This window comes from Azospirillum brasilense (genome assembly GCF_005222205.1).
Classification (GTDB): Bacteria; Pseudomonadota; Alphaproteobacteria; order Azospirillales; family Azospirillaceae; genus Azospirillum; species Azospirillum brasilense_G.
The window spans coordinates 2,491,078-2,601,593 of record NZ_CP032345.1; the positions used below are offsets into that span (position 1 = coordinate 2,491,078).

General features: G+C 69.6%; 106 protein-coding genes, 1 tRNA gene, 1 other RNA gene and 1 pseudogene (1 of these 109 running past the window's edge). 62 read left to right on the forward strand and 47 right to left on the reverse strand.

The window, feature by feature from the left end; translation table 11 throughout:
* Nucleotides 1-222: 222 nt before the first annotated feature.
* From D3869_RS11865 to D3869_RS11875, 3 genes are all read left to right on the forward strand, one after another.
* Complete coding sequence (locus D3869_RS11865) at nt 223-603, forward strand: hypothetical protein (protein ID WP_137140207.1); 381 nt, start codon at nt 223-225, stop codon at nt 601-603.
* Between the two features lie 212 nt (nt 604-815).
* Complete coding sequence (locus tag D3869_RS11870; RefSeq protein ID WP_137140208.1) at nt 816-1,220, forward strand: response regulator; 405 nt, start codon at nt 816-818, stop codon at nt 1,218-1,220.
* Nucleotides 1,221-1,228: 8 nt separating this feature from the next.
* A complete protein-coding gene (locus tag D3869_RS11875) occupies nt 1,229-1,591 on the forward strand; it encodes a hypothetical protein (protein WP_137140209.1) in 363 nt (120 codons plus the stop codon).
* 87 nt (nt 1,592-1,678) lie between these two features.
* Here the strand turns inward: D3869_RS11875 and D3869_RS11880 are convergent.
* The 3 genes from D3869_RS11880 to D3869_RS11890 form a co-directional block, all read right to left on the reverse strand.
* A tRNA-Tyr gene (locus D3869_RS11880) sits at nt 1,679-1,764 on the reverse strand.
* A 163-nt stretch (nt 1,765-1,927) separates the two neighbouring features.
* The gene (locus tag D3869_RS11885) at nt 1,928-2,554 is read right to left on the reverse strand and encodes a nitrogen fixation protein NifQ (protein WP_137140210.1); all 627 of its coding nucleotides are present in this window, start codon (nt 2,552-2,554) and stop codon (nt 1,928-1,930) included.
* A 119-nt stretch (nt 2,555-2,673) separates the two neighbouring features.
* Nucleotides 2,674-3,117, reverse strand: coding sequence for a CoxG family protein (locus D3869_RS11890; RefSeq protein ID WP_014239881.1), 444 nt, complete (start codon nt 3,115-3,117; stop codon nt 2,674-2,676).
* A gap of 92 nt (nt 3,118-3,209) precedes the next feature.
* Between D3869_RS11890 and D3869_RS11895 the strand changes: the two genes are divergently transcribed.
* Nucleotides 3,210-3,629, forward strand: coding sequence for a secondary thiamine-phosphate synthase enzyme YjbQ (locus tag D3869_RS11895; RefSeq protein WP_137140211.1), 420 nt, complete (start codon nt 3,210-3,212; stop codon nt 3,627-3,629).
* A gap of 19 nt (nt 3,630-3,648) precedes the next feature.
* Here D3869_RS11895 and D3869_RS11900 read toward each other — a convergent pair whose 3' ends face one another.
* Together D3869_RS11900 and D3869_RS11905 are read right to left on the reverse strand one after the other, a co-directional pair.
* Nucleotides 3,649-4,038, reverse strand: a complete 390-nt coding sequence (locus tag D3869_RS11900; RefSeq protein ID WP_137140212.1) for a YkvA family protein — start codon at nt 4,036-4,038, stop codon at nt 3,649-3,651.
* Nucleotides 4,039-4,047: 9 nt separating this feature from the next.
* Complete coding sequence (locus D3869_RS11905; RefSeq protein WP_137140213.1) at nt 4,048-5,358, reverse strand: lytic murein transglycosylase; 1,311 nt, start codon at nt 5,356-5,358, stop codon at nt 4,048-4,050.
* 408 nt (nt 5,359-5,766) lie between these two features.
* Here D3869_RS11905 and D3869_RS11910 point away from each other — a divergent pair, with 408 nt between their 5' ends.
* The 4 genes from D3869_RS11910 (at nt 5,767) to D3869_RS11925 (ending at nt 11,015) form a co-directional block, all read left to right on the forward strand.
* Entirely contained in the window at nt 5,767-6,117 is a 351-nt protein-coding gene (locus D3869_RS11910; RefSeq protein WP_137140214.1) for a hypothetical protein, read from the forward strand.
* A 34-nt stretch (nt 6,118-6,151) separates the two neighbouring features.
* Nucleotides 6,152-6,922, forward strand: coding sequence for a DUF72 domain-containing protein (locus tag D3869_RS11915; RefSeq protein WP_137140215.1), 771 nt, complete (start codon nt 6,152-6,154; stop codon nt 6,920-6,922).
* A gap of 44 nt (nt 6,923-6,966) precedes the next feature.
* Nucleotides 6,967-9,624 carry a DUF2339 domain-containing protein gene (locus tag D3869_RS11920; protein ID WP_137140216.1) on the forward strand — a complete coding sequence of 886 codons (2,658 nt, stop codon included), beginning with the start codon at nt 6,967-6,969 and terminating at the stop codon, nt 9,622-9,624.
* An 83-nt stretch (nt 9,625-9,707) separates the two neighbouring features.
* Nucleotides 9,708-11,015 (forward strand): hydroxyacid-oxoacid transhydrogenase, encoded by a 1,308-nt coding sequence (locus tag D3869_RS11925; RefSeq protein ID WP_137140217.1) that lies wholly within the window; start codon nt 9,708-9,710, stop codon nt 11,013-11,015.
* A gap of 28 nt (nt 11,016-11,043) precedes the next feature.
* On the opposite strand, the gene D3869_RS11930 is transcribed toward D3869_RS11925, so the two are convergent.
* From D3869_RS11930 to D3869_RS11940, 3 genes are all read right to left on the reverse strand, one after another.
* Entirely contained in the window at nt 11,044-11,817 is a 774-nt protein-coding gene (locus tag D3869_RS11930; RefSeq protein WP_137140218.1) for a phage tail protein, read from the reverse strand.
* 233 nt (nt 11,818-12,050) lie between these two features.
* Nucleotides 12,051-12,818 (reverse strand): phage tail protein, encoded by a 768-nt coding sequence (locus tag D3869_RS11935; protein WP_137140219.1) that lies wholly within the window; start codon nt 12,816-12,818, stop codon nt 12,051-12,053.
* Nucleotides 12,819-12,865: 47 nt separating this feature from the next.
* On the reverse strand, nt 12,866-13,633 hold the full coding sequence (locus D3869_RS11940) for a phage tail protein (protein ID WP_137140220.1): 768 nt from the start codon (nt 13,631-13,633) through the stop codon (nt 12,866-12,868).
* Nucleotides 13,634-13,977: 344 nt separating this feature from the next.
* Here D3869_RS11940 and D3869_RS11945 point away from each other — a divergent pair, with 344 nt between their 5' ends.
* Together D3869_RS11945 and D3869_RS11950 are read left to right on the forward strand one after the other, a co-directional pair.
* Nucleotides 13,978-15,054, forward strand: coding sequence for a CgeB family protein (locus D3869_RS11945; protein ID WP_137140221.1), 1,077 nt, complete (start codon nt 13,978-13,980; stop codon nt 15,052-15,054).
* A 401-nt stretch (nt 15,055-15,455) separates the two neighbouring features.
* Entirely contained in the window at nt 15,456-16,538 is a 1,083-nt protein-coding gene (locus D3869_RS11950; protein ID WP_211114941.1) for a glycosyltransferase, read from the forward strand.
* A 10-nt stretch (nt 16,539-16,548) separates the two neighbouring features.
* On the opposite strand, the gene D3869_RS11955 is transcribed toward D3869_RS11950, so the two are convergent.
* Nucleotides 16,549-17,673, reverse strand: coding sequence for a GNAT family N-acetyltransferase (locus tag D3869_RS11955; RefSeq protein WP_137140222.1), 1,125 nt, complete (start codon nt 17,671-17,673; stop codon nt 16,549-16,551).
* A 114-nt stretch (nt 17,674-17,787) separates the two neighbouring features.
* Here D3869_RS11955 and D3869_RS11960 point away from each other — a divergent pair, with 114 nt between their 5' ends.
* On the forward strand, nt 17,788-18,279 hold the full coding sequence (locus D3869_RS11960; RefSeq protein WP_114861139.1) for a GNAT family N-acetyltransferase: 492 nt from the start codon (nt 17,788-17,790) through the stop codon (nt 18,277-18,279).
* Between the two features lie 108 nt (nt 18,280-18,387).
* Here the strand turns inward: D3869_RS11960 and D3869_RS11965 are convergent, their stop codons facing one another.
* Complete coding sequence (locus tag D3869_RS11965; protein WP_114861140.1) at nt 18,388-18,603, reverse strand: hypothetical protein; 216 nt, start codon at nt 18,601-18,603, stop codon at nt 18,388-18,390.
* Between the two features lie 368 nt (nt 18,604-18,971).
* Nucleotides 18,972-19,226, reverse strand: a complete 255-nt coding sequence (locus tag D3869_RS11970) for a hypothetical protein (RefSeq protein ID WP_137140223.1) — start codon at nt 19,224-19,226, stop codon at nt 18,972-18,974.
* A gap of 210 nt (nt 19,227-19,436) precedes the next feature.
* On the opposite strand from D3869_RS11970, the gene fumC reads away from it, so the two are divergent.
* The 4 genes from fumC (at nt 19,437) to D3869_RS33075 (ending at nt 22,199) form a co-directional block, all read left to right on the forward strand.
* On the forward strand, nt 19,437-20,837 hold the full coding sequence (gene fumC, locus D3869_RS11975) for a class II fumarate hydratase (RefSeq protein ID WP_137140224.1): 1,401 nt from the start codon (nt 19,437-19,439) through the stop codon (nt 20,835-20,837).
* A 19-nt stretch (nt 20,838-20,856) separates the two neighbouring features.
* A complete protein-coding gene (locus D3869_RS11980) occupies nt 20,857-21,060 on the forward strand; it encodes a ribbon-helix-helix domain-containing protein (RefSeq protein ID WP_014239903.1) in 204 nt (67 codons plus the stop codon).
* A gap of 106 nt (nt 21,061-21,166) precedes the next feature.
* Nucleotides 21,167-21,880 carry a DUF599 domain-containing protein gene (locus D3869_RS11985; protein ID WP_137140225.1) on the forward strand — a complete coding sequence of 238 codons (714 nt, stop codon included), beginning with the start codon at nt 21,167-21,169 and terminating at the stop codon, nt 21,878-21,880.
* 142 nt (nt 21,881-22,022) lie between these two features.
* Nucleotides 22,023-22,199: a hypothetical protein gene (locus D3869_RS33075; protein WP_155903422.1), complete on the forward strand. Its 177-nt coding sequence runs from the start codon at nt 22,023-22,025 to the stop codon at nt 22,197-22,199.
* 33 nt (nt 22,200-22,232) lie between these two features.
* On the opposite strand, the gene D3869_RS11990 is transcribed toward D3869_RS33075, so the two are convergent.
* The 4 genes from D3869_RS11990 to D3869_RS12005 all read right to left on the reverse strand — a co-directional run bounded on the left by D3869_RS11990 (nt 22,233) and on the right by D3869_RS12005 (nt 26,124).
* Nucleotides 22,233-23,948 (reverse strand): EAL domain-containing protein, encoded by a 1,716-nt coding sequence (locus tag D3869_RS11990; protein WP_247895633.1) that lies wholly within the window; start codon nt 23,946-23,948, stop codon nt 22,233-22,235.
* A 275-nt stretch (nt 23,949-24,223) separates the two neighbouring features.
* Nucleotides 24,224-25,306, reverse strand: coding sequence for a 5-(carboxyamino)imidazole ribonucleotide synthase (locus tag D3869_RS11995; RefSeq protein ID WP_137140226.1), 1,083 nt, complete (start codon nt 25,304-25,306; stop codon nt 24,224-24,226).
* Between the two features lie 3 nt (nt 25,307-25,309).
* Nucleotides 25,310-25,777: a 5-(carboxyamino)imidazole ribonucleotide mutase gene (purE, locus tag D3869_RS12000; protein WP_137140636.1), complete on the reverse strand. Its 468-nt coding sequence runs from the start codon at nt 25,775-25,777 to the stop codon at nt 25,310-25,312.
* A 161-nt stretch (nt 25,778-25,938) separates the two neighbouring features.
* Entirely contained in the window at nt 25,939-26,124 is a 186-nt protein-coding gene (locus tag D3869_RS12005; protein WP_432613402.1) for a YdcH family protein, read from the reverse strand.
* Between the two features lie 217 nt (nt 26,125-26,341).
* Here D3869_RS12005 and D3869_RS12010 point away from each other — a divergent pair, with 217 nt between their 5' ends.
* Genes D3869_RS12010 through D3869_RS12020 form a run of 3 tightly spaced genes read left to right on the forward strand, consistent with a single transcriptional unit; the run spans nt 26,342 to nt 28,519 of the window.
* Nucleotides 26,342-27,427 carry an ATP-dependent 6-phosphofructokinase gene (locus tag D3869_RS12010; RefSeq protein WP_014239910.1) on the forward strand — a complete coding sequence of 362 codons (1,086 nt, stop codon included), beginning with the start codon at nt 26,342-26,344 and terminating at the stop codon, nt 27,425-27,427.
* A gap of 32 nt (nt 27,428-27,459) precedes the next feature.
* Complete coding sequence (locus tag D3869_RS12015; protein WP_137140227.1) at nt 27,460-27,918, forward strand: TIGR02444 family protein; 459 nt, start codon at nt 27,460-27,462, stop codon at nt 27,916-27,918.
* A gap of 13 nt (nt 27,919-27,931) precedes the next feature.
* The gene (locus D3869_RS12020) at nt 27,932-28,519 is read left to right on the forward strand and encodes a GNAT family N-acetyltransferase (protein ID WP_137140228.1); all 588 of its coding nucleotides are present in this window, start codon (nt 27,932-27,934) and stop codon (nt 28,517-28,519) included.
* On the opposite strand, the gene D3869_RS12025 is transcribed toward D3869_RS12020, so the two are convergent.
* A complete protein-coding gene (locus D3869_RS12025) occupies nt 28,503-28,895 on the reverse strand; it encodes a hypothetical protein (RefSeq protein WP_137140229.1) in 393 nt (130 codons plus the stop codon). The genes D3869_RS12020 and D3869_RS12025 overlap by 17 nt on opposite strands.
* Nucleotides 28,896-29,110: 215 nt before the next feature.
* Between D3869_RS12025 and D3869_RS12030 the strand changes: the two genes are divergently transcribed.
* Nucleotides 29,111-30,877, forward strand: coding sequence for a tetratricopeptide repeat protein (locus tag D3869_RS12030; protein ID WP_137140230.1), 1,767 nt, complete (start codon nt 29,111-29,113; stop codon nt 30,875-30,877).
* Here D3869_RS12030 and D3869_RS12035 read toward each other — a convergent pair.
* The 5 genes from D3869_RS12035 to D3869_RS12055 all read right to left on the reverse strand — a co-directional run bounded on the left by D3869_RS12035 (nt 30,867) and on the right by D3869_RS12055 (nt 35,898).
* Entirely contained in the window at nt 30,867-32,237 is a 1,371-nt protein-coding gene (locus D3869_RS12035) for a flagellar hook protein FlgE (protein WP_137140231.1), read from the reverse strand. The genes D3869_RS12030 and D3869_RS12035 overlap by 11 nt on opposite strands.
* Nucleotides 32,238-32,435: 198 nt before the next feature.
* Nucleotides 32,436-33,128 carry a carbonic anhydrase gene (locus tag D3869_RS12040; RefSeq protein ID WP_137140232.1) on the reverse strand — a complete coding sequence of 231 codons (693 nt, stop codon included), beginning with the start codon at nt 33,126-33,128 and terminating at the stop codon, nt 32,436-32,438.
* 57 nt (nt 33,129-33,185) lie between these two features.
* The gene (locus D3869_RS12045; RefSeq protein ID WP_041810970.1) at nt 33,186-33,779 is read right to left on the reverse strand and encodes a UbiX family flavin prenyltransferase; all 594 of its coding nucleotides are present in this window, start codon (nt 33,777-33,779) and stop codon (nt 33,186-33,188) included.
* A 174-nt stretch (nt 33,780-33,953) separates the two neighbouring features.
* Nucleotides 33,954-34,571: a DUF1013 domain-containing protein gene (locus D3869_RS12050; protein WP_109068042.1), complete on the reverse strand. Its 618-nt coding sequence runs from the start codon at nt 34,569-34,571 to the stop codon at nt 33,954-33,956.
* 322 nt (nt 34,572-34,893) lie between these two features.
* Nucleotides 34,894-35,898, reverse strand: coding sequence for an NAD(P)H-quinone oxidoreductase (locus D3869_RS12055; protein ID WP_137140233.1), 1,005 nt, complete (start codon nt 35,896-35,898; stop codon nt 34,894-34,896).
* A gap of 200 nt (nt 35,899-36,098) precedes the next feature.
* Between D3869_RS12055 and D3869_RS12060 the strand changes: the two genes are divergently transcribed.
* The gene (locus D3869_RS12060) at nt 36,099-36,287 is read left to right on the forward strand and encodes a DUF1192 domain-containing protein (RefSeq protein WP_137140234.1); all 189 of its coding nucleotides are present in this window, start codon (nt 36,099-36,101) and stop codon (nt 36,285-36,287) included.
* A gap of 176 nt (nt 36,288-36,463) precedes the next feature.
* Here D3869_RS12060 and D3869_RS12065 read toward each other — a convergent pair whose 3' ends face one another.
* Both D3869_RS12065 and D3869_RS12070 read right to left on the reverse strand, forming a co-directional pair.
* Nucleotides 36,464-37,303 carry a DUF2189 domain-containing protein gene (locus D3869_RS12065; protein ID WP_137140235.1) on the reverse strand — a complete coding sequence of 280 codons (840 nt, stop codon included), beginning with the start codon at nt 37,301-37,303 and terminating at the stop codon, nt 36,464-36,466.
* Between the two features lie 144 nt (nt 37,304-37,447).
* Complete coding sequence (locus D3869_RS12070) at nt 37,448-37,636, reverse strand: DUF4169 family protein (protein ID WP_137140236.1); 189 nt, start codon at nt 37,634-37,636, stop codon at nt 37,448-37,450.
* Nucleotides 37,637-37,841: 205 nt separating this feature from the next.
* Between D3869_RS12070 and D3869_RS12075 the strand changes: the two genes are divergently transcribed.
* The 11 genes from D3869_RS12075 (at nt 37,842) to D3869_RS12125 (ending at nt 52,671) form a co-directional block, all read left to right on the forward strand.
* A complete protein-coding gene (locus D3869_RS12075; RefSeq protein WP_137140237.1) occupies nt 37,842-41,312 on the forward strand; it encodes an AsmA family protein in 3,471 nt (1,156 codons plus the stop codon).
* A gap of 118 nt (nt 41,313-41,430) precedes the next feature.
* The gene (locus tag D3869_RS12080) at nt 41,431-41,775 is read left to right on the forward strand and encodes an accessory factor UbiK family protein (protein ID WP_137140238.1); all 345 of its coding nucleotides are present in this window, start codon (nt 41,431-41,433) and stop codon (nt 41,773-41,775) included.
* Nucleotides 41,776-41,977: 202 nt separating this feature from the next.
* A complete protein-coding gene (locus D3869_RS12085; RefSeq protein WP_109068036.1) occupies nt 41,978-42,481 on the forward strand; it encodes a YbjN domain-containing protein in 504 nt (167 codons plus the stop codon).
* A 5-nt stretch (nt 42,482-42,486) separates the two neighbouring features.
* Nucleotides 42,487-43,314 carry a pyrroline-5-carboxylate reductase gene (gene proC, locus D3869_RS12090; protein WP_137140239.1) on the forward strand — a complete coding sequence of 276 codons (828 nt, stop codon included), beginning with the start codon at nt 42,487-42,489 and terminating at the stop codon, nt 43,312-43,314.
* Nucleotides 43,315-43,320: 6 nt separating this feature from the next.
* On the forward strand, nt 43,321-43,803 hold the full coding sequence (locus D3869_RS12095; protein WP_137140240.1) for a YbaK/EbsC family protein: 483 nt from the start codon (nt 43,321-43,323) through the stop codon (nt 43,801-43,803).
* 151 nt (nt 43,804-43,954) lie between these two features.
* Nucleotides 43,955-45,610 carry an acyl-CoA synthetase gene (locus D3869_RS12100; RefSeq protein ID WP_137140241.1) on the forward strand — a complete coding sequence of 552 codons (1,656 nt, stop codon included), beginning with the start codon at nt 43,955-43,957 and terminating at the stop codon, nt 45,608-45,610.
* Nucleotides 45,607-46,827 carry a GNAT family N-acetyltransferase gene (locus D3869_RS12105; protein WP_247895634.1) on the forward strand — a complete coding sequence of 407 codons (1,221 nt, stop codon included), beginning with the start codon at nt 45,607-45,609 and terminating at the stop codon, nt 46,825-46,827. Before D3869_RS12100 ends, D3869_RS12105 begins: the two co-directional genes overlap by 4 nt.
* Nucleotides 46,828-46,948: 121 nt before the next feature.
* Nucleotides 46,949-49,351 (forward strand): methyl-accepting chemotaxis protein, encoded by a 2,403-nt coding sequence (locus D3869_RS12110; protein WP_137140242.1) that lies wholly within the window; start codon nt 46,949-46,951, stop codon nt 49,349-49,351.
* Between the two features lie 123 nt (nt 49,352-49,474).
* A complete protein-coding gene (locus tag D3869_RS12115; protein WP_247895635.1) occupies nt 49,475-50,698 on the forward strand; it encodes an O-antigen ligase family protein in 1,224 nt (407 codons plus the stop codon).
* A complete protein-coding gene (locus D3869_RS12120; RefSeq protein WP_137140244.1) occupies nt 50,695-51,639 on the forward strand; it encodes a glycosyltransferase family 9 protein in 945 nt (314 codons plus the stop codon). Before D3869_RS12115 ends, D3869_RS12120 begins: the two co-directional genes overlap by 4 nt.
* Before the next feature lie 36 nt (nt 51,640-51,675).
* Nucleotides 51,676-52,671 (forward strand): lysylphosphatidylglycerol synthase transmembrane domain-containing protein, encoded by a 996-nt coding sequence (locus D3869_RS12125; RefSeq protein WP_175426449.1) that lies wholly within the window; start codon nt 51,676-51,678, stop codon nt 52,669-52,671.
* Here the strand turns inward: D3869_RS12125 and queG are convergent.
* The 9 genes from queG to D3869_RS12170 form a co-directional block, all read right to left on the reverse strand.
* Nucleotides 52,649-53,704, reverse strand: a complete 1,056-nt coding sequence (queG, locus tag D3869_RS12130; RefSeq protein ID WP_137140246.1) for a tRNA epoxyqueuosine(34) reductase QueG — start codon at nt 53,702-53,704, stop codon at nt 52,649-52,651. The genes D3869_RS12125 and queG overlap by 23 nt on opposite strands.
* Before the next feature lie 162 nt (nt 53,705-53,866).
* Nucleotides 53,867-54,331, reverse strand: a complete 465-nt coding sequence (gene queF, locus D3869_RS12135; protein ID WP_035672604.1) for a preQ(1) synthase — start codon at nt 54,329-54,331, stop codon at nt 53,867-53,869.
* Nucleotides 54,324-55,526, reverse strand: coding sequence for a tRNA guanosine(34) transglycosylase Tgt (tgt, locus tag D3869_RS12140; protein ID WP_137140247.1), 1,203 nt, complete (start codon nt 55,524-55,526; stop codon nt 54,324-54,326). Before tgt ends, queF begins: the two co-directional genes overlap by 8 nt.
* A complete protein-coding gene (gene queA / locus D3869_RS12145) occupies nt 55,526-56,545 on the reverse strand; it encodes a tRNA preQ1(34) S-adenosylmethionine ribosyltransferase-isomerase QueA (protein WP_137140248.1) in 1,020 nt (339 codons plus the stop codon). The genes tgt and queA overlap by 1 nt, the downstream gene beginning before the upstream one ends.
* A 57-nt stretch (nt 56,546-56,602) precedes the next feature.
* Entirely contained in the window at nt 56,603-57,949 is a 1,347-nt protein-coding gene (locus tag D3869_RS12150; protein WP_137140249.1) for an ABC1 kinase family protein, read from the reverse strand.
* Nucleotides 57,950-58,021: 72 nt separating this feature from the next.
* Nucleotides 58,022-59,446 carry an FAD-binding oxidoreductase gene (locus D3869_RS12155; protein WP_137140250.1) on the reverse strand — a complete coding sequence of 475 codons (1,425 nt, stop codon included), beginning with the start codon at nt 59,444-59,446 and terminating at the stop codon, nt 58,022-58,024.
* Nucleotides 59,447-59,625: 179 nt separating this feature from the next.
* Nucleotides 59,626-60,027 carry a bacteriohemerythrin gene (locus D3869_RS12160; protein ID WP_175426450.1) on the reverse strand — a complete coding sequence of 134 codons (402 nt, stop codon included), beginning with the start codon at nt 60,025-60,027 and terminating at the stop codon, nt 59,626-59,628.
* A gap of 93 nt (nt 60,028-60,120) precedes the next feature.
* The gene (locus D3869_RS12165) at nt 60,121-61,926 is read right to left on the reverse strand and encodes a M3 family oligoendopeptidase (protein ID WP_137140637.1); all 1,806 of its coding nucleotides are present in this window, start codon (nt 61,924-61,926) and stop codon (nt 60,121-60,123) included.
* A 137-nt stretch (nt 61,927-62,063) separates the two neighbouring features.
* Entirely contained in the window at nt 62,064-62,420 is a 357-nt protein-coding gene (locus tag D3869_RS12170) for a hypothetical protein (RefSeq protein WP_137140252.1), read from the reverse strand.
* A 257-nt stretch (nt 62,421-62,677) separates the two neighbouring features.
* Here D3869_RS12170 and D3869_RS12175 point away from each other — a divergent pair, with 257 nt between their 5' ends.
* A complete protein-coding gene (locus tag D3869_RS12175; RefSeq protein WP_175426451.1) occupies nt 62,678-63,787 on the forward strand; it encodes an extracellular catalytic domain type 1 short-chain-length polyhydroxyalkanoate depolymerase in 1,110 nt (369 codons plus the stop codon).
* 182 nt (nt 63,788-63,969) lie between these two features.
* Complete coding sequence (locus tag D3869_RS12180) at nt 63,970-65,892, forward strand: propionyl-CoA synthetase (RefSeq protein WP_137140254.1); 1,923 nt, start codon at nt 63,970-63,972, stop codon at nt 65,890-65,892.
* Between the two features lie 70 nt (nt 65,893-65,962).
* Here the strand turns inward: D3869_RS12180 and D3869_RS12185 are convergent, their stop codons facing one another.
* Nucleotides 65,963-66,259 (reverse strand): DNA-binding protein, encoded by a 297-nt coding sequence (locus D3869_RS12185; protein WP_137140255.1) that lies wholly within the window; start codon nt 66,257-66,259, stop codon nt 65,963-65,965.
* A 261-nt stretch (nt 66,260-66,520) separates the two neighbouring features.
* Here D3869_RS12185 and D3869_RS12190 point away from each other — a divergent pair, with 261 nt between their 5' ends.
* The 7 genes from D3869_RS12190 to D3869_RS33080 all read left to right on the forward strand — a co-directional run bounded on the left by D3869_RS12190 (nt 66,521) and on the right by D3869_RS33080 (nt 73,921).
* A complete protein-coding gene (locus tag D3869_RS12190) occupies nt 66,521-67,483 on the forward strand; it encodes a sulfurtransferase (protein WP_137140256.1) in 963 nt (320 codons plus the stop codon).
* Between the two features lie 39 nt (nt 67,484-67,522).
* Complete coding sequence (locus tag D3869_RS12195) at nt 67,523-68,794, forward strand: YeeE/YedE family protein (protein ID WP_137140257.1); 1,272 nt, start codon at nt 67,523-67,525, stop codon at nt 68,792-68,794.
* Between the two features lie 213 nt (nt 68,795-69,007).
* Complete coding sequence (locus D3869_RS12200) at nt 69,008-69,517, forward strand: sigma-70 family RNA polymerase sigma factor (protein WP_014239953.1); 510 nt, start codon at nt 69,008-69,010, stop codon at nt 69,515-69,517.
* Nucleotides 69,517-70,464, forward strand: coding sequence for an anti-sigma factor family protein (locus D3869_RS12205; protein ID WP_137140258.1), 948 nt, complete (start codon nt 69,517-69,519; stop codon nt 70,462-70,464). Before D3869_RS12200 ends, D3869_RS12205 begins: the two co-directional genes overlap by 1 nt.
* Nucleotides 70,465-70,636: 172 nt before the next feature.
* Nucleotides 70,637-71,302, forward strand: coding sequence for an SGNH/GDSL hydrolase family protein (locus D3869_RS12210; RefSeq protein ID WP_137102668.1), 666 nt, complete (start codon nt 70,637-70,639; stop codon nt 71,300-71,302).
* A gap of 25 nt (nt 71,303-71,327) precedes the next feature.
* The gene (locus tag D3869_RS12215; protein WP_137140259.1) at nt 71,328-72,998 is read left to right on the forward strand and encodes a tetratricopeptide repeat protein; all 1,671 of its coding nucleotides are present in this window, start codon (nt 71,328-71,330) and stop codon (nt 72,996-72,998) included.
* Nucleotides 72,995-73,921: a hypothetical protein gene (locus D3869_RS33080; RefSeq protein ID WP_175426452.1), complete on the forward strand. Its 927-nt coding sequence runs from the start codon at nt 72,995-72,997 to the stop codon at nt 73,919-73,921. Before D3869_RS12215 ends, D3869_RS33080 begins: the two co-directional genes overlap by 4 nt.
* A gap of 57 nt (nt 73,922-73,978) precedes the next feature.
* Here D3869_RS33080 and D3869_RS12220 read toward each other — a convergent pair.
* The 3 genes and pseudogenes from D3869_RS12220 to D3869_RS12230 form a co-directional block, all read right to left on the reverse strand.
* Nucleotides 73,979-77,497 (reverse strand): annotated as a pseudogene (locus tag D3869_RS12220) (indolepyruvate ferredoxin oxidoreductase family protein); the annotation flags it as partial.
* Between the two features lie 363 nt (nt 77,498-77,860).
* Entirely contained in the window at nt 77,861-78,898 is a 1,038-nt protein-coding gene (locus tag D3869_RS12225; RefSeq protein WP_137140261.1) for a response regulator, read from the reverse strand.
* 181 nt (nt 78,899-79,079) lie between these two features.
* Nucleotides 79,080-79,517, reverse strand: a complete 438-nt coding sequence (locus D3869_RS12230) for a CBS domain-containing protein (RefSeq protein ID WP_137140262.1) — start codon at nt 79,515-79,517, stop codon at nt 79,080-79,082.
* A 173-nt stretch (nt 79,518-79,690) separates the two neighbouring features.
* Between D3869_RS12230 and D3869_RS12235 the strand changes: the two genes are divergently transcribed.
* The 3 genes from D3869_RS12235 to D3869_RS12245 all read left to right on the forward strand — a co-directional run bounded on the left by D3869_RS12235 (nt 79,691) and on the right by D3869_RS12245 (nt 83,824).
* Nucleotides 79,691-80,617: a cation diffusion facilitator family transporter gene (locus tag D3869_RS12235; RefSeq protein WP_137140263.1), complete on the forward strand. Its 927-nt coding sequence runs from the start codon at nt 79,691-79,693 to the stop codon at nt 80,615-80,617.
* Nucleotides 80,618-80,803: 186 nt separating this feature from the next.
* A complete protein-coding gene (locus tag D3869_RS12240) occupies nt 80,804-81,385 on the forward strand; it encodes a cation transporter (RefSeq protein ID WP_175426453.1) in 582 nt (193 codons plus the stop codon).
* Nucleotides 81,386-81,622: 237 nt separating this feature from the next.
* Entirely contained in the window at nt 81,623-83,824 is a 2,202-nt protein-coding gene (locus D3869_RS12245) for an anthranilate synthase (RefSeq protein ID WP_137140265.1), read from the forward strand.
* Nucleotides 83,825-83,860: 36 nt separating this feature from the next.
* Here D3869_RS12245 and D3869_RS12250 read toward each other — a convergent pair whose 3' ends face one another.
* Nucleotides 83,861-84,109, reverse strand: a complete 249-nt coding sequence (locus tag D3869_RS12250) for a DUF2312 domain-containing protein (protein ID WP_014239966.1) — start codon at nt 84,107-84,109, stop codon at nt 83,861-83,863.
* A 403-nt stretch (nt 84,110-84,512) separates the two neighbouring features.
* Here D3869_RS12250 and D3869_RS12255 point away from each other — a divergent pair, with 403 nt between their 5' ends.
* The 4 genes from D3869_RS12255 (at nt 84,513) to D3869_RS12270 (ending at nt 87,901) form a co-directional block, all read left to right on the forward strand.
* Complete coding sequence (locus tag D3869_RS12255) at nt 84,513-85,670, forward strand: Re/Si-specific NAD(P)(+) transhydrogenase subunit alpha (RefSeq protein WP_137140266.1); 1,158 nt, start codon at nt 84,513-84,515, stop codon at nt 85,668-85,670.
* A gap of 27 nt (nt 85,671-85,697) precedes the next feature.
* The gene (locus tag D3869_RS12260) at nt 85,698-86,120 is read left to right on the forward strand and encodes an NAD(P) transhydrogenase subunit alpha (RefSeq protein ID WP_014239968.1); all 423 of its coding nucleotides are present in this window, start codon (nt 85,698-85,700) and stop codon (nt 86,118-86,120) included.
* A 2-nt stretch (nt 86,121-86,122) separates the two neighbouring features.
* Nucleotides 86,123-87,517 (forward strand): NAD(P)(+) transhydrogenase (Re/Si-specific) subunit beta, encoded by a 1,395-nt coding sequence (locus D3869_RS12265; protein WP_137140267.1) that lies wholly within the window; start codon nt 86,123-86,125, stop codon nt 87,515-87,517.
* A 96-nt stretch (nt 87,518-87,613) separates the two neighbouring features.
* The gene (locus D3869_RS12270) at nt 87,614-87,901 is read left to right on the forward strand and encodes a DUF1330 domain-containing protein (protein WP_137140268.1); all 288 of its coding nucleotides are present in this window, start codon (nt 87,614-87,616) and stop codon (nt 87,899-87,901) included.
* A gap of 69 nt (nt 87,902-87,970) precedes the next feature.
* On the opposite strand, the gene panB is transcribed toward D3869_RS12270, so the two are convergent.
* Both panB and rpsU read right to left on the reverse strand, forming a co-directional pair.
* A complete protein-coding gene (gene panB, locus D3869_RS12275) occupies nt 87,971-88,795 on the reverse strand; it encodes a 3-methyl-2-oxobutanoate hydroxymethyltransferase (protein ID WP_137140269.1) in 825 nt (274 codons plus the stop codon).
* A 194-nt stretch (nt 88,796-88,989) separates the two neighbouring features.
* Nucleotides 88,990-89,193: a 30S ribosomal protein S21 gene (gene rpsU, locus D3869_RS12280; protein ID WP_012974546.1), complete on the reverse strand. Its 204-nt coding sequence runs from the start codon at nt 89,191-89,193 to the stop codon at nt 88,990-88,992.
* Nucleotides 89,194-89,409: 216 nt separating this feature from the next.
* Here rpsU and def point away from each other — a divergent pair, with 216 nt between their 5' ends.
* Nucleotides 89,410-89,952: a peptide deformylase gene (gene def, locus D3869_RS12285; protein ID WP_137140270.1), complete on the forward strand. Its 543-nt coding sequence runs from the start codon at nt 89,410-89,412 to the stop codon at nt 89,950-89,952.
* Between the two features lies 1 nt (nt 89,953).
* A complete protein-coding gene (locus D3869_RS12290; RefSeq protein WP_137140271.1) occupies nt 89,954-90,661 on the forward strand; it encodes a COQ9 family protein in 708 nt (235 codons plus the stop codon).
* A 4-nt stretch (nt 90,662-90,665) separates the two neighbouring features.
* Here D3869_RS12290 and D3869_RS12295 read toward each other — a convergent pair whose 3' ends face one another.
* The 3 genes from D3869_RS12295 to ssrA form a co-directional block, all read right to left on the reverse strand.
* Nucleotides 90,666-91,043 (reverse strand): TfoX/Sxy family protein, encoded by a 378-nt coding sequence (locus tag D3869_RS12295; protein ID WP_137140272.1) that lies wholly within the window; start codon nt 91,041-91,043, stop codon nt 90,666-90,668.
* A 10-nt stretch (nt 91,044-91,053) separates the two neighbouring features.
* Nucleotides 91,054-91,614 (reverse strand): SspB family protein, encoded by a 561-nt coding sequence (locus tag D3869_RS12300; RefSeq protein WP_137140273.1) that lies wholly within the window; start codon nt 91,612-91,614, stop codon nt 91,054-91,056.
* Between the two features lie 31 nt (nt 91,615-91,645).
* Nucleotides 91,646-92,022: a transfer-messenger RNA gene (ssrA, locus tag D3869_RS12305) on the reverse strand.
* 96 nt (nt 92,023-92,118) lie between these two features.
* Here ssrA and thyX point away from each other — a divergent pair.
* Complete coding sequence (thyX, locus tag D3869_RS12310) at nt 92,119-93,057, forward strand: FAD-dependent thymidylate synthase (RefSeq protein ID WP_137140274.1); 939 nt, start codon at nt 92,119-92,121, stop codon at nt 93,055-93,057.
* A gap of 32 nt (nt 93,058-93,089) precedes the next feature.
* Nucleotides 93,090-95,000, forward strand: coding sequence for a tetratricopeptide repeat protein (locus D3869_RS12315; protein WP_137140275.1), 1,911 nt, complete (start codon nt 93,090-93,092; stop codon nt 94,998-95,000).
* A gap of 18 nt (nt 95,001-95,018) precedes the next feature.
* Here the strand turns inward: D3869_RS12315 and D3869_RS12320 are convergent, their stop codons facing one another.
* Nucleotides 95,019-95,420 carry a DUF983 domain-containing protein gene (locus D3869_RS12320; RefSeq protein ID WP_137140276.1) on the reverse strand — a complete coding sequence of 134 codons (402 nt, stop codon included), beginning with the start codon at nt 95,418-95,420 and terminating at the stop codon, nt 95,019-95,021.
* A 60-nt stretch (nt 95,421-95,480) separates the two neighbouring features.
* Complete coding sequence (locus D3869_RS12325; RefSeq protein ID WP_137140277.1) at nt 95,481-95,672, reverse strand: hypothetical protein; 192 nt, start codon at nt 95,670-95,672, stop codon at nt 95,481-95,483.
* 80 nt (nt 95,673-95,752) lie between these two features.
* Here D3869_RS12325 and D3869_RS12330 point away from each other — a divergent pair, with 80 nt between their 5' ends.
* The 3 genes from D3869_RS12330 to D3869_RS12340 all read left to right on the forward strand — a co-directional run bounded on the left by D3869_RS12330 (nt 95,753) and on the right by D3869_RS12340 (nt 98,554).
* On the forward strand, nt 95,753-96,721 hold the full coding sequence (locus D3869_RS12330; protein WP_137140278.1) for an ABC transporter substrate-binding protein: 969 nt from the start codon (nt 95,753-95,755) through the stop codon (nt 96,719-96,721).
* 142 nt (nt 96,722-96,863) lie between these two features.
* Nucleotides 96,864-97,763, forward strand: a complete 900-nt coding sequence (locus D3869_RS12335) for an ABC transporter permease (protein ID WP_114861373.1) — start codon at nt 96,864-96,866, stop codon at nt 97,761-97,763.
* Complete coding sequence (locus D3869_RS12340) at nt 97,760-98,554, forward strand: ABC transporter ATP-binding protein (RefSeq protein ID WP_137140279.1); 795 nt, start codon at nt 97,760-97,762, stop codon at nt 98,552-98,554. Before D3869_RS12335 ends, D3869_RS12340 begins: the two co-directional genes overlap by 4 nt.
* Nucleotides 98,555-98,584: 30 nt before the next feature.
* On the opposite strand, the gene D3869_RS12345 is transcribed toward D3869_RS12340, so the two are convergent.
* Together D3869_RS12345 and apbC are read right to left on the reverse strand one after the other, a co-directional pair.
* Entirely contained in the window at nt 98,585-100,393 is a 1,809-nt protein-coding gene (locus D3869_RS12345; protein ID WP_137140280.1) for a monovalent cation:proton antiporter-2 (CPA2) family protein, read from the reverse strand.
* Nucleotides 100,394-100,578: 185 nt separating this feature from the next.
* Nucleotides 100,579-101,751 (reverse strand): iron-sulfur cluster carrier protein ApbC, encoded by a 1,173-nt coding sequence (gene apbC, locus D3869_RS12350; RefSeq protein WP_137140281.1) that lies wholly within the window; start codon nt 101,749-101,751, stop codon nt 100,579-100,581.
* Nucleotides 101,752-101,935: 184 nt separating this feature from the next.
* Here apbC and hflK point away from each other — a divergent pair, with 184 nt between their 5' ends.
* From hflK to D3869_RS12370, 4 genes are all read left to right on the forward strand, one after another.
* On the forward strand, nt 101,936-103,126 hold the full coding sequence (gene hflK, locus D3869_RS12355) for an FtsH protease activity modulator HflK (RefSeq protein ID WP_137140282.1): 1,191 nt from the start codon (nt 101,936-101,938) through the stop codon (nt 103,124-103,126).
* 11 nt (nt 103,127-103,137) lie between these two features.
* Nucleotides 103,138-104,085: a protease modulator HflC gene (hflC, locus tag D3869_RS12360; RefSeq protein ID WP_137140283.1), complete on the forward strand. Its 948-nt coding sequence runs from the start codon at nt 103,138-103,140 to the stop codon at nt 104,083-104,085.
* Between the two features lie 120 nt (nt 104,086-104,205).
* Nucleotides 104,206-104,394, forward strand: a complete 189-nt coding sequence (locus D3869_RS12365) for a DUF2065 domain-containing protein (RefSeq protein ID WP_137140284.1) — start codon at nt 104,206-104,208, stop codon at nt 104,392-104,394.
* A gap of 257 nt (nt 104,395-104,651) precedes the next feature.
* Complete coding sequence (locus tag D3869_RS12370) at nt 104,652-106,181, forward strand: DegQ family serine endoprotease (RefSeq protein ID WP_137140285.1); 1,530 nt, start codon at nt 104,652-104,654, stop codon at nt 106,179-106,181.
* Nucleotides 106,182-106,263: 82 nt separating this feature from the next.
* On the opposite strand, the gene serB is transcribed toward D3869_RS12370, so the two are convergent.
* Nucleotides 106,264-107,160: a phosphoserine phosphatase SerB gene (gene serB, locus D3869_RS12375; RefSeq protein ID WP_137140286.1), complete on the reverse strand. Its 897-nt coding sequence runs from the start codon at nt 107,158-107,160 to the stop codon at nt 106,264-106,266.
* 161 nt (nt 107,161-107,321) lie between these two features.
* Between serB and D3869_RS12380 the strand changes: the two genes are divergently transcribed.
* The 4 genes from D3869_RS12380 to D3869_RS12395 form a co-directional block, all read left to right on the forward strand.
* Complete coding sequence (locus D3869_RS12380) at nt 107,322-107,810, forward strand: cupredoxin domain-containing protein (RefSeq protein WP_137140287.1); 489 nt, start codon at nt 107,322-107,324, stop codon at nt 107,808-107,810.
* An 80-nt stretch (nt 107,811-107,890) separates the two neighbouring features.
* Nucleotides 107,891-108,883, forward strand: a complete 993-nt coding sequence (gene miaA, locus D3869_RS12385) for a tRNA (adenosine(37)-N6)-dimethylallyltransferase MiaA (protein WP_137140288.1) — start codon at nt 107,891-107,893, stop codon at nt 108,881-108,883.
* 63 nt (nt 108,884-108,946) lie between these two features.
* Nucleotides 108,947-110,116: a PLP-dependent aminotransferase family protein gene (locus tag D3869_RS12390; protein WP_175426454.1), complete on the forward strand. Its 1,170-nt coding sequence runs from the start codon at nt 108,947-108,949 to the stop codon at nt 110,114-110,116.
* Nucleotides 110,117-110,421: 305 nt separating this feature from the next.
* Nucleotides 110,422-110,516: the start of an acetolactate synthase 3 large subunit gene (locus tag D3869_RS12395; RefSeq protein ID WP_014239994.1), read on the forward strand. It continues 1,669 nt past the right edge of the window; the window shows 95 of its 1,764 coding nt (coding positions 1-95); the start codon lies at nt 110,422-110,424; the stop codon falls past the right edge of the window.

Here is a 110,516-nt window from a genome sequence, read left to right on the forward strand (position 1 = left end):
AGGTGGAGTTTCAAGGTGATGCCGGAGGTCGACGGTGAGGCCGGGCGGTCCTGCGCGGGTGTTCCTGTCCGCTGGCACGACGGTTGCTTCGTGCGCAAACGGATGCAGGTTTCCACCATACGGGATGTTTCTTGACCTTGTTCGTTCGACGAACAATCTAACGTCCCTGGCGCCTGCGCGGCCCGTGGCTGGTGCATTTGGAGGCAGGTTTTGATCAACCCCATGATTACAGCCACCGCCGGCTGGTCCGAGGCGGTGGAGGAGCGGGCGCAGCGGCTGCTTCGCTATCAGGTCGGGACCGAAGGGCCGGAGGGCGATCCGGTGACGGTTCAGACCATGTTCGAGCGCTGCGGCTTCACGCCGATCGCCAGCGCCCGTTTCCTGATGTGCATCCCGCCCTTGACGGCGATGCACGAATTGACCAAGACCGTCACCCGCTTCCGCATCGACGGCGAGCCCTGCCCGGACCCGGCGGGCATGGCGAAGGCGGCGCTGTCCTTTGCCGGGCGGGCGGTGGCGGTGCATGAACTGCACCCGGAACGCCGGTTCGTCGCCGGTGTGATCTCCACCCTCCTGGGGTTGCAGGGAACCAGCCGGCGCTAGGACGCGGCGGGGACGTGCGTGCCTCGATCCATGCGGGGAGCCAAGGGCCGTGCGGTTTCGCGCGGCCCGTCGCCGTGCCCCGTTCGAACAAATCCAACATTCTTTAAAAGTTGTAACCGTCCTTTGGTTGCCCGTTGGGCGGACTCCCTTTATCAGTGTTCGACTGTATGACCATGGGCTGGTCCCACCAGTTCTGGCAAAGGGGGGCGGCGATGGACCGGAAGCCGGTCGATTACGGGCAGTACAGCATCCTGGTCATCGAAGATCAGCCCTTCGTGCGCCGGACCATCATGCAGATCCTCTCGCAGATCGGCTTCCGCTCGATCGCCGAGGCCGACAACGGGGAGACCGGCATGCGGGAATGCATCCGCACCACCCCCGACGTGATCGTCTGCGACATCGACATGAAGCCGGTGTCCGGCCTTCAGTTCCTGGCCGAACTGCGGGCCAGCGCGGAGGTGCGGAACCGCCGCACGCCGGTGGTCTTCCTGACCAATCACACGGAATCCGAAATCGTGAAGAAGGCCATGTCCCTGGGCGTCAACGGCTTCGTCGTGAAGCCGCCGTCCTTCGGCGCCCTGAAGGAGCGGGTGGACCGCCTGCTGGCCGGCAAATGAGGACGAGGATGGGGCGCGCGGTGCGGCGGGTGGTGCTGTGCGGCCTGGCGGTGTTGCCGCTGGCCGCCTGTTCGGGGGAGCCGGGCGAGTCCGACATGCGCAGGCTGGTGGAAACGCACACCAAGCGGGCGCTGGACGGCCAGGGGCAGGGCGGTTTCCGCGGCTTCGAGGGCTTCCGCAAGCAGGGCTGCGTCGACACCAAATACCGCAACGGAGCCCCGAAGCCGGACGACAAGCAGTATGATTGCTATTACGCGGCGACCTTCGCGCCGCAGCCGGGCGCGACGGCGATGACCGTCAACGGCAAGGGCCGCTTCACCCGCACCGACAAGGGCCTGACCTTCGAGGATCTGGGAGCGCAGCCGCGTTGATATGGCGCGCTGACGCGCCGACAATTCGACACTGGCTGGAAAAGGAAACGGCCGGTCATGACCCTGTCATGAACCGGCCGCGTCAGATGGTGGAAGGGGCTGGATTTGAACCAGCGTACGCTTACGCGGGCAGATTTACAGTCTGCTGCCTTTAACCACTCGGCCACCCTTCCGCTGATGCTTGACGCGACCATCGGAGACCTGCCGTTCATCGGGCCTTGCTTGGCCTTCCGTCCGGCGGGTGGCGTTATCTAACGGGTGACGGCGCTCCGGTCAAGCGGCTTTCTTCACCGGCAGCGCATCTTTGTTCAGGCACCTCCGTTCAGGCTCCTCCGTTCAGGCCCCCTCGCCACGGGCCACCCGGGCCAGGGTGCTCAGCGGGTCGCCGTCCTCCGCGCTGAAGCAGGCGCTGAAATCATCGCACACCTCGCAGTTCGGGGACTTGCAGAGCATCAGCCCCTCGCGCTCGCAGAGCTGGCGATAGAAAAACTTCTTCCACTTCATGTCGCCGCTGTTCAGCGCGACCAGCGACGGGAAATGGCGCCGGAACATGGCGTTCAGCTCCCGCCGGTTGGCGAAGCCCATGTCCTGCCAGAGATGGTTCGGCCCCAGCGCGCGGCGGGCGACGATGGCGGCCAGCCATTCCTCCTCAACCGTTCCGGCGGCGCGGTGGTCGAGCAGGAAGGCCCGCAGGTCCTCCTCCTCGATGGCGTCCTCGCCGCTGTGGTCCGGCAGGGTGGGAAGGAGATGGGCGAAGCCCGCCGCGTGCCGCCGGATCAGCTCGGCCAGCGCCTCGCGCGCCAGCCCCAGGGAGGCGGTGACGCCGCCGGGATGCTGCGCGGCCAGCCCGACGATGCGGCTGAACAGCAGCCGGTCGAGGGCCGGGCCATCCGGGACGCCGTCCAGGGCGTCGGCGGGCGGGTGGAGCGGGAAGGCCGCAGGAACGGCGATGTCGGCAATCATGGTCGGCGAACTCCCGCATCGGGGGGTTGTTCGGTCATGACCATGATGGTGGATCAAATTCCCGCAACTGCGAAGTGGTTTTTTGCGGGTGCGTTGTCGGAGCCTGCCCGGCGCCCGCCTCAGCCGTTCAGGACCTCCGCCGTGAAGCGCTCGAAGAAGCCGTCGATGACGCGGTCGGCCTTGGCCTTGACCAGCTTGACGGCCAGCCGCCCGACGGCCCCGCCCAGCGCCGCGGCGAGGGTGAAGGACAGATGGGTGTGGCCGTCCACCTCCTCCAGCGTGATGCGGGCCTCGCCCTTGACCGCTCCGGCGAGGCCGCCCTTGCCCTCGGCGTAGAGGATGTAGAAGCGCGGCGCGTCCTCCGGCGCCACCCGGACGTTGCCGGCGAAGCGCGCGTTCAGCGGCCCGACCGTGGCGCGCACGCGCGCGGTGTATTCGGTGGGCGACAGCCGGTCCATCTCCTCCAGCACCGGGATGCAGCGTTGCAGCACGGCAGGATCGCAGAGCGCGGTGAAGACCCGCTCGCGCGCCGCCGGAATCCGGTACTGGCCGTTCAGTTCCATGGATCACCTGTTGTTGGTCGGGAACGCCAAGCGATTTGGTGTATGGATGACCCGCTTCCAAGGCGCGCAATCGAGCACGGAGGGCGACAAACATGCGGCAGGCCGTCACGACGCTGACCACCCACACCCACGGCCAGGGCCTGGTCGAGGTGACCGAGCCGGTGGCCCGCTGGGTCGCCGCCCAGGGCATGGAGACCGGTCTGCTGACCGTCTTCTGCCGGCACACCTCGGCCTCACTGGTCATCCAGGAGAACGCCGACCCGAGCGTGCGCGGCGATCTGGAGCGCTTCTTCAAGCGGCTGGTGCCGGAAGGCCCGGCGCTCTACGACCACATCCTGGAAGGGCCGGACGACATGCCCGCCCACATCCGCAGCGCGCTGACCACGGTGCAGCTCTCCGTTCCCGTGCTGGAAGGGCGGATGGCGCTGGGCACCTGGCAGGGCATCTACCTGTTCGAGCACCGTCGCCGGCCCCACGAGCGGACCCTGGCGCTGCATCTGCTGGGCGAATGAGGGAAAGGCGCCCGCGCGTCTAGCCCAACCAGCCCGCGAGATAAGGTTCGAGCCACCGGAACAGGACGACGGCGGCGACCAGCCAGATCCCGACCATCAGCGCGGCGGCGGCGTAGCTGACCGGCCGGTCGGCCAGTTTGGCGGCGGTGGCGCGGTGTTCCTCCAGCACCGCCGCCGGGATCAGGCGGATGACCAGCAGGATGCCGAGCGGCACGATCAGCAGGTCGTCAAGGTAGCCCAGGACCGGCACGAAGTCGGGGATCAGGTCGATGGGGCTGAGCGCGTAGGCCGCCACCGCGGCGGCGGCCACACGGGCGTACCACGGCGTCCGCGGGTCGCGCGCGGCCAGATAGAGCGCGATCACGTCGCGCTTGATCCGCCGCGCCCAGCCCTTCGCCGCCGCGAGCATCGCGGGCCGTCAGCCCGCCGCCGGGACGGGAGCCGCCGACTGGCGCAGCCGCTCCAGCAGGGACTTGGTGGCGAAACCGTCCGGCACGGCGCCGATCGATTGCTGGAAGCGGCGCACGGCGTTGCGGGTGTTGGCGCCGACGATGCCGTCCGCCGTCCCCGGCTCCATGCCCAGCGAGGCCAGCCGCTCCTGAAGCTCGATCCGCTCGTCGCGGCTCAGCGCCGGCTCATGGCGCGGCCAGCTTCCCTGCACGCCGGACCGGCCGGCGAGACGGTCGGACAGCAGCGCCACCGCCAGCGCGTAGCTGGTCGAGGGGTTGTACTTCATGATCGCCCGGAAATTCTCCCGGACCAGGAAGGCCGGCCCCTGCGCCCCGGCGAGCATCAGGATGGCGGCCCGCTCCTCCTCGCCGCCGTTCAGATCGCCGCCGTCGACCGGTCGCACGCCGAGGCGGCGCCATTCGGACACCGGCTTGGAGATGTTGTATTCGGCCTGCTCGTAGGGGAAGCCGGCGGGCAGCGTGACCTCCTCGCCCCAGCGCTCGCCGGGGCGCCAGCCGTTGGCCTGAACGAACTTGGCGGTGGAGGCGAAGACGTCGGGCAGGCTGCCCCAGATGTCGCGCCGCCCGTCGCCGTCCTCGTCGGTGGCGTGCTTCAGGAAGATGGTCGGCATGAACTGGGTCTGGCCCATGGCGCCGGCCCAGGAGCCGCTCATCTTCTCCGGCGGGATGTCGCCGCTGTCGAGGATGCGCAGGGCGGCCAGCAGCTCCGTCCGGAAATAGCTGGCGCGGCGGCCCTCATAGGCCAGCGTGGTCAGCGCGTCGACGACGGAGAAGCCGCCGGTGAAGTTGCCGAAGTCGGTCTCCACGCCCCAGAAGGCCACCAGGATCTCCGCCGGCACGCCGGAGCGTTGGCTGATGCGGCGCAGCAGCGCGCCGTTGTCCTGGATGCGCTGGCGTCCGGCCTGGACGCGGCGGTCGTTGACCGCGCTGTCCAGATACTGCCAGGGCTGGCGGTTGAACTCCGGCTGGGAGGAATCCAGCTCGACCACCCGGTCCGACAGCTTCACGTTGGCGAAGGCGCGGTCGAAGGTCTGGGCGCGGATGCCCTGGCCGAGCGCCTCGGCGCGCAGCGCCTTCAGCCAGTCGGGGAAGCTGACGGCGGGTTGGACCGGGGCCACGCTGGCCGGGGCGGCGGCCGTCGCCTTCGCGGTTCCGGAGGTGGTTGTCGCCGAGACCGGCGGGGCGCCCGTCGTCTGGCAGCCGGCCAGGATCGTGGTGGCGAGCAGGAGGCGGACGGGAAGGGACAGCAGGGGGCGCATGCGCTCTCGTGACCATCAGGGAAAAGCTGAGCCGGAGCCTAGGACGGACGGCCCGTTCACTCAACGGACAAGTTCCGGTTCCGGAAGCAACGCTCGCCCGCCACGCGCGGGAGACGCGGACAAGAATCGACACGGATTGCACGGATCAAACCGGATTTCACGGAGCTATCCGGCTCGACCAGCCGTGCGCTTGAGAGTTTTCGGAAATCCGTGAAATCCGTGTCTGAATCCGTGAAATCCGTGGCGGATTTTGTCATCCGACGGAGCGACGCGGCGCCCAATCAGCGCGGGCTTAACCGTGAACAAAACTTGAACAAACGGGCGGAAATCCCCATATCCAGAGCATTCCGAAACCAGAGACGAGACGTTCGCGGCCCGCCCCCCGGCGCGCCGCCGAGAGGGTTCGCCATGCCGTATTTTCCGACCATCGAACTCACCCCGCAGGTGTCCCTGCTGCTGGCGCGGGGGGCTCTGCGCCTGAATCCCGGCCAGTGGGTGCGGGGTCCGAAGGGGCATGGCCGCTACCTGCGCACCGACCCGCGGACCGGCACCACCTATGTGAGCTGGCTGCGCCCCGGCGACGATTGGGAAACCGCGTCGCAGCGCTTCAGCCGGGCCTGCCAGAAGGGCTTCATCGGGCGCTACCGTGGCGGCTACGAGGCGGAGAAGGCGCGCCGGGAGATGGCCCGCCTGATCGCCGACGCCGACAATGGCCGGAGCGTTCCAATGCGGGACGAGCGGCAGCCGACGCTGTTCTAAAGCGGGAACGCACGCGCCCAGGGAGAGCAGAGGCTTGGCCGAAGGGACCATGAACGCCATCCGCATCGGCTGCGCCGGCTGGAGCATCCCGAAGCTCTCCGCCCCGGCCTTCCCGGCGGAGGGCACGCATCTCGAGCGCTACGCCCGCGTCTTCCCGATGGTGGAGGTCAACAGCCGCTTCTACCGCCCGCACAAGCCGGAGACCTGGGAGCGCTGGGCGGCCTCGGCGCCGCCGGACTTCCGCTTCGCGGTCAAGCTGCCGCGCGTCATCACGCACGAGCAGCGGCTGAAGGACTGCGCCGCCCCGCTGGATCATTATCTGCACGAGGTCGGGCATCTCGGCGACCGGCTGGGGCCGCTGCTCGTGCAGTTGCCGCCGACGCTGCGCTTCGAGCCGGCGGTGGCCGGACCCTTCTTCGCGGCCCTGCGCGAGCGGTTCGCCGGCCTCGTCGTCTGCGAGCCGCGCCACCCGAGCTGGTTCGCGGTGGAGCCGGACCGCCTGCTCGTCGACCACGCCGTGGCCCGCGCCGCCGCCGACCCGGCCCCGGTGCCCGCGGCGGCGGAGCCGGCGGGCTGGGACGGTTTCCGTTACTGGCGCCTGCACGGATCGCCGGTGATGTATCGCAGCGCCTACCCGCTGGACGTGCTGGACCGGCTGGCCCGGCGCTTCCGGGAGGAGGCGCGGGAGCGGCCGGTCTGGTGCGTCTTCGACAACACGGCGGACTTCCACGCGGTCGACGACGCGCTGACGCTGATGAGCCGTTTGGGTGCCTCCACAGGTCAGAGAGACAAGCCCGGCGCCTGACCGCTATCGTTGCGCGAACGCAAGCGCAGCCGGGGCGGTCGGGCATGGACGTCATTCTTCTGGTGCTGATCGGGGCCATCGTCGCTCACCGGTTCAACCGCCGGCTGACGGCGCAGGAGCGCGAGATCGCCCGGCTGCGGCAGGCGCTGGAGCGGGTGCAGGGGCCGGCGGCGGTCGACGCCGCGCCGGTCGAGGCTCCCGCCGCGGACACCGCCGTCATGGTGGAGGCTCCGCCGGAGCCGCCGCCGATCCAACCGCCACCATTCCAACAGCCGCCGGAGCCCGCTCCACCCCCGCTGTCCGTGTGGAGCCGGCTGGAGGACGCGCTGGCCGGGCGCTGGCTGATCTGGCTGGGCGGGGCCACGGTCGCCCTGGCGGCGGCCTTCTTCATCAAGATGTCGATCGAGCAGGGCTGGCTCGGCCCCGGCGTGCGCGTCACGCTCGGCCTGCTGTCCGCCGCCGCGCTGATGGTCGGCGGCGAATGGCTGCGGCAGTGCGGCGCAGGGGCGGAGCCGGGTGGACGCGATCCGGTGCCGCCGGCCCTGACCGCGGCGGGGCTGTTCACCGGCTTCGCCAGCGTCTATGGCGGCTATGTGCTCTACGACCTGTTCGCCCCGCCGGTGGCCTTCGCGCTGCTCGGCGGGCTGGCGGCGCTGGGGATGGCGCTGTCTCTGCTCCAGGGACCCTACATCGCGGCGCTGGGGCTGCTCGGCGGCTTCGCGACGCCGCTGCTGGTCTCGTCCATCGGGGGATCGGCCTGGGGGCTGTTCGCCTATCTGCTGGCCCTGTCGGGAGCCGGCATGACGGTGGTGCTGTGGCGCGGCTGGCGTTGGCTGGGGCTGGGCACGCTGGTCGGGGCGGCGGGCTGGGTGCCGGTCTGGTACGTCGGCGGCTGGAGCCCCGGCGACGCCCTGCCGGTCGGGATCTACCTGCTGCTGACCGCCGGGCTGTTCCTGATGCCGTCCCTGCTGGCCGGGCCGGTCGAGGCGATGCCGCGCACCACCCTGTTCGACATGCTGCGCTGGACGGGGCGTCCGCGCGCCGACCGTCTGGCTGTCGCGGCGGTGGCGGTTCTGGGGCTCCTTATGGCGATGCTCGTCACCGTGGACGGCCACCGCAGCGGCTCGCTGGTGATGCTCGCCCTGTTCGGGCTGCTCTGCGTCGCGGCAGGGCGGCGGATCGAGCGGATCGCCGGCGTCGCCTGGATTGGCGCGCTGGCGGTGCTGCTCGCCTTCGCCGGCTGGACGGTGCCGCGCTGGCCCCTGCCGCCGCCCGCCGTCACCGCGGATGGGCATCCCATCATTCCGCCGCCCGGTTCCGGGTTGCCGCTTCAGTCCGGACGGTTCCTGTGGGCGGTGGGCGGCTTCGCCCTGCTCTACGGGATGGGCGGCTTCATCGCCCTGTGGCGGTCGGCGCGGGCCGCGCTGTGGTCCTCGCTGGCGGCCTGGATGCCGGTGGTGCTTCTGGCGCTCGCCTACTGGCGGCTCGACCCGCCGCGGGCCGACACGCTGTGGCCGATGGCGAGCCTGGCGCTGGCGGCGCTGCTGGTCGCCGGCACCGGCCCGCTGGCCCGCCACCGTCACCAGCCGGGCGTCAGTCTGGGGCTGGCCGCCTTTGCCGCCGGGGCGGTCGGGGCGCTCAGCCTCGGCGCCGTCATGATGCTGCGCGAGGCGTGGCTGACCGTGGCGCTGGCCGCCCAGGTGCCGGTGCTGGCGTGGCTGGAGCGGGGGATGGGGCTGCGCTCGCTGCGCGCGGTGATCCTGCTGGTGGCGGGCGCCGTGCTGGTCCGGCTGGCGCTGAACCCGTCCGTGCTGGAGTATGGGGAGGACGGGCTTGGCTGGATCGTCTACGGCTACGGCCTGCCGGCGGCGGGTTTCTTCCTCGCCGCCCATTGGCTGCGCTCCGCGCCGGATGGCAAGGGCGATGACGGGGTGGTCGCGCTTTTGGAGGCCGGCGGGCTGGCCTTCGTCACGCTGCTGCTGTCGCTCGGCATCCAGGCGCTGACCCGCGGCACGCTGGACGAGCCCCCCGACACGCTGCGCGAGGTGTCGCTGCACACGCTGGTCTGGCTGGCGCTGGCCCTGCTGCTGGCGACGGGGCGGCGCTGGCGGACGCGGCCCGTGGCGGTGTGGGGGCGGCGCATTCTGGCCGGGCTGGCGGCGCTCCAGGCGGCGGCGCTGCATCTGGTCGTGCTGAACCCGCTGTGGAGCGACGAGGCGGTTGGCGCGTGGCCGATGGCGAACACGCTGCTGCTCGCCTATGGGCTTCCGGCCCTGCTCGGGCTGCTGTTCCTGTGGGTGGAGCCGTTGCCGGCCCGCCTGCGTCCGTGGGTCGCGCTGCTGCCTCTGGTGCTGCTCGGGACGAATCTGGCGCTGGAGATCCGCCACGCCTTCCAAGGACCGGTGCTCTCCGGCCCGGACCTGCCGGACGCCGAATGGTACGGCTACTCCGTCGGTTTCCTGGCGGCGGCGGTGCTGATGCTGGTGGCCGCCCTGCGGTACCGGCTGGGCTGGCTGCGCCACGCCGCGATGGCGTTGATCCTGGCGGTGGTCGCCAAGGTCTTCCTCAGCGACATGGCCGAGCTGGGCGGGCTCTACCGCGTCGCCTCCTTCCTTGGGCTGGGGCTGAGCCTGATCGGCGTCGGCTATCTCTACCGGCGGCTCCAGGGCGCCGCGCCGCGGGGAGGGCAAACAGTCGCCTGAGCGAACGGTCGGGTTGACAGCCGCCCCCCTCTCGCGCTCCGATGAAGGCAATGAACACAGAAAAGCCAGGGAGGCCCGCAGCCATGACCAGCCCCATCGCCCATCCCATCCTGCCGAACGGCGACAGCGGCTTCACGGTGGAGGCCGCGTCGATGAAGTTCGGCCGCGGCATGCTGGCGGAGGCGGGGAACGACGCCAAGGCCATGGGGATGCGCCGGGTGGCCCTGTTCACCGACCCCCATGTGGCCGGGATCGCGCCCTTCGCGGCGGCGCTGGACTCGCTGAAGGCGGCTGGGCTGGACGTCGCCGTCTACGACCGCTGCGCGGTGGAGCCGACCAGCGCCTCCTTCCTGGAGGCGGCGGCCTTCGCCCGCGACGGCAAGTTCGACGGCTATGTCTCGGTCGGCGGCGGGTCGGTGATCGACACGGCCAAGGCGGCCAACCTCTACGCCACCCACTCGGCGGACTTCCTCGCCTACGTCAACAAGCCGCTGGGCGAGGGGCGCCCGGTGCCCGGCCCGGTCAAGCCGCACATCGCCTGCCCGACGACCTGCGGCACCGGCAGCGAGACGACCGGTGTCGCCATCTTCGACCATGTGGAGATGCGGGTGAAGACGGGGATCTCCTCCCGCTACCTGCGGCCGAATCTGGCGCTGGTCGACCCGGCGACCATCGACAGCCTGCCGCCGGGCGTCATCGCCTCCACCGGCTTCGACGTGCTGACCCACGCCATCGAGAGCCACACCGCGCGGTCCTACCGCTCCCGTCCGAAGCCCGACGCGGCCAATCCGCGCCCGCCCTACCAGGGCGCCAACCCCTGGTCGGACATCGGCAGCCTGCAGGCGATCCGGCTCGGCGGGCAGTATCTGGAGCGCGCCGTCAACGATCCGGCGGACGAGGAGGCGCGCGACGCCCTGATGTTCGCGGCGACTCTGGCCGGCCTGGCCTTCGGCAACGCGGGGGTGCACATTCCGCACGCCATGTCCTATTCCGTCGCCGGGATGAACCACCGCTTCACGGCGCGCGGCTACGAGAAGGCGAACCCGATGGTGCCGCACGGCATCTCGGTGGTGCTGAACGCGCCGGCCGCCTTCCGCTTCACCGGCTCCGCCGAGCCCGAGCGCCATCTGCGCGCCGCCGAGGCGCTGGGGGCGGAGGTCCGCGACGTCTCCCCGGCGGACGGCGGCGCCGTTCTGGCCGCCCGGCTGATCGCCATGATGCGCGCCACCCATCTGCCCAACGGCCTGTCGGCGCTCGGCTACGGCACGGCGGACATCCCGGATCTGGTGCGCGGCGCGATGGCCCAGCAACGGCTGCTGACCATCGCGCCCCGCCCGGTGACGGAGGAGGACCTGCGCGGGCTCTACGCCGACGCCATGACCTACTGGTGACGCCGCCGTCCGTTGCGGGACGGACGCGCTATGGACGGACCGGCCATTCCCCCTTGAGCGCGATGCAGACATTCAGCGCGAGCGAGGGCGGCTGGATGGGAACGCTCTTCGACGCCCCCGCGCTCGCCGCGGCGACCGACACGTTGCCTCCGGTGAAGCCGGTGAACGGGACGTTGATGGTGCCGCTGGTCGTGCCGGTGACCTTGGCTCCCGTGCCCGACGACGGGGCGTTGGTGTTGTACGGCCCCTTCAGGGCGATGCCGGCGCCGCCGTCGTCGATCGCGGTGCCGCTGAGATAAACGGTGCCCGAGGTCGGCGCCGACACTGGGTTGCCGCCGTTGGTGATGGGAACGCTGACGGTGCCGGTGAAGGGAACGATGGTCCCGGTGCCGCCCTGGGCGCCCGTGCCGGCGAAGCTGGCGCTGTGGTTGTGCGACTTCAGCGGCACCTGATCCTGGCTCAGCGTGACGGTCTGTTGGCCGAGAGCCTGGCCCAGATAGGCTCCCACCAGTCCGGGGGCGGTCCCGGCGCCGATGACGGCGCGTCCGCGCAGGTCGGGTAGGTTGAAACTGGTCTTGCCGTCGCCGCCGAAGCGGGTGCCGAGCAGCGCGTACAGCGGCTGGTAATCTTGGATCGGCAAAGACCGGCCATCGGCCATGGCGAACCCCTCTGGGCACCAGTCGAACGGGACGGTGCACAACGTGCCGGTATATTGGTAGGACGTGCAGGCGACCGCCGGCACGCTGAAGAAAACCATGCCGCCGGCCAACGCGGCGGCGATCGGGAGGGACATCCTGAACATGGTGTGTCCTTCGTTTCTGTAAGGTTTTTGGGGGTATCGAAGGATTTTTAAAGTGATCGGCGTTGTTTTTATTGCTGATCGAATGTCTCATATGCGGCCATGCGCAGTGAGTATTATCTTTCATTAAATTTTTTCACGAATTGATGGTCGCCGCCAAAGCCCGTCGATGAGCGTAGGAACAAGGGATGGGCATGCCCCCTCCACGCATGGGGAGGGGGCATGCCCGCGATCCGTTACGGACGGTTCGGATAGAGGCCGACGGTGGCGATGCAGACGGTCTGCCCGATCGCCGGGGACTGGGTGGAAACCTTCTGGGTGGCGCCGGCCGACGCGGGCGCGACCGCCACGGTGCCGCCGGTGATGCCGGTGTTGGGAACGGTGATGGAGCCGCTGGCCGTGCCGGCGACCTTGGCGCCGGTGCCCGGGCCGCTGGTGTTGTACGGCCCCTTCAGGATGATGCCGGCGCCGCCGTCGTCGATCGAGGTGTCACCGAGATAGACGGTGCCCGAGGTCGGGGCGGACACGGGGGTGCCGCCGTTGGTGATGGGAACGCTGACGGTGCCGGTGAAGGGGACGGTGGTCGAGCCGCCGGAACCGCCGCCCGTGCCGGTGAAGGTGGCGGTGTGGGTGTGCGGCTGCAGCGGGACCTGGGCGGCGGACAGCAGAAGCTCCTGCTGGCCGACCTTGGCGCCGATGGTGATGTTCGTCAGGCCGGTGCCGGTCCCGGTGCCGATGGCGGCGCGGCCGCGCAGATCGGGGATGCCGAAGAGATCCGCGTTGTTGCCGCCGTAGCGGTAGCCGATCAGGGCGAACAGCGCCTGGTTTTCGCGGACGGCCAGCGTCCGGCCGTCGGCCACCACATAGCCCTGCGGGCACCAGTCGAACGAGTAGGTGCAGATGGTGCCGATGTAGGGCTCCACGTTGCAGGCGGCGGCGGGGGTGCTGAACAGGGCCATGCCGCTTGCCATGGCAAAGGCGGCGGAAAGGAGAGTCTTGCGCATGATGTGTCCTCGGCGTTGGGAGAAGCGGATTCTGTTGGTGCGACCCGTCACGGACGGTTCGGGTACAGGCCGTTGGCGACGATGCAGACGGTCTGCCCGATCGCCGGGGACTGGGTGGAGACCTTCTGGGTGGCGCCGGCCGACGCGGGCGCGACCGCCACGGTGCCGCCGGTGATGCCGGTGTTGGGAACGGTGATGGAGCCGCTGGCCGTGCCGGCGACCTTGGCGCCGGTGCCCGGGCCGCTGGTGTTGTACGGCCCCTTCAGGATGATGCCGGCGCCGCCGTCGTCGATCGAGGTGTCGCCGAGATAGACGGTGCCCGAGGTCGGGGCGGACACCGGGGTGCCGCCGTTGGTGATGGGAACGCTGACGGTGCCGGTGAAGGGGACGGTGGTCGAGCCGCCGGAACCGCCGCCCGTGCCGGTGAAGGTGGCGGTGTGGGTGTGCGGCTGCAGCGGGACCTGGGCGGCGGACAGCAGAAGCTCCTGCTGGCCGACCTTGGCGCCGATGGTGATGTTCGTCAGGCCGGGGCCGGTCCCGGTGCCGATGGGCGCGCGGCCGCGCAGGTCGGGGATGCCGAAGGTGCTTGTTTTATCGCCGCCGTAGGTGAAGCCGACCAGGGCGAACAGCGCCTGATACTGGTTGATCGCCAGCGTCCGGCCATCGGCCGGGAGGTAATTGCGGGGGCACCAGTCGAACGCGAAGGTGCAGATGGTGCCGATGTACGATTCGTCGTTGCAGGCGGCGGCGGGGGTGCTGAATAGAGCCATGCCGCTCGCCATCGCGAGCGCGGCGGGGAAAAGAGCCTTGCGCATGATGTGTCCTTCGCGTTGGGATTGTTTTTTAAGCTTTGACGGCCGGTTGTCACACAAGTGAATGAGTTTATTTTTTCACGATCTTATTATCTCATATCCCGCTATGGTGGTTGAACGACATTTTTATACAAATTCTTTCATTGTCGGGTTCGTTCCGTTCTCTGCACGCGAAGCGTGCGGCGTCGGCGCGGGAGGCGTTGCAACTGGCACGGCCGACCCTTCGGTCACCCCCTACGCGCCGCTCCGGCAACCGGAACCGGATCGGGTGGAACCCGTTGTTCGAGAGGGGGGCAAAGAGGGGCCGGCGGCACGGGGGCTCAGGGCGGAGGCATGGCGCCAACATCATGAAAATCATCATCTTCGGACAATCCATCAGCTCCTCCTGGAGCAACGGTCACGCAACCCTGTGGCGGGGGCTGGTCAAGGCCCTGGCGCGGCGGGGCAACCGCGTCGTCTTCCTGGAACGCGACACGCCCGAGCGGGCGGAGCACCGCGACCTCTGGGACATTCCCGGCGGGGAGCTTCTGCTTTACGACCGGTGGGAGGAGGTGGCGGCGGCGGCGCAGCGCCACGCCGATGAGGCGGACGTCGCGATGGTAACCTCCGGTTGTCCGGACGGGGCGGCGGCCTCCCGTCTTGTGCTGGGGTCGAAGGCGCAACGGACGGTCTATTACGACCTCGACACGCACATCACCCTGTCCCGCTCGGCAACGGGGGAGCGGCCGGCCTACCTGCCGCCGGAGGGGTTGGGCGGATTCGACACCGTGCTGAGCATCACCGGCGGCCGGGCGCTGGAGGCGCTGAAGACCGAGCTGGGAGCGCGGTTCGTGGCACCGCTTCACGCCTGGGTCGATCCGGATCTGCATCGGCCGACCGATCCGGTGCGGCGCTATCTCGGCGACCTCTGCCATCTCGGGGCCTGGGTCGAAGACCGGCGGCCGGCGCTGGAGGCGCTGTTCTTCGAGCCGGCCCGGCGGCTGGGGCGGCGGCGGTTCGTCCTCGGCGGCGACGGCTATCCGGAGGACGCTCCCTGGGGTGCCAACATCCATCGCGTCCGGCATCTGCCCCCGGCGGAACATGCGGCCTTCTTCTGCTCCTCCACCCTGACGCTGAACGTGACGCGCCAGCCGCTGAAGGCGATGGGCTGGTGTCCGTCCGTCCGGCTGTTCGAGGCGGCGGCCTGCGGCGTCCCGGTGATCTCCGACGAGTGGGAGGGGATCGGCGCCTTCTTCGAGCCGGGGCGCGACATCCTGGTGGCGCGGGAGACCGACGACGTGACCACGGCACTGATGCTGCCGCGCGGCCATCTCGCCACGCTGGCCCAGCGCGCCCGGGCGCGCACGCTGGAGGAGCACACGGCGGAACGGCGCGTGCGGGAGTTGCGCTCCATCCTCGACATCAAGGGGGGCGGCGATGATTGATCCGACGTTCCCCGGTTGCCCGGCTTGCCTCTGTTGGAAGTAAGCCGCCCTGGGCGTCCTGGCCGTCCGGTCGGGTTCCCGGTTCCGAGGTCGGCAGCCCGGTGCAGGACGGCTATCCCTTCCGCGAGTCGATCCACTTCCAATACCCCGGTTACCGGAAGCCCTTTTTCGTAGAAAACAAAGAGAGGGCAATGGCAACAGGACTGTCCCGATTCCGGCTTTTCTCCGGGCCGCCAAGATGTCGGAGAGAAAGAAGAGCGTGCGTCAGACAATAAGTTTCAATGAATAACACCACAGGGACATGGGATGAACGAAGCGGTGAAGCGCAGGAACAGGCCGGCAGAAGAACCTCACCCGGGCGTTGCCGCCCCTTCGGGTCTCCCTTTCCTGGAGGCGGCGCGATGGCATTGACCATTCTCACCGTGGCGTCGCCCTTCGCCCCGATCGGCGCCGACCCGGAGAACGAAGGCACGGCCGAGCAGGTGGCCGGCGCCATCGACGCCGCCCTGGTCCGCGCCGGGCACCGCTCGGTCGTCATCGCGCCGGAGGATTCGGCGGTGGCGGGGACGCTGATCCCGCTGGCGCGCGTCCATGGCGGGGCGCATGGTCAGGCGCCGGACGAGCGGGCGCAGGCCGCCGTTCTGAGGCGCGTCGCCACTGTGGTCGCCGGAGCGGTCGAGGACCACGCGCCCGATCTCGTGCACATCCATGTCCGGGACTTCGACGCGCTGCTGCCGCCGCAGGACGTGCCGGTCCTGGCGACGCTCTACCAGCCGCTGGACCGCTACCGGCCGGAGGCCCTGACCTCGCGGCGGGCGAAGCTGCACCTTCAGCCGGTGTCCGCCGTGCAGGTGCGTGGGGCGTCGCCGGGGCTGACCCTGTTGCCGCCGCTGGAGATCGGGGTGGCGGTTGACCGCCTGCACATCCGCGTGCCGAAGCGCCGCTTCGCCGTCTGCCTGGGCGACATCGAGCCGGAGATGGGCTTCCACATCGCGCTGGACGCGGCGCGGCAGATCGACATGCAGCTTCTCCTCTGCGGCGGCCTGTCCCGCGCTGCCGAGGCGCAGCGCTACCTCCAGGAGGAGATCCGGCCCCGGCTGGACCCCAAGCGGCGCTTCCTCGGGCGGATCGGCTTCGGGCGCAAGCGCTGGATGCTGGGGGCGGCGCGCTGCCTGCTGGCGCCCAGCCTGATGTCGGAGCCGACCCCCGTCGCGGCGCTGGAGGCGCTGGCCTGCGGCACTCCGGTGGTGGCCTTTCCGACCGGCGCGCTGGCCGACCTCGTGGAGCCGGGTGTCACCGGTTTCCTGGTCAAGGACGCCGACGAGATGGCCCGCGCCATCGAGGACTGCGAGACGCTGGACCCCGACGCCTGCCGGGCCGTCGCCCGCGCCCGCTATTCGCTGGATGGCATGACGGAGCGCTATCTGGCGCGGTTCGAGGAATTGGTCGCGGGGCGGGCGGCGGCGGCGGCCGGGGTGGCGTAGTTCGACGCCCTCACGGCTTGGCTCCATAGAGCTTGGCCATCGATATCTGATCGGCCAGCCGCCCGTCGATCAGGCTGTGGCGGCGGGCCACCGCCTCCTCCTGGAAGCCGTGCTTGGCGTAGAATCGCCGGGCGCGGCCGTTGTGGCCGAACACCCAGAGCGACAGCCGGTGCAGCCGCCGCGCCCGCACCCAGAGGTCCGCCGCTTCGATCAGGCGACCGCCGACCTCCAGCCCCCAGAAGTCCCGGCGCACCGCCAGCCCCAGGCCGGCCTCGTGCGCGGTGCGGGCGTAGGCGCCGGTCCACAGCGACAGCGATCCGGCGATGGCACCGTCCGCGACCGCCAGCAGGGTGGCCGTCCGGTCGCCGATCCTCTGCTCGGCGAGAAAGCGCCGGGCCGCCGCGACGTCCGGCAGGGATTCGGCGGCGCTGCGCATCAGGAAATGGGTTTCGCTGCGCACCGCGTGGTCGTAGGCAAGGTAGGCGGCGGCGTCCGCCGGCAGGGCGGGGCGGATCTCCAGCCGCCCGATCCGCGCCGGGGGCGGCGCGTCCAAGGTCGGCTCAGGCGTCCGGTCGGGCGTCGAGCCGGGCCATTCGGGAACGCCCTCCGCTCCGATGGCCTTGCCCATCAGCCGCTCGCTGCGCCACGCGCCGTTGACGCGCAGGACGTCGCGCATCAGCCCCTCGTCGAGAAAGCCGAGCCGTTCGTAAAGGGCCAGAGCGCGGCCGTTGCTCTCCGCCACGGTCAGTTCCAGCCGGTGCGCGCCGATCCGCCGGGCCCACCTCTCCGCGGCGGCGAACAGCGCGGTGGCGACGCCACGCCCGTTCCAGGCGCGCCGCACCCCGACCGCCAGGGTCACCGTGCCGCGGTTGCGGCGGAACCGCCCGCCATGGGCGCTGAGATAGCCGATGAGGTCCGGGGATTGGCTCCCGGCAGCCTCGGCGACGAAGATGGTCGAGGTGCCGGACGCCTGGAAGGCGGCGAGATCGCGCGCCCAGAAGGGCCGTTCGCCGGGCTCGCGCAGGAGGAAATCGCTTTCGGCGTCGATCCGCGCGACCAGGGCCAGCAGGGCGTGGCGCTCGCCGGGCCGGGCTTCGCGGACGGCAACGCCGCCGATGGTCTGGATGTCCCGCATGGCGGGCAGCCTAGGCCCGCCCGCGGGCGATGGCAAAGCGGTTGTTTGGCAAAGCGGTTGTTGGCGGGCGGTCGGCGCGGCTATCGTCGCGCCATCGTGAGATCTGGAGTTCCCATGCCCACCGTGACCGTCCGTCCGGCCGTCGAGGCCGATTGCCCGACCATCCTCCGCTTCGTCCGGGAACTGGCCGAGTTCGAAAACGAACCCCACGCCGTGAAGGCGAGCGAGGCGGACTTCCGGCGCGACGGCTGGGGCGAGCGTCCGGTGTTCGAGGCGCTGATCGCCGAACTGGACGGGGAGCCCGTCGGCTTCGCGCTGTGCTTCCGCAACTATTCCACCTGGGAAGGGCGGGCCGGCCTGTTCGTGGAGGATCTCTACGTCACCCCGGAAGCGCGGCGCTACGGCGTGGGCCGCAAGCTGCTGGCGACGGTGGCGAAACTGGCGGACGAGCGGGGCTGCCGCCGTGTCGACCTGAATGTGCTGCACTGGAACCCGGCGCGCGATTTCTATCTGCGCATCGGCTTCAAACAGATGGAGGAGTGGCTTCCCTACCGTCTCACCGGCGATGCGATCGCGGCACTGGCCGCGCAGGCGGATGAGGCTTGAGGGAGCGAAGGCGCTGTTCTGTTCCGGTGGGCTGACGGTCGGGGCTTGTCGATGGCCCCGACCTCATCGCCACCACTTCTGTACTTATGCCTGGGTCGTCCGGGACCCTCAGGCGGCCTTGGCCGGCATCGCGGCGTTCAGCAGATCCAGGTAGCCGGACCGCTCCTCGCGCAGGGTGGACAGCAGGTCGGCGAGGCTTTCGCGGACGAAGGGGTCGTTCTGGCCGTCGATCCGGTTCTGCGCCAGCTGGATGAACTCATCGACCAGGGCGATGTGAACGCGAGAGGACGAGGTAATCTGTTCGGTGGTGGTGGCGATCAGCATTTTAAAACTCCGTTTTGTCTTGTGTGTTCGTGATGTCTCTATTTGGCCATGTCCCGGTTAACGACTTACTAACGGGCCGTCTGCCGGGCTGGTGTCTTGAGGGGTAATCCCGCGACCGACAAATATAGGGGGAATTTATCCGTTTGGATTACCACTTGTCTTTAAACAAGTCGGTGCTTTTCTGAGGCTGTGAGACTTTTCAATGACTTCCGGCGAAGGTCGTAGCGACCGGACCGGCATAGGCGGGAGGGCAGCGGAGCCTTAACGGCGGCGTCCGCAAGCCTTAAGCCGCCGCGGCGGGGCGTTAACAGCCCGTTCCGCCGGGTGGCGTACATCCTTTGCGGGCGGCGTGCGCCGGGCGTAACCCCTCACGCGGCGCGCGGCAGACGGCCCGCGGCGCGGTCCATGCCATCGGCGCGCTCCAGCGCCTGGGCGACCAGATCGTCAAACAGGTCGTTGACCAAGGCCGACAGGCGCACCGGCGCGCCGCCAAGCTGCGGCCCTTCCATCAGCAGGGAGCCCTCTTCGCCGGGACCGAGCACACGCCAGCCCTTCGCCGTCATCTCGGCGACGCGGGTCTTGGCGATGAAGGCGCGGACATGATCCATGGCGATGTCGCTCATTCGATTCTCCCAGGGCTGGATGGGGTCAGCTGGAGGGGACGGCAGGGCCGGTCACGCAGAAACGGTAACGCAGGAAGCGGAACGCAACAAGAACAAATTCGGCCGGACCCTCGCCCAAAGGGGATTCCGCGTTGATTCCCCTTGCCCGGCGGGCGATTCGGGAAAAAATGCGCTGACCGGAACGATGTTCGAACCGACGAGGACCTGACCATGACCGGCAAGACCGGGATGCGCACCGAGACCGACAGCTTCGGACCGATCGAGGTTGCCGCCGACCGTTACTGGGGTGCCCAGACGCAGCGCTCGCTGCGCAACTTCCGCATTGGCGGGGAGCGCATGCCACCGGCGCTAGTGCGCGCGCTCGGCATCCAGAAGAAGGCGTCGGCGCTCGCCAACATGGCGCTGGAGGTGCTCGACCCCCGGCTGGGCCGCGCCATCGTCGAGGCGGCGGAGGAGGTGATCGACGGCACGCTGGCCGATCATTTCCCGCTGGTGGTCTGGCAGACCGGCTCCGGCACCCAGACCAACATGAACGCCAACGAGGTCATCTCCAACCGCGCCATCGAGGCGCTGGGCGGCGAGATGGGGTCGAAGAAGCCGGTCCACCCCAACGACCACGTCAACATGGGGCAGTCGTCCAACGACAGCTTCCCCACCGCCATGCACATCGCCGCGGCCGAACAGATCCACCACGAGCTTCTGCCGGCGCTGGAGCACCTGCACGCGGCGCTGGCGGCGAAGGCGGCGGAGTTCGCCGACATCGTGAAGATCGGGCGCACCCATCTCCAGGACGCCACGCCGCTGACCCTGGGGCAGGAGTTCTCCGGCTACGCGGCCCAGATCGCCTATGGGATCGAGCGGGTGAAGGCGTCGCTGCCGCAGCTCTACCGGCTGGCCCAGGGCGGCACGGCGGTGGGCACTGGCCTGAACGCCAAGGCCGGCTTCGCCGAAGCCTTCGCGGCGGAGGTGGCCTCCATCACCGGGCTGCCCTTCGTCACCGCCGAGAACAAGTTCGAGGCGCTGGCGACCCACGACGCGCTGGTCGACGCGCACGGCAGCCTGAACACGCTGGCGGTGTCGCTGATGAAGATCGCCAACGACATCCGCCTGCTCGGCTCCGGCCCGCGCTGCGGCATCGGGGAGATCGCTCTGCCGGAGAACGAGCCTGGCTCCTCCATCATGCCCGGCAAGGTGAACCCCACCCAGTCGGAGGCGATGACCATGGTCTGCGCCCAGGTGATGGGCAACCAGACCACCGTCAGCATCGCCGGCGCCACCGGCCATTTCGAGCTGAACGTCTTCAAGCCGGTGATCGCCTACAACGTGCTGCAGTCGATCCGGCTGCTGGCCGACGCCTGCAACAGCTTCACCGACAACGCCGTGGTCGGCATCGAGGCCAACCGCGAGCGCATCGGCCAGCTGCTGAACGAGAGCCTGATGCTGGTCACCGCGCTGAACCCGCACATCGGCTACGACAACGCGGCGAAGATCGCCAAGAAGGCCCACAAGGAGGGAACGACCCTGAAACAGGCCGGCGTGGCGCTGGGCCTGCTGACCGAGGAGCAGTTCGATCAGTGGGTCAAGCCGGAAACCATGGTGAAGCCCCGCTGACCGGGGCCGCGCGCCGTCCATGAAGAAGCGCTCCGTCCTCATCGCCGGGCACCCGACCAGCGTCTCCCTGGAAGAGGAATTCTGGGAGGCGCTGAAGGGTCTCGCCCAGGCGCGGGGGATGTCGGTCAACGCGCTGATCGAGGAGATCGATTCGACCCGCAGCGGCAACCTGTCGAGCGCGATCCGGGTCCATGTGCTGAACGCGGTGCAGGGGCGGGGGTAGGGGGCATCCCATAACCCCCGCCGGGGCGCCCCTGGACAGGCGGCGGGGGGACGGCTACACCCTTGCGCCGGACCGTCCCCTTCCCCCCGTGCCAGAGTGTCCGCCCGTGACGCCCGACATCACCGTCCTCGACACCGTCGCCTTCCTGTGGTTCCTCGCCTGCTGGGCGGGCTTTACGCTGATCCAGGACCACATGCTGGGCGGGCGCATGGTCGTCAACCAGCATCTGAAGAAGGTGCGCCGCCACTGGATGGAGCGGATGCTGGAGCGCGACAACCGCATCATGGATTCGCAGCTCGTCGGCCACACGATGCAGAGCTGCACCTTCTTCGCCAGCACGAACATGCTGGTGCTGGCCGGTCTGGTCGGCGCCTTCGGCGCGGTGGAGAACGCCCACAAGCTGGTCGGCACGCTGTCCTTCACGGTGCAGACCACGCGCGAGTTCTTCGAGTTGAAGATGCTGCTGCTCGTGGCGATCTTCACCTTCGGCTTCTTCAAATTCACCTGGGCGCTGCGCCAGTACAATTACTGCTGCGCCCTGATCGGCTCCGCCCCGCTGCCCCCGGTTCCGGCGGAAGAGAAGACGGCGATGGCGGACAGCATCGCCGCCGCCATGACGCTGGCCGTCAAGGCGCTCAACGGCGGCATGCGCGCCTATTACTTCGCCATGGCGGCGCTGGCCTGGATGCTCGGGCCCTGGTTCTTCATGGTGTCCACCGCGGCGGTCATCGTCGTCCTGACCCGCCGGCAGGGCTTCTCCGCGACGGAGAAGGTCATCCGCATACAGGCGGATGCGCTGGAGAAACGCAAACGGCCCTGATGCACGCTTTTGGCGAGAAAAATGTTAAAATGTTCTAAATCTGCGACGTTATGGCCAATACGCTGCAGTGCAAATTAGTGCTTTTGTCATAGCCGCCTGATGAACGCGTGCGGTGCAGCACGCCATGTTGAGGAGGTCGGCCATGGACATCGACACAGCGGTATCAGTCTTGAACTCGCTGGACGAGGCGGAACGGCTTCTGGCGGAGGTCCGGCTGCATCCGGGCGCCTGCGGCGCCGCCAAGGAGTTCATGGACCGCAACCGCGAGCTGCTCGATCAGGCCCGCCACTGCATCGATGCCGCGCACGAACTGGCCTGACTCTGGACAGGGCTGGCCGGTTCCCGCCGCACATCAGCCCTTCCTGAGGACCTTGCCGCCCGTGCCGGCCATCTTCGCCCAATCCTTGGCGAAATAGGCGAAGTCGCGGGACGGGCGGCTGTAGAGGTAACCCTGCGCCAGCGGCACCCCCAGCTCCGTCAGAAGCTGCGCGTGCTCCGGCTCCTCCACCTGCTCCCCGATCAGCCCGAGACCGAGCTGGCCGCACACGTCGACGATGGAACGCAGCATCGCCATGTCCCGCCCGTTGTTCACGGCGCCGCGGACGAAATGCCCGTCGATCTTGGCGAAATCCGCCTGGAGGCCGTAGAGCGACTGGAAGGACGTCGATCCGGCCCCGACATCGTCCAGGCAGATGCGGAAGCCGGCGGCGCGCAGCTTCTGCAGGACCTCGTTCAGCCGGGCGATGTCGGTGACCACGACGGTCTCCGTCACCTCGACCAGCAGCTTGCGGGCCAGCTCGCCATAGGGCTCGGTCACCGCCAGGAACTGGCGCAGGAAGATCGGGCTCATCAGCGTCTTGGCGGACAGGTTGATCGCCACGTCCGGCAGGGTCGGTTCCTTGCGGTGGGCGTGCATGGTGTCCAGCACCGACTGCGTCAGCAGCAGGTCGAAGTCGTAGATCAGCCCGACATCCTCGGCGAAGGTGATGAAGTCCGCCGGGGACGGCATGCCCTCCACCCGCGTCAGCGCCTCGAGATGGTGGACGGTGCGGGTTCCGATGTCGACGATCGGCTGGTAGACCACGAAGAAGTCGCGCTTCTCGATGGTCGCGCGCAGCCGGCCGATGCGGTCCACCGCGTCGGACAGCATGCGCTTGGCGCCGTCCTCCAGGCTGGAGATGGTGAACTCGCCGCCCTGCGCGGAGGCGAAGGCCTGCACCGTGTAGACCAGCGCGCGCGCCGCGTCGGCGGGGTCCAGCCGCTCGTCCGACACGTCCAGCGACCAGGTGCGGATGCCGCCGGGCAGCTCGCCGCCGACGCTCTGGATGATCTGGGTGATGTGGTCCTGCACCTCCTGGCCATCGATGTCGGAGGCGTGGACGATGCCGTAGCGGTCGGTGGCCAGTTGCCCGGCGCTGTCGCCGTTGGCGGAGATCGCCCGCAGATAGGCCTCGATCCCCTGCATCACCTCGCTCGCCGCCCCTTCGGGCAGGGCGTCCACCATCGATTGGAGCCCGTCGATCAGCAGCAGGGTCAGGGCGTTGTCCAGCCCCTTCTCCCGCGCCTTGAGGATGCGGTCCTCCAGGATGTGGCTGAAGGCGTTGCCATCCAGAAGCTGGCCGGCTGCGGCCAGCGCCTCGTTCGTGTTGCGCGGACCGGAGGCCAGCAACACGGTCAGGAACAGCGACCCCGGGCAGGAGTCGAGCCGGCAACCGCCGAGCAGCGCCGGGAAGCGGTTGCCGTCGCAGCCCTGGAAGACGACGCGCGCCGGCTTGATGCGGCCCTTGTCCTGGATGCGCTTGAACAGGACGGTCACATATTTGCGGTCGTTGGGCGCCACGACGTCGAGCAGGCTGCTGCCGACCAGGCCGCCGACGTCGCCTTCGGTGAGGCGGCAGCGCGCGCCCGCGCTGAACAGGATGGTGCCCTTCGCGTCGGTCTCGATCAGCAGGTCGGCCGCGGCGAAGGCGAAGCCGACGAAGCGGTCGCGCTCGCGGTGCGACGGGCGCCGGACCTGCGTGTTGGTCTGCGGCACCGGGCGTCTGATCGAGTCGTGCGCAAGCTGCATCGGCAATAGCCCGAAATTGAGAAAAAGTTTATCGAATTTCGTTCATTCATTGAGTGGAGACTAGCGATGTTCCCGCCTCGAAAAAAGCGGCAAGATTCCCCCCGGAATTTCGAGCAAAATTCCGAAAACTAGAATTTTCAATGATTTAAAGAGAAATACGATTCTGACCGCGCCGGATTATCGCACCCGGCGCGCGAAAAAAAACAGCGGCGGGCCGCTCCGGATCAGGAAACGGCCCGCCGCTGCGGTCAAATGAGGGGAAACGACCGGGTTGGTCAGGAGCGGGGACGGAGCCTCGTCACATGGCCCATCTTGCGCCCGGGACGGGATTCGGCCTTTCCGTAGAGGTGCAGGCGGGCGCCCGGCTCGGCCATCAGCGCCGGCCAGCGGTCCGCGTCGGCGCCGATCAGGTTCTCCATCTCGGCATCCGCCACCCGCTCCACCGAGCCGAGCGGCAGGCCGCAGACGGCGCGGACGAGCTGCTCGAACTGGCAGGAATGGCAGGCGTCCATGGTCCAGTGGCCGGAGTTGTGCGGGCGCGGCGCCATCTCGTTGACCAGCACGCCGCCGTCCGGCGTCACGAACATCTCCACCGCCAGCACGCCGACGAGGTCGAGCGCCTCGGCGATGCGGCGGGCGACCCGCTCGGCCTCCGCCGCCGTCTCCGCCGGAACGCGGGCCGGTGCGATGGTCTTGTCGAGGATGCCGTCCTTGTGCCGGTTCTCCACGGCGGGGTAGGCGGCCATGCTGCCGTCGAGCCCGCGCGCGACGATCACCGACACCTCGCAGCTGAAGGAGACGAAGCCCTCCACGATGCCGGCGTCGGAGCCGATGGCCGCCCAGGCCTCCGCCGGGTCGCTGCCCGGCTCGATCCGCGCCTGCCCCTTGCCGTCGTAGCCGAGGCGGGTGGATTTCAGGATGCAGCGCGGGCCGATCTCCGCCACCGCCGCCGCCACCTCGTCGGCGCTGCGGGCGGCGCGCCAGGGCGCGGTGCCGATGCCCAGCGCGTTGACGAAGGACTTCTCCTCCACCCGGTCCTGGGCGACCGACAGGACCCTGCCGCCGGGGTGGACGGGCGTGAAGCGGTTCAGATGCTCAACCACGGCGACCGGGACGTTTTCCCATTCCAGGGTCACCACGTCGACGGAGCGGGCGAAGGCCTCCAGCGCGTCGAGGTCGTCCCAGCCGGCCGAGGTGACGGCCGCGGCGACCTGGGCGCCGGGGCTGCCCTGCGATCCCGGCGCGTAGACGTGCGTCTTGTAGCCCAGACGGGCGGCGGCGAGCGCGGTCATGCGGCCGAGCTGGCCGTCGCCCAGCATGCCGATGGTCGAGCCGGGCGGAAGGATGCGGTGGGCCATGGTTCAGGCGGGCTCGTCGACGGGGGCTTCGGCGACGGCGGCGGTCTGGCGGGCGCGCCAGGCGTCCAGCGCTTCCGCGACCGCCGGGTCCATCAGGGCAATGACCGACCCGGCGAGCAAGGCGGCGTTGATGGCCCCGGCCTTGCCGATGGCCAGCGTGCCCACCGGAACGCCGCCGGGCATCTGGACGATCGACAGCAGGCTGTCCATGCCCTTCAGCGCATGGCTTTCCACCGGGACGCCGAAGACGGGCAGGGGGGTCATGGAGGCCGCCATGCCCGGCAGGTGGGCGGCGCCGCCGGCCCCGGCGATGACCACCTTCAGGCCGCGCTCACGGGCGGTGGTGGCGTAGTCGACGAGGCGCTGCGGGGTGCGGTGGGCGGAGACGATCCGGACCTCGTGCGGGACGCCGAGCGCGGTCAGCGTCTCGGCGGCGTGCTTCATGGTGGTCCAGTCCGACTGGCTGCCCATGATGATGCCGACCAGCGGCTTGCGGTCGGTGGTGGCGGCGATGGATGCGGACACGGCGCGCGCTTTCCTCTAGGTCCGGAAAGCGGCGCATTATAGAAAACGCGCGTGCGGAGTCCAGCGCGACGCGCGGCACTTCGCCGTGTTCGCGCCGAAAAGCCGCGTCAGGCGATGATGTCAGGCAGCATGCGGCTTTCCAGAACGGCGATCTGGTCCTTGAGCGCAAGTTTGCGCTTCTTCAGACGTTGCATCTGAAGCTGGTCGAACGGCGCACGTTCGTGCAGTCGGGCGATCACGTCGTCGAGGTCGCGATGCTCGCTGCGAAGCGTGGCCAGTTTTTCCTTCAGCATCTCTTGTTCGTTCATACGCACGGGGCCCGCTGGCTGAGCGGCGGGGACTATACCAGATTTCCGGCGCAACGGCAGTGCGAAACCACGCATTCTTCGCAGGGTTATAATCCGGTCGCCGGAATGTAATATAGTCGGAGGACCAGAACCATTGCGGTGGAGCAACGTTCTGGTATGACTACCTTTCGCAGCGGTTCCAGACGACACGGGACAGTCATCCATGACAGCAGGCAAGCGCATCGGCATTCTCACCAGCGGCGGCGACTGTGCCGGGCTGAACGCGGTCATCCGCGCGGTGGTCCACCGGGCCGTCCTGACCTACGGCTGGCAGGTCCTGGGCATCAAGGAAGGCACCCAGGGGCTGCTGCAGCGCCCGGTGCAGTACCAGGTGCTCGACCTGCCGCAGGTTGACGGCAACATGATGCGCATGGGCGGCACGATCCTCGGCACGACCAACCGCGGCGACCCCTTCGCCTACCCGATGGCCGACGGCACGCAGAAGGACCGGTCGGACGAGATCATCGGCGGCTACCGCGAGCTGGGGCTGGACGCGCTGATCGGCATCGGCGGCGACGGCAGCTTCGCCATCCTGAAGAAGCTGGCCGACAAGGGCGGCTTCCAGATGGTCGGCATCCCCAAGACCATCGACAACGACCTCGGCCTGACCGAGGTGTCGGTCGGCTACGATACCGCCGTCGGCGTGGCGGTCGAGGCGCTCGACCGGCTCCAGCCGACCGCGGCCAGCCACGCCCGCGTCATGGTGCTGGAGGTGATGGGCCGCGACGCCGGCCACATCGCGCTGGCCGCGGGCATCGCCGGCGGCGCCGACGTGGTGCTGATCCCCGAGATCGCCTATTCCATCGAGAAGATCGCCCAGAAGATCAAGCAGGTGCGCTCGACGGGCCGCAACTTCGCGCTGGTCGTGGTGTCGGAGGCGGTGAAGACCGTGGACGGCACCGGCGTGCAGAAGCTGTTCCAGGGCGGCCAGAAGCGCTACGGCGGCATCGGCGACTACATCGGCGAGAAGATCGCCGAGGCGACAGGGGCGGAGACCCGCGTCACCGTCCTGGGCCACGTCCAGCGTGGCAGCATGCCCAGCCCGCGCGACCGTCTGGTCGCCTCGGCCTTCGGCGTGCACGCCGTGGACCTGATCGCCGAGGGCAAGTTCGACCGCATGGTCGCCTGGTCGGACCGCGGCGTCATCGACGTGCCGATCACCGAGGCCATTGCGAAGTACGCCTGCGTGGAGCTGGACGGCGCCATGGTCAAGACCGCCCGCGGTCTGGGCATCAGCCTGGGCGACTGAGCCGGGGGCTTGGCGGGGAGGCGGGCAGGGCCATGTCAGAGAACCCGTTCTGGGACTTCTCGCTCACCGTCTACGGACGGCCGGGCGTGCCCGCCGCCTGCCTCGACCTTCAGGACCGGCTCGGCCAGGACGTGAACGTCCTGCTGTTCGCCGCCTGGGCGGGCATGGCCTGCAACGCCGACCTGCCGGCGGAGGAGCTGGGGGGGATCGACCGCGCGGTCGCCCCCTGGCGGGACGAGGTGGTCCGCCCGCTGCGCGCCGTCCGCCGCCGGGCGAAGGGCGAGGACGACACCCTCTACAAGCGTTTGAAGGCGGCGGAGCTGGAGGCGGAGCGCGTCCAGCAGGATCGCCTGTTCGCCCTGTCCGGGCTTACCCCCGCGCCGGGTGGCACCGTCGCCCTGGCCGCCGCCAACCTCTACCGGCTGGTTCCGGAGGGCGACCCGGCGGTTATGGCGCTGCTGGCGGCGCTCGCCACGTCGCCGGAGCCATGACGGAGCCGGTGCGATGACGACTGCGCCCGTCCTCACCTCGCCCCGGTTGATCCTGCGCCCCTGGCGCGACAGGGACGGCGACGCCTTTCATACGCTGTCGCAGAATCCCGTGGTGATGGAGCATCTGCTGCCGCTTCCCGACCGGCAGGCCAGCGACGCGGTGATCCGGCGCATCGGCGAGCATTTCGACCGGCACGGCTTCGGTTTCTGGGCGGTGGAGCGGCCCGGACACAGCCCCTTCATCGGCTTCGTTGGACTGGCCCGCGTGACGTGGGAGGCGCCCTTCGCCCCCGCGGTGGAGGTGGGGTGGCGGCTCGACCCGGCCCATTGGGGGCAGGGGCTGGCCACCGAGGCCGCCGGGCTGGCGCTGGTCCACGGGTTCGGCGTGGTCGGTCTCGACGAGATCGTGGCCTTCACCGTGCCGGAGAACCGGCGGTCGCGGCGCGTGATGGAACGGCTGGGAATGGAGCGCGACCCGGCGGCCGACTTCGACCACCCACGGGTTCCCGACGGCCACCGGCTGAAGCGGCACGTCCTCTACCGGATCGGGCGCGACCGCTGGCGGGCGGGAATGAAAGGGGGAGTCAGCGGACCAGGATGAGGCTGTTGTGGTCGCCCGTCTCGTCGGACACCTGGAAGGGCTTGCCGACATAGAAGGCTTGGCAGCGCTTGCCGCCGGACAGGCGGGTCAGCCCGGCTTCCCACTCCTGCCCGCGCGGCCCGAGGATGCGGAGTTTCAACTGGTCGAGCAGCGGGTAGATCTGATAGCCCTCAAGGTCCAGCGGCTCGCCCTTGGCCGAGAAGGCCTCCTGGTTCAGCGTGAGCGTCTTGCCGTTGAGGTCCAGCTTGACGTCCTGCGCCCACGGGCATCCACCGCCTGCGGGCTTCTCGTTGGCGGCGGCGGGCTCAACGGTCAGAACCGCCGGGACGATGGCGCAGGTCAGGGCGAGCGCGCAGATGTTCAACGTGCTTTTCATCGGCAATGTGCTTTTCATAGACGGAACGCGGCCCTCGCGCTGAATACCCCGGTATGATCCAGGGCATGGGTGCAGCATAAGTTTTACAAAAGTGAAATGCAACGCGGGGCTCCTCGTGGGTGGGTTGCGGGAACGGCAGGCCTTGTGACAAATCAGGCAACGGGTCCGCCCGTTTCGTCGGCTTCCAGTACCCCTTCCACCATCAGGCACGTCCCATGGCGACGATCATCGAGGCCCTTCTGGCCGCCATCGACCATCATCAGGCGGGCCGTCTAGCCGAGGCGGCGACGCTCTACGGCCGGATTCTGGAGGCCGATCCGGAGCAGCCCGACGCCGCCCAGTTCCTGGGCGTGCTCCACGCACAGACGGGCCGCCCGGCAGACGGGGCGCGGCTGCTGCGCCGGGCGCTGGCGCTGCGCCCCGACTCGGCGGGCGGGCATTCCAACCTCGCCGGCGCGCGTCAGACCATGGGCGACGCGGCGGGGGCGGAGGCCGGTTACGCCCGTGCCCTGCGGCTGGACCCGCTGCTCGCCGACGCCCACGCCAGCCGGGCCGGCGCCCTGCGCGACCTGAATCGCGTGCCGGAGGCCGCCCGTTCGGCGCAACGGGCGCTGGCGCTGCTCCCGGCCTCGGCCGATGCCCTGGTGAATCTCGCCGAAACGGCCCTGGCCGGGCGGCGGGGAGAGGAGGCGGAGCGGGCGGCCCGCCGCGCCGTCACGCTGGCGCCTGGATCGCCGGCGGCCCGGATGATGCTCGGCTCCGCCTGCGCGGCGCTCAAGCGCTGGGACGAAGCGGAAGCCGCCTACCGCGCGGCGCTGGACCGCGCCCCCGACTACGGCGCGGCCTGGGGCAATCTTGGATCGCTGCTGGCCGGGCTGGGCCGCTTCGAGGAGGCGCTGGCGGCCTTCGCCGCGGCCGGGGAGCGTGGCTTCTCCGGTCCGTCCTTGTGGTCGGCGCGCGGCAACGCGCGGCTCGCCATGGCCCGGCCGGTGGATGCCCTCGCCGACTTCGACCGGCTGCTGGAGGTCCGCCCCGGCGACGCCGGAATGCGCTGGAACCGCGGCTTCGCCCGGCTGCTGGCCGGCGACTGCGAGGGCGGCTGGCCGGAGTTCGACTGGCGCCGCCACGACGCGCGGGCGGAACCGCCCTGGCGCCGCTTCGCCCAGCCCACCTGGACCGGCGGCGACCTCGCCGGGCGCACCATCCTGCTCTACGCCGAGCAGGGGTTGGGCGACACGCTGCAATTCGTCCGCTACGTCCCGCTGGTGGCGGCGCGCGGCGCGCGGGTGATTTTGGAGGTTCAGCCGCCCTTGATGAGCGTCCTGTCGGGCCTGCCGGGGGTGGAGCGGCTGATCGCCCGCGGCGATCCCTTGCCGGGCTTCGATCTGGAATGCCCACTGATGAGTCTGCCGCGCGCCTTCGGCACCCGATTGGATTCCGTGCCCGCCGCCGTCCCCTATCTGCATCCCGACCCGCAACGCGCCGCCGCCTGGAGCGCGCGGCTGGCGGACGGGCAGGGGCTGCGGGTCGGGCTGGTCTGGGCGGGCAACCCGCGCTTTCCCGGCGACGCGCTGCGCTCGCCCCGGCTGGCCGGCCTGCGGTCCGTTCTGGACGTGCCGGGCTTGCGGTTCTTCGGGCTTCAGAAAGGGCCGGGGCGGGAGGATCTGGAGCGGGTGCCGATGCCCTCGTCCTTCACCGACCTGGGGCCGGAGATCGCCGATTTCGCCGACACCGCGGCGGTCATGGCCAACCTCGACCTCGTGATCTCCTCCTGCACCGGGCCGGCGCATCTGGCCGGGGCGCTCGGGGTGCCGGTCTGGGTGGTGCTGCCGCTGTCGCCGGATTGGCGCTGGCTGCTGGGGCGGGAGGACAGCCCCTGGTACCCCACCGCCCGCCTGTTCCGCCAGACGCGGGTCGGCGACTGGGCGGAGGTCGCCGGGCGCGTCGCCGACGCGCTGCGCGCCGCGGCTCTTACGACTTGAGCGTGATCGTCGTCTGGGTCATCTCGTCGGCGGTGGACACCAGCTTGGAGGCGGCGGAGTAGGTGCGCTGCGCCTGGATCAGCGTGGTGAACTGCTCCTCGATCTTGACGTTGGAGCCCTCGACGCTGGCCGTGTTCAGCGACGCCCCGACGGTCTTCGGCGCGCTGGTGCCGGTCTCGCTGGTCAGATTGCCGAAGGAGTTCAGGCGGATGGCGCCCGAATTGGCGGTGGTCCGGAACATGGTGCCGGACACGCTTTCCAGGTCGGTCGGGTTGACCACCGTCGCGTCGGGGATGCGGTAGACGTAGCGCTGCTTTCCGCCCTGGAAGTTCGCGGCGACGAAGCCATCCGCGGTCAGCTCCGCCCCCTGATAGGTGCCGGCCCGGATGCCGTTGTTGCCCTGGACGATGCCCAGATCCATGCCGGCGATGCTGGTGATGGAGTTGCTCATCTTCCCGTAGGCCCCGAGATCCAGCGTCGTCTGGGCGAAGTTGCCGCCGGGATTCAGGGTCAGGGTCACCGGGGTGCCGGTGGGGCCGCCGGTCAGGGTGCCGTTGCGGGCGAAGTTCAGCGTGCCGAGCGATGTCCAGGTGGTGGGGTCGTTCACGTTGCCGTTGCCCACCGGCTTGCCGTCGGCGCCGACGACCCCGGCGTTGAAGACCTGCCACGTCGAGGTGCCGTCCTCCGCCTGCCCGGTCTTCACGAAGCGCAGCGCCATCGCCCCGTCGGCGCCGTTCTTGTCCACCATGTTCAGAACGACGCCGGTCGTGTTCGCCGTGGTGATCTCGCCGGTCACCGGGGCCTGGTCGTAGGGCAGGTTGAGGTTCAGCGACGCCTGGGTCGAGGCTTCGCGGTAATCCTGCAACCCGCTCAGCGAGACCGGGGTCATGCTGCTGAGGCTGCCGAAGGAGCCGGTGCCGCTGGCGGGGTCGAGCTTGAAGCCCATCAGCGCCTTGCCGGCGCCGTTCACCAGACGGCCTTCCTTGTCGGGGGAAAAGTCGCCCGACCGCGTCAGGAAGACCGAATCGTCGCTGGTCTGGGTGGTGGTCGCGGTCGTGCCGGCCTGGAAGTCCATATCCTGGACGACGAAGAAGCCGTTGCCGACGATGGCCGCGTTGGTGGTGACGTCGGTCCGGGTGACGGTGCCGCCGCTGTGGTCCAACCGCTCGAAGGCGCGCACGCCGTTGCCGGGGTCCTTGTTGCCGGTGCGGTCGCTCAGCACGAAGTCGGAGAACTGCGTCTCCGACGCCTTGAAGCCGGACGTGGAGGCGTTCGCGATGTTGTTCGAAATGGTGCCCAGGGCGCGGTTCTGCGCCGTCAGCCCGAGAACGCCATTGTTGAAGATCGTGGTGATGCCCATGGTCCGGCCGCCTCATTCCCGTCCGTGCGCGTCCGCCGGAACGCGCCGAACAGGAGGTTGCAACCGTCGTGCCAAAAGGCGGGGAAGGCATTTGCCCGGGCCGCAGGGCGAAGGGATGGGCAGAAATTTCCCGGCGAAAGCGGCTCCTCACCGTCCGCTGGGCAGCTTTCGCCCACCCGGCCACTCGATCGACGGGTCTCAGTCGACCGGTTCGAACATCTTGGTCTGGGAATTGATGGCCCACAGGTCGCCGCTGTCCAGGTCGAACCACCAGCCGTGCAACTCCAGCGACCCGGCCTCGACCCGCTCGCGCACGAAGGGGAAGGTCATCAGGTTGTCGACCGAGGTGCGGACGGCGGCGCGCTCGATCACGTCGGGCTTCTGCTGAAGGCGCTCGAACTCGGCCTTGCGCCGTTCCTCGTCGGTGTCCCCCTGGGCGGGCGGGATGTAGGGATCGAGCGCCGCGCTGGCGATGGACACCCAGGGCGACACGAAGTCGTTCTGGTCCGGCTCGCCCTTGCGCAGGCGGATCAGCCCCTGGATGCCGCCGCACAGGGCGTGGCCCAGCACGATGACGTGGCTGACCTGGAGCACCCGCACGGCGTATTCGATGGCCGCCGAGGTGCCGTGGTAGCTGCCGTCCGGCTGGTAGGGCGGGACGAGGTTGGCGACGTTGCGGACGACGAACATCTCGCCCGGTTCGGCCTCGGTCAGCAGCGCGGGATCGACGCGGCTGTCGGAGCAGCCGATCATCAGGATCTTCGGCTTCTGCCCCTGCTCGACGAGCTGGCGCATGCTGTCGGGGCGGCGCTCGTAGTAACGCGCCCGGAAACCTTTCATCCCGGCGAGAAGCTGACGAATCGGAACGTCCTGGTCGCGGGTGTGTGGCATCGTTCTGATACCCTTCTTCGGTCGGGATTTAGCGGATGCGGTATAGCCCAGGCCGGATCATGTTTCCAGAACCTCGGCAGGCGCCGGCTCGCCCCAGCGGCGGACGATGCCCGCGTCCAGGCCGAACAGGTCGAGCGCGCGCCCCACGGCATGGTCCACCAGATCGTCGATGGTCTGCGGGCGGCTGTAGAAGGCGGGGACCGGCGGGGCGATCACCGCCCCCATCTCGGCCAGCTGGGTCATCGTGCGCAGGTGCCCAAGATGCAATGGCGTCTCGCGCACCATCAGCACCAGCGGGCGCCGCTCCTTCAGCGTGACGTCGGCGGCGCGGGTCAGCAGGGTGGAGGTCACGCCCGTGGCGATCTCGCTCATCGTGCGGACGGAACAGGGGGCAACGATCATGCCCATGGCGCGGAAGCTGCCGCTGGCGATGGCCGCGCCGATGTCGGCGGCGGCGTAGGACACGTCGGCGAGAGCGCGCAGCTCCGCCACCTTCATGTCCGTCTCATGGGCCAGGGTGACCTCGGCCGACCGGCTGACGACGAGGTGCGATTCGACGCCGATCCGGCGCAGCACGGACAGCAGCCGGATGCCCAGGATCACGCCCGAGGCTCCGCTGATTCCGACGACAAGACGGGAGGGTGCAGTCATGCCGAAGAAGTAGCGCGCGGGCCGGGCGCCGTCCAGAGCGCGATCTTCACGGATTCCGAAGGGCCGGGCGCATTCCGAAGAACCGGTCGCCGGGGGCGGAGGGACGGACCGCTCCCGGCGCATAAAAGCAAAAAGCCCCCCTCCCGCCGGGGGAGAGGGGCCGGGAAAGCGGCGTCAGCGCGCCTCTTCCCGCTCCGAATAGGGCGACTCGTCGCCGTAGCCTTCCTCGCCGTCCTGGGCCTCGCGCTCCTCCTGCGACAGCGGGACGCCGCCGCGGCGGACGGCCAGGGCCAGGGCCTCCTCCAACTCGCGCTGGGTGCAGAGGCCGAGCAGCACGGGGTTGCGCGGCTTGATGTTCGGCGCGTTCCAGTGCGTGCGGTCGCGCACCGCCGCGATGGTCGGCTTGGTCGTGCCGATCAGGCGGCAGAGCTGGGCGTCCGACAGTTCCGGATGGTGCTTCAGCAGCCAGGCGATGGCGTCCGGCTTGTCGCCGCGCTTGGTGATCGGGGTGTAGCGCGGCCCCTTGGACCGGGCCGCCGGCAGCGGCAGGTCGGGGACCAGCAGCTTCAGGCGCAGATCCTGGTTGCGCTCGCAGCGTTCGATCTCGCCCTTGGTCAACTGACCGTTGGCCACCGGGTCCAGCCCGACCATGCCGACCGCCACCTCGCCATCGGCGATGGCCTGGACCTCCAGGGAATGCAGGCCGCAGAAGGCGGCGATCTGCTCGAAGGTCAAGGATGTGTTCTCGACCAGCCAGACGGCCGTCGCTTTCGGCATCAAGGGCAGTGCCATCGTCCCTCCTGACAACTCCAACCCGACCGCACCCGCTGGCGGGTGGCGCGATCGGCCATAACTATACCGGATGGTCCCGAGCTTCGCCCTCCATATAGGGCCGGAACCGGTCGATGTAAGCGTGCTCGGGCAGGCGGCCGGGAAAACCCGGACGCCGATCCTTCTGCTAACCGTCTTGGCGCGCTTTAGCAAGCCCACCCGGCCGTCCGGGAACAAGAATGAAGCGAAAAAAATGCTTGAAAGGGAATTCCCGGCTGTGCTGCCGGGGAATTCCCTTCGCAATTGAACGGTTCGCGGGTGCGGCGACGGTCAGCCCGCCACCTCAGGCCACCGTCATGACGATCTTGCCGATGTGCGCGCTGGATTCCATCAGGGCGTGCGCTTCGGCCGCCTGCTCCAGCGTGAACACCTTGTGGATCACCGGCTTGACCGTGCCGCCTTCCAGCAGCGGCCAGACCTTCTCGCGCAGGGCGGCGGCGATGCGGCCCTTCTCCTCGACCGAGCGGGCGCGCAGGGTCGAGCCGGTGAGGGTCAGGCGCTTGGTCATCACCGGGAACATGTTGATGGAGACCTTCGGCCCCTGCAGGAAGGCGATGGAGACGTGCCGTCCGTCCGGGGCCATGATGCCGATGTCGCGGGCGATGTAGTCGCCGCCGACCATGTCCAGCACCACGTCGACGCCGCGCCCGCCGGTCTCCTTCTGGATGACGGCGGCGAAATCCTCGGTCTTGTAGTCGATGGCGCGGTCGGCACCCAGCTCCTCGCAGGCGCGGCACTTCTCGGCGCTGCCGGCGGTGGTGAAGACCTTGGCGCCAAAGGCCTTGGCGAGCTGGATGGCCGTGGTGCCGATGCCGCTGGAGCCGCCATGGACCAGCAGCGTCTCGCCGGGCTTCAGCGCGCCGCGCTCGAACACGTTGGTCCAGACGGTGAAGAAGGTCTCCGGAACGGCGGCGGCCTCGACCATGCTGTAGCCCTTCGGCACGGGCAGGAGCTGCGGCGCCGGGACCACGCAATACTGGGCGTAGCCGCCGCCGGCGATCAGGGCGCAGACCGCGTCGTCGGCGGCCCACTCGGTGACGCCCTCGCCCAGGGCGACGACGCGCCCGGCGATCTCCAGGCCGGGCAGGTCCGAGGCGCCCGGCGGCGGGTCGTAGCGGCCCTGGCGCTGCAGCATGTCGGGACGGTTGACGCCCGCGGCCTCCACCGCCACCAGAACCTCGCCGGGGCCGGGCACCGGGGCGGGGCGCTGCACGGTGCGCAGGACCTCCGGGCCGCCGGGTTGCGAAATCTCCACGCAGGTCATGCTGTCCGGCAGGGCGATGCCCATGGTGTCTCCCCCATTCCTCGTTGACGCGGTGTCCGCCGATCCGGCCGTCGCCGATCCGGGCGGCCGGGCCGTTTGTGTCCGCAGGCGTCCAAAGTTAGAATTCCGCACCGGCGCTGACAAGCACGCCCCGCCGGCCTTTCCGACGGGCGGGAAGCGGACGGCGCGGGGCAGGGATGCGCGAACACGGGAGGAGACGCCCTATGGACATCGACGATCTGGAGCCGCGCAAGGCCAAGCCGGCGCTGAAGGACCTGACCGCGCTGGGCGTGGCGGAGCTGAAGGACTACATCGCCGGGCTGGAGGCGGAGATCGCCCGCGCCCGCGCCGCCATCGCCGCCAAGGAGGTGCAGAAGAACGCCGCCGAAGCCTTCTTCAAGAAGCCGTCCTGAGAAGGGGGAATGACGATTTTCCCTCTCCCGCCCCGGGAGAGGGAAGGCGCCCGCGCTGCGCGCGGGAAGGGTGAGGGTGCCGGCAACGGGCTGTCATATGATCCTGACCTTACCCTCACCCGGCCCTTCGGGCCACCCTCTCCCGGGACGGGAGAGGGGTATAAGGCCATGATATCTCAGTCCGCGCCGACCAGGTCGCGGTAGCAGTGCCAGGAGGCGTGCCCGATCAGCGGCAGGGCCAGCGCCAGTCCCAGGAAGCCGGTGACCATCCCCGCCGCGGTGAACAGCACGATCAGGAAGGCCCAGCCGGCCATGGTGCGAAGATTCTCGCGCAGCACCGCGACGCTGGTCGCCATGGCGGTGAAGCTGTCGGTCTCGCGGTCGAGCAGCATCGGGATCGACACCACGCTGATGGCGAAGACCGCCGTGGCGATGACGCCGCCGACAAGGGTGCCGGTCAGCAGGAACGGGATCGTCTGGGCCGAGAAGAAGATGCGGTCGACGAGCTGGTCGAAGGCCGGCGGCTCCGTCGCGAAGAACAGCGCGAAGATCAGAAAGGCGATGCGGATCCAGGCCAGCATGGCCAGCATCAGCGCCAGCCCGATCCCGGCGATCTGCACGCCGTTGCGGCGGTAGGCCCCGGCGACCTTCATCAGGGTCGGCGTCTCCCCCCGCTCCAAGAGGCGGCTGGTCTCGTAGAGGCCGACGGCGAAGACCGGCCCCAGCAGCATGAAGCCCGCCGCCATCGGCAGGACCAGATACTGCATGTCCTGCATCGCCAGCACCGCCACCAGGGCGAGGCTGGACAGCACCGCCAGCAGGCCGTAGGCGGCGCTGATCATGGGGCTGGCGCACATGTCGCGCCAGCCGGCGCTCAGCCACAGCCAGGGGCGGTCGACGTCGACGCTGCGGATCCGTGGAAGATAAGGGGCCGGCTTGTGGAACTCGGAGGGTTCCTTGCGCCGGATCGGCCGATGGAATTGGGACGCACCGCGGTGAGACGACATGTCGACCATGATGATGGTCCTCCCCTTTGCCCATTGCGCCTCTCGTGAGGGGAACTGTAGCAAAGCGGTCCGCAGCGATCCAGATTGTCTTATGGACGAATTGTTAGAATACCAAATTGTCACAAAAGCGATACCAAAGCACGGGCTTGGCCGTCACTCGTCCCGCTCGCCCTCCACCTTCTTGCCGTCCAGCTCGGCCGCGCGGCGCTCGGCCTCCTGGCGGTCGCGCAGCTTCTCGGTCTTGGTGCGGCCGAAGCGGATGCGGTTCGCCTCGGCGTTTTTTTCACGCTCTTCCTTCTGGCGCATCTTCCGGAAGCGGTTCAGGTTCACGACATCGGCCATAGGGCGCGTCTCCTGAGGGCGGGGCGTATCGTCTTTTGGACAACTCGGCCGTTGGAATGCCCAAATTGCTTGTTTTCTTTCGGGACGATAGTTTAGCGAAACCCCGTGCCACCCGGAAGACCGGAGCGGGCGCCAGCGGTTCTCGCGGCTTGTGGCGGAAACACGGCGACTCAACAGCCGAACGGTGGGGAAGGCGCGTCAACCGGTGAAGAGATTCCTGATCGCAGCTCTGATACTCGTCGGTCTGTTGGTGGCCGCGGTGCTGATCGTGCCGAGCGTCGTCGATTGGAACGCCTACAAAGCCCAGATCGCGGAGCGGGTGTCCGCCGCCACGGGGCGCGAGGTGGAGCTGAGGGGCGACATCGGCCTGTCGCTGCTGCCGGCCCCGGCGCTGACGGTGCGCGACGCCCGTCTGGCCAACGCGCCCGGCGGGTCGGAGCAGGACATGGCCCGCCTGAAGGAGCTGGACGTCCGTGTGGCGCTCGGCCCGCTGCTCAGCGGCCACATCCAGGTGCAGAGCATCCGCCTGATCGACCCGATCTTCCTGTTCGAAACGCTGCCCGACGGTCGCTTCAACTGGGATATGTCCGGCGCCGGGCGCCCGGCGGGCGGGGAGCGGAGCGGGTCCGGGGACGGGCTGGCCTCGGCGGTCAGCTTCGATCAGGTGACGGTGCAGAACGGCACCATCCAGTACCGCGACGCCCGCACTGGCCAGTCGGAGGTGATCGACCAGGTCGATGCGCGGATCGTTGCCGGCAGCTTCACCGGGCCGTTCCAGGGGCAGGGCAGCTTCCGGGCGCGCGGCGTGCCGCTGCGCGGGGAGATGTTCGTCAGCCGCCTGATCGACGGCGCCGCCGTCCAGGTCCGGGCGGCGCTGTCGATGGCCGACACCGACGCCACGCTGCGCTTCGCCGGCATCGTCACCAACCCGCCGGGCAGCGGCGGGTCGCGCGCCCAGGGCGACCTGCGCGCCGAGGGCAGCGACCTGTCCCGCGTCCTGGCGCTGGTCCGCAACGGTTCGGCGGCCGGCGAGGACAGGAAGGCGAACGCGCTGCTCGCCCAGTCCTTTGGCATCCGCACGGCGGTCGAGGCGTCCCCGACCGCGGCCAGCTTCACCAACCTGGAGGCGCAGCTCGGCGACACGCGGGCCACCGGCACGGCGACCCTGCGCGGCGGAACGCCGGCGCGGGCGGAGCTGACCCTGGCCCTGAACCGGCTCGACCTCGACGCCTGGCTGGACCGCGCCGGTTCGGGCGGTGGCTCGCCGACCGGCCAGCCCGCCGCCCGCAATGGAAACGGCGTCAAGAGCGCGCCGCCCAACGCCCCATCCGGGGACGCTCCCTCGGGTGGCGCTCCCTCGGGTGGCGCTCCCTCAGGTGCTGCTGGCCAGCCGGGCGGGTTCGTCCTGCCGGACGCGCTCGACGCCAAGCTCGACCTTGCGGTGGACGGCATCACCTACAACGGCGGCGTGATCCGCCAGGGGCGGGTGGAGGCCAGCCTGACCGGGGGCACGCTGAACATCGACCGCGTCAGCGCCCTGCTGCCCGGCGGGTCCGACATCGTGGCGGCGGGCGAACTGGCGGCGGCCAACGGCCAGCCGAACCTGAACCTGCGGATGGAGGCGAACGCCGACAACCTGCGCGCCCTGCTGGAATGGCTGCGGGTGGACGTCCGCGCCGTGCCGGCGGACCGCCTGCGCCGGGCCTCGGTCGCCGCGCAGCTGCAGGGGCGGCCGGGGCGACTGGAGGTGAACGGTCTCGACCTGCGGGTGGACGCCAGCCGCCTGACCGGCGCCGTCGCCTATGTGGACCGCGGCCGCCCGGCCTTCGGAGCCCGGCTCGACCTCGACCGGCTGAATCTCGACGCCTACCTGCCGCCGCCGGGCGGCGCCACCGCGGCCCAGGCCGCTCCCGCCGCGAACGGAACGGGCGCCCCGCCACCCGCGCGCAACGGGAATTCGGCCGCAAACCCGGCGACGAACCCGGCGACGACCCCGGCTCGGCTGCTGGCCGGCGTGGACGCCAATCTGGAACTGTCGGTCGGGCAGTTGACCGTGCGCAACACGCCGGTGCAGGGGCTGCGGCTCGACGCCACCGCCGCGGGCGGCGCCCTGTCGATCAAGGAGGCGACGGTGCAGGACGCCGCCGGGGTGAAGCTCCGCCTGGACGGGCAGATCGCTGGGCTGGAGCCGCTGCGCGGCGCCCACCTGACGCTGAACGCCGAGGCTCCCAGCCTGGAAGGGGTGGCGCGCGCCGTTCCCTGGCCGGAGGGCGCCCCCGCGCCTGAGCGGCTGGGCGCGGTTAAGGCGCAGGCCCGCCTGTCGGGCGACGCCGACCGTCTCGCGGTCGAACTGGGCGTCGAGGCGGTCGAAGGCTCGCTGGAGGCGGGCGGCACGCTGTCGAACGTCGAAAAGGACCCCAGCGCCGACCTCAAGCTGCGCGTCAAGCATCCGGAGCTGGCCCGGCTGGCCGGCCTGTTCGCCGACAACCCGTCCGTCGGCTCCTACGGCCCGATGGACCTCTACACGGAGCTGGCGGGGACGCGGAAGGCCTTCACCCTGGGGAACATCCAGGGGACGGTGGCCGGCGTCACCGTCAAGGGGAAGGCCGGGGCCGACCTGAACGGCAGCAAGCCGCGGGTCGAGGCCGACCTGCAGACCGGCGACCTGGAGCTGGACCGGCTGGCGGCGCTTCCCGCCGCGGCGGCCCGCCCCGCGGGCGCGGCGTCTCCGGCGACCGGGTCTTCTTCGGCGGCCCAGGCGACGTCGGGGGCGCCCGACGCCGCGACGGGAGATTTCAGCGGGCTGCGCCGCTTCGACGGCCGCTTCGCCCTGACCTCCTCCGCCCTCGTCAAGGGCGGCACGCGGATCGAGAACCCGGCCCTGCGCGCCACCGTGACCAACGGCGTGCTGACGGTGGAGCGCTTCGACGGCACCCTGATGGGTGGCCAGCTTGGCGCCACCGGGCGGCTCGCCGCGCCGGGCAACCAGACGCCGACCGCCGAGGCCACCATCACCCTGTCCAAGGCCAAGCTGGCCGAGGCGGTTGGCGGCGGGTTGGGCGGCGGCGCGCTGGAGATCGCCGGGGGCGTGCTGGACGCCGAGGCCAACCTGACGACCAGCGGGGCGGGCGGCGACGCCATGCTCAGGGCGCTGGCCGGTCAGGGCCGGATCAGCGCCCGCGACGGTCTGCTGCGCGGCTTCGACCTTGGCGTTCTGCGCGACCGGCTGACCAGGCTGGAACGCCCGCAGGAGCTGTTGGGCGCGGTGATGGGCGGCCTTCAGGGCGGTGAGACGCGCTTCGCCCGGCTGGACGGCAGCTTCGCCATCGACAAGGGCGTGGCGCGGACCGAGGACACGCGCCTGACCTCCGACCTGGGCGAGGCGGTCGCGGCGGGGCAGGTCAACCTGCCGGCGCAGACCATCGACATGCGCGTCCGCCTGACCGTGCAGTCCGACCAGTCGCTGCCGCCGCTGACCGTCCGCATGACTGGCGCGCTCGACAAGCCCACCCGTTCCTTCGAGATGCAGGAGGTGCAGGAGTATTTCGCCCGGCGCGCCGCCGAAGGACTGCTGAACAAGGTGGTGCCGAAGGACCTGCCCATTCCCGGGGTTGGCGGAAACGCGCCGAAGCCCGACGCGCTGCTGAAGGGGCTGATCGACGGGCTGCGGCGTTGAGAAGGGGAGTGACGGCGCCGCATTGCGTTCAAGCCCCGTGACGCATTGCGTCCAAGCCCGTTGAAGTTCCGTGGGGCGGGTCCCATAATGCGGCAGACAAGAAGCGGAATTTGAGTCGATGCAGGTGGACAATAAGATTCTGGACGATCTGGCCCGCGTCGCGGGCGGCGCGCTCGGCGCGCTGTCGTCCCTGCGTGAGGAAGCCGAGGCGCAGATGCGCCAGCAGTTCGAGCGCGTCCTGTCGCGCATGGACGTGGTGAGCCGCGAGGAGCACGAGGCCGTCCGCGCCATGGCCGCCAAGGCCCGCGAGGAGCAGGAGGCCATGGCCGAGCGGCTCGCCGCGCTGGAGGCCACGGTCGCCGCCCTCCAGGCCGGCCGCGACTCGAAGCCGGACGCGGCTCCTGCCGTTCCGGCCGCTCCGGCCGTCGGCCCCATCGCCGGAGGCGGCAGCGGGCCGGTCTGATCCGGCCCTCCGTCCCGTCTCCGAACCTTCACGGATGCACCGCCGAAAACCAGTTGCGCCGGCCAGACCCTTTTGGCACGGTGCCTTGGGTGGTATCCATCCGTCTGCCAGCCACAACATCTCGGGGCTTCCCCTTCTTGCGCGAAGGCGGACCGGCCCCGGGGCGGTTCCGTCCACCGCGCCTTCACAGGAGGACGCCGACATGTCGGCTGTTGCCGTCGACACCCCCTCATCCGCGCACAATCCCCTGGACATCGTCGAGGAGATCGTCACCGCCAACGAATGGCCCTTCGAGCGGGCCGGCGAGGACGAGCTGATCGTCGAGATCGGTGGGCGCTGGTGCGATTACCGCCTCTATTTCGTCTGGCAGTCCGACGTCAGCGCGATGCAGTTCTCCTGCCAGTTCGACATGAAGGTCCCGGCGGCCCGCCGCTCCTCGGTCAACGACCTGCTGGCGGAGGTGAACGCGCGCATGTGGCTCGGCCATTTCGACGTCTGCTCCGAGGAGCACACCCCGATGTTCCGCCAGACCATGCTGCTGCGCGGCTCGCGCGGCGCGACGGTGGAGCAGCTCGAGGACCTCGTCGAGATCGCCCTGTCGGAGTGCGAGCGCTTCTACCCCGCCTTCCAGTTCGTGATCTGGGGAGGCAAGTCCGCGTCGGAGGCGGTGTCCGCCGCCATCCTCGACACCGCCGGGGAGGCGTGACCGCCATGGCGCACGGTGAGCAGCAGGGGTGCACATTGCTTCTGGCCGGCTGCGGCAAGATGGGCGGCGCGATGCTCGACGGCTGGCTGACGGCCGGAATCGCCTCCAGCGTCGCCGTGGTCGAGCCGTACGGCCTGCCGGAGTCGCTGCGCGGCAACCCGGCCGTCGTTCTGGCGAGCGGCCCCGACGCCGTGCCCGCCGGCTTCACGCCCGATGTTGTCGTTCTGGCGGTGAAGCCGCAGGTGATGGACTCGGTCCTTCCGGCCTACCGCGCGCTGGTCCGTCCCGGCACGGTGTTCCTCTCCGTCGCCGCCGGGAAGACCATCGCCTCCTTCGAAGCGGCGCTGGGGGAGGGCGCGGCCATCGTCCGCTCCATGCCCAACACGCCCGCCGCCATCGGGCGTGGCATGACCGTCGCCGTCGGCAACCCGGTTGTGACCGAGGCGCAGAAGGCGCTGTGCGATTCTCTGCTGCGCGCGGTGGGCGACGTAGCCTGGGTGGAGGACGAGTCGCTTCTCGATCCGGTGACCGCCGTGTCGGGCAGCGGCCCGGCCTACGTCTTCCTGATGGTCGAGGCCATGGCGAAGGCCGGCGAGGCCGCCGGGCTGCCCGCCGAGCTTGCCATGCGTCTGGCGCGGGCCACCGTTGCGGGGGCGGGCGAACTGCTTCACCAGTCCCCGACCGCTGCCGCCGACCTGCGCAAGGCGGTGACCAGCCCAAACGGCACCACCCAGGCGGCGCTCGACGTGTTGATGGCCGGGGACGGCCTGCAGCCGCTGTTCGACCGCGCCGTCGCCGCCGCCGCGAACCGCTCCCGCGAACTGGCGAAGTAAACCGCCATGGCGGCCCTCAGCCCCTCCGCCCAACGGGTCCAGGCCTTGCTGGACGGTTTCGGCCACGGCCACTGCGTGGTCGAGCATGAGGGCAGCACCCGCACGTCGGAGGACGCCGCGAACGCCGTCGGCTGCGCGGTGGCGCAGATTGCCAAGTCCTTGATCTTCCGCGCGAAGGACAGCGGGCGTCCGGTGCTGGTGGTGGCCAGCGGAGCCAACCGGGTGGACGAGAAGGCGGTCGGCCGGCTGATCGGCGAAAAGATCGAGCGGGCCGATCCGGACTTTGTGCGGGAGACGACGGGCTTCGCCATCGGTGGGGTGCCGCCCATCGGCCACGCCGTGCCGCCGCTGGTCCTGATCGACGCCGACCTGATGGGCCTCGACGCCATCTGGGCCGCCGCCGGCACCCCCAACGCGGTCTTCCGCCTGACCCCGGCGGAACTCGTCGCCATCACCGGCGGGCGGGTCGAAACCGTCCGCAAGGGCTGACCGCCCGACAACCGGGCTGGTCAACCGGGCAGGATGCCGCAGCGCGGCATGACCGCGCATCGTCGGGCCACCCCTCTTCCAAGCCTCTGGATTCTCTGGCAAGACTCTTCCCAACGAGTTCTTGAACAGAGACGCATCAGGGAGGCCCCCCGTGACTGACGCCCGGCACAACCCGTACGAGACCGACCTCGACCAGAACGCCGCCAACACGGTGCCGCTGTCGCCGCTGTCGTTCCTGCGCCGCACCGCCGCCGTCTACCCGCAGCGCATCGCCGTGATCCACGGCCCGGTCCGCCGCACCTGGGCGGAAACCTACGAGCGCTGCGTGCGCCTCGCCTCGGCCCTGGCCAAGCGCGGCATCGGGCTCGGCGACACGGTCGCGGTGATGGCCCCCAACACCCCGGAATCCTTCGAGGCGCATTTCGGCGTGCCGATGACCGGCGCGGTCCTCAACGCCCTGAACATCCGCCTGGACGCCGAGGCGCTGGCCTTCATCCTGGAGCATGGCGAGGCCAAGGTCCTGCTGACCGACCGGGAATTCTCCGGCGTCATCTCCAAGGCCGTCCACATGCTGGAGCCGAAGCGCCGCCCCATCGTCATCGACATCGACGACCCGCAGGCCAAGGGCGGCGAACTGATCGGCGAGCAGACCTACGAGCAGTTCCTGGAGACCGGTGACCCGGCCTACGAGTGGCCGATGCCGGCCGACGAGTGGCAGGCCATCGCGCTGAACTACACCAGCGGCACCACCGGCAACCCCAAGGGCGTCGTCTACCACCACCGCGGCGCCTACCTGAACGCCATGGGCAACGTGCTGACCTGGGCGATGCCGCACCATCCCGTCTATCTGTGGACCCTGCCGATGTTCCACTGCAACGGCTGGTGCTTCCCCTGGACGGTCACCGCCATGGCCGGCACCAACGTCTGCGTGCGCACCATCACCGCCAAGGGCATCTACGACGCTCTGGCCGACCTCGGCGTTACCCACATGTGCGGCGCGCCGATCATCATGGGCCTGATCGTCAACGCGCCGGAGGAGCAGAAGCGCGAGATCCCGCGGGGCGTCAAGATGATGACTGCCGGCGCCGCCCCGCCCGCCGCGGTGATCGAGAAGATCGAGCGGATGGGCTTCGACGTCACCCACGTCTACGGCCTGACCGAGGTCTACGGCCCGGTCACCATCTGCGCCTGGCACGAGCATTGGAACGACCTGCCGCTGGAGGAGCGCGCGGCGCTGAAGGCCCGGCAGGGCGTGAACTACGCCACGCTGGAAGGGCTGATGGTCGCCGATCCCAACACGCTCCAGCCGACCCGCAAGGACGGCGTGACGATGGGCGAGATCTTCATGCGCGGCAACACCGTCATGAAGGGCTATCTGAAGAACCCGCGGGCGACGCAGGAGGCCTTTTCCGGCGGCTGGTTCCACACCGGCGACCTCGGCGTCTGGCATCCGGACGGCTACATCGAGCTGAAGGACCGCTCCAAGGACATCATCATCTCCGGTGGCGAGAACATCTCGACGATCGAGGTCGAATCGGTCCTCTACAAGCATCCGGACATCGTCGAGGCCGCCGTGGTCGCCCGCCCGGACGAGAAATGGGGCGAGACGCCCTGCGCCTTCGTCACCGTGAAGGAGGGCAAGCAGCTGACCGAAGCCGAGGTGATCGCCTATTGCCGGGAGCATCTGGCCCACTTCAAGTGCCCGCGCACCGTCGTCTTCACCGCCCTGCCGAAGACCTCGACCGGCAAGATTCAGAAATACGTGCTGCGCGATCAGGCCCGCGCGCTGAACGGAGCGAAGGTGTGACCCTTGTGACCGGGGGCTTCGGCCCCCTTCTGCCCGAGGAACGGGCGGATGCCGCGACCCTGGTCCGCCAGGGTTTCGGCATCCCCCGCGAGTATTTCGACCGGTCGGTGGAGCTGTTCGGGCCGGGCGTGATGCGCGGCCTGCGCGCCGGGCATGAGACGGGCCGCGCCGGTCAGCTCGTCGCCTGTGCCGCGGTCTGGCCGATGGACCAATGGTTCGGCGGACGCCCGGTGCCGTCCTGCGGCGTGGCGGCGGTGGCCGTCGATCCGGCGGAGCGCGGGCGCGGCTACGGCACCGCGCTGATGCGCGGTCTGCTGGAGGAGGCGCGGGCCGGTGGAGCGGCGCTGTCGGTGCTCTACCCGGCGACCCTTCCGCTCTATACCCGCCTGGGCTTCGGGCGGGGCGGGGTGTCTTTCGACTGGAGCGCGCCGCCGGCGGCCTTGTCCGTCGGACCACCACCGGGAGACGGGTGGATTCGCCGGACCGACGCCAGCGACGCCGCTCCCCTTGCGGCGCTACGCCGCAGCCTGCTCACCACCGCCAACGGTCTGGTGGAGCGCAATGAAGGGCTGTGGAGCTTCGCCCTCTGCCCGGACGGCGCGCCGTCGGATGTTTACACTTTGGGTGGTCCTGGTGGGGCTGAGGGATACGTCGCGGTGGCGCCGCCATCCGACCGAAAACTCACGGTGGCGGATCTGTGCCTGCTCAGCCCGCGTGCGGTGCGGCTGGCGCAGGGCTTCCTGGCCGGCTACCGGGCGCAGGTCGACCGCGTTTCTTGGCGCGGTGGGCCCGACGACCCGCTGGTCCTGATGGCGCCGGACAACGGCACACGCGCCGACGCGCGGGACGAGTGGCTGTTGCGCATCCTTGACCTTCAGCGTGCCTTGGAGACTCGCGGATATCCATCAGGGGTTGCGGGCGAATTGATTATAGACGTTTCCGACGCTGTGATTCCGGAGAATTCCGGCAGTTTCCGGTTGTGCCTTTCCGATGGAAAGGCCGTCGTGGGCCGGGTTCCGGACAGGACGGGCGGCCGCGGAAAGCCGGCTGGCGCGGTGCTTTCCCTGTCCATCGCGGCTCTCGCCGCCCTCTACAGTGGTCACAAGGGCCCCCACGCTCTCCGTCAGGTTGGTCTTTTGCGTGGCGGAGAGGACGCTCTGGCGCTCGCGGCGCTGTTCTTCTCTGGACCGGCGCCGTGGATGCCGGACCGGTTCTGAAGCGGTGTTACCAGTCGCGTTTATCAAACCAGAAATTAACCCTTTCTGCTGTATCCCTTAACGACAAAGGCATGACGACGGCCAACGCATAAGGCCGTACGATCCGGGGGAGCCCGATTTCATGACGATTGGAACGCGGATTGCGCTCGGTTTTGCGGCGGTCCTTCTGATGACGGTTGCCGTGGCGTTCGTTGGTTGGAACAGCCTGCGCACCTACGCCGGACGTGTCGATCTGGCAGCCCACACCGCCGAACTGGACGCCCGGCTGAAAACCGTGCGGATCGAGGAAGCCCGCTTCGTCACCGAGCGCGACTCCAAGGCCGCCGACAACGTGCCCGGCATGCTGGACCGGCTGCGCGACGAGGCGCAGGGCACGCGGTCCGCGCTGGAGGACGCCGGCAGCGTCCGGCTGGTCGACGAGATCCTGGCGGGAATCGCCGGCTATCGCAGCGCCTTCGCCAACTTCGTCGCCCAGGACAAGGAGGCCCGCGCCCGCACCCAGAGCATGGAGACGCGCGCCCAGGCCCTGCGGGAGATCGCGGAGAAGATCGGCAGGCAGCAGTCCGACCGCTACGACCAGAACATGATCAGCCTGAAGGACGCGGAGCACGCCGTGCGGCAGAGCCGCGACACCTCCGACCGCGCCGACCGGCTGATCGAGATGGTGCTGGAGGCGCGGCGCCTGCAGTCCGACTTCGCGCACACCCGCAACCCCGCCACGATGGTCGCCGCCGGGGAGGCCATCGCGGCGCTGCTGGCCAACGCCGAGGCCATCGAGAAGGATCTCGTCGGCACCAACGACGAGGAGCTGGCCCAGCGGATCGTCACCATCGCCGGCGCCTACCGGATGGTGTTCGAGCAGGCCCGCGCCGAAGGCGCCGGCGAACCGGCCAGCGGCCGCATCCAGGCGCTGGATCGCCATGCCCAGGAAATCCAGAACCTCGCCCACGAGATGCAGGAGAACCAGGCGATGGTCTCCAGCGCTCTCCAGGAGGCCGCGAACTTCGCCCAGAGCGAGGTGAACGAGGCCGTCCAGCTGCGCGGCATCGCCATGCGCCTGATCCAGGGCGCGCAGTCCGCGATGCTGGGGCAGCGCGACTTCATCCTGATGAACGGTGAGGAGGCCCGCGCGCGCGTGCACGGCGCGGTGAAGGAAACGCTGGCGCTCGCCACCCAGGCCGGGGCGGTGCTGGTCGATTCGGAGGGCCGCGCCCTGATCGCCGCCATCACCGAGGCCGCCCAGGCCTTCGACCGGGAGTTCGCCGCCCTCGTCACTACCAGCGAGAACCAGCGCGCCGCCTCCACAACCATGGCCAAGGCCGCGGGCGACGTCAGCGAGCAGGTGGCCCGTCTCGTCACCATCCAGCGCGACGACCGCGAGAACGGGCGCAGCGGGGCGGAGCTGATCATCATCATCGGCGCCGCCGTGGCGCTGGCGCTCGGCATGCTGATGGCTTGGATCATCGACCGCGCCATCACCCACCCGATGCACGCCATGACCAAGGCGATGGGCCGGCTGGCCGAAGGCGACCTGACGGTGGACATCCCCGCCGGCGACCGCAAGGACGAGCTGCGCGCCATGGCCGAGGCGCTCAGCGTCTTCAAGGAGAACGCCTTGGAGATGCAGCGCATGGAGGGCGAGCGGGAGGAGATGCGCCGACAGATCGACGCCGACCGCCGCCGCACCATGAACGAGTTCGCCAACGGCTTCGAACAGGCGGTGTCGGGCGTCGTCCAGTCGCTGACCGAGTCCGCTGGCAACCTGGGCCGCGACGCGCAGGAGATGTCGTCGGACGCCGCCCTGACCACCGCCAAGTCGAGCGCCGTCGCCGCGGCGTCGGAACAGGCGTCGAGCAACGTGCAGACCGTCGCCGCGGCGGCCGAGGAGCTGTCCTCCTCCATCGCCGAGATTTCCCGCCAGCTCAACAGCAGCTCCCAGGTGGCGGTCGGCGCGGCGGCCAAGGCGACCGAGACCAACGGCATCGTCGAAGGTCTGGCCGAGGCGGCGCAGCGCATCGGGCAGGTGGTCGACCTGATCGGCGAGATCGCCGAGCAGACCAACCTGCTGGCCCTCAACGCCACCATCGAGGCGGCCCGCGCCGGGGAAGCCGGCAAGGGCTTCGCCGTGGTGGCGACGGAGGTCAAGAACCTCGCCGGGCAGACCGCCAAGGCGACCGAGGAGATCTCCAGCCAAGTGGCGCAGATGCAGGCGGCGACGGGCGGGGCGGTGGGCGCCATCCGCACCATCTCCGACGCGGTCGGCACGATCAGCAGCACGGTCACCGAGATCGCCCGCGCCATGGAGCAGCAGGGGCTCGCCACCCGCGAGATCGCCCAGAACGTCAATCAGGCCGCCGAAGGCACGCAGGAGGTGATGCACCACATCGCCGAGGTGACCAACGCCGCCACCAAGACCGGCGGCGCCGCCGACGCCGTCCTGGACGCCAGCCGCACGTTGACCCGGCAGGCCGAGCATCTGCGGTCCGAGGTGCAGGGCTTCCTGAACAAGGTGCGGACCGCCTGATCGCGGTGCGACGGGGACGGGCCGGGGGCTGAAAAATCCCCCGGCCCGTCCCCGTTGCTTTCGCACGGGGCATCTGTTAAGCCGCGCCGAGCCTCACGGACGCGAGATCCCATGGACTTCCCCTTGTCACAGCGCGCTTCCACACGGGGGATTCCCGACGCGGCGCTGGCCGGTCTCGCGGGCGTCGCGGTGGCGGCGCTCGGCCCGCTGGCCTCGATGGCGCCGCGCGGCTTGCCGGTCTGGGCCATCCTGATCGCGCTGATCGGGCTGGCCGGCTTGGCCCGCCGCGGCGCTCTGGGGCGGCTGCAACGGGCGATGCCCGGCACCGTGGTGGTCCTGGCGTTCCTGGCGCTGGCCTCCCTTTCCATCCTGTGGAGCCCGTCGCCGCGCGCCGGACTGACGGTCGTGGAGATCGGCTACATCGGCCTCGGCGCGCTGGCCGGTGGGGCGTGGCTGTCCTCCCTGCCCGGGGTGGAGGCGCGGCGGCTGACCGGCCTGTTCCTGGCGGGCGTGTTCGCCGGCGTCCTGCTGTTCGCCGTGGAAGCCGCGCTGGATTTTCCGCTGCACCGCTGGTGGAACCATGTGCCGGCCGGGATCGAGATCGCCGAGACCAACGTGCCCAAGCGCACGGCGGTTCTGCTCTGCCTGCTCGTCTGGCCGGCGGCGATGGCGCTCGACCGGGCCGGGCGCCGCGGGATGGCCGTCGCCCTTCCCACCGTCTTCGCGGCGGCCTGCCTGCTGCTGACCAGCCGCTCGGCCATGCTGGGCATCGCCGTCGGCGGGGCGGCCTTCGCGCTCGCCGTCTGGTCGCCGCGGCTCGTCCGCGGGGTGCTGGCGGCGGTCCTGGGGATCGCCTTCATCTTCGTTCTGCCGCTGGTGCTGCTGTTCGACCGCGTGCTGAACCTGGACGGCGCCGACTGGCTGTTCCGATCCGCCCAGCATCGGGTTGAGATCTGGGGCATGGCGGCCAGCCGGGCGCTGGAGACGCCCGTCCTCGGGCAGGGCATCGACGCGTCCCGCGCCTTGGAGCCGGACGGTGCGGTGTCGCGCTTCGGCACGCTGACCGACAGCCTGCTGCCGCTGCACCCCCACAACGCCTTCCTCCAGGTCTGGCTGGAGCTTGGCGCCCTCGGCGCCGCGCTGGCCCTGGTGGCTGCGTTGCTTCTTCTCTTCGGCACGGCGCGGATGGAGCGGCGGCTGCAACCCTTCGCCCTGGCTCTGTTCGCGTCGGCGCTGGCGATGGCCAGCACGGCCTACGGGATCTGGCAGGCCTGGTGGATGGGGGGGATGCTGGCGGCCGGCCTGATGCTCCGGCTCGCCGCCCGCACCCCGTCGGGGGGCGAATGACGGGGGAGAGCGGCGTCGGGCGCCGCCGCATCCTGGTCATCAAGCTGGGCGCCTTCGGCGACTTCTTCCTGGCCCAGACCGCCTTTTCGGCCATCCGGCGGCACCACGCCGCCGATCATCTGACCCTGCTGACCCTGCCGTCCCTGGCCCCGCTCGCCCGCCTCAGCGGCCTGTTCGACGAGGTTCTGGAGGACCCGCGCGGGCGGTCCCTCGGCGCCTACCGGCGGGTTCGCCGCCTGCTGCGCGCCGGGCGTTTCGGCCGGGTCTACGATCTTCAGGCGCAGCCGCGCACCGACCGCTATTTCTGGCTGCTCGCCCCCGGTCCCTGGCCGGAATGGTCGGGCACGGCCTGGGGCGCCTCGCACCGCGACCAGTATCCGGGGCGGCGCAAGGTGCCGGTGATCGAGCGCTACACCCGGCAGCTGGCCCCCTTCGGCATCGTGCCGGACGCGGTGCCGGACCTGTCCTGGCTCGACGCCGACACCAGCGGTTTCGGCATCGCCGCGCCCTACGCTCTGCTGATCCCCGGCTCCTCCCCCGGACGGCCCGACAAGCGCTGGCCGGTCGAGCGTTACGGCGCGTTGGCGTGTCTGCTGGCGGCCCGCGGGATCACGCCGGTCGTGCTGGGCACGGCCATCGAGGCGGACCTCGCGCGGGCCATCACCGCCACCTGTCCGCAGGCGGTGGATCTGACCAGCCGCACCAGCGTGCCGGAGATCGCCGGTCTGGCGCGCCGGGCCTGGGCGGCGGTTGGCAACGACACCGGCCCGACCCATCTGGTCGCGGCCATCGGCTGCCCCACGCTGGGTCTTTTCTGTGACGCCTCCGTCCCGATCCAGGCCAATGGGCCGCGCATGGTCGTCCACCACCGGCCGTCCTTCGCCGACATGGACGTGGCCGGTGTCCTGGCGGCGATGGACGCTCTTCCGCCGAGCCGGTAGAGTGCCGCCGATGGTTTTGCAGGAGCCATGAAGGATTTGAGCAGCCAGGACGCCAGCGCCATGCCCGCCGAAGCGGTCACCCTGCCCGCCGGAAAGCCGGGCGGGCGTCTGATGCTGCTCGCCAAGCTGGCGGTGACCCTGGGGGTTCTCGGCGTGCTGGGCGTCAACGCCGACTGGCCGGCCCTGCTGGCGCGCGTCACCGGAGCGGACCCCGTCTGGCTGGCCGCCGGCTTCACGGCGAAGCTGCTCGCCGTGGTCTGCGCGGGGGAGCGGTGGCGCGACGCCCTGCGCGCCGCGGGAGAGCGGGTCTCGCACGGGCTGGCGATGCGGCTCATGTTCACCGGCCTGTTCTTCGGGCAGGTGTTGCCGGGGGCGCTGGGCGGCGACGTGGTGCGCGGCTGGCTGACCTACCGGGGCGGGGCGTCCTCCACCGCCGTGGTGCTGGCCCTGGTGCTGGACCGGCTGCTGGCCCTGGTCGGCTGCATCCTGCTTCTGTTCCTCGGCTTGCCGCACCTCGTGGCGACGGCCCCGCCCTCGGTTGCCTGGGCCGGACCGGTGGCGGTGGCGCTGCTCGCCGTTGCCATGGTCGTGGGGCTTCAGGCGGATCGCCTCCCGCTGCCGGGTGTCCTGCTGCGCCCGCCGGTCCGGGCGATGCAGGCGCAGGTGGCGCGGTTGCGCGCGGCGCTGGTCAGCCGGGCGGCGCTGGCCGGGCTGCTGCACAGCGCGGCGGTTCACGCCTGCACCGTCTTCGCGGTGATCGCCTACGCCCACGCGCTGGGCATTCCCGTGCGGGTCCTGGACGCGCTGGCCGTCGTGCCGATGACCATCTTCGCGGCGGCCCTGCCCATCTCGCTGAACGGCTGGGGCGTGCGGGAAGGGGCCTTCGTCGCCGGCTTCGCGCTCTACGGGCTCGGCGCCACCGACGCGCTCGCCCTGTCGCTGATGATCGGCCTGTCGGTCACCCTGTCGTCGCTGCCCGGCGGCCTGCTCTGGCTCAGCCTGAAGGGGTCTAAAGAGGTTGGGCGCCCCTGAGCCGGGCCAGCGCCCAGCCGGCGGCGTCGCGCACCACGTCGCTCGGGTCGTCCAGCAGCCCTTCGGCCACCTCGGCGTGGCGGGCATCGCCGCTGTTTCCCAGGGCCACCAGAACGTTGCGCACGAAGCGGTCGCGCCCGATCCGCTTGATCGGCGAACCGCTGAACACCTGCCGGAAGCCCGCGTCGTCCAACTGCGCCAGATCGGCGAGCCGCGGCGCCGTCAGCTCCGCCCGCGGCAGGAAGGCCGCCTCGCGGGAGCGCTTGGCGAACTTGTTCCAGGGACAGGCGGCCAGACAGTCATCGCAGCCGTAGATGCGGTTGCCCATCAGCGGGCGCAGCTCCTCCGGGATCGGCCCCTTGTGCTCGATGGTCAGGTAGGAGATGCAGCGCCGCGCGTCCAGCTGGTTGGGGGCGGGGAAGGCGGCGGTGGGGCAGGCGTCCAGGCAGCGGCGGCACTGGCCGCAACGGTCCACCCCCGGCGGGTCCGGAGGCAGTTCCAGCGTTGTGTAGACCTCGCCCAGGAACAGCCAGGAGCCGTGGGACCGCGACACGAGGTTGGTGTGCTTGCCTTGCCAGCCCAGCCCGGCCTTCTCGGCCAGCGGCTTCTCCATCACCGGGGCGGTGTCGACGAAGACCTTCAGCTCGGCCTTGTAGCGGTGGGCGATCCATTGGCCCAGCGTCTTCAGACGGCCCTTGATGAGGTCGTGGTAGTCGCGGTTCCTCGCATAGACCGACACGATGCCGCGGTCGGGATGCGCCAGCAGGGCGCGCGGGTCCTCCGCCGGGGCGTAGCTGGTGCCGAGCGCGATCACGGTGCGCGCCTCCGGCCACAGGGCCTGGGGATGGGCGCGGCGGTCGGCCTTGTCCTCCATCCAGCCCATGTCGCCGTGCCGGCCCTGTCGCAGGAATTCGGCCAGCCGTGCCTTGGCTTCCTCACCCAGCTCCGCCCGCGCGAAGCCGACCGCGTCGAAGCCCAGCGACAGCGCGCGGTCGCGGATGGCTTCGCGGGTGGAGGTGGCGGGATCGGACATGGCGATGGCTTGAAGTGCTAACCCTCTCCCCTCCGGGGAGAGGGTGGCCCGGAGGGCCGGTGAGGGGGATGCGCATGGTGTGAGGTTCGGTAAAAGCGCACCCCCCTCACCCTAACCCTCTCCCCAGGGGGGAGAGGGGACTTTCAGAGATGAAATCCCGGATCAGCCGCGGCCGCGGTAGGTCTGGACGTCCTGCGACGGAATCCACACGCCCTTCGGCGGCTCGCCGGTGGCGTAGAACACGTCGATGGGGATGCCGCCACGCGGGTACCAATAGCCGCCGATCCGCAGCCACACCGGCTTCAGCTCGTCCACCAGGCGCTTGCCGATGCCGACGGTGCAGGCCTCGTGGAAGGCGCCGTGGTTGCGGAAGCTGGTCAGGAACAGCTTCAGCGACTTGGACTCCACCAGCCACTCGCCCGGCACATAGTCGATGACCAGATGGGCGAAGTCCGGCTGGCCGGTGATCGGGCAGAGCGAGGTGAATTCCGGCGCCGTGAAGCGCACGACGTAGTTCTCACCGGGGTTCGGGTTCGGCACGCGCTCCAGCACCGCCTCTTCCGGGGTCTTCGGCTGGACGGTGGCGCCGCCGAGCTGCGTCAGGCCGGCGTAGATGTTCTCAGACATCCGCGGATTCCTTCTTTGCGGGTTTCGCCGGCTTGGCCGGCTTCACCTTCAGGGCGGCCAGCGGGTCCTCGGTCGCCGGGACGTCTCCCTCGTTCAGGCGGGCCTCCAGCGCGCTCGCGACCTCCTCGAACCGGCCGTCCTCGATGGCTTGCCGAAGCTCGGCCATCAGGTCCTGGTAGTAATGCAGGTTGTGCCAGGTCAGCAGCATCGGCCCCAGCATCTCGCCCGCCTTGAACAGGTGATGCAGATAGGCCCGGCTGTGGTTCCGGCACGCCGGGCAGCCGCACTCCTCGTCGAGCGGGCGCTCGTCGTGGGCGTGGCGGGCGTTGCGGATGTTGATGGTGCCACGCCGCACGAAGGCCTGACCGGTGCGGCCCGAGCGGGTGGGCATCACGCAGTCGAACATGTCGACGCCGCGCCGCACCGCGCCGATCAGGTCGCTGGGGCGGCCGACGCCCATCAGGTAGCGCGGGCGCTCCTTGATCATCAGCGGCTCGGTGAAGTCGAGCACGGTGAACATCGTCTCCTGGCCCTCGCCGACGGCCAGCCCGCCGATGGCGTAGCCGTCGAAGCCGATGTCGCTCAGGGCCGCCACGCTCTCCGCCCGCAAATCGGCGTAGACGCCGCCCTGCACGATGCCGAACAGGCCGTAGCCGGGCCGCTCGACGAAGGCGTCCTTGCTGCGCCTGGCCCAGCGCATCGACAGGCGCATGGACGAAGCCGCCTGCGCCTCCGTCGCCGGGAAGGGGGTGCACTCGTCCAGGCACATGGTGATGTTGCTGTCCAGCAGATGCTGGATCTGGATCGAGCGTTCCGGCGTCAGATGGTGCTTGCTGCCGTCGAGGTGGGATTTGAAGGTCACCCCCTCCTCGGTCATGGTGCGCAGGTCCGACAGGGACATGACCTGGAAGCCGCCGCTGTCCGTCAGGATCGGCTTGTCCCAGTTCATGAAGCGGTGCAGGCCGCCCAACTGCCCGACGCGCTCCGCCGTGGGGCGCAGCATCAGGTGGTAGGTGTTGCCCAGCAGGATTTCCGCGCCGGTGGACTTCACCGCGTCGCTGGTCATCGCCTTGACGGTGGCGGCGGTGCCCACGGGCATGAAGGCCGGCGTGTTGATGATGCCGTGCGCGGTGGACACCCGCCCGCGCCGGGCGCGCCCGTCGGTCTTCAGAAGCTCGAACCCGATCCCGGTCATCACACCCTCCGGAGCAGCGACGCGTCGCCGTAGCTGAAGAAACGATAGTTCTGGCCGATGGCGTGCGCGTAGGCCGCCTTCATCCGGTCCATGCCCGCGAAGGCGCAGACCAGCATGAACAGGGTGGAGCGGGGCAGGTGGAAGTTGGTCAACAGAAGGTCCACGATCTTGAAGCGGTAGCCGGGGGTGATGAAGATGTCGGTGTCGCCGCTGAAGGCCCGGATGCTGCGGTCGTCCAGCCCCGCCGTCTCCAGGATGCGCAGCGCCGTGGTGCCGACCGACACGATCCGCCCCCCCGCGGCGCGGGTGGCGTTGATGGCGTCGGCGGTTTCCGGAGAAATCTCGCCCCACTCGCTGTGCATGCGGTGGTCGGCGATGTCGTCCACCTTCACCGGCAGGAAGGTTCCGGCCCCGACATGCAGCGTCACCGGCACGCGGCGGATGCCGCGGGCGTCGAGCGCCGCCAGAAGCTCCGGCGTGAAGTGCAGCCCGGCGGTGGGGGCCGCCACGGCGCCCTCGCGCGCGGCGAAGACGGTCTGGTAGTCCGCCGCGTCCTGCTCGTCCGCCTCGCGCCGGATGTAGGGGGGCAGGGGCATCCGACCGTGGCGGTGCAGCGCCTCCATCAGCGCCGGCCCGCCCTTGGAGAAGCGAAGGCGCACCTCCATCCCGTCCTTGGCGACGACCTCGGCCGCGAAGTCCTCGGCGATGACGATCACGTCGCCGGGCTTCAGCCGCTTGCCGGGGCGGGCGAAGGTCGCCCACTCCCGCTCGCCTTCGCGCTTGTGGAGCGTGATCTCCACCCGCACCTCGCCGCGCCGGCCGTCCAGCCGGGCGGGGATGACGCGGGTGTCGTTGACGACCATCAGGTCGCCGGGCTCCAGCAGGGCGGGCAGGTCGCGAACGGTGCGGTCGTGCAGACGCTCCGCCACGTCGAGCAGACGGGCGGCGTCACGCGGCTTGGCCGGATGCTCGGCGATGCGGTCCGGCGGAAGGTCGAAGTCGAAATCGGCGGTCTTCATGGGAGCCGCTCGTATAGACCAAAGCGGTGGGACGGGGGAAGCATTACGAGTCGGCACTTACTCGGGCAAAGGGAGGGACTGGGCGGTCAGGGCGGCGGTCTGGCGGGCGTGCAGGACGTCCACGTCGAAGCCCTGGATCATCTCCTGGAACAGCCGGTACCAGTTCACCTCGGCCTGGAGATGCAGGAAGACGGAGCCAAGGCCGATCGCCGCGCGGTCCATGAAGACAAACTCCCGCGGCACCTCCACCCCGCCGACGCGGCGCAGCTCGGCGTGAACCTTGGCGGCGGTCTCGCGGCCGTAATGGCCGGAGTTGGTCTCCTCGATGCGGCGGCTGCGGTCGTCCATGATCGGGGCGTAGACGAAGCGCGCCCAGATGTTCAGCACGTCCACCAGCTCCTTGGTCGGGTTGCCGAAGCCCCAGGTGCGGTAGGCCTCCACCGCCTTCTCCTGGTTGCCGGTCTGCAGCGCGTCGTAGAGGTCGATCACCCCCTTCACGAAGCGGGCCGGGAAGACGCGGATGCAGCCGAAATCCAGCAGGTTGATGGAGCGGTCGGGCCGCACCGTGTAGTTCCCCAGATGCGGGTCGCCATGGATGATGCCGTAGCCGTAGAAGGGCACGTACCAAGCCCGGAACATGTTCATCGCCAGCGCGTCGCGGGCGTCCGGATGGTCCTTCACGAAGTCCAGGATCTTGCGCCCCTCCACCCATTCCAGGGTCAGCAGGCGGCGGGTGGACAGGTCGGGCACCACCGTCGGCACATGGACGCCGGAGGTGTCGGCCAGCATGGCGCGGTAGAGGCGGGCGTGCTTGGCCTCGCGCTCGTAATCCAGCTCCTCGCGCAGCCGGGCGCCGATCTCGGCTTGGATCTGCTTGGTGGAGATGGCGCTGTCGGTGCGCTCGAAGATGGCGAAGATCAGGCCGAGCTGGCGCAGGTCGGCCTCCACGGCGGACGCCATGTCCGGGTACTGGAGCTTGCAGGCGAGGGTCTGCCCGTCCAGCCCGACGGCGCGGTGCACCTGCCCCAGCGAGGCGGCGGCGGCGGCGGTCTGTTCGAAGTGCCGGAAGCGCTTGTGCCAGGCGGGGCCAAGCTCGCTGGCCATGCGGCGTTTGACGAAGGGCCAGCCCATCGACGGCGCGTCGGCCTGGAGTTGGGACAGCTCCTGCACATACTCGCGGGGCAGGGCGTCGGGGATGGTGGACAGCAGTTGCGCCACCTTCATCAACGGTCCCTTCAGCCCGCCCAGCGCGGCGCGCAGTTCGGCGGCGTGGCGATCCCGCTCCAGGGGGATGCCCAGCACCCGTTCTCCGGCGAAACGGGCCGCAAGGCCCCCCACGGCGGTCCCGACCCGCGCATACCGCGCGATCCGGCCGCCAAGCCTGTTCTCATCCGTGTTCGGCATGCCGAATAGGTGGGTGCGGCGGGGCCGAAAGGCGAGTCCCAGGCCGGACGAAACCGGAACGCACCGGCGCCGTCACCCGCCCGGCGCGATGTTCTGGTTCACGCAGAACAGGTTGGTCGGGTCGTATTTTGCCTTCAGCGCCCGCAGGCGCTCATAGTTCGGCCCATAGGCGGCCTGGACGCGCTGCTCGTCGTCGGTGACGAAGTTCACGTAGACACCGCCGGTGGCGTAGCGGGCGGTTTGGTCAGAAACGCCGCGCGCCCATTGGATGCAGGCGCTGTCCTCCGGCGGGGTGTTCCAGCGCGCGTGGACGTTCATGACGAACAGGGCGTCGCGGTGCGGGTAGGCGGTGGCGTCCGCCGGCACGCGATTGGCCGCGGCGCCGAGCAGGCCGACGAAGATCTCGCATTGGTCGGAGGGCAGTCTCCCGGCCTCCTCGACCAGCAGATCGATCAGCCCGTCCTCCAGCCCGGTGAAGTTCTGCGATTTCCAGTAGTTCCGCGCGCCCGGCACCAGAAGCGGGTCGAAGGCCGCCTGCCACGCCGCGTAGGGCATGAGGCCGACATGCTCCCCGACGGGCGTGCCCAACGACAGCACCGGTTCCAGCGCCTTGCGGGCCGCCGCCTCGTCGTCGCTGGCGCAGATGACGGGCATGACCACCACCTCCTTGCCATGCACGTCGGGCGGCAGGAAGGGCAGGGGCGGCGCCTTGCGCAGCACCATCCAGGCGGTGGCCTCGTCCGGCAGGGCCGCCGTGGCGTCGCGGTAGCGGCGCATCAGCTCGCCGGCCCCCGCGAAGGGGTGGACGACCAGCCCGGCAAAGACCATCGGCCCCACGGGATGCAGGCGGAAGGTGAAGGAGGTGACGATGCCGAAATTGCCGCCGCCGCCGCGGATGGCCCAGAAGAGGTCGGCGTTCTCGTCGGCGCTGGCGCGCAGGAACTTACCTTCGGCGGTGACCACGTCGGCGCCCAGCAGATTGTCCACCGTCAGCCCGTACTTTCGGGTCAGCCAGCCGAACCCGCCGCCCAAAGTCAGTCCGGCGATGCCGGTGGTGGAGTTGATGCCGACCGGCACGGCCAGCCCGAAGGCCTGCGTCTCCCGGTCGAGATCGCCCAGCGTGGCGCCGGGGGCCACCCGCGCGGTCCGGCTGACCGGGTCGACATGGACGAAGCGCAGGGCGCCGAGGTCGATCAGCAGGCCGCCGTCGCACAGGGAGTTGCCGGCGATGTTGTGACCGCCGCCGCGCACCGAGACCAGCAGCCCGTTCTCCCGCGCGAAGCGCACCGCCTGCATGACGTCGGCGGCGCCGGCGCAGCGGGCGATCAGGCCGGGCCGGCGGTCGATCATGGCGTTCCAGATCGTCCGGGCCTCGTCATAGCCCGGCGACTGCGGGGTCAGCAGCGGGCCGCGCAGACGGGCGGCAAGATCGTTGACGGCGTCCTCGGAAAGGGTCGCGTCCCGCCGGTCGGCGGTGCGAAGCGTGAAATCGCCCATCAAGCACCTCCCACGTCAAAGCAGCAATTTTCGCGAATATCCGGAGCGGATTGGCGCAACAAGGGTAAAGTTATGCCCCTGTGCAGGCCATCCGGGAAAGGGCTCCCTCCGGTGTTCTTCCGGACGGAGCCACCCCTCAATTCGGTGTTCGCGCGGCTTTGACGGTGGGAGGCGGTGGTTCAGCCGCCCTGGCTGCGGATCCAGGCGGCGGTGGCGCTGTCCATGGTGTTCTTGTGGTTGATGAACCACTCCGGCACGACCTCGGTCAGGTAACCGCGGACCAGGGCCAGATTGCCCGCGGCCATGCGCTTGGTGATGCCTTCCAGCTCCAGACGGACGCGGTTGTGCTCGTGCACGTGGATGGGCGTCGGCGGGAAGCCGTACTGGTGCATCAGCTCCTCCTCGCGGGCCAGATGGTCGCGGAGGTGCTGGGCGAAGGCGGTGAAGTGGGCAGGCAGGTCGGCGTCCGACGCCTTGGCGGCTTCGGCCAGAAGCTCGATGGTCTCCTTGTGGTCGGCGTCGATGATGGCGTTGCCGACTTCCAGGGACGGGCTCCAGGCGGGGATCGAGAGGGTGGGCATGGTGCTCTCCGAAGGGATCGTTGGAGGCACCATACCCATCCACCGATTAGGGATTCTTGACGTCCGTCAAGAAAACCCGGTGGGAAACTCCGGTCAGGGCTGATTTTCCAGCTCGTCAACAAAGCCGCGGATGACGTTCAGCCCCTTTTGCCAGAAGGCCGGATCGCTGGCGTCCAGCCCGAAGGGGGCCAGAAGCTCCTGATGCCTCAGCGTGCCGCCCGCCGACAGCATCGCCAAGTACTTCTCCGCGAAGCCCGTCTCCGACTCCTGATAGACCGCGTAGAGCGAGTTCACGAGGCAGTCGCCGAACGCGTAGGCGTAGACGTAGAAGGGCGAGTGGATGAAGTGCGGGATGTAGGACCAGTAGTTCCGGTAGCCCTCGTCGAAGCGCAGCGCCGGGCCGAGGCTTTCGGTCTGCACCGCCATCCAGATCTCGCCCAGCCGCTCCGCCGTCAGCTCGCCCTCGCGGCGCTCGGTGTGGACGCGGCGCTCGAAGTCGAAGAAGGCGATCTGGCGGACCACCGTGTTCAGCATGTCCTCGACCTTGGAGGCCAGCATGATCTTGCGGCGCTTCGGGTCGGTCTCGCGGTCGAGCAGGGCGCGGAAGGTCAGCATCTCGCCGAACACCGACGCGGTCTCCGCCAGGGTCAGCGGCGTGTCGGACAGCAGGTGCCCCTGGCCGCCGGCCAGGATCTGGTGCACGCCGTGGCCCAACTCATGCGCCAGCGTCATCACGTCGCGCGTCTTGCCCTGGTAGTTGACCAGCAGATAGGGGTGGACGCTCGGCACCGTGGGGTGGGCGAAGGCGCCCGGCGCCTTGCCGGGGCGCACCGGCGCGTCGATCCAGGCGTTGTCGAAGAAGCGCTTGCCGAGCGCGGCCAGATCCGGCGAGAAGCGCCCGTAGGCGCCCAGAACGAGATCGCGCGCCTCGTCCCAGCGGATGCTGCGGTCGGTGTCGTCGGGCAGCGGCGCGTTGCGGTCCCAGTAATCCAGATGGTCCTGCCCGAACCACTTGGCCTTCATCGCGTAGTAGCGGTGGGACAGGGCCGGGTAGGCGTCCTTCACCGCCGCGGCCAGCGCGTCCACCACCTCGTCCTCGACGCGGTTGGACAGGTTGCGGGCCGAGGTGGGCGCCTTGTAGTTGCGCCACTTGTCGTCGATCTCCTTGTCCTTGGCCAGCGTGTTGGTGACCAGCGCGAACAGGCGGATGTTGTCGCCCATCACCCGGCCGATCACCGCCCCGGCCTCCTTGCGGATCTCCTGACGGCGGTCGGACAGGCGGTTCAGCGCCTCGGCGCAGGTCAGCTCCTTCCCGCCGATGGGGAAGCGCAAGCTGGCGATGGTCTCGTCGAACAGGCGGTTCCAGGCGGCGCGCCCGACCACATGCTTCTCGTGGAGCAGGCGTTCGACCTCGTCGGAAAGCTGGTGCTCGCGGAACAGGCGGACGTCGCGCAGCCAGGGGGCGTAGCGGGCGAGGTCCTTCGACGCCTTCAGCTTGGCGTCCAGCACCTTGTCGTCCAGCCGGTTGATCTCCAGCGTGAAGAAGACGAGGTGGGTGGAGATGCCGTTCACCCGCTCCTGCGCCGACTGGTAGAACTTGGCGATGGTCGGGTCGGTCATGTTGCCGTTGTAGACCAGCCCGGCGTAGGACATCACCCGCGACAGCACCTCGTCGATGTGCTCGTACTCGCGGATGGCGGCGGCGAAGGCGTTGCCGTCCAGCCCGGCCAGCTTGGTCGCGTAGGTCTCGTAGAAGTCCTTGGACGCGCGCTCCATCCGCTCCAGGTCGGCCTTCAGCTCCGGCGAGTCCATGCCCGGATAGAGGTCGGTCAGGTCCCAGGAGGGCAGGGCGCCGAGGTCCGGGCCGTCCCCCGTGGCGGCCAGGGCGGTGTCGGGCATGGTGGTCTGAGGAGCGCCAAGGAAATTGCCAATCGGGTGCCGGGTGGCGCTGCGGGTCATCTGTCCCTCCGTTCTGTGCCTGGAACGGGATATAAGCGCCGTGCGGGTTCGGGGGAAGGCTGCGTTGCGGCGCCCGCTCAGGGGCCGTGGCTTTCCTGCGCGCGGCGGATCGCCGCCTCCACGCATTGCAGGTGCAGCTTCTTGCGGGCGAGCTGGCGGGTGCGCCGCTCCTCCAGGTCGGTGGCGGGCATCGCCTCGATGGCGCAGCCGCGCCAGCCGTTGGCATCCAGCGCGCGGGCGACCTCCGCATAGCCGAAGTAGCCCTTGTCCGGCTGCTCCCACGGCGCGCGGAAATCGGCGCGGCGCAGGACGAAGCGGTTGGACTGGCTGGACCCGCCGAGACTGGTCAACCGAGCCACGATCAGCCGCTCGCCGTTCGGGTGGACGACGGTCAGGATCGGGCGGATGCCGAAGACGGGCGGGTCAATGGTCATGGGCACATGCATAGCGTTCCGGTCCCCAATAGGCCAGAGACAAGGCCGCCGCAAAGGGAGTCGGAGGACGTGCAGGAGGTCCCTGCCTGCGAAAAATGAACGCAGTCATACGCAAGTATGTCGTGGGTGGTTCTGTATAAAAATTAGCGGTTCACAAGTGATTGTTGCGCGCTCTCTATAGGATCGGTGAGATGATTTGCTTTGGCGTGAATCGGATCTCCGGACGATTGAAGGAGAAGGCGGCGATGACATTGTTGGTGCGCTTACGAAAGCCGGTTCTCGCGGCGTTCTTTCTTCTGTCATGGCTTCTCCCCGTCGCCGCGGCGCCGGCTCAACCGGCCCCTGTCGAACTTCCGGCCGGCAGCTACGACGCGCAGGGCACCGCCCTGTCGGCCCTGGTCTATGTGCCGGACAGCGCGCGGGCGCGCGGCAAGGTGCCCCTGCTGGTCCTGCTGCACGGCTGCGAGCAGGACGCCCGCACCTTCTTCGAGGATTCGGGCTGGAAGGACATGGCCGACGCCCATGGCTTCGTCGCCCTATTGCCGGCGCAGAAGCACAATCTGTTCTCCATGGTGGGGACGGGAGGCTTCGGGCGCTACGGCAACCCGCTTGGCTGCTTCAACTTCGCCGACCGGCTGAACAGCCCGCTGAAGGGCTTCGTGCCGAGCGAGGCGGCGGCCATCGCCTCGATGGTCGGCGCGGTCGTCTCCGGCAAGGGACTGGGCGCCAACGGCCCGACGGTGGACGCGGAACAGGTGTCGGTCACCGGCCTGTCGGCGGGGGCCGGCATGGCGGCGGTCCTGCTGGCCGATTATTCGCAGCTTTTCGCCGGTGGGGCGCTGTTCGCGGGCGTGCCGGTGATGTGCGCGCAGAGCATGCAGTCGGCCGCGTCGCTCTGCGGCATCTCCGTGTCGCGCGGCTGCGCCGAGGTGAAGGCGCGCTCCGGCGGCTACGACAGCCGCGAATGGACGAAGGCGGTCCAGCGCGCCCGGCACCCCGCCGGGCGTCCGCGCGTGCTGATCGTCCAGGGGACGGCGGACTGCACCGTGGATCCGCAGAACGCCCTGTACCTGACCAACCAGTGGACGGCCTTCCACGGCCTGAAGGCGGATGCCCCCGTGGTCATCGGTCAGGAGCCGTCCTGGCCGGAGCGCGCCGTGCGGCAGGGCTTCGCCCCGGCGGGCGCCAACGCCCTGTGGGTGGAGACGGTGCTTCTGAAGGACGTCGGCCACGTCATGCCCATCGACACCGGCAACCCGCAGCGCCCCTGCGGGCGGGTGCGGGTGTCGGAGACGAAGACCTACATCGAGGATGTCGGCTTCTGCGGCGCGGCGCTGGCCGCCGGCTTCCTGCAACTGGAACAGTAACACCCGCCGGAAGGGCGGTGGGCGGGTCCGGCACTCACGAAAGTGGTGCGACAGCCCGCCGCACCTTCCGGAATGCCGTTTGCCAAACGATGCAGATTTGACGCAGATTGGGGCCGCTGCGTGAACGTTCATTGCGCGGCTGCGGAGAAACGCGAACCAAACAAAATATAAGGGACGCCCCCATGAGCCAAAGCTCGGCCGATCGCTACAACCAGATCCATGCCCGTTCCCTGTCCGATCCCGACGGATTCTGGGGCGAGGCGGCGGAAGACATCACCTGGATCAAGCGCTGGGACAAGGTGCTGGACGACAGCAACGCGCCCTTCTACCGCTGGTTCACCGGCGGCGTCCTGAACACCTGCTACAACGCCGTCGATCGCCATGTGGAGGCCGGACGCGGCGCCCAGGCGGCGATCATCTACGACAGCCCGGTCACCAAGACCGTGCAGACCATCACCTACGCCGAACTCCAGGATCAGGTCGCCCGCTTCGCCGGCGCGCTGCGCGCCCAGGGCGTGGAGAAGGGCGACCGCGTCATCCTGTACATGCCGATGATCCCGCAGTCGCTGGTCGCCATGCTGGCCTGCGCGCGTCTCGGTGCGGTGCATTCGGTGGTGTTCGGCGGCTTCGCCCCGCACGAGCTGGCGACCCGCATCAACGACTCCCGGCCGAAGGCCATCGTCTCGGCCTCCTGCGGCATCGAGCCGAACCGCGTCGTCAAGTACAAGCCGATGCTCGACGCCGCCATCGAGCAGGCGGAGCACAAGCCGTCGAGCGTGATCGTCTTCCAGCGCCCGCAGGAGACCGCCACCCTGGTCGAGGGCCGCGACGTGGACTGGGCGGAGGCCGTCGCCAAGGCCGAGCCGGCGGAGTGCGTGCCGGTGGCCGCGACCGACCCGCTCTACATCCTCTACACCTCGGGCACCACGGGCCAGCCGAAGGGCGTCATCCGCGACAACGGCGGCCACGCCGTGGCGCTGAAATGGACGATGAAGAACATCTACAACGTCCAGCCGGGCGAGGTGTATTGGGCGGCGTCGGACGTGGGCTGGGTGGTCGGCCACTCCTACATCGTCTACGGTCCGCTGCTGCACGGCTGCACCACCGTGGTGTTCGAGGGCAAGCCTGTGGGCACGCCGGACGCCGGCACCTTCTGGCGGGTGATCGAGCAGCACAAGATCGGCACGCTGTTCACCGCCCCGACCGCCTTCCGCGCCATCAAGCGCGAGGACCCCAACGCCGAACTGCTGAAGAAGTACGACCTGTCGCACTTCCGCGCCCTGTTCCTGGCCGGCGAGCGGTCGGACCCCGACACGCTGCATTGGGCCGAGGACAATCTGAACGTTCCGGTCATCGACCATTGGTGGCAGACCGAGACCGGCTGGGCGATCTCCGGCAACCCGCTGGGCGTGCATCTCTTCCCGATCAAGTACGGCTCGGCCACCCGCCCGATGCCGGGCTGGGACGTGCAGATCCTGAACGCCGAGAACAAGGAAGTCCCGCGCGGCGACATCGGCGCCATCTGCGTGAAGCTGCCGCTGCCTCCGGGCACGCTGCCGACGCTGTGGAACGCCGACGACCGCTACAGGAAGTCGTACCTGTCCGATTACCCCGGCTATTACCAGACCGGTGACGCGGGCTTCATCGACGACGACGGCTACGTCTACATCATGGCCCGCACCGACGACATCATCAACGTCGCCGGCCACCGCCTGTCCACCGGCGGCATGGAAGAGGTTCTGGCCAGCCACAAGGACGTGGCGGAATGCGCGGTGATCGGCGTCGCCGACGACCTGAAGGGGCAGGTGCCGCTGGGCTTCCTCTGCCTGAAGGCCGGCGTGACCCGCCCGCACGAGGAGATCGTCAAGGAGGTGGTCCAGCTGGTGCGCGAGCAGATCGGCCCGGTCGCCGACTTCAAGCGCGCCGTGGTGGTGGAGCGCCTGCCGAAGACCCGCTCCGGCAAGATCCTGCGCGGCACCATGCAGAAGATCGCCGACAACCAGGACTACAAGACCCCGGCGACCATCGACGATCCGGGCATCCTGCCGGAGATCGCCGAGGCGCTGCAGTCGCTGGGCTACGCCAAAGCGCACCAGGCCGGCTGACCGCCTCCACGGGCACGGCGCTCCAAGCCCCTTCCCCGGCACCGTCCGGGGGAGGGGTTTTCTTTTTCGGCTAAGCCTTGTCCAGCGCAGCCAGGGAGTCGTCCAGCTCGTCCAGCCGGGCCTGTTCGGCCTCCAGCTCGGCCAGGGCGCGGCGGGCGTTGGCGATGTCGAGGTCGAGCTGGTCGCGCCGTCGCCGGATCAGTTCCTCCAGAGGGGTCAGCTCCTCCACGGCCAGCGCCTGGGCGATGGCCGCGTTGCTGCCGCCGCCCAGCGCCAGCCGCAGCATGCGCGTGGTCGGGCGGATGCCCTGGGCCTCCAGATGGCGGGCGGTGACCAGGATTTCGATGGTGTCGTGATGGCGTGCCATGGCCCCGCCCTTATGACGCAGTGCCGGCAATCTTGCCAAGCCACGGGCCGGATTCGCTGACTCATCCGCGCGCAGCGGCAATTTGCCACAATCCTTCGCGGAAACATTCTTTCCCGCACCAGGGAATGGATCACACTTGCGATAAAACTATTTATCTAGTAGATTTATATGAATAATAACACAAGCCATGCCGTGCAATCTGGCGTGCAGTCTCTCGCTTCACCGATCCGTTTCCGCACCGCTGACGAACCAGGAGACACGATGAACACGCCACTGCCTTCCAAGCGCCATTTCGCCAAGCGCCATCTTGCCGCCGCCTTCGGTGCCCTGCTGGTGACGACGATGTCCGGATTTGCCCTGGCCGCCGCCCCGGAGGGGCCGCTGGTCACCACCGACTGGCTGGAAAAGAACCTCGGCGACCCGAAGGTGAAGGTCATCGAGGTCAGCGTGAACCCCGGCGTCTACGAACGTGGCCACATCCCCGGAAGCGTGAATTTCTCCTGGCACACCGACTTGAACGACACCGTCCGCCGCGACATCGTGGGCAAGGAGCAGTTCCAGGCCCTGTTGTCGAAGGCCGGGGTGGAGAAGGACAGCACGGTCGTCCTTTACGGCGACACCAACAACTGGTTCGCCGCCTGGGGCGCCTGGGTGTTCGACATTTACGGCGTGGACAATGTGAAGCTGCTGGACGGTGGCCGCAAGAAGTGGGAGGCGGAGAACCGCACCCTGTCCACCAAGCCGGCGGAGGTGAAGCCCAGCAACTACACCGTCTCCAAGGTCAACACCGACCTGCGCGCCCGCCTGGGCGACGTGGTGGCGGTGGCCGACGGCAAGAGCGACGCCAAGCTGGTGGACATCCGCTCACCCGACGAATACCAGGGCAAGGTCTTCGCCCCGCAGGGCATCCAGGAGCTGTCGATCCGCGCCGGCCATGTGCCGGGCGCAGTGAACGTCCCCTGGGGCAAGGCGGTGAACGAAGCCGACGGCACCTTCAAGCCGGTGGCGGAGCTGAAGGCGCTCTACGCCTCCGTCGGCATCGACGGCTCCAAGCCGGTCATCACCTATTGCCGCATCGGCGAGCGGTCGAGCCACACTTGGTTCGCTCTGTCCAAATTGCTGGGCTATTCCGTGAAGAACTACGACGGGTCCTGGACCGAGTACGGCAACGCCGTGGGGGTTCCGGTGAACAACCCGGCCGGTACGGTCTGGGCGGCCAAGTGACGGGGGGCTATGGATGGATGGCCAACTGACGCCCGTCGCATGACGACCCGGACCCGCAACGGGGAGCCCGCCTTGCGGGCTTCCCCGACGCCCCGCGCGGCCCCCGCACCAGCATCCGGCGCCACGGCGCTGGCCGGGCGGGTGCTGCTTCCCTTGTTGCTGACCGGCGCGGTCGTCGCGACGGCCTATACGCTGTCCGCGCAGCCTGGCGGCGGCCCGTCCCTGGCCTTCGCGCTGACGCTCGGCGCGGTGTTCGGCGCGTTGCTGCAACGGACGCGCTTCTGCTTCCTCTGCCACGCCCGCGACTTCATCGACCGCCGCGATCCGCGCGGCCTGCTGGCGATCCTGCTCGCCCTGGCGGTGGGAACGGTCGGCTATCACGTCGTCTTCGGGGCCTGGGTGCCGAACCCGGTCGCCCCGCGCCTGCCGCCCGACGCCCACATCGGTCCGGTGAGCTGGGTGCTGGCGCTGGCCGGACTGGCCTTTGGGCTGGGCATGGCGGTGTCGGGATCCTGCATCAGCGCCCATCTCTACCGTCTGGGCGAGGGCTCGCCGGTGTCGCCCTTTGCCCTGGCCGGGGCGGCGGGCGGCTTCCTGCTCGGCTTCCTCACCTGGAACGACCTCTACCTGTCCACGATCATCACCGCCCCGGTGGTCTGGCTGCCCCATCATCTGGGCTATGGCGGGTCGCTGGCGGTGCAGCTTCTGGCGCTCGGCGGCCTGGCGGCCCTGCTCTGGCGCTTCCGCGCGGCCACCGCCTCCGAAGCGCCGGCCCGCAAGCCTCCGCAAACCCTGCCGGACCTGCTGCGCTCCTGGTTCGACGGGCGCTGGCCCTATTGGATCGGCGGGCTGGGCGTCGGGCTGATCGGCTTCCTGGTGATTTTGCGGCTCAAGCCGCTGGGCGTCACCTCCGCCATCGGCAGCGCCGCCCGCCGGTTGGGCAGCGAGGCCGGGCTCGTTCCCCTGCGGCTGGAGGGGCTGGACGGCTTCGCCGGCTGCGCCACCGTGCCGGGCGACGGCTGGCTGACCCCGAACGGGCTGCTGGTCGCTGGTCTGGTCGCCGGGGGCTTCGCCGCGTCGCTGGCCGCCGGCCAGTTCACCCCGCGCCGCCCGACGTTGAGGGATGCGGCCCGCGGCCTCGGCGGCGGGCTTCTGCTCGGCTGGGGCAGCATGACCGGGCTCGGCTGCACGGTCGGCACGCTGCTGTCCGGCACCATGGCCGGCGCCCTGTCGGGCTGGGTGTTCGGCCTGACCGTCCTGGCCGGCGTGTGGGCCGGCTTGGCCCTGCCGCGGCGCTTTGTCCGCCCCTGACCACAACCCCCCGCCACCTTTCTGCCGAATTTTTGCTGCACGGGCATCAAAGTCTGGAATAAACGATGAGCGGGGGGCGTTCATCCTGGCGTACCGGGTCCTTGCATGGGGCTCGGCCCTGGGAGGGCGCGCCACCCGTTCCTACCTGAAGGAGTGCCATGATCCGCCACCCGGCGGTCCGTGGAGCCTTTGAGGCAACAATCGGGTGCGCGGTTGAGCACGTTCGGGGTCGAGCTGGAAGTCCACATTGCGTCGCTGCGCCGCTACGCGCGTGCGTTGCTGCGCAACCGTTCGGATGCCGAGGATCTGGTGCAGGAGGCGTTGACGCGGGCGGTGGCGCGCGCCGACACCTTCAAGGCGGGGACGAACCTGCGGGCGTGGCTTTTCACCATCCTGCACAACGTCCATGTCAATCAGGTCCGCTCCAAGGCGTCGCGGCCCGACGAGGTCGATGTGGACAGCGTCGAGTCGAAGCTGGTGACGCCGGCCCGGCAGGAGGAACGTGTGGAGTTGCGCGAGATGATGCGCGCGCTCGACGACCTGCCGGAGGAACAGCGCAAGGTGCTGCTCCTCGTCGCTCTGGAGGGCCTGAAATACGAGGAGGTCGCCGAGACGCTCGGCGTTCCGATCGGGACCGTCATGTCGCGCCTCTCGCGGGCGCGCGAGGCGGTCAGGGCGAAGCTGGCGAACGAGGGCTCGGTGGCCCTCAGGCGGGTGAAGTGATGAACGCGCATTGCGTAACGGACGACGAACTGCACGCCTACGTGGATGGGCAACTGGCTCCGGAACGCCGGCTCTTCGTGGAGCGATGGCTGGCCGACGACCCGGATGCCGCCCGCCGGGCGGAGGATTACCGCGCCCAGGCCGCGCTGCTGCACGAACTCTTCGACCCCGTGCTGCGCGAGCCGGCCAGCGGCCCGGTCGAGGAGTTGACGGGCAAGCTGCGCGGGCGCATGCCCGGCAACGACAACGCCGCCCCCTGGCACGCCCGCTCCTGGGTGCGCATGGCCGCGGCGGTGATGCTGATCATCGGCGGTGCCGGCGGCGGCTGGCTGGGCCGCGGCGCCGTCGACCAGTCGCCGGTCGTCCAGCAGCGCCAGACGCTCCAGACCTTCGCCGAGGAGGCCACCCAGGCCCACCGCTTCTACACCTCCGACGAGCGCTTCCAGGTCGAGCTCGGCGCCGACAACCAGGACGAGCTGAACAGCTGGCTGTCCAAGCGCGTCGGCCGCGACGTCTTCGGCCCGGACCTCGGCAAGGTCGGCCTCCGGCTGATCGGCGGGCGGTCGCTGCCCACCGAGCTGGGGGCCGGCGCCCAGTACATGTACGTGAACGAGGCCAACAAGCGAGTCACCCTGTTCGTCGGCGCCCCGCGCTCCGGCAACCCGGCGAAGTTCGGCTTCTCGCAGAACGGCGACGTGGCGACCATCTACTGGGTGGAAGGCCCTCTGGCCTACGCTCTGGCCGGCCGGATGTCCAAGGAGGACCTGCTGCGCGTCGCCGAGGCCGTCTACAACGACGTCAAGGCCGGCCCGCGCCGCCCCGAGCCGCAGCCCCAGCAGAACCAGCAGCCCCAGCCGCAGCAGGAGCAGCAGCCCCAGCCGCAGCAGGACCAGCCGCCCGCCGGCGTCCAGCCGATCAGCGACACGCACAAGCCGAAGGACAGCTGAGGCCGGGAGGCGGAGATTTTAGCGAGGGGCACCAACCCCTCGCGCGCCCCTCCGAGATGACGGGACTCTTGGCGGCGCTCAAGTTGAGACAACGCCCCGCTTTTCGTTTCCCGGTTTACTCCCACCCCGGTGCCGCTCCACAATGCGCCGGTGGCGGCGTGGAACGTGGGGCATGCGGGGCTGGTACTTCATCGGCGACAGCCATGCGCAATCCTTCGAGATCGCCGCGACGATCCGCCTGCTCGACCGGCCGGCGCGCTGTCTGCTGGTCCCCGGGGCAACCTCGGTCGGGCTGCGCAACCCGGAGAGCCAAACCCACGCGGTCACTCTGTTCAAGGAGGCGCTGCTGCCCGCCCATCCGGACGCCATTCCGGTGATCCAACTCGGCGAGGTCGATTGCGGCTTTGTCATCTGGTGGCGGGCGCAGAAGCACGGCGATTGCGTCGAGCGGCAGTTGGAGCAATCGGTGGCCGCCTGCGCCGCCTTCGTGGACGATCTGCTGGAGGGCGGCTATCCCACGCTGGTGCTGACCGGGGCGGTGCTGCCGACCATCCGGGACGGCGACAGTCGGGGCAAGATCGCGCGCGCCCGGCACGAGGTCACCGCCACGCTGCGCCAGCGCACCGAACTGACCCACCGCTACAACGCGCGCCTGCGCGACGAGGCGGCGGCGCGCGGGCTGCCCTTCGTCGACATCACGCCGCGCATCACCGATCCGGAGAGCGGGCTGGTCGCCGAGGCGTTCCGCAGCCCGAACCCCGCTGACCATCACCTCCACCCCATCCGCGCCGCGGAGGTCTGGGCGGAGGCCCTGAACGCGCTGGACCTGCCGCCATGACCCGACCACCAGCACCGGAGGCCGCGTGACCGACGCGATGGACTTTCTGCGCGCGGGCGCCGCCGCGCTCCAGCGGGGCGACCGGGCGGGGGCGGAGCGCCGGATTGTCCGCGCGCTGGCGCTGGTCCCCGGCCACGGCGAGGGGTGGAACATCCTGGGCGTGCTGGCCGTCTCCGCGGGCGACCCCGCCGGAGGGGAGGCGCGCTTCCGCCGGGCGTCCGCCTGCGCGCCCGACAACCCCAACTATCCGCGCAGTCAGGCGGAATGCCTGAAGCGTCAGGGGCGGGCGGACCAGGCGGCGGCCCTGCTGGCCGGTGCCGTGCGCCGCGGCGTGCTGTCGCCCGATCTGGCCTGCGATCTCGCCGATTTGCGGCTGGGCGCGCGGGATGGCGCGGCGGCGGTGGCGCTCTACCGTCTGGCGCTGGTGCTGTCCCCCGGCCACGCCCGCAGCCAGAACAATCTGGCGGAGGCGCTGGGCAAGGCGGAACGGCCGGAGGCGGCGGCCGACGCTTTCGCGCGGCTGGCGGCGCTGCGCGGCACGGCCGCTGCCTGGGCGGCGGCGGGGGCGGCGTTGCTGGCGGCGTGGCGGCAGGACGAGGCGCGCGTGGCGCTGCGCCGGGCCGCCGCGCTCGACCCGTCCACGGCCGAGCACTGGGCCAACCTGGGCTTCGCCGGGTTGGGACGGCACGCGGTCGCCCTGGCCGAGGTCGCCTTCGACCGCGCCTTGCGCCTGTCGCCGGGGATGGACGCGGCGCGGGCGGGGCGGGGGACGCTGCGGATGCTCACCGGGCGCCTGCGCGCCGGGGCGGCGGATTACGAGGCGCGGCTGAGCCTGCCCACCTTCCAACCGTCGCGGTCCTACCGCCGGCCGGTCTGGGACGGTCGGGTCCAGCCGGGCAAAACGCTGCTGATCCACGCCGACCGCGGCCATGGCGACGCCATCCAGTTCATCCGCTACGCCCGGCCGCTGCGGGCGCAGGGGATGCGCGTGGTCTTCCACGGACCGGAGGGTTTGCTCGATCTCTTCCGCGCGTCGGATCTGCTGGACGATCTGTCCGGGCTCGACGGCCCGCCGCCGGCCCACGACGTCCAGATCCCCATCATGAGCCTGATCCATCGCATGGGCACCGATCTGGACAGCGTGCCCGCCGCCGTTCCCTATCTGCGGGCGCCGGACGGGGCGGCGCGGCGCTGGGCGGACCGGTTGGCCGGCTTGAGCGGGGTGAAGGCCGGGCTGGTCTGGCACGGCTCGGTCGCCTTTCCCTATTACCGCCAGCGCTCACCGGGGTTCGAGGCGGTGCTGCCGCTGATCGGCGTTCCCGGCGTGACGGCGGTTCTGCTCCAGGTCGGCCATGGGCGTCCGGTCCTGGAGCGCCTCCGCCCGCTCGGCCCGGTCCTCGACCTCGGGGCGGAGCTTCGCGATTTCGCGGACACCGCCGCGGCGATCCAGGCGCTGGACATCGTGATCAGCCCCTGCACCGCCGTCGCTCACCTCGCCGGGGCGCTGGGGAAGCCGGTGGCGGTGCTGCTCGACCAGGGGGCGGAGTGGCGCTGGATGTGCGGGCGTGTGGACTCCCCCTGGTATCCGACGGCCCGCCTCTACCGCCAATCCCTGTTCGGCGACTGGACGGAGCCGGTGGAGCGGCTGCGCCGCGATCTGGCGGCGCTGAAAGAACCCTTGCAGGATCGATCATGACGACACTGTGCGTGACCGGCGCCAACGCGCGCTATTTCATCACCACGCTGGCCTTCCTGGAGGGGCTGACGGGACGCTTTCCGCTGGAGCGGGTGCGCGTCTGCGATTTCGGCCTGACCGACGGGCAGCGCGACTACCTGCGCGCCGCCGGCCTGCTGCTCGACCGCCCGAAGATCCTGCCGGCGGACGCGCATCCCTATTTGTGCAAGGGGCACCTGTCGGACTATTGCGCGGGCGAAACGTGGGACAGCCTGCTGTGGCTGGACGCCGACATGATGGCGGGAGCCATCGACCTCGCCGTGACCGAGCGGCTGGCGGATGACCTCCGGCGCTCCGGCAAGGCGCTCGCCACCACCGACACGGTGGACCGCATGACCTTCGGCGGGATGATGGACGAACTGCACAGCGGCGGCCATTACGTCACGCCGGCGGAACGGCTGATGCGGGACCGTGGGATCGACCCGGACTCGCCGTACCTGATGTCGGCGCTGATGCTGTGGGTGTCGCGCGGGTTGCTGGCGGATTGGGCGGTGACCTGCCGCAGCGTGGCGCAGCATGCGCTGTGGGAACAGAATGTGCTGAACGCGCTGGTCCATCCCGATCCCGCCTGCGTGGAGGTGCTCGACGCGCGCTTGTGGCAGGTCTACGACGCGCCTCTGGCCGAGGTGACGATGACGGACCCCGGGAACCGTCATGGCTTCTTCCTCGACGGGCATCCGGTGATGGTCGTCCACGCCACCTCCCGGAAGGGGCATCACCTGGACGCCGACCTCTCATTGAACTTCGGGGAGCATGTGCTGAAGGGCTATCTGCGCACCTTCGCCAATCCGGCCCTTCAGCAGCAGCACCTGCGCCATCTCGCCGCCGCCGTCACCCGCAACCGCGCCGCCCTGGCGGAGATCGGCGTCCTGCAGCCGCGCTGAGGGTGCGGGAGGCAAGCCGCCCCCCGCACCCAGTCCGCTCGGTCACAACCTTTCAGGTCATTCCGCCGCCATCGGCTGCGGGGCGGCGGGCTGGCGGAAGCCGTCGAGCAGGGCGGCTTCCTTCGCCTTGGCCGCTTCGACGTTGCGGGCCTTCACCGGGCCGTAGCCGCGCATCTCCTGCGGCAGGCGGGCGATCTCCACCGCCGTGGCGTGGTTGTCGCGGGTCAGGCCGTGCAGGATCTCGCCCATGATGGCCTCGTAGTCGGCGATCAGACGGCGCTCCATGCGGCGCTCGGCCAGCCAGCCGAACGGGTCGAGCGGGCTGCCGCGCAGGCGCTTGCCTTTGGCGAGCAGGCGCAGGGCCTTCAGCATCCACGGGCCGAAACGCTTCTTCTTCGGCTCGCCGCCGTCCTCGCCGCTCTCGCCCATCACCGGCGGGGCCATGTGGAAGACCAGCTTGTAGTCGCCCTCGAACATCCGCCCGACCTGCTCGACGAAGCCGGTGTCGGTGTAGAGCCGGGCCACCTCATACTCGTCCTTGTAGGCGAGCAGCTTGAAGTAGCCCTTGGCCACGGCCTCGGTCAGGGCGGTGGAGCCGGGGAGCCTCTGCCCCTCGACGCGCCGCGTCCAGTCGACCAGCGCGTGGTAGCGGCTGGCGTAGGCCGCGTCCTGATAGTCGGTCAGGAAGGCCGTGCGGCGGGCGATGGCCTCGTCCAGGCTGGCCGAGGGGCGGCGCTGGTCGAGGATGAACAGGTCGTGGCCATTGGCGTTAGCGGCGGCCTGCTCCTGCGGCGGGTTGGCGGCGGCCTCCACCGTGGCCAGATCGACGGCGGCGCGGCGGCCCCAGTTGAAGGCGTCGGTGTTCATCTTCACCGCCACGCCGTTCAGTTCGATGGCCTTCAGGATGGCTTCGGCGGTGATCGGGATCAGCCCCTTCTGCCACGCGTAGCCCATCAGGAAGGGGTTGGTGGCGATGCTGTCGCCCATCAGCGCGGTCGCCAGCTTGGTCGCGTCGAAGGCGTTGACCGCCCCCTCGCCGCAGGCCTTGCGGATGTCGGCCACCAGATCGCGGACCGGCACCGTGAAGTCCGGCTTCTTCAGAAAGTCCACGGTGATGGTGTCGTGGGTGTTGATGACCGCGCGGGTGTGGCCGTGCGCCATCTTCGACAGGGCGTCGCCCGCCCCGGCGACGATCAGATCGCAGCCGACCACCGCGTCGGCCCCGCCCGCCGCGATGCGGACGGAATGGATGTCCTCCGGGGTGGCGGCGATGCGGATGTGGCTGGTCACGGCACCGCCCTTCTGGGCGAGGCCGGTCATGTCGAGCACGCCGACGCCCTTGCCCTCGATGTGGGCGGCCATGCCGAGCAGGGCGCCGATGGTCACCACGCCGGTGCCGCCGACGCCGGTGACGTAGATGCCCCAGGGCCGGTCGAGCGTGGGCAGGGTGGGGGTGCGCAGGTCCGACGGGTCGGCCCCGGCCTTGGCGGCGGCCGGTTTCGGCTTGCGGAGCTGCCCGCCCTCCACCGTCACGAAGCTGGGGCAGAAGCCCTTGGTGCAGGAATAGTCCTTGTTGCAGCTCGACTGGTCGATCTGGCGCTTGCGCCCGAACTCGGTTTCCAGCGGCACCACCGACACGCAGGAGGACTTCACGGAACAGTCGCCGCAGCCCTCGCAGACCAGCTCGTTGATGATCACGCGCTTGGCCGGATCGACCATCTTGCCGCGCTTGCGGCGGCGCCGCTTCTCGGTGGCGCAGGTCTGGTCGTAGATCAGGACGCTGACGCCGGAAACCTCGCGCATCTCCTTCTGCACGCGGTCCAGGTCGTCGCGGTGCTCGACGCTGGTGTATTGCGGCAGGCCGTCGCCGATGCCGTACTTCTCCGGCTCGTCGGAGACGACGACGATGCGGCCCACGCCCTCGGCGCGGAGCTGGTTGGCAAGCGACTGGACGGTCAGGGTGCCGTCCACCGGCTGGCCGCCGGTCATCGCCACAGCGTCGTTGAACAGGATCTTGTAGGTGATGTTGGCCTTCGCCGCGATGGCCTGCCGGATCGCCAGGATGCCGGAATGGTAGTAGGTGCCGTCGCCGAGGTTGGCGAAGATGTGCTTCTCCTCGGTGAAGGGGGCCTGGCCGACCCAGGGCACGCCCTCGCCGCCCATCTGGGTGAAGGTGTCGGTCTTGCGGTCGAGCCACGTCGCCATGTAGTGGCAGCCGATGCCGCCCAGCGCCCGGCTTCCCTCCGGCACATGGGTGGAGGTGTTGTGCGGGCAGCCGGAGCAGAAGGTCGGCTTGCGGATGACGCGGGCCTGATGGGCCTTCTGCTTCTCCTGGGCGTCGAGGAAGGCGACGCGGCGCTTCAGGTTCTCGTTGTCGACGAAGCGCTCCAGCCGGCGTCCGATGACCACGGCGATCTGGGCGGGCGACAGCTCGCCGGCGGAGGGGAGGATCCACTCGCCATGCTCGTCGAACTTGCCGACCACCTTCGGGCGGACGTCGGGGTGCCAGTTGTAGAGCTGCTCCTTGAGCTGGTTCTCGATGACCGCGCGCTTCTCCTCGACCACGACGATCTCGTCGAGCCCCTCGGCGAAGTGGCGCACGCCGTCGCGCTCCAGCGGCCAGGGCATGCCGACCTTGTAGACGGTCAGGCCCCAGTCGGCGGCCATCTCCTCGGTGATGCCCAGCTCGTCGAAGGCCTGCCGGACGTCCAGATAGCTCTTGCCGGTGGTGACGATGCCGAAGCGCGGGCGCGGCGAGGCCATCATCACCTTGTCCAGCCGGTTGGCACGCGCGAACGCCAGGGCGGCGTACAGCTTGTGCTTCATCAGCCGGTATTCCTGCTCCAGCGGCGGGTCGGGCCAGCGGATGTTCAGGCCGCCCGGGGGCATCGGGAAATCGGCGGGGACGATCGGGCTGACGCGGTGCGGGTCGATGTACACCGACGCCGAGGTGTCCACCGTTTCGGCGATCGTCTTCATGGCGATCCAGCAGCCGGAATAGCGGCTCATCGCCCAGCCGATCAGGCCGTAATCCAGGATCTCCTGCACGCCCGACGGGTTCAGCACCGGGATCATCGCGTGCATGAAGGCGTGTTCGGACTGGTGCGGGAAGGTCGAGGACTTGGCGTTGTGGTCGTCGCCGGTCAGCACCAGCACGCCGCCGTTGCGCGACGTCCCGGCGGCGTTGGCGTGCTTGAACACGTCGCCGGAGCGGTCGACGCCCGGACCCTTGCCGTACCACATGGAGTAGACGCCGTCGTACTTGGCGCCGGGGAACATGCCGACCTGCTGGCTGCCCCAGACCGCGGTGGCGCCCAGCTCCTCGTTCACGCCGGGCTGGAAGCGGATGTGGTTCTTCTCCAGGAACTTGCGCGCGTTCCACAAATTCTGGTCGAAACCGCCCAAGGGCGATCCGCGGTAACCCGAAATGAAACAGGCGGTGTTCAACCCAGCGGCAAGATCGCGCTGGCGCTGCATCATCGGAAGGCGCACCAGCGCCTGGGTTCCCGTCAGGTACACGCGCCCTTGTTCAAGCGCGTACTTGTCGTCCAGGGTCACGGTTGCGAGAGCCATTGTTCCATCCCCTTTGTGGCGCCCTGAAAAGCGCTGTTCGGGGCGCGTTCGCCGCGCCGCTTCTTGTGTTTGTTCGACCAGCAAAAAGGTAACGAAGGCTGTCTTATTCGGCAACCAGCGCCGGGCCTCCTCCTGCAAAAAGCAAGGAACGGTCCGGCACTCGCAGCGCTGTGAAACGGACGGGCGGGAATCGCCCTTCGGCGGGACATTCCCGCTCGCGTTCCAATGCGTTTGATCGTTGCCCCCACCCCGGCCCTCCCCCGCTCCCGCAGGGGAGGGTGCCTTCTGCGAAGCGGCGGCAGTCCCCTCCCCTGCGTTGGCGGGGGAGGGTTAGGGTGGGGGCCACTTATCGGATATGGGAAGTCTTCAGGCGGGCGGCAGGGGGGAATGACCAGGGGAATGACCGGGAGATTGACCGGGAGAATGACCCGCGTCACCCCCATGGTCCGGCGCGCCGAAGACGCCGTCCGGCCACAGGCCGGGGCCGTTGCCGTCGCGCAGGCTGAGGCTGCGCACCATGGCGCGCAGGGCGCCGATCATGACGCGCAGCGCGGCGGAGGAGTCCGCTCCGCCGCCGATGCTGATGATCCAGCGCAGGGCATCCATGTGGGCCTGGACCGCCTCTTGGAAGCTCTCCCCGTCATGGTCCACCCAGGTGACGCAGGTGGACAGCGACGCGACGATGGCGGTGGCCGCGGCGTTGCCGGCGGCGGCGAGCTGCAGGTCGGACACCGCGTGGCGCAGCCGCGTGCCCAGCGCGTCGGGGCACGCCACCGCCCGCTCCATCCGGTCGAGCGCCAGCACCAGACGGACCATCTTCGGGTCGGTCGAGCGCAGCGGACCCGTGCCGGACGGGCCGGGCAGGCGCGGCGGCGGCGGGGGGAGGCGCAGCGGGGCGGGGGCGGAGGAGATCGCCGGGCGGGCCGGCGCCGGGTGCGAGGAGGAGGGCGTGCTGTTGTTCGTCGGCTTCGCCGCGGCCGATTCGCTCTGGGAACGACCGCCGCGGCGCGGGTTGTTCAGCACGGTTTCGATCCGCCGGGCGATGGTCGCGGCGGAGGCCGGCTTGGCGAGCACGGTGTCCGCCCCGGCGTCCCAGGCGGCGCGCACGGTGGCGACGTCGGCGTTGGCCGTCAGCACGATGATCGGCAGATCGGGGCTGAGGCAGGTGGCGGAGCCGCGCACCCAGCGGACGAGCTGCCCGCCGCCCACCGGTTCCATCACCCAGTCGGTGACCATCAGGTCGTAGGGCTCGCGGCGCAGCAACTCCATCGCCTCCTGCCCGTTGGCGGCGGGGGCGACCTGACCGACGCCCCAATGCTCCAGCATGTCCCGCAGAGCCCGCAGCAGCAGCGGGTTGTTCTCGACGACCAGGATCTTCAGGTGGGTCGGGTAGCGGCGCGGCATGTCGGGTCCGAAGGTTCGGGAACGAAGCGTTACCGAATATCCGAACGCCGCCCTGGGATTTCAGGGCGCGGAGACGTGTTAGCGCCAATCGGCGCACGACCGGGGGAGCCTTTTCGCCTCATGGAGTGCGCCTGGTCTTCGGCTCCCCCGTCCGGGGACTTGGTCGAGGTCCGGGGTGCCTCTAGCGGACCAATGCGAGATCCTTCAGGACGGCCACCTCGTGGGCCTGCTCGTCCAACCGGGCCTTCACGGCGTCGCCGATCGAGATCACGCCCGCAAGGTCTCCCGCCTCGTTGCACACCGGCACATGGCGGTGGCGGCGCAGCGTCATCATCTGCATCACGTCCTTGATAGTGTCCTCCGGCCGGCAGGTCTTGACCTGACGGGTCATCAGATCCTCCACCGGCATGTCGAGCGCGTCGGCGCCATGCATCGCCACGGCGCGGACGATGTCGCGCTCCGACAGGATGCCGGCCAGCCGGCCCCGGCGGTCGCACACCACCAGGGCGCCGATGCGCCGGTCGGTCAGCGCGCGGGCGGCGGTCCGGATGGATTCGGACGGCAGGATCGAGGCGACGGTATGGCCTTTGCGGTTCAGAACCTCGGCAACGGCGGTCATGTCCACCCTCCCATTTTGGAGTTGGCGAATCGGCGGGGTCCGATTCGAAATGAGCCTGGAGCGGCCGGAGGTTCCGGCAAGGGCGTGGCGGTCCGGATTGGAAAATCGGTTTTGCCCTGTTGCCGTGGCCGCTATGCATGAGAGTGACCTATGGACGCGAAGGGAGCGCGCGCATGACCACCGAGCAGAAGGTTCTTCGCCTGTCCATCGCCGTCACGGTGCTCCTGGCGGGCGCCGGCATCCTGTTCGGCCTGCTGTCGGGCTCCTTCGCCATCGTCTTCGATGGCATCTACTCGCTGGTGGACGCCAGCATGACGATGGTGACGCTGCTGGTGTCCAACCTGATCGCGGCCTCGACCAGCGCCGGCCCGCGCCGCGGCAAGCTGGCCGAGCGCTTCACGATGGGCTTCTGGCACCTCGAACCGATGGTCCTTGGGCTGAACGCCACCCTGCTGATGGGGGCGGCGATCTACGCGCTCATCAACGCTGTCGGCAGCCTGATGACCGGCGGGCGCGATCTGGCCTTCGACCACGCGATCGTCTACGCGGCGGTGACCGTTCTCGTGGCGGCCGGCATGGCGGTCTTCGCGACGCGGGCGAACCGGACGGTCCGCTCCGACTTCCTGGCGCTCGACGCGAAGGCCTGGATCATGTCGGCGGCGCTCACCGCGGCCCTGCTCGTCGCCTTTGTCTTCGGCCACCTGATCCAGGGCACCCGGCTTCAATGGATGTCGCCCTACATCGACCCGGCGGTGCTGGCCCTGGTCTGTCTGGTGGTCATCCCGATCCCGGTCGGGACGATGCGGCAGGCGCTGGCCGACGTCCTGTTGGTCACGCCCGCCGACCTCAAGCGGCATGTCGATGCCGTCGCGTCGGAGATCGTGCGGCGCCACGGCTTCTCCTCCCACCGCGCCTACGTCGCGCGGGTGGGGCGGGGGCGGCAGATCGAGCTGTTCTTCATCGTCCCGAGCGGCTGGCCGCCGCGCACGCTTGAGGAGTGGGACAGGATCCGCGACGAGGTCGGCGTGGCGATCGGCGGCGAAGGTCCCGACCGGTGGCTCACCATCGCCTTCACCAGCGATCCGGAGTGGGCGGAATGACGGCTTGTCCTATGGACGGCCTGGACGGCGTACATTAGCTTTCCGTGAGAAACGGAGCGCGTGGCGCGGATGGAGGGCGACGGGGTGGCCGGCAATTGCTGTGGAGGCTCCTGTGGGAGCGGGGGGCGTTCAAACAGTGGACGGCCTAAAGGAGGGCAACAGGCCGATTACCGCCGCACCTTGCGCATGGCGCTGCTCGTCAATGGGCTGATGGCTGCCGTCGCCCTGGCCGCGGGGCTGGAGACGGAGTCGATGGCGCTGCGGGCGAGCGCGCTGGATGCCCTGGCAGCCGCGACGACCCACGGCGTCGGCCTGTGGATGATGGGCCGGGGGCTGGAGTTCCGCGGCTGGGCGACGCTGGCGAGAGGGCTGCTGCTGGCCGTCCTCGGTCTGGCGTTGGTGGCCGTCACGGCGTGGAGCGCCTACGCCGGAACCGTTCCCGACGCGCCGGTGATGAGCCTCGTCGCGCTTCTCGGGATGGGAGCGAGCCTGTCGGTGGCGGTCCTGCTGTTCGCTGGACGGCGCGGCGGAGTGACGCTGCGCGCGGTCTGGCTATGCGCCCGCAACGGCCTGCTGACCAACGCCGCGGTGATGATGGCGGCGGCAGGGGCCTGGACGATGGGGCAGGGCTGGCCGGACCATCTGGTTAGCGCGGTCATCGCCGCCACGGTGCTGTCCGTCGCGGCTACGGCACTGCGGCAGGCGGTGAGTGAACTCCGCGCGTGGCACGCGCCCGCCGACCCGACCGGACTGGGCAAGGGGGCTTGACAGGGCCGCATCCCTGTGGCGAACTCGACGCCATGATTTTCGCTGCGCCCTCCCTGTCGCGTCGTTGGTGGTGGCCCGTCTAACCGGGCCGGCCAGCCGACGCGCGTGAGCGCACACAGTATCGAAAGGCCGCCCGGAGCTTCCGGGCGGCCTTTTTCCTGACCAGGGAATCCAGGTGTCGAGCAAGGGAACTCCGGGTGTCCGTCCGCCAACGGATCGACCACCGGAGACCCCACCATGTATCCCGCCGATTTCCTCGCTTCGCCCGACCTCCTCGAACCGCTCCGTTTCCGGACGCGCGGCGGCGTGACCGTGACCCGGCGCGCCACGGCGCTCGACCCGCGGAACGCCCTGGATCCGGTGATCGATGCGCTGGACCGCCGCCGCGGCCTGCTGCTGTCCAGCGGGGTAGAGGCACCGGGCCGCTACCGGCGCCAAGCGCTGGGCTTCACCGACCCGCCGCTGGCCGTCACGGCGCGCGGCCGCACGCTGCGCCTCGACGCGCTGAACGCGCGGGGCCGGCTGCTGCTGCCCGCCATTGCCGAGGCTCTGCGCGGCCGGGAGGCGCTGGCCGGGCTGGAGGAGGCGCCATCGCGCGTCACCGCCCTGGTGCGCAAGCCCCAGCACCCCTTCCCGGAGGAGGAGCGGAGCCGCCAGCCCTCCGTCTTTTCGGTCCTGCGCGCGGTGCTGGACCTGTTCGCCGCCCCCGACGACCCGCTGCTCGGGCTTTACGGGGCCTTCGCCTACGACCTCGCCTTCCAGTTCGAGCCGATCCGCCTGCGGCTGGAGCGGCCCGACGACCAGCGCGATCTGGTGCTCTACCTGCCGGACCGGCTCGTCGCATTGGACCCCGGAACGGGCGTCGCGCGGCTCATCGAGTATGAGTTCATCACCGCGGCGGGAAGCAGCGAGGGGCTGGAGCGCGGCGGGCGCGACCACCCCTACCGCCCCGACACCAACGCCGAAGGCGGATGCGACCACGCCCCCGGCGAGTATCAAGGTGTCGTCGAGACCGCCAAGGCCGCTTTCCGCCGCGGCGACCTGTTCGAGGTGGTGCCCGGCCAGACCTTCGCCGACCCTTGCGCCGACGCGCCCTCGGTGGTGTTCCGACGGCTGCGCGCCGCCAACCCGGCGCCCTACGAGGCCTTCGTCAATCTCGGGCGGGGCGAGTTCCTGGTCGCCGCCAGCCCGGAGATGTATGTGCGGGTGGCCGGCGGGCGGGTCGAGACCTGTCCCATTTCCGGCACCGTGGCGCGCGGGGCCGACGCGCTGGGCGACGCCGCGCAGGTCCTTCGCCTGCTGACCTCGGCCAAGGACGCCGCGGAACTGACCATGTGCACCGACGTCGACCGCAACGACAAGGCGCGGGTGTGCGAGCCGGGGTCCGTCCGGGTGATCGGGCGGCGGATGATCGAGCTGTACTCCCGCCTGATCCACACGGTGGACCATGTGGAGGGGCGGTTGCGGCCCGGCCTCGACGCGCTGGACGCCTTCCTCACCCACACCTGGGCGGTGACGGTGACCGGGGCGCCCAAGCGCTGGGCCATGCAGTTCCTGGAGGACACGGAGCGGTCGCCGCGCCGCTGGTACGGCGGGGCCTTCGGCCGGCTGGGCTTCGACAGCGGAATGGACACCGGCCTGACCCTGCGCACCATCCGCATGGCCGAGGGCGTCGCCTACGTGCGGGCCGGGGCGACCCTGCTGTCCGACAGCGACCCGGACGCCGAGGACGCGGAGTGCCGCCTGAAGGCGGTCGCCTTCCGCGACGCCATCCGCGGGACCACCGCGAATTCGCTTCCGACGATTCCGGCGGCTCCCTGTGGCGGGCGTGGCAAGCGGGTGCTGCTGGTGGATCACGACGACAGCTTCGTCCACACGCTGGCCGACTATCTGCGCCAGACCGGCGCGTCGGTGACGACGCTGCGTCACAATCACGCACGGGCGGCGCTGGCGGAGCGGAGGCCGGATCTGGTCGTGCTGTCTCCCGGTCCGGGCCGCCCGGCGGATTTCGATGTGGCCGGCACCATCGACGCGGCGCTGGCGCTCGGCCTGCCGGTGTTCGGCGTCTGCCTGGGCTTGCAGGGGATGGTGGAGCGCTTCGGCGGCACGCTGGACGTGCTGCCGGAGCCGGTCCACGGCAAGGCGACGGAGGTCCGGGTGCTGGGCGGCGCGCTGTTCGCCGGCCTGCCGGAGCGGCTGATGGTCGGTCGCTACCACTCGCTGGTGGCGCGGCGCGACCGGCTGCCGGCGGACCTCATGGTGACGGCGGAAACCGCCGACGGTCTGGTGATGGCCATGGATCACCGGCGGCTTCCGCTCGCCGCCGTGCAGTTCCACCCCGAGTCGATCCTGTCGCTCGACGGTGGGGCCGGTCTCGCCCTGCTGGGCAACGTGATGGACCGGCTGGCCGCCGGCGCCCTCGCGGACGCTGCGGCTTGATCGGGGTGGCGTGACGGGGAAGGGGGTGGGGGGTGGTTACTCCACCATCCCCAGCGCTTCCTTGTAGAGCTCCAGGATCGCTTCCTGCTCCTGGCGGTCGGCCTTGTCCATTTTGCGCAGCCGGATGATCTGGCGGATGATCTTGGTGTCGAAACCGGTGCCCTTGGCCTCGGAGTAGACCTCCTTGATGTCCTCCTGCAGGCCGCGCTTCTCTTCTTCCAGGCGCTCGATGCGCTCCACGAAGGATTTCAGGCGATCCGCCGCAATGCCGCCGACGTCGGACATGATAAGGGTAACCTCAAATTGGGTGCTTCCGGGGAATCCGGCGCGGACGATATCGGCGGGCGCCGTCGATGGCAAGCGACTCCCGGCGTCATCGGCGCGGATGCCACAGGCCGCGGCCGGGTGTGCCCGGATAGTGGGATACGCCTGCGGCGACAAGCGCCGCCCCGGACGGACGCCTGATGCGAAAGACCGATGGCGGGACCTTGCGAAAGCGGCGACCTTGCACTTTCCGTTGCACGCGGGCGTGCCAACCCTCTCCGGGCTGTTGCGCCGCACCCGTCACCGCTGGTAATACCATCGACGCTCAAGAGCTTCACAAAGTCACATAAATCCGGCATTGATGCCGACGGTCTAGGCTGATTGCACGCAAATCGGCCACTTGCGGCAGGGGAGATAAAGAACCATGAAAATCGCCATACCCAGGGAGCGGCGCGCGGGCGAGAATCGCGTCGCGGCTTCTCCGGAGACGGTCAAGAAACTCAAAGCCCTCAGCCTGGAAGTGGTCGTGGAGACCGGCGCCGGTCTGGGCTCGAACCTGCCGGACCGGGTGTATCAGGACGCCGGCGCGGAGATCGCGCCGGACGCCGCGTCGGCGCTGGCCGACGCCGACATCGTGCTGAAGGTGCAGCGCCCGCTGCTGGCCGGGGAGGGGGACCTCGACGAGCTGGCGCTGATCAAGCGCGGCGCGCTGCTGTTCGCCATCCTCAACCCCTACAACAGCCGTGACCATGTGGCGGCCTACGCCGCGGCCGGGGTGAACGCCTTCGCCATGGAGTTCATGCCGCGCATCACCCGCGCCCAGGTCATGGACGTGCTGTCCTCGCAGGCCAACCTCGCCGGCTACAAGGCGGTGGTGGACGCCGCCAGCGAGTACGGCCGCGCCTACCCGATGATGATGACCGCGGCGGGCACGGTGCCGCCGGCGCGTGCCTTCATCATGGGCGTCGGCGTCGCTGGTTTGCAGGCGATCGCCACGGCCAAGCGGCTGGGCGCCATCGTCTCGGCGACCGACGTGCGCCCGGCGGTCAAGGAGCAGGTGCAGTCGCTGGGCGGCAGCTTCGTCGCGGTGGAGAACGACGAGTTCCGCCAAGCCGAGACGGCGGGCGGCTACGCCAAGGAGATGTCCGACGACTACAAGCGCCAGCAGGCGGCGCTGGTGGCCGAGCACATCAAGAAGCAGGACATCGTCATCACCACGGCGCTGATCCCCGGGCGCAAGGCGCCGATCCTGGTGACGCGCGAGCATGTCGCCTCGATGAAGCCGGGCTCGGTGATCATCGATCTGGCGGTGGAGCAGGGCGGCAACGTCGAGGGCTCGGAGCTGGGCAAGGTGGTTGTCACCGACAACGGGGTGAAGATCGTCGGCCACGCCAACTACCCCAGCCGCATCGCCGAGAGCGCCTCGCTGCTCTACGCCAAGAACCTGCTCGCGCTGCTGCAGTCGCTGCACGACAAGGAAAAGGGCGTCACGCTCAACTGGGACGACGAGATCGTGAAGGCCATCGCGCTCACCCGCGATGGGCAGGTCGTTCATCCCGCCTTCGCCGGCCAGACGGTCTAAAGGCCGGACGGAATTAGGGAGAGACACATGGATCAGACTCAATTGTCCAACCGCGTCGCTGAGCTGAAGGCCCAGCTCGCCGCGGCCAGCCAGCAGATCGACGCGCTCGCCGCCCAGGCCGCCGCGCTCGGCCATGCCGCTCCCGTCGCGGACGCGGCGAGCCACGGCAACTTCTTCATCACCGGCCTGACGGTGTTCGTGCTGGCCTGCTTCGTCGGCTACTACGTGGTGTGGCGGGTGACGCCGGCGCTGCACTCGCCGCTGATGGCGGTGACCAACGCGGTGTCCTCGGTGATCATCGTCGGCGCCCTGATCGCCGCCGGCCCCGCGGGGTTCGGCTTCTCCAAGATCATGGGCTTCCTCGCGGTCATCCTGGCCAGCGTCAACATCTTCGGCGGCTTCCTGGTCACCCAGCGCATGCTGTCGATGTTCAAGAAGAAGGGCAAGTAACCATGGAAACCCTGTCCGCCCTTCTCTATCTGGTCGCCTCGGTCTGCTTCATCATGGCCCTGCGCGGCCTGTCCAGCCCGGAGACCTCCCGCCAGGGCAACTTCTTCGGCATGGCCGGCATGACCATCGCCGTGCTGACCACGCTGGCCCTGCCCATCGTCCAGTCCTACTGGATGATCGTGCTCGGCATCGCCATCGGCGGCGGCATCGGCTACGTCATCGCCAAGAAGATCGAGATGACCGCCCTGCCGCAGCTCGTCGCCGCCTTCCACTCGCTGGTCGGTCTGGCCGCGGTGTTCGTGGCGCTGTCGGCCTTCTACTCGCCCGAGGCCTACGGCATCGGCGTGCCCGGCGCCATCGCCAAGGGCTCGCTGGTCGAGATGGCGCTGGGCACCGCCATCGGCGCCATCACCTTCACCGGCTCGATCGTCGCCTTCGCCAAGCTCCAGGGCCTGGTCACCGGCAAGCCGCTGGTCTTCCCCTTCCAGCACCACCTCAACGCCGGCCTCGGCATCCTCACCATCCTCCTCATCGTCTGGCTGGTGCAGAGCAACTCCAGCGTGGCGCTGTGGATCATCGTGCTGGTCGCGCTGGCGCTCGGCTTCCTGCTGATCCTGCCGATCGGCGGCGCCGACATGCCGGTGGTGATCTCGATGCTGAACAGCTACTCGGGCTGGGCGGCGGCGGGCATCGGCTTCACGCTGCAGAACAACCTGCTGATCGTCACGGGCGCGCTGGTCGGCTCGTCGGGCGCCATCCTGTCCTACATCATGTGCAAGGGCATGAACCGCTCGATCTTCAACGTCATCCTGGGCGGCTTCGGCGGCGACAGCGGGGCGGCGTCGGCGGCGGCCGGCGGTGGCGAGCGCGGCACGGTCAAGGCCGGCTCGCCGGAGGACGCGGCCTACATCATGAAGAACGCCCAGTCGGTGATCATCGTCCCGGGCTACGGCATGGCTGTGGCCCAGGCCCAGCACGCGCTGCGTGAGATGGCCGACCTGCTGAAGAAGGAAGGCGTCGAGGTCAAGTACGCCATCCACCCGGTGGCGGGGCGCATGCCCGGGCACATGAACGTGCTGCTGGCCGAGGCCAACGTGCCCTACGACGAGGTGTTCGAGCTGGAGGACATCAACCGCGACTTCAGCACCGCGGACGTGGCCTTCGTGATCGGCGCCAACGACGTGACCAACCCGGCGGCCAAGACCGATCCGCAGTCGCCGATCTACGGCATGCCGATCCTCGACGTCGAGAAGGCCAAGACGGTGTTCTTCATCAAGCGCGGCATGGCCGCCGGCTACGCCGGCGTCGAGAACGAGCTGTTCTTCCGCCCCAACACCATGATGCTGTTCGGCGACGCCAAGAAGGTCACCGAAGAGGTCGTGAAGTCGATGGAATGAACCGCGGCGTCACAGCTGTGGAGTAGGATGAACCCCCGGGGCCGGCTCGCCCCGGGGGTTTCTTTTTGCCCTCACAAGAAACGGAGAGAGGACGCCATGCCCGCCTACATCATCGCCGACGTGAACGTGACGAATCCCCAAGCCTATGAAAACTACAAGAAGCTGACCCCGAACGCGGTCGCCAAGAACGGCGGGCGCTTCATCGCCCGCGGCGGGCAGGCGGAGGAACTGGAAGGCGGCTGGCAGCCCAACCGCGTGGTCATCCTGGAATTCCCGGACTACGCCACCGCCAAGGCCTTCTACGACAGCCCCGAATACCGCGAGGCGCGCGAGGCCCGCAAGGGCGCCGCCGACTTCCGCATGATCGTGGTGGACGGCGCCTGACGCTCCCCGGACCAAGAAAAAAGCCGTGCGAGGCCGCACGGCTTTTTCTTTGGGGCAGGGGAGGGTGCCCTATGCCTTCCTGATGCCGAAGCAATGCTCCGGACCGGGGAAGCTGCGGGCCTTCACCTCGGCGGCGTAGGTCGCGGCGGCCTCGCCGATGGCGGTGCCGAGCTGGGCGTAGCGCTTGACGAACTTGGGCTGGAACTCGCCGAACAGGCCGAACATGTCGTCCGACACCAGGACCTGCCCGTCGCAGGCGGGGGAGGCGCCGATGCCGATGGTCGGGATGGTCACATCCTCGGTGATCTGGCGGGCCAGCGACTCCATCGTGCCTTCAATGACCAGCGAGAAGGCGCCGGCCTCGGCGATGGCGCGGGCGTCGGCGCGGATGCGCTCCGCCGCTTCCGGATCGCGGCCCACCGCCTTGTAGCCGCCGAGCGCGTTGACCGACTGCGGCAGCAGCCCGACATGGCCCATCACCGGCACGCCGCGGGTGGTCAGGTAGGCCACCGTCTCGGCCATCTCCAGCCCGCCTTCCACCTTCACCGCCTGGGCACCGCTCTCCGCCATGACGCGGGCGGCGTTGCGGAAGGCCACCTGGGGGCTCTCCTGGTAGCTGCCGAAGGGCAGGTCCACCACCACGCAGGCGTGGCGCGAGCCGCGCACCACGGCGGCGCCGTGGGCGATCATCATGTCGAGCGTGACGGGAAGGGTGCTGTCGAAGCCGTAAATCACCATGCCCAGCGAGTCGCCGACCAGCAGCAGGTCGACATGCGGGTCCAGCAGCCGGGCGACCGGAGTCGTGTAGGCGGTCAGGCAGACGATCGGCTCCCCGCCCTTGCGCGCGCGCAGCGCCGGCACGGAAACGCGCGGAGTGTCTTTGGATGCGCTCATTGGCGACCCTCCCCATTCTTTTCTTGGCAGGCTTTATTCGGTGCGGCGAAGCGGACCGCAGATGCACCAAAACCGCCCACGCGCAGACGCGGGGCGGCAGGTGCAAGACACAAGAGGGGCAAGCGCGCGAACGCGCATGGATGCCCGGCGCGCCGAAGCGCGCCTGTCAATCCGGCGCGAAACGCGCCTGAGGATTAATAGCCCTCGCGCTCCATACGCTTGCGGAGCAGCTTGCGGGTGCGACGCACCGCCTCAGCCTTCTCACGCGCGCGCTTCTCCGAGGGCTTCTCGTAGTTCCGGCGCAGCTTCATTTCCCGGAAAATGCCCTCGCGCTGCATCTTCTTCTTCAGCGCGCGGAGGGCCTGATCGACGTTGTTGTCTCGGACCAGAACTTGCACGTTAACCGTCACCTTTATCAAGTGAGCCGAGTTGCCATGAAGCAACAAACAGGCATGCGACAGGCATGCGCTTTCGGGCGCACCCCTTGTGTGGACCTTTATGTAGCACGGACGGGGCCGCCTGTGAAGCGGAGTCTTCCAACCCTGCGTGTTCCGCTGCGACAATGCGTGGGCAAAACGGTTGCCCGGCGGCCCGTGGCGCCCAGATAATAGGGCATGGCCCTGTTGAAGATCGCCCGCATGGGACACCCGGTGCTGCGCAAGGTCGCGGACCCGGTGCCCGACCCGACGGCCCCGGAGATCCGGCGGCTGGCGTCCGACATGATCGACACCATGCTGGACGCGCCCGGAGTCGGGCTGGCGGCCCCGCAGGTGCACGAATCGCTGCGCATGATCGTGTTCCGCGTTCCCGCCATGCGCTCCGGCGGCGAATCGGTGGAACCGACGGTGCTCATCAACCCGGTGATCGAGCCGCTGGACGGCGGACTGGAACACGGGATGGAGGGCTGCCTGTCGATTCCCGAACTGCGCGGCGTCGTTCCGCGATTCGCCCGCATCCGCTACCGCGGCGTCGGGCTGGACGGCGAGCCCATCGAGCGCGAAGCGTCGGGTTTCCACGCCCGGGTCATCCAGCACGAGTGCGATCATCTGGATGGCGTGCTTTACATCGACCGGATGACCGATCTGCGCTATCTGGCCTTCACCGACGAGGCGCATCACATCACCGAGGCGCTGGAACAGCAGGAGGGGAGAGACTGACATGGACGCTGCGCTGGACATGGACGCGGTGCGGGACGACATCCTGCTCTCCACGCTTCCCAACATCGTGTTCGACGGCTGGAGCCTCCAGGCGCTGCGCGACGGCGCCCAGATGGCCGGCTACGACACGGCGACCATGCACCGTGCCTTCCCCGGCGGCGTGCCGGAGCTGGTCGAGCATTTCGGCGCCTGGACCGACCGCCGCATGCTGGCCGAGCTGGACAAGCACCCGCTCGACGGGATGAGGGTGGGCGAAAAGATCGCGCTCGCCATCCGCACCCATTTCGAGGTGCTGGAGCCGCACATGGAGGCCAAGCGCCGCCTGCTCGCCTACCTCGCCATGCCGCAGAATCTCGGCATGGGGCTGACCATGCTCTACCGCACGGTGGACGCCATGTGGTTCGCGGCGGGCGACACCGCCACCGACTTCAACCACTACACCAAGCGCGCCACGCTGGCCGCGGTGCTCAGCTCCGCCACCTTCTACTGGCTGGACGACCGGTCGGAAGGCCATGCCGAGACCTGGGCCTTCGTGGACCGCCGGCTGGGCGACGTGATGAGCATGGGCAAGGCAATGTCCGCCATGGGCCGCGCCGGGCGCCTGCTCAGCCATCTGCCGAGTCCCGCGCGCTTCGCCCGTCAGGTCCGCCAGCGCGCCGGCGCCGCTCCGGTGGACACCGCCTCCGCCCACATGGCGGAAAACATCTGACGGTTCAGGCCCCGGCCTTCTTGGGGGAAGCCTTTCTTCGGGCGGGCTTCTTGACGGCGGCGGTGCGGATCGCCGCCGCCAGGGCCGGGCGGGCCCAGAACAGAAGCTCGTCCGGATCGTCCAGCGCCGAGTCGGGCGGCGGAAAGTAGGGCAGGACCGTTGGCCTGTCGTCGAAGGGCTTGAAAGGGCGCAGGCCCAGCGCCTCGTAATCCGGCCGGTTGCCGTCGTCGGTCTTGAAATACAGGACGTTGCGGGCGACCAGCGCGAAGACGACGCCGTCGCAATAGACCGCGTAGCCGCCGAACATGCGGCGGGCGGTGATGGCCCCCAACGGTGTCAGCGACTCGCACAGGAAGCGGACGAGTTCGCTGACCGTGGCCATGGCGGAAAGGTTATTTTTTGCGGAACGCGTCGAGCGTCACGACCTCGCCGCGCTTCGGCTCCTCGCCGGAACGGTCGGAGTCGGGCTTGCCGACGTCGGCTTTGGCCGAATCGGACTTGGCGAGCTTCGCGATCGACGGCTTCGCTCCGTCCATCGCCTTCTTCTCCGGCGCTTCGCGCGCGGGGATCGTGGCGATCTCCGCCGACTCGGCGGGTTCCACGGGCTGGAACTGGAGGGCGAAATTCTCCGACGGATCGGCGAAGGTGGTGATGGCGGCGTAGGGAATGACCAGCCGCTCATGCACGTTGTTGAAGCTCAGCGTCACCTCGAAATGATCGTCCAGCGCCTCCAGCCCGTAGAACTGGTACTGGATGACGATGGTCATCTCGTTGGGATACTGGGACGACAGATATTCGGGGATGTCGACGCCCGGGTAGCCCGTCCGGAAGGTCAGGTAGAAGTGATGATCGCCGGGGAGCCCGCGGTCCGTCACCTGGCGGAGCGCGTCACGGACGACACCGCGCAGGGCGGCCTCGACCATGCGGTCATAACGCAACTGCTCTCTCGGCATTCTTGGGCGGGTCCTTAACGCCAGACGGGTAAGTGTGGGCCTTCTGTTGCTAGGCGGCCCACGGCCCCACCCTCAGGTGCTACCCATCGGGGATTGATTTCGGTCAGTTACCGCTGTTAGGCGGCAACGGCGACCGGAGCAACGTTGTCGTTGGCAACTATTGCAATGGCCCGATAACGGCGGAACCATGCCGGGCGAAGACCATGCCTTTACCACGCGTGTCGATCCTATTTCGCCCCCAACGAACCCGCTCCCTACGGCAACGCCCGAGAGACCGGTGGTTTGTTTGGTGGAGGCGCCGGGTACCGCCCCCGGGTCCACAACGCTTATTCCGCAAGGCGTTTATCGCCATAGTCGGCTGCTGCCGACGGACCCAATATAGGCCCTTCATCCGGATATGGAAAGGGGGTGCGGCGGATTCTGACCGGAGCCCGCCGCGAAAGAGATGACGGGTCCGATTCAGGGACGTAGAGTGCCGCCCGAATTTCAGTCCCCGGAGTACCCATGCCGATCACGCCCGAGCAGCGCGCCGAGATCGACCGCCTGCGCGCCGTCACCGCCACCACCCGCCGCGCCACCGTTCCGGCCCTGGAGGAGATCCTCTATGAGCCGCTCGAGGTCCTGGACCACGGCTTCGTGCGCGTCGTCGACTACATGGGCGACGATTCGGCCGTCGTCCAGGCGGCGCGCGTGTCCTACGGCAAGGGCACCAAGAAGGTCACCGAGGACGCTGGGCTCATCAAGTATCTGATGCGCCACCGCCACTCGACCCCGTTCGAGATGTGCGAGATCAAGTTCCACGTCAAGCTGCCGATCTTCGTGGCCCGCCAGTGGATTCGCCACCGCACGGCGAACGTCAACGAATACTCCGCGCGCTACTCCATCCTCGACCGCGAGTTCTACATCCCGACGCCCGAGAACCTGGGCGCCCAGGCCGTTGTCAACCGGCAGGGCCGCGGCGACGTCCTTCAGGGCGACGAAGCGGCGGCGGTGATGAAGCTGCTGCGCGACGATTCGGAGACGGTCTACGCCCATTACGAGGAGATGCTGAACCAGCGCGAGGACGGCACCACCATCGAGGAGGGCCGCCAGGGCTTGGCGCGCGAGCTGGCGCGCATGAACCTGACGCTGAACTACTACACCCAGTGGTACTGGAAGGTTGATCTCCACAACCTTCTGCATTTCCTCAGCCTGCGCGCCGACCCGCACGCCCAGTACGAGATCCGCGTCTACGCGGAGGCCATGCTGGACGTGGTCAAGCGCTGGGTCCCCGCCGTGTTCGACGCCTTCAGCGAGTACCGGCTGGGCGGCACCCACATGTCGAGGACCGGGCTGGAGGTCGTGAAGCGCCTGCTGTCCGGCGAGGCCGTGACGCAGGAGGCCAGCGGCCTGTCCAAGCGCGAGTGGCGGGAGCTGATGGACCAGCTCGGCCGCGCCGAGTAACGCCCGCTCCAACGCTGCAAGGACCAACCGCCATGACGCCGCCCCCGATGACGCCACACGAGGCCGATGGACTTCACCGCCAGGGCCTCGTCGCGGCGCAGGCCGGGCGGTTCGACGAGGCCCTGGACCGGATCGGGCAGGCCATCGCCGCCTATCCCTCGGTCCCCATCTGGTGGGCCAACTACGGGCTGGTGATGGAAAGCCTGGGCGACGTCGCCGGGGCGGCCAACGCCTATGCCGGGGCGCTGAACCTCGACCCGTCGCTGGAGATGGCGATGGACGGGCTGCTCACCATGGCGGAGGCGGTGCGCCGGGCCGGCGATTCCGCCCGCGCGGAGGCCTTCTTCCGCCGCGCCATCGCCCTGAACCCGAAGACGCTGGCCGCCGTCGCCAATCTGGGCGTGCTGCTGCGCGCCCAGGCGCGGCGGACGGAGGCGGTGACGCTCTATGAGAGGGCCGGGCGGCTCGACCCGGCCAACTGGGCGCACCCCTACAATCTCGGCAACGCGCTGGCCGAGATGAACCGGCTGGGCGAGGCCGACGACGCCTATGAAGCGGCCCTGGCCCTGGCGCCGGGCCGGGCGGAGGTGCGGGCGAACCGCGCCACCCGCGTGCTCGCCATGCAGGGGCGGGCGGAGGAGGCCCTGGCGGAGATCGACGCCGTGGTGGCGCAGCACGGCAATGTCGATTCGCTGCACGCCTCGCGCCTCTACCTGATGCAGTACGCGCCGGGGCTGACCATGCCGGCGGTCGCCCAGGCTCACGCGGACTGGGGCGCCCGCTACCCCGACCGTCCGGCGCCCGCCGTGGCCGCTCCGGCGCCGAAGATGCGCATCGGCTATGTCTCGCCGGACTTCCGCGCGCATCCCGTGGGATTCTTCCTGGAGCCGGTGCTGGCGAACCACGACCGCTCGGCCTTCGAAGTCGTCTGCTACGCCAACACCGCCAACCCGGACTGGAAGACCGAGCGGCTGATGGCCCACGCCGACCACTGGGTCTGGACCACCGGCCTGGACGACGACGCGCTGGCCCAGCGCATCCAGGCGGACCGCATCCACATTCTGGTCGATCTGGCGGGCCACACCTTCGGCAACCGCCTGCCGGTCTTCGCGCGGCGCGCGGCGCCGGTGCAGGCGACCTGGGCGGGCTATGTCGGCACCACCGGCCTGCCGGCCATGGACTACCTGATTTCCGACTCGCGGCAGAGCCCGCCGGGATCGGACGGCTGGTGCATCGAGGGCGTCGTGCGCATGCCCGACGCCTACGTCCCCTGGGCGCCGCCCGAGGACGCGCCGGCCGTGGCTCCGCTGCCGCTGGCGACGCGCGGTCACGCCACCTTCGGGTCCTTCAACGCTCTGCCCAAGCTGAACGCCGAGGTCGCGGCGCTGTGGACGCGCGTGCTGGGCGCCGTCCCCGGCTCCCGCCTGCTGCTGCGGACGCCGGGTCTGGACGACGCCGGCACCGCCGCGCTGACGCTGGCGCTGTTTGAACGGGCCGGGCTCGACCCGGCGCGGGTCGATCTGCGGGGCGGGGCGCCGCACCGGGAGTTCCTGGCCGGCTACGGGGAGGTCGATGTGGCGTTGGACCCCTTCCCCTATTCCGGCGGGCTGACGACTCTGGAGGCGGTGTGGATGGGTGTGCCGGTGGTGACGCTGGGCGGCGACCGCTTCTGCGCTCGCCATTCGGTGACGCACCTCGCCTCGGCGGGCCTGTCCGATTTGGTGGCCGACGGGCCGGACGGCTACGTCGCCAAGGCGGCGGCGCTGGTCGCCGATCCGGCGGGGCTGGCGGCTCTGCGCAGCGGGCTGCGGGATCGGCTGGCGGCGTCCCCGGCGCTGGACGGCGTGCGCTTCACCCGCGCGCTGGAGGCCGCCTTCGGCGTGATGTGGCAGCGCTTCCAGGCCGGGCAGGGGCGGGCGAGCTTCGCCCTCAGTTTCGATTGAGCCAGCTTCGATTGAGGCTCAGGCGCGCTCGGACCCCGGCGCGCCGGTGCTCCACAGCAGCCCCAGCACCACGCCCTTGCAGCGCGGCAGCAGCAGGCCGGTCAGCAGCAGCGTCAGCAACGGCCAGATGGTGAGATGCACCCAGGTCGCCGGCTCGTAGCTCTGCTCGACCGACAGGACGGCCGGGATGATGATGTGGCCGACGATCAGGATGGTCATCCAGGGCGGGGCGTCGTCGGCGCGCAGATGGCCGAACGCCTCGCCGCAATGGGCGCAATGGTCGACCGGCTTCAGGTAGTTCCGCAGCAGGCGCCCGCGTCCGCAGGCCGGGCATTGCCCCATCAGCCCGCGCAGCGCCGCCGTCGTCTTCGACCGCGTCCCGTCTTCCGCTTCGACCGCCGCCCTGTCTTCCGCCGTCATGACCGTACCCCCGCGTTCCGCTCCCCGAAGGGCCTCATATGGGGAGGGAGCGACCGATCGTCACGCCGTTCCGTCGCCCGCACCCCGGGGTTGCGCCGCGCGCAGGGCCTCCACGCGGCGGGCGATGTTCTCCAGCCGCATCTGAAGCTCATGGGCGCACAGGGCGTGGGCGGCGGCGCGGGCCTCCGCCTCGATGTCGGCGATGGCGGATTCGAGAGCTTGGAGTCGGGCGTCGCGTGGGTCTTCGCTCATCGGATTCCTGCTCCGGCAGTTGACGGACCGGCCCCTGGGCGTCTACGGGATGCACAAACCCCCTCCGGGAGCCTGGAGCCATGACGATCACCCGCCTGTTTCTCGCCGCCGCCACGGCCGCCGTCGCGCTGACCAGCGCCGCCGCCTTCGCCCAGACCAAGACCGTCGCCATCACCGCCATCGTCGAGCATCCGGCGCTGGACGCCACGCGCGATGGCGTGGTCGAGGCGCTGAAGGCCGCGGGCTACACGCCGGGTGACACCCTGAAGGTCGAGTATCAGAGCGCCCAGGGCAACCCCGCGACCGCCGCGCAGATCGCGCGCCAGTTCGCCGGCGCCCGTCCGGACGTGATCGTTCCGATCTCCACCCCCTCCGCCCAGGCGGTCGTCGCCTCGACCCGCGACATTCCGGTGGTCTTCACCGCGGTGACCGACCCGGTCGGCGCGCAGCTCGTCCGCAGTCTGGACAAGCCCGGCGCCAACGTCACCGGCGTGTCGGACATGGCTCCGGTGGCCGAGCATGTCGCGCTGATCCGCGAGATCGTGCCGTCGGTCAAGCGTCTGGGCGTTCTCTACAACGCCGGCGAGCCGAACTCCGTCTCGCTGGTCAAGGCGCTGAAGGACGAGGCGCAGAAGGCCGGGCTGACCGTGGTCGAGGCGACCGCCACCAAGTCCGCCGACGCCCAGCCCGCCGCCCGCAGCCTCGTCGGCAAGGCCGACGCGATCTACGTGCCGCTGGACAACACGGTCGTCTCGGCGCTGGAGAGCGTCGTCGCGGTGGGCCAGCAGGCCAAGCTGCCGGTTTTCTCCGCCGACACCGACAGCGTGGCGCGCGGCACTGTGGCCTCCATCGGCTTCGACTACCGGCAGGTCGGCCGCCAGACCGGCGAGGCCGTGGTCCGCATCCTGAAGGGCGAGAAGCCGGGCGACGTTCCGGTGACCTTCGCCAAGGGCACCGACCTGTTCGTGAATCCGAAATCCGCGGCGGCGATGGGCGTGACCATTCCCGAGGCGGTGACCCAGCGCGCGACCAAGGTGGTCGGGCAGTAAGTTGTTTCGTTGAGGGGAAGTGGTTGAGACGGGCCCCCCTCCCAACCTCCCCCCGCTTCGCAGGGGGAGGAGAAAGCCCTCCCCTGCGGAGCGGGGGAGGGTTTGGGTGGGGGCTCGACGCGACACTTCCCAAGGACCGATCATGAGTGAAATCGCCTTTTTCGGGGCCGTCGAGATCGGGCTGGTGTACGCGCTGGTCGCCCTTGGCGTGTACCTGTCCTTCCGGGTGCTCGATTTCCCGGACCTGACGGTGGACGGCAGCTTTCCGCTGGGCGCGGCGGTCTGCGCCACGCTGCTGGTCGCCGGGGTCAACCCGTGGATCGCCAGCCTCGTCGCGGCGCTGGCCGGCTCGATGGCCGGGCTGGTCACGGCGACGCTGAACGTCCGCTTCAAGATCCTGCACCTGCTGGCCAGCATCCTGACGATGATCGCGCTGTTCTCGGTGAACCTGCGCGTGATGGGCCGCCCGAACGTGGCGCTGCTGATGCAGGACACGGTGCTGACGCCCTTCTACGGGCTGGGGCTGCCCGACCATGTGGTGCGGCCGCTCGTGGTCCTGGTCGTGGTCGTCGTGATCGTCCTGCTGCTGGCCCGCTTCCTGAACAGCGAGTTCGGCCTCGCCATGCGGGCGACCGGCGTCAACGCCCGGATGGCCCGCGCGCAGGGGGTGCAGACGGACTTCCACATCTACGCCGGCATGGCCCTGTCGAACGGGCTGTGCGCCCTGGCCGGCGCGCTGTTCGCCCAGACCAACGGTTTCGCCGACGTGACCACCGGCATCGGCACCATCGTGGTCGGTCTGGCCGCGGTGATCGTCGGCGAGACGGTGCTTCCGGCCCGCGCGATGCTGTGGGCGCTGGTCGGCTGCGTCGTCGGCTCCATCCTGTACCGGCTGGCGGTCCAGCTGGCCCTGTCGGCGGACGCCATCGGGCTCCAGGCCTCCGACCTCAACCTCGTCACCGCCGTCCTGGTCGCGGTGGCGCTGATCCTGCCGCGGATGCGGCTGAAAGCCGCGTCGAAGAAGAGGGAGGCCGTCCGATGATCACGGTCAACGGCATCCACGTCACCTTCGGGCGCGGCACCCCGCTGGAGAAGCACGCCCTGCGCGGCGTCGACCTGACGATTCCGGAAGGGCAGTTCGTCACCGTCATCGGCTCCAACGGCGCCGGCAAGTCCACCTTCCTGGGCGCGCTGGCCGGCGACGTGATCGCCGAGGAGGGCCGCATCGCCATCGACGGGGTGGACGTCACCCGCTGGGCGACGCCGAAGCGCGCCTCGCTGGTCGCCCGCGTCTTCCAGGACCCGATGGTCGGAAGCTGCACCGCGCTGACCATCGAGGAGAACATGGCGCTGGCCGCCGCCCGCGGGCGCCGCCGCGGCCTGGGCTTCGCCCTGCGTGGCGACCGCCGCCGGCATTTCCGCGAGCGCATCGCGGAGCTGGGGCTGGGGCTGGAGAACCGGCTGCACGACCGCATGGGCCTGCTGTCCGGCGGGCAGCGGCAGGCGGTCAGCCTGCTGATGGCAACGCTCGCCGGGTCGAAGATCCTGCTGCTCGACGAGCACACGGCGGCGCTCGACCCCGGAACGGCGGAGTTCGTGCTCGGCCTGACCCGCCGCATCGTCGAGGAGAACCGGCTGACCACGCTGATGGTCACCCACTCCATGCGGCAGGCGCTGGATTACGGCGACCGCACGGTGATGCTGCACGAGGGCCGGATCGTGCTCGACGTGTCCGGCGAGCAGCGCGCCGGTCTGGACGTGCCGCACCTGCTAGCGCTGTTCGCCAAGCAGCGCGGCGAGGACATCACCGACGACAGCCTGCTGATCGGCTGAGGTCTGATCGGCAGAGGCGGGGGAGGGGCGTCAGACGGACTTGCGGTCGCGCTCCTGCTCCGGTTCCTCTCGGTCGGCCTCGAAGAGGGCCTGAAGCTCGGCGGCGGCCTGCCGGGAGGTCTGGATCAGGCGGTTCTCGTCGTGATGCACGGCGTGCTGCCGGATCAGCGTGCGCTCGTCATGCTCGCGGAAGGTGTCCAGCGTGTGGCGGGTCTCCTCCGGCGGCAGGCCCAGCGATTCCAGCACGCCGCCGGTCAGCCGCAGACTGGAGTCGAAGGTCTCGCGCACGAAATGCGTGACCCCGCGATCCATCAGGAAATGGGCGTGGCGGCGGTTGCGGGCGCGGGCGTGGATGACGAGGTGGGGGAAGTGGCGCGTCGCCAGCTCGACCACGCGCAGCGACTGCTCCATGTCCGCCAGCGCCACCACCAGCACCTTGGCCTTGTCGGCCCCGGCGGCGCGCAGCAGGTCGAGCCGCGACGGGTCACCGTAATAGACCTTGTTGCCGAATCGCCGCACGACGTCGACCTGCTCGGTGCTCTGCTCCAGCGCCGTGAAGGGAATGCCGCGCAGCCGCAGCACGCGGCCGACGATCTGCCCGACCCGGCCGAAGCCGCAGATCAGCACCGGCGGCTCGCCGTCCGGCGCGATGGTGTCGTAGGGGCGGACGGGCTTCACGATCAGCCGTGGCGCCAGCCAGCGCTCCTCCGCCGCGAAGACGAAGGGGGTGGCGATCATCGACAGCGTGACCACCAGCATGGCCGTCGCCGCCTGTCCCCCGGTCATCGCCCCGACGCCGACGGCCAGCCCGAACAGCACGAAGCCGAACTCGCCCCCCTGGCTCAGCACGGTGGACAGCCGCACCGACCCGCCCGGACGCAGGCCGGACAGGCGGGCCAGCCCGAACAAGGCCGCCGCCTTCAAGGCCATCAGCCCGAGCGCCAGCGACAGGTAGCGCACCGGCTCGGCCATCAGCGCCGCGACATCGGCCCCCATGCCCACCGACACGAAGAACAGGCCGAGCAGCAGCCCCTCGAACGGCGCGATGTCGGCCTGCACCTCGTGCCGGTACTCCGAATCGGACAGCAGCACTCCGGCCATGAAGGCGCCGAGCGACATGGACAGCCCCGCCCAGGCGGCGAACAGGGCGGTGCCCAGCACGATCAGCAGGGCGGTGGCGGTGAAGATCTCCGGCGTGCGGGCGCCGTCCACGATGCGCAGCACCGGGCGCAGCAGGTACCGCCCGCCGGCCAGGATCACCGCGATCGCCCCCCCGGCCTTCAGCACGGCCAGCCACGCGGTTCCGGCGTCCGGCACCTCCCCGGCGCCGTGGCCGAGCAGCGGCAGCAGCGCCACCGCCGGGATGATGGCGAGGTCCTGGAAGAGCAGGATGGAGAAGGCGCTGCGCCCGGCGTTGGTGGTCAGCAGCTCCCGCTCCGCCAGCATGGGCAGCACCATGGCGGTGGAGGACAGGGAGAGGCCGAATCCGGTCACCGCGGCGGCGGCGGGGGTGAATCCCAGCAGGACAATGGCTGCGACGGCGATCAGGGCCGTGGTCACCGCGACCTGTGCGCCACCGAGCCCCAGGACGGATCGTCGCATCACCCAGAGGCGGGCGGGGCGCAGTTCCAGCCCGATCAGGAACAGCAGCATGATGACGCCGAGTTCCGAGACGTGCCGGATCGCCTCCACGTCCGTCACCAGCCCGAGCCCGCCCGGCCCGATGGCCAGCCCCGCCGCGAGGTAGCCGAGCGGCCCGCCGAAGCCGATCCGCTTGGCCACCGGCACCGCCAGGACCACGGCGGCCAGCAGCACCACCAACGTCACGAAATCCGGCATCGGCCCCGTCCGCGCTGTGTCGAGGGACGGAATATAGGGGGCGGTAGCCCCCGGCAAAACATTGCCCCCTCCCTAACCCTCCCCCGCTATCGCAGGGGAGGGGACAAAACTCCCTCTCCTGCGAAGCGGGGGAGGGAAGGGGCCCGCGGCGCCAGCCGTGGGAAGGGTGGGGGCAAGTACTTCCCTTACGACACCACGATCCGCGGCGCCGCCCGCGCCGGACCCTGCTCGCCGGCGATCTTCTCCCACAGGCGCTTGGCGATTCCGCGGTACGCCTTGGCGTGTTCCGACTCGGGCTGGGACACCACGATGGGCTGGCCCTGGTCGGAGGTCTCGCGGATGTCGAGGTGCAGCGGGATTTCGCCCAGGAACTCCATGCCCAGGTCGGACGCCTCCTTGCGGGCGCCGCCGTGGCTGAAGATGTCCGTGCGGTGGCCGCAGTTGGGGCAGCAGAAATAGCTCATGTTCTCGATGATGCCGAGGACGGGCACGTCCACGCGGCGGAACATGTTCAGCCCCTTGCGGGCGTCGAGCAGGGCGATGTCCTGCGGGGTCGAGACGATGACCGCCCCGGCCAGCGGCACCTGCTGCGCCATGGTGAGCTGGGCGTCGCCGGTGCCCGGCGGCATGTCCACCACCAGAACGTCGAGCGTGCCCCAGTTGACGTCGCGCAGCATCTGCTGGAGCGCGCTCATCACCATCGGACCGCGCCAGATCATCGGCGTGTCCTCGGCGACCAGGAAGCCCATCGACATCACCTTGATGCCGTAGTTCTCCATCGGCTCCAGGATTTTGCCGTCGCGGCTGGTCGGGCGGCCGGAGATGCCCAGCATGCGCGGCATGGACGGGCCGTAGATGTCGGCGTCCAGAAGCCCGACCTTCAACCCGTTCGCCGCCATGGCGAGGGCGAGGTTGCTGGCCGTGGTGGACTTGCCGACGCCGCCCTTGCCCGACGCGACGGCGACGATGGCCCTCACGCCCGGCACCAGCGGCTTCTGCTCCGTCGGCTGCCCATGGGAATGGCCGTGGGAATGTCCTTGGCCGCCATGGGAATGGCCGCCGTGAGAATGCCCGTGGCCCTGCTGCGGGGCCGCGCCCTGGCCGGCGGGCCGGTGCGCGGTCAGGACCGCGGTGACCGACAGGACGCCCGGCAGGGCTTCCACCGCCTTCTCGGCGGCGTGGCGCACCGGCTCGGCCTGGGCGCCGCGCTTGGGGTCCACCTCGATCGAAAAGGCGACGTGCCCGTCACGCACGACAAGGCCGGAAAGCATGCCGAGGCTGACGACGTCCTTGCCCCGTTCCGGATCGACAACCGTCCTCAGAGCGTCAAGGACTTGAGCTTCGCTGACCTGCGCCATGGTTGAAAACTCCGCTTCCTTCCCGATATTGGCGGATATCCGTCGGTGAAATCCTTCCCCGAATGGGATGGGCACTATAGGGCCGGCGGACAATAATGGTAAAGGGATCGGACGGTCCGGGAACGATTTGTTTTCCGGAATTTCCGTCCCAAGAATTGAGAGAGCGCGAAGGGGAACGAACGGAATGCCGTGGAGCAATCAGGGAGGGGGCGGCGGTGGCGGCCCCTGGGGTCCTCCGCCGGGTGGTGGCGGTCAGAATCCGTGGGGCCGTCCGCCGGGTGGCGGTGGCGGCGGTGGCGGCGGCGGCGGAGGGCCGCAGCCGCCGGACCTGGAGGATCTGCTGCGCCGCGGCCAGGACCGCCTGAAGCGGGTGATGCCGGGCGGCGTCGGCAGCGGCCGGGGCATCGCGCTCGTCGTCGGCCTGCTGGCCGTGGTCTGGCTGGCCAGCGGCATCTACCGCGTCGAGGCGGACGAGCAGGGCGTCGTGCTGCGCTTCGGCCAGTGGGTGCGCACCGAACAGCCCGGTCTGCGCTACCACCTGCCGTCGCCCATCGAAACGGTGCTGATGCCCAAGGTGACGCGCGTCAACCGCATCGAGGTCGGTTACCGCTCGGCCGGTGACGGCCGCCGCGGCGACCGCGACGTTCCCGACGAATCGCTGATGCTGACCGGCGACGAGAACATCATCGACATCGACTTCACCGTCTTCTGGGTCATCAAGGACGCGGGCGAGTATCTGTTCAAGATCCGCGACCCCGAGGCCACCGTGAAGAAGGCGGCGGAAAGCGCGATGCGCGAGGTCATCGGCCGCACCGACCTGCAGCCGGCCCTGACCGAGGCCCGCCAGCAGATCGAAACCTCCACCCGCCAGCTCCTCCAGGCCATGCTCGACGATTACGAGGCGGGCATCGAGGTGACGCAGGTGCAGTTGCAGAAGGCCGACCCGCCGTCGCCCGTCATCGACGCCTTCAACGACGTGCAGCGCGCCCGCGCCGACCGCGAACGCGCCCGCAACGAGGCCGAGGCCTACCGGAACGACGTGATCCCGCGCGCCCGAGGCGACGCGGAGCGGCTGATCCAGGAAGCCTCCGCCTACCGCGAGCAGGTCGTGAACCTGGCCCAGGGTGACGCCGACCGCTTCCGCAAGGTCTTCGACGCCTACTCGACGGCCAAGGACGTGACCGCCAAGCGCATGTATCTGGAGACCATGGAAGAGATCCTGCGCGGCGCGAACAAGGTCATCATCGACGGCAACGCGCAGGGCGCGCAGGGCGTGGTTCCCTATCTGCCGCTCAACCAGCTTCAGCCGGCCCCGGCTGGCGCGCCGTCGCCGAACGGCGCGGCGCGGCCCGCCGGCCAGCCGCCGGCCCGTTGAGGAGGGATGCCATGAACCGCACATTGTTGGTCGCCGGCATCGGCATCCTCGCCGCGGGCGTGCTCGCCTCGGCCTCGCTGTTCACGGTGAACGAGGCGCAGCAGGCGCTCGTCCTCCAGTTCGGCGAGCCGATGCGCGTCATCCGCGAACCCGGCCTGAAGGCCAAGGTCCCCTTCATCCAGGAAGTCCGCATCCTCGACCGCCGCGTGCTCGACCTCGATCCGCCGGTGGAGCAGGTCATCCTGGCCGACCAGAAGCGCCTGGACGTGGACGCCTTCGCGCGCTACCGCATCCTGGACCCGCTGCGCTTCTACCAGACCGCCGGCAACGAGGCGGTGGCCGAGACGCGGATGAACGCCATCGTGAACTCGGCGCTGCGCCGCGTTCTCGGCAGCGTGACGCTGCTCGCCATCCTGTCGGACGAGCGTCCGCGCGTGATGAACGACATCCGCGGGCAGGTGAACGACGAGGCGAAGCGCTTCGGCATCGAGATCGTCGATGTCCGCATCCGCCGCGCCGACCTGCCGGAGGAGACCAGCCAGTCGATCTTCGCCCGCATGCGGTCGGAGCGTGAGCGTGAAGCCGCCGAGGCCCGCGCCCAGGGTCAGGAGCAGTCGCAGCAGATCCGCTCCCGCGCGGACCGCGAGCGCACCGTCATCCTGGCCGAAGCGCAGCGCGATTCGCAGATCCTGCGCGGTGAGGGCGACAACCAGGCGCTGAAGATGATCGCCGAGGCGACGTCGCAGGACCCGCAGTTCTACAGCTTCTACCGGACGCTCGAAGCCTACCGGAAGTCGCTGAACAAGGACGACACCACCATGGTGCTGTCCCCGACCGGCGAGTTCTTCCGCTACTTCGGCGACATCACCGGCGGCGGCAACGGCCAGCCGGCGCCGGCCTCGGGCAGCGCTCCGGCGCCGCAGCGGGCTCCGGCCCCGGCGACCGCCCAGCAGCAGTAAGACGGCGCGCTCGTCTCCCCTCCTCCCCGTCCCGGGGGAGGGGGCGGGGTGGGGGTTCCCGTTCCCCCACCCCAATTTTCTTCCCACCTTGTATCCCTCCTCCGACATGCCGCCCGACCGATGACGGATCTCCTCACCGCGCTGGCCCTGGTCCTGGTGATCGAGGGCGTGCTCTACGCGCTGTTCCCGTCCGCGATGCGGCGTCTGATCGTCGAAGCGCTGACGATGCCGGAAAACCGGCTGCGCGCCGTCGGGCTGGTGACGGCGATGGCCGGCGTCGGATTCGTCTGGCTTCTGCGGGGTGCCTGACACCCTTTTGCCGCGTGCGCGTCGCTGGACCGCGCCGCCATTTTCCGGCCATACTCCGACTTCTATACTCGCGCGTCCTCCGTGGCGGATGGGACCCGTGCGCCTTTGCTTGAAGCGGTGACGCGCGGGGATTACATCCGGCACACGGATCGGTGACGCGCCCCCTCGGACCGCGATTCGCATGAAGCCGCGGGCCGATTGGAACAGATGGCCGATTGGAACAAGAAGGTGCCGGATGTCCGGCAGGGAGAGCTGAGTTGAACCCGAACCACCCCATCCACCGCGCCGAACCCGGCCGCCGGCTGCGCGTCGTGCCGCTGATCGCCGCTCTCCTGTTGGGGCTGTCCGCCGCCGTCGGCACCCCCGCCATGGCCCAGTCGCGCCCGGCGCCGACCAGCTTCGCCGACCTGTCGGAAAAGCTGCTGCCCGCCGTGGTCAACATCTCGACCAGCCAGGCGGTGCCGCAGCGCCAGCAGGGCGCCCGTCCCGAGATGCCGCAGTTCCCGCCGGGCTCGCCGTTCGAGGAGTTCTTCCGCGACTTCTTCGACCGCCAGCAGCAGGACCAGCCGCAGCAGCCGCGCAAGTCGACCTCGCTCGGCTCCGGCTTCATCATCGACGCCAAGAACGGCTACGTGGTCACCAACAACCACGTCATCCAGGACGCCGACGAGATCACCGTCATCCTGCAGGACGACACCAACATCAAGGCGGAGCTGATCGGCAAGGACCCGAAGACCGACGTCGCCCTGCTGAAGATCAACACCAACCACCCGCTGGTCGCCGTTCCCTTCGGCGATTCGGACGCCATGCGCGTGGGCGACTGGGTGCTGGCCATCGGCAACCCGTTCGGCCTGGGCGGTTCGGTCACCGCCGGCATCATCTCGGCCCGCCAGCGCGACATCAACGCCGGCCCCTACGACGATTTCCTGCAGACCGACGCCTCGATCAACCGCGGCAACTCCGGCGGCCCGATGTTCAACCTGAACGGCGAGGTCATCGGCATCAACACGGCGATCTTCTCGCCGTCGGGCGGTTCGGTCGGCATCGGCTTCGCCATCCCGTCCAACCTCGCCAAGCAGGTGGTCGCGCAGCTCCGCGAGTACGGCAAGACCCGCCGCGGCTGGCTGGGCGTGCGCATCCAGGGCGTGACCCCGGAGATCGCCGAGAGCCTGGGCCTGCAGGGCCACAAGGGCGCGCTGGTCGCCTCGATCACCCCGAACGGTCCGGCGGCCAAGGCCGGCATCCAGGCGGGCGACGTGGTGACCAAGTTCGACGGCAAGGAAATCAACGAGATGCGCCGCCTGCCGCGCGTCGTCGCCGAGACGCCGATCGACAAGGCCGTGCCGGTCGAGGTGTGGCGCAAGGGCAAGTCGCAGCAGCTCCAGGTGAAGGTTGGCGAGCTTGAGGCCGCCGAGGAATCGGGCCTTCTCGCCGCCAATCCGGAGGAACAGCGCCGCCAGCCGCAGCAGGCTCCGGCCCAGAAGCCGACCGAGACGCTGGGCCTGAAGCTGACCAACATCACCCCGGAGCTGCGCCAGCAGTTCGAGATCAAGCCCGAGCTGAAGGGCGTGGTGGTGACCGAGGTGGCGGGCAACTCCACCGCGTCGGAGAAGGGCATCCGCGCCGGCGACGTCATCATCGAGGTCGGCCAGGAGGAGGTCCGCAAGCCGGAGGACGTGACGTCCAAGATCCAGAAGGCGAAGGAGCAGGGCAAGAAGTCCATCCTGCTGCTGGTGGACCGCCACGGCGACCTGCGCTTCGTCGCCATCCCGCTCAGCCAAGGCTGATCCGGGGGCTATCCCCAAACGAAAAGGGCACCGGCGGTCTCCCGCCGGTGCCCTTTCGCTTTGTGAGGTGCGTCGGTGGGGGTCAGCCCTCCACGAACTCCCCGATCCGGTAGCCCTGGGCGAACAGCAGGGCGGTAAGGTCGCCATGGTCCACGCGGGCGCGGGCCTGGGCGGCCACGGTCGGCTTGGCGTGGAAGGCGACGCCCAGCCCGGCGGCCAGCAGCATCGGCAGGTCGTTGGCGCCGTCGCCGACGGCCATCGTCTCGACGGTCGGGACGTGGCGCTCTCCGGCGTAGGCGAGCAGGGCCTCCAGCTTGCTGTCCTTGTCGAGGATCGGCTCGACCACCGCGCCGGTCATGATGCCGTCCACCACCTCCAGCACGTTGCCGCGGTCGTCGTCGAAGCCGACCCACTGGCGCACCCGCTCCGTGAAGCAGCGGAAGCCGCCGGAAACCAGCACGCAGGTCGCCCCGTTGGCGCGCATGGTGGAAACCAAAGTCTTGGCGCCCGGCATCAGGGTGGCGCGCTGCCACACCTCGTCGACGACGCTCTCGTTCAGGCCCTTCAGCAGGGCGACCCGCTCGCGCACCGCGCCCTTGAAGTCGATCTCGCCGTTCATGGCGCGAACGGTGATCGCGGCGATGTGGTCCTTCAGCCCGACGTAATCGCCAAGCTCGTCCAGCATCTCCTGCTCGATGATCGTCGATTCCATATCGGCGACCAGCAGGCGCTTCTTCCGGTTGCCCGGCTTCTGGGCGATGACGTCCACGGCGAGGCCATCAAGAGCGCGGCGCACGGCGGCTTCGGCCTGCTCGGGCACCAGCCCTTCCTCGGCGATGTCGCAGGCGCGGTCCGGCGCCAGCCAGTCCGGCTTGGCGGTGTCGGCCCCCAGCGCGGTCAGGGACGCGCGGGCGGCCTGCACGGCCTGCTCGTCGAGAACGGCGGAGGCGGCGGCGATCAGCGTAACGACAGCGCTCATGGCGGGGCGATCCTGGAAGAGCCGTGGGGAAGGGCGCGCGCGCTCCCTAGCACAGCCGGGAGTTTGCGCCAACCCACTCCGCCAAGCGTCATAGACATTCCGCGTCGTGGACCCGGGCGCCTCCCGCCGTGTTTCCGCTCAAATCGCGGGAGGGTTCGTCCATGATCCAGCGGCCTGCCACCCTTCTTACCCCGTCCATTCTTGCTTTCACCCTGCTGTTGGCCGGATGCGGCGCCGGGACTGATCTGGCGCAGCGCCCGCCGCCCGGCTATGTCGGCGACGTGGCGGCGCGCGTCTCGGCGGTGGATTGGGCGCAGGCCCGCCCCGTGACGGTTCAATTGGACGAGTTCCGGTTCCAGCCCGACCGTCTGGCCTTCGAGCGGGGAACGCCGTACCGCCTGACGCTGGAGAACGGCGGGAGCGTCGCGCACACCTTCACCTCCGAAGGCTTCTTCAAGGCCATCGCGGTGCGGCGGGTCACCACCGCGCAAGGCGCCGTCGAGACGCCGGCCCTGGTGAATCTGGAGATACCCGCCGGACAGACCGACGTGGTGGACTTCATCCCGATCCAGGCCGGAACCTACGACCTGGCCTGCCACGAACCGCTGCACAGCAGCTTCGGCATGACCGGGACGATCACGGTTCGCTGAGGCCCCGCACCGGTCGCCCTTGCCAAGCCGAGCCTTCCCCTGCCATACGCTGTAGCCGGAGGAACGTCAGGCAAGGCGACATGGCAGAGGACAGCCCGCGCAACCGGGATGTGCAGCACCGGCACGTGGTGGTGATCGGCGGCCCGACGGCCTCGGGCAAGTCGGGCATGGCGCTCGACATCGCCTTGGCGCGCAACGGCACGGTCATCAACGCCGACAGCATGCAGCTTTATGCCGAGCTGGACGTGCTGACCGCCCGTCCGGGGGCGGAGGATCTGGCGAAGGCTCCGCATCGGCTCTACGGCGTGCTGCCGGCGGCGGAGCGCGGCTCCGCCGCGCGCTGGCGCGACATGGCGCTGGCCGAGATCGCCGCGGCCCATGCCGCCGGGCGTCTGCCCATCGTCGTCGGCGGCACCGGCCTCTATCTGCGCACGCTGATGGAGGGCTTGAGCGCCGTCCCCGCCATCCCGGACGAGGTCCGCAAGGCCGCCCACGCCCGGCTCCAGGAGCTGGGGGGCGAGGCGTTCCGCGCGGAGCTGGTGGGCCGCGACCCGGCCTCGGCCAAACTCAACCCCGGCGACACCACCCGACTGACCCGCGCCTGGGAAGTGCTGGAGGCCACCGGCCATCCCCTCTCCCACTGGCAGACCCAGCGGGCCGAGGGCGCGCCGGAGGGGCTGGCCTTCTCCGTGCTCGTGATCGACCCACCGCGCGACGCGCTCTACGCCAATTGCGACCGCCGCTTCCGCGTGATGATGGGGCAGGGGGCGTTGGAGGAGGTGCGGCGGCTCGACGCGCTCGGCCTCGATCCCGACCTGCCGGCGATGAAGGCGCTGGGCGTTCCGGAGCTGCGCGATCATCTGCGCGGCACGCTGACTCTCGACGAAGCCATTGCGCTGGCTCAGCAATCGACGCGCCGCTACGCGAAGCGGCAGGTCACCTGGTTCCGTCACCAGCTCGCGGCGCGGCCGCCGGCCTCCGCGCTGCATGGCTGCCATACGATCAATTCGCTCTACGCAAGACCGCTTAGTGAAGCAATACTGACCTATCTTGAAACGACGTTGCGTCGTTGACCCTCAGGAGGATTGAAAGTGACGGTCGATTGGGGAAACGTGTTTGCCGGTCGCGTCGCCGGCATGGGAGCTTCGGAAATCCGGGAGCTGCTGAAGCTGCTCGAACGGCCGGAAATCATCTCCTTCGCCGGGGGCATCCCGGACCCCGATTTCTTCCCGACCGCGGCCATCGCCCGCGCCTATGAGAAGATCTTCCAGTCCAACGGCGGGGCCGGCGGCGCGCTCCAGTACACCATCAGCGAGGGCTTCACGCCGCTGCGCGAGTGGATCTGCACCTACATGGGCCGCCGCGGCATCCAGGCCGGGCTGGACGAGGTGCTGGTGACCAGCGGGTCGCAGCAGGCGCTGGAGTTCGTCGGCAAGCTGCTGATCGGGCCGGGCGAGAAGATCCTGGTGACCCGCCCGACCTATCTCGGCGCACTCCAGGCCTTCTCGCCCTATGAGCCGCAGTATCTCTCCGTCCCCGGCGACGCCGAAGGGCCGGACCTCGCCGCGGTGGAGGCGGCGCTGGAGCAGAAGCCGAAGTTCTTCTACCTCGTCCCCGATTTCCAGAACCCCAACGGCACGACGATCTCGCTGGCCCGCCGCGAGGCGCTGCTCGACCTCTGCGCCAAGCACGGCGTGCCGATCGTCGAGGATGCGGCCTACACCGAGCTGCGCTACGAAGGCGAAGCGATCCCGTCCTTGGTCGCGCTGGACGCCGCCCGCAACGGCGGCAAGATCACCAACGTGCTCTTCTGCGGCTCCTTCTCCAAGACGATGGTGCCGGCGCTGCGCGTGGGCTGGATCAACGGCCCGGCAGAGGTGATCAACCGGCTGGTCCTGATGAAGCAGGCCGGCGATCTCCACACCAGCACCATCAACCAGATCGTGCTGCACGACGTGGTGTCGCAGAGCTTCGACAGCCACATTCGCCGCCTGCGCGCCAGCTACAAGGAGCGCCGCGACGCCATGCTGACCGCGCTGGCCGAGTTTGCTCCGGCCGGGGTGACCTGGACCAAGCCGGAAGGCGGCATGTTCGTCTGGATCGAACTGCCGGAAGGCACCGACGGGGTGGAGTTGCTGGCCCGCGCCATCAAGGACGCCAACGTCGCCTTCGTCCCCGGCTCGGCCTTCCACGCCGACCGCTCGGGCAAGAACACGCTGCGCCTCAGCTTCTCCAACAACAACCCGGAGCGCATCCGCGAAGGCATCCGCCGCCTCTGCGGCCTGCTTCACACCGTCGCGGCGTAACCTCCGCCAGTCCTCGCGCAACGGCCTGCCTCCGCACCCGCGGGGCAGGCCGTTCGCGTTTCCGGGCGGCTTTGCGGGGAGGGCGGTCTTTCCAGCTTGCGAAATATTTGGAAAAACTGCGGCAAAAAATCTTTTCGATCATTCGCAAAATGGGTTGACCGACGACCGGCTGATTGTCTAGTTTGCCGGTCCCGGCCTTCGCCTTTGGGGATAACCCCTTGTTTTCCCAGCAGGCCATCGCCGGGGTTTGAGAAGGAACAGGGCCGCCCGTGAAAAGAGGGGCCCCCATTGGAAGGTCGTGAGCTATGCCCGAACAGAAGCTGACCGGCGCGCAGATCGTCATCAAGGCCCTGAAGGATCAGGGCGTAGACATCATCTTCGGTTATCCGGGCGGCGCGGT

What these genes read in the sequence shown, in the direction of transcription:
- D3869_RS11865 (WP_137140207.1), top strand. Translation starts at nt 223, where the DNA reads ATGATTACAGCCACCGCCGGCTGGTCCGAGGCGGTGGAGGAGCGGGCG.
- D3869_RS11870 (WP_137140208.1), top strand. Translation starts at nt 816, where the DNA reads ATGGACCGGAAGCCGGTCGATTACGGGCAGTACAGCATCCTGGTCATC.
- D3869_RS11875 (WP_137140209.1), top strand. Translation starts at nt 1,229, where the DNA reads ATGGGGCGCGCGGTGCGGCGGGTGGTGCTGTGCGGCCTGGCGGTGTTG.
- D3869_RS11885 (WP_137140210.1), bottom strand. Translation starts at nt 2,554, where the DNA reads ATGATTGCCGACATCGCCGTTCCTGCGGCCTTCCCGCTCCACCCGCCC.
- D3869_RS11890 (WP_014239881.1), bottom strand. Translation starts at nt 3,117, where the DNA reads ATGGAACTGAACGGCCAGTACCGGATTCCGGCGGCGCGCGAGCGGGTC.
- D3869_RS11895 (WP_137140211.1), top strand. Translation starts at nt 3,210, where the DNA reads ATGCGGCAGGCCGTCACGACGCTGACCACCCACACCCACGGCCAGGGC.
- D3869_RS11900 (WP_137140212.1), bottom strand. Translation starts at nt 4,038, where the DNA reads ATGCTCGCGGCGGCGAAGGGCTGGGCGCGGCGGATCAAGCGCGACGTG.
- D3869_RS11905 (WP_137140213.1), bottom strand. Translation starts at nt 5,358, where the DNA reads ATGCGCCCCCTGCTGTCCCTTCCCGTCCGCCTCCTGCTCGCCACCACG.
- D3869_RS11910 (WP_137140214.1), top strand. Translation starts at nt 5,767, where the DNA reads ATGCCGTATTTTCCGACCATCGAACTCACCCCGCAGGTGTCCCTGCTG.
- D3869_RS11920 (WP_137140216.1), top strand. Translation starts at nt 6,967, where the DNA reads ATGGACGTCATTCTTCTGGTGCTGATCGGGGCCATCGTCGCTCACCGG.
- D3869_RS11925 (WP_137140217.1), top strand. Translation starts at nt 9,708, where the DNA reads ATGACCAGCCCCATCGCCCATCCCATCCTGCCGAACGGCGACAGCGGC.
- D3869_RS11930 (WP_137140218.1), bottom strand. Translation starts at nt 11,817, where the DNA reads ATGTTCAGGATGTCCCTCCCGATCGCCGCCGCGTTGGCCGGCGGCATG.
- D3869_RS11935 (WP_137140219.1), bottom strand. Translation starts at nt 12,818, where the DNA reads ATGCGCAAGACTCTCCTTTCCGCCGCCTTTGCCATGGCAAGCGGCATG.
- D3869_RS11940 (WP_137140220.1), bottom strand. Translation starts at nt 13,633, where the DNA reads ATGCGCAAGGCTCTTTTCCCCGCCGCGCTCGCGATGGCGAGCGGCATG.
- D3869_RS11945 (WP_137140221.1), top strand. Translation starts at nt 13,978, where the DNA reads ATGAAAATCATCATCTTCGGACAATCCATCAGCTCCTCCTGGAGCAAC.
- D3869_RS11950 (WP_211114941.1), top strand. Translation starts at nt 15,456, where the DNA reads ATGGCATTGACCATTCTCACCGTGGCGTCGCCCTTCGCCCCGATCGGC.
- D3869_RS11955 (WP_137140222.1), bottom strand. Translation starts at nt 17,673, where the DNA reads ATGCGGGACATCCAGACCATCGGCGGCGTTGCCGTCCGCGAAGCCCGG.
- D3869_RS11960 (WP_114861139.1), top strand. Translation starts at nt 17,788, where the DNA reads ATGCCCACCGTGACCGTCCGTCCGGCCGTCGAGGCCGATTGCCCGACC.
- D3869_RS11965 (WP_114861140.1), bottom strand. Translation starts at nt 18,603, where the DNA reads ATGCTGATCGCCACCACCACCGAACAGATTACCTCGTCCTCTCGCGTT.
- D3869_RS11970 (WP_137140223.1), bottom strand. Translation starts at nt 19,226, where the DNA reads ATGAGCGACATCGCCATGGATCATGTCCGCGCCTTCATCGCCAAGACC.
- fumC (WP_137140224.1), top strand. Translation starts at nt 19,437, where the DNA reads ATGACCGGCAAGACCGGGATGCGCACCGAGACCGACAGCTTCGGACCG.
- D3869_RS11980 (WP_014239903.1), top strand. Translation starts at nt 20,857, where the DNA reads ATGAAGAAGCGCTCCGTCCTCATCGCCGGGCACCCGACCAGCGTCTCC.
- D3869_RS33075 (WP_155903422.1), top strand. Translation starts at nt 22,023, where the DNA reads ATGGACATCGACACAGCGGTATCAGTCTTGAACTCGCTGGACGAGGCG.
- D3869_RS11990 (WP_247895633.1), bottom strand. Translation starts at nt 23,948, where the DNA reads ATGCAGCTTGCGCACGACTCGATCAGACGCCCGGTGCCGCAGACCAAC.
- D3869_RS11995 (WP_137140226.1), bottom strand. Translation starts at nt 25,306, where the DNA reads ATGGCCCACCGCATCCTTCCGCCCGGCTCGACCATCGGCATGCTGGGC.
- purE (WP_137140636.1), bottom strand. Translation starts at nt 25,777, where the DNA reads ATGGGCAGCCAGTCGGACTGGACCACCATGAAGCACGCCGCCGAGACG.
- D3869_RS12005 (WP_432613402.1), bottom strand. Translation starts at nt 26,124, where the DNA reads ATGCTGAAGGAAAAACTGGCCACGCTTCGCAGCGAGCATCGCGACCTC.
- D3869_RS12010 (WP_014239910.1), top strand. Translation starts at nt 26,342, where the DNA reads ATGACAGCAGGCAAGCGCATCGGCATTCTCACCAGCGGCGGCGACTGT.
- D3869_RS12015 (WP_137140227.1), top strand. Translation starts at nt 27,460, where the DNA reads ATGTCAGAGAACCCGTTCTGGGACTTCTCGCTCACCGTCTACGGACGG.
- D3869_RS12020 (WP_137140228.1), top strand. Translation starts at nt 27,932, where the DNA reads ATGACGACTGCGCCCGTCCTCACCTCGCCCCGGTTGATCCTGCGCCCC.
- D3869_RS12025 (WP_137140229.1), bottom strand. Translation starts at nt 28,895, where the DNA reads ATGAAAAGCACGTTGAACATCTGCGCGCTCGCCCTGACCTGCGCCATC.
- D3869_RS12030 (WP_137140230.1), top strand. Translation starts at nt 29,111, where the DNA reads ATGGCGACGATCATCGAGGCCCTTCTGGCCGCCATCGACCATCATCAG.
- D3869_RS12035 (WP_137140231.1), bottom strand. Translation starts at nt 32,237, where the DNA reads ATGGGCATCACCACGATCTTCAACAATGGCGTTCTCGGGCTGACGGCG.
- D3869_RS12040 (WP_137140232.1), bottom strand. Translation starts at nt 33,128, where the DNA reads ATGCCACACACCCGCGACCAGGACGTTCCGATTCGTCAGCTTCTCGCC.
- D3869_RS12045 (WP_041810970.1), bottom strand. Translation starts at nt 33,779, where the DNA reads ATGACTGCACCCTCCCGTCTTGTCGTCGGAATCAGCGGAGCCTCGGGC.
- D3869_RS12050 (WP_109068042.1), bottom strand. Translation starts at nt 34,571, where the DNA reads ATGGCACTGCCCTTGATGCCGAAAGCGACGGCCGTCTGGCTGGTCGAG.
- D3869_RS12055 (WP_137140233.1), bottom strand. Translation starts at nt 35,898, where the DNA reads ATGGGCATCGCCCTGCCGGACAGCATGACCTGCGTGGAGATTTCGCAA.
- D3869_RS12060 (WP_137140234.1), top strand. Translation starts at nt 36,099, where the DNA reads ATGGACATCGACGATCTGGAGCCGCGCAAGGCCAAGCCGGCGCTGAAG.
- D3869_RS12065 (WP_137140235.1), bottom strand. Translation starts at nt 37,303, where the DNA reads ATGGTCGACATGTCGTCTCACCGCGGTGCGTCCCAATTCCATCGGCCG.
- D3869_RS12070 (WP_137140236.1), bottom strand. Translation starts at nt 37,636, where the DNA reads ATGGCCGATGTCGTGAACCTGAACCGCTTCCGGAAGATGCGCCAGAAG.
- D3869_RS12080 (WP_137140238.1), top strand. Translation starts at nt 41,431, where the DNA reads ATGCAGGTGGACAATAAGATTCTGGACGATCTGGCCCGCGTCGCGGGC.
- D3869_RS12085 (WP_109068036.1), top strand. Translation starts at nt 41,978, where the DNA reads ATGTCGGCTGTTGCCGTCGACACCCCCTCATCCGCGCACAATCCCCTG.
- proC (WP_137140239.1), top strand. Translation starts at nt 42,487, where the DNA reads ATGGCGCACGGTGAGCAGCAGGGGTGCACATTGCTTCTGGCCGGCTGC.
- D3869_RS12095 (WP_137140240.1), top strand. Translation starts at nt 43,321, where the DNA reads ATGGCGGCCCTCAGCCCCTCCGCCCAACGGGTCCAGGCCTTGCTGGAC.
- D3869_RS12110 (WP_137140242.1), top strand. Translation starts at nt 46,949, where the DNA reads ATGACGATTGGAACGCGGATTGCGCTCGGTTTTGCGGCGGTCCTTCTG.
- D3869_RS12120 (WP_137140244.1), top strand. Translation starts at nt 50,695, where the DNA reads ATGACGGGGGAGAGCGGCGTCGGGCGCCGCCGCATCCTGGTCATCAAG.
- queG (WP_137140246.1), bottom strand. Translation starts at nt 53,704, where the DNA reads ATGTCCGATCCCGCCACCTCCACCCGCGAAGCCATCCGCGACCGCGCG.
- queF (WP_035672604.1), bottom strand. Translation starts at nt 54,331, where the DNA reads ATGTCTGAGAACATCTACGCCGGCCTGACGCAGCTCGGCGGCGCCACC.
- tgt (WP_137140247.1), bottom strand. Translation starts at nt 55,526, where the DNA reads ATGACCGGGATCGGGTTCGAGCTTCTGAAGACCGACGGGCGCGCCCGG.
- queA (WP_137140248.1), bottom strand. Translation starts at nt 56,545, where the DNA reads ATGAAGACCGCCGATTTCGACTTCGACCTTCCGCCGGACCGCATCGCC.
- D3869_RS12150 (WP_137140249.1), bottom strand. Translation starts at nt 57,949, where the DNA reads ATGCCGAACACGGATGAGAACAGGCTTGGCGGCCGGATCGCGCGGTAT.
- D3869_RS12155 (WP_137140250.1), bottom strand. Translation starts at nt 59,446, where the DNA reads ATGGGCGATTTCACGCTTCGCACCGCCGACCGGCGGGACGCGACCCTT.
- D3869_RS12160 (WP_175426450.1), bottom strand. Translation starts at nt 60,027, where the DNA reads ATGCCCACCCTCTCGATCCCCGCCTGGAGCCCGTCCCTGGAAGTCGGC.
- D3869_RS12165 (WP_137140637.1), bottom strand. Translation starts at nt 61,926, where the DNA reads ATGCCCGACACCGCCCTGGCCGCCACGGGGGACGGCCCGGACCTCGGC.
- D3869_RS12170 (WP_137140252.1), bottom strand. Translation starts at nt 62,420, where the DNA reads ATGACCATTGACCCGCCCGTCTTCGGCATCCGCCCGATCCTGACCGTC.
- D3869_RS12180 (WP_137140254.1), top strand. Translation starts at nt 63,970, where the DNA reads ATGAGCCAAAGCTCGGCCGATCGCTACAACCAGATCCATGCCCGTTCC.
- D3869_RS12185 (WP_137140255.1), bottom strand. Translation starts at nt 66,259, where the DNA reads ATGGCACGCCATCACGACACCATCGAAATCCTGGTCACCGCCCGCCAT.
- D3869_RS12190 (WP_137140256.1), top strand. Translation starts at nt 66,521, where the DNA reads ATGAACACGCCACTGCCTTCCAAGCGCCATTTCGCCAAGCGCCATCTT.
- D3869_RS12195 (WP_137140257.1), top strand. Translation starts at nt 67,523, where the DNA reads ATGACGACCCGGACCCGCAACGGGGAGCCCGCCTTGCGGGCTTCCCCG.
- D3869_RS12205 (WP_137140258.1), top strand. Translation starts at nt 69,517, where the DNA reads ATGAACGCGCATTGCGTAACGGACGACGAACTGCACGCCTACGTGGAT.
- D3869_RS12210 (WP_137102668.1), top strand. Translation starts at nt 70,637, where the DNA reads ATGCGGGGCTGGTACTTCATCGGCGACAGCCATGCGCAATCCTTCGAG.
- D3869_RS33080 (WP_175426452.1), top strand. Translation starts at nt 72,995, where the DNA reads ATGACGACACTGTGCGTGACCGGCGCCAACGCGCGCTATTTCATCACC.
- D3869_RS12225 (WP_137140261.1), bottom strand. Translation starts at nt 78,898, where the DNA reads ATGCCGCGCCGCTACCCGACCCACCTGAAGATCCTGGTCGTCGAGAAC.
- D3869_RS12230 (WP_137140262.1), bottom strand. Translation starts at nt 79,517, where the DNA reads ATGACCGCCGTTGCCGAGGTTCTGAACCGCAAAGGCCATACCGTCGCC.
- D3869_RS12235 (WP_137140263.1), top strand. Translation starts at nt 79,691, where the DNA reads ATGACCACCGAGCAGAAGGTTCTTCGCCTGTCCATCGCCGTCACGGTG.
- D3869_RS12240 (WP_175426453.1), top strand. Translation starts at nt 80,804, where the DNA reads ATGGCGCTGCTCGTCAATGGGCTGATGGCTGCCGTCGCCCTGGCCGCG.
- D3869_RS12245 (WP_137140265.1), top strand. Translation starts at nt 81,623, where the DNA reads ATGTATCCCGCCGATTTCCTCGCTTCGCCCGACCTCCTCGAACCGCTC.
- D3869_RS12250 (WP_014239966.1), bottom strand. Translation starts at nt 84,109, where the DNA reads ATGTCCGACGTCGGCGGCATTGCGGCGGATCGCCTGAAATCCTTCGTG.
- D3869_RS12255 (WP_137140266.1), top strand. Translation starts at nt 84,513, where the DNA reads ATGAAAATCGCCATACCCAGGGAGCGGCGCGCGGGCGAGAATCGCGTC.
- D3869_RS12260 (WP_014239968.1), top strand. Translation starts at nt 85,698, where the DNA reads ATGGATCAGACTCAATTGTCCAACCGCGTCGCTGAGCTGAAGGCCCAG.
- D3869_RS12265 (WP_137140267.1), top strand. Translation starts at nt 86,123, where the DNA reads ATGGAAACCCTGTCCGCCCTTCTCTATCTGGTCGCCTCGGTCTGCTTC.
- D3869_RS12270 (WP_137140268.1), top strand. Translation starts at nt 87,614, where the DNA reads ATGCCCGCCTACATCATCGCCGACGTGAACGTGACGAATCCCCAAGCC.
- panB (WP_137140269.1), bottom strand. Translation starts at nt 88,795, where the DNA reads ATGAGCGCATCCAAAGACACTCCGCGCGTTTCCGTGCCGGCGCTGCGC.
- def (WP_137140270.1), top strand. Translation starts at nt 89,410, where the DNA reads ATGGCCCTGTTGAAGATCGCCCGCATGGGACACCCGGTGCTGCGCAAG.
- D3869_RS12290 (WP_137140271.1), top strand. Translation starts at nt 89,954, where the DNA reads ATGGACGCTGCGCTGGACATGGACGCGGTGCGGGACGACATCCTGCTC.
- D3869_RS12295 (WP_137140272.1), bottom strand. Translation starts at nt 91,043, where the DNA reads ATGGCCACGGTCAGCGAACTCGTCCGCTTCCTGTGCGAGTCGCTGACA.
- D3869_RS12300 (WP_137140273.1), bottom strand. Translation starts at nt 91,614, where the DNA reads ATGCCGAGAGAGCAGTTGCGTTATGACCGCATGGTCGAGGCCGCCCTG.
- thyX (WP_137140274.1), top strand. Translation starts at nt 92,119, where the DNA reads ATGCCGATCACGCCCGAGCAGCGCGCCGAGATCGACCGCCTGCGCGCC.
- D3869_RS12315 (WP_137140275.1), top strand. Translation starts at nt 93,090, where the DNA reads ATGACGCCGCCCCCGATGACGCCACACGAGGCCGATGGACTTCACCGC.
- D3869_RS12320 (WP_137140276.1), bottom strand. Translation starts at nt 95,420, where the DNA reads ATGACGGCGGAAGACAGGGCGGCGGTCGAAGCGGAAGACGGGACGCGG.
- D3869_RS12325 (WP_137140277.1), bottom strand. Translation starts at nt 95,672, where the DNA reads ATGAGCGAAGACCCACGCGACGCCCGACTCCAAGCTCTCGAATCCGCC.
- D3869_RS12330 (WP_137140278.1), top strand. Translation starts at nt 95,753, where the DNA reads ATGACGATCACCCGCCTGTTTCTCGCCGCCGCCACGGCCGCCGTCGCG.
- D3869_RS12335 (WP_114861373.1), top strand. Translation starts at nt 96,864, where the DNA reads ATGAGTGAAATCGCCTTTTTCGGGGCCGTCGAGATCGGGCTGGTGTAC.
- D3869_RS12340 (WP_137140279.1), top strand. Translation starts at nt 97,760, where the DNA reads ATGATCACGGTCAACGGCATCCACGTCACCTTCGGGCGCGGCACCCCG.
- D3869_RS12345 (WP_137140280.1), bottom strand. Translation starts at nt 100,393, where the DNA reads ATGCCGGATTTCGTGACGTTGGTGGTGCTGCTGGCCGCCGTGGTCCTG.
- apbC (WP_137140281.1), bottom strand. Translation starts at nt 101,751, where the DNA reads ATGGCGCAGGTCAGCGAAGCTCAAGTCCTTGACGCTCTGAGGACGGTT.
- hflK (WP_137140282.1), top strand. Translation starts at nt 101,936, where the DNA reads ATGCCGTGGAGCAATCAGGGAGGGGGCGGCGGTGGCGGCCCCTGGGGT.
- hflC (WP_137140283.1), top strand. Translation starts at nt 103,138, where the DNA reads ATGAACCGCACATTGTTGGTCGCCGGCATCGGCATCCTCGCCGCGGGC.
- D3869_RS12365 (WP_137140284.1), top strand. Translation starts at nt 104,206, where the DNA reads ATGACGGATCTCCTCACCGCGCTGGCCCTGGTCCTGGTGATCGAGGGC.
- serB (WP_137140286.1), bottom strand. Translation starts at nt 107,160, where the DNA reads ATGAGCGCTGTCGTTACGCTGATCGCCGCCGCCTCCGCCGTTCTCGAC.
- D3869_RS12380 (WP_137140287.1), top strand. Translation starts at nt 107,322, where the DNA reads ATGATCCAGCGGCCTGCCACCCTTCTTACCCCGTCCATTCTTGCTTTC.
- miaA (WP_137140288.1), top strand. Translation starts at nt 107,891, where the DNA reads ATGGCAGAGGACAGCCCGCGCAACCGGGATGTGCAGCACCGGCACGTG.
- D3869_RS12390 (WP_175426454.1), top strand. Translation starts at nt 108,947, where the DNA reads ATGGGAGCTTCGGAAATCCGGGAGCTGCTGAAGCTGCTCGAACGGCCG.